The organism is Pseudoalteromonas sp. T1lg76, from assembly GCF_002964725.1.
GTDB lineage: Bacteria > Pseudomonadota > Gammaproteobacteria > Enterobacterales > Alteromonadaceae > Pseudoalteromonas.
Genome location: NZ_PQCE01000010.1, coordinates 1 through 115093, shown reverse-complemented (window position 1 = coordinate 115093; position 115093 = coordinate 1). Strand labels below are relative to the sequence as shown.

Here is a 115093-nt window from a genome sequence, read left to right as displayed (position 1 = left end):
CCGCAGGGCAGCGCTTGTAGCGCATTTCTACTGTGTTGTTACATGTTTATGTAGAATAACTACACCACACATGTGCCGCCTTGTATAAATCCGCTACAAACTGCTGCAGAAACAAACAACAAAGGTCAACATACCCTATCATCAACTTAGTGTAAAAGGGCCATGAAAAGCAATGTGCACCTTTAGTTTTGTCCCTGGTAAGTCGGGGTCCACCCCGACAAATAAGCAATGCAGAAGCATATTGCCCTGTAGGTCGGGGTTCCACCCCGACAAAGGTGCCGTGAAACAAATGTCGGCGCACAGCATCGACCTACAAAACACACCGACCTACAAAACGCGAAGCACCGACCAAAACCATTGATATTAACCCGGGGGCAGAAATCCGTTATACTAGTGGGCTATTTTTAGTCGTCCCGTTATTTGTTAGAGAGACATCATGAGCCAAGTTCGTGGTAATTTGTTTATTCTTTCTGCCCCATCTGGTGCAGGGAAATCAAGCCTGATCAACGCCTTACTAGAGCGCCATGCCAATATGCAGGTGTCGGTATCGCACACCACCCGCGCCCCGCGCCCAGGTGAAGAAAACGGCGTTCATTACCACTTTGTCGACCAAGGCCAGTTTAAAGAGCTGATCGCCAATGATGATTTCTTCGAATGGGCACAAGTGTTCGACAACTACTATGGCACTTCCAAGGCGGCCATCGAGCAGCAGTTGGAAAATGGCATTGACGTGTTCCTGGATATCGACTGGCAGGGCGCTCGTCAAGTACGCGAGCTTGCTCCCGAGGTCACCACCATCTTTATTTTGCCGCCGTCCAAGGATGAACTGCAAAGCCGCCTTACCAATCGCGGTCAGGATTCGGCTGAAGTGATCGCCGCGCGCATGGAAAAAGCGCAATCGGAAACCTCACATTACGACGAGTACGATTATGTAGTGGTAAATGATGACTTCGACACCGCCCGTGAAGAGATCGCCACCATAGTGGCCGCCACCCGTTTACGCCTGAGCACACAAAAGCGTAAACACGGTGACTTGATCGACGAACTATTAAAATAAAACCCGCCCAAGTATTGGCCTTGAGTGGGTGTTGCAGTAAACTACGCGTTTACAGATTTAATTTTTGGAGTGAAGCATGGCTCGCGTAACTGTTGAAGATGCAGTAGATAAAATTGGCAACCGTTTTGACTTGATCCTTGTCGCGGCGCGTCGTGCGCGCCAGATCGCGGTAGGTGGTAAAGACCCTATGGTAGATGCGGAAAACGATAAACCTACGGTTATCGCTTTACGTGAAATCGAAAACGGTCACATTACCGTGGATACCCTAGACGCAATTGAGCGCCAGGAGCAGCAAAACCAAGAAGCTGCCGAAATGGCTGCCGTTGCCGCTATCGTTGGCGGTAACCAGTAAGCGCATATAATGCTCTGTAAACGGCTGCATTTTCCTTGCAGCCGTTGGCTTTCCACGCTTTTCATCGTATATTCACTTCTTAGTCTATTTCTCCTCGCCGTTTCCGGAGCGTGAATGTATCTCTTTGAAGGCCTCAAGAAAAAAATATCAGAATACCTAGCCCCCGAAGATGTGGCGCTAGTACAAAAAGCCTACGTCGTGGCCAGAGAAGCGCACGAAGGGCAATTTCGCTCAAGCGGCGAACCTTATATCACCCACCCCGTTGAAGTAACGCAAATCCTCGCCAACATGAAGTTGGATCATGAAACCCTGATGGCGGCTTTAATGCACGATGTCATCGAGGATACGGATTTTTCCCAACAGGACCTGGCGGGGATCTTCGGTGAAACCGTCGCCGATCTGGTCGAAGGGGTGAGTAAGCTCGACAAGCTAGGCTTTAAAGACAAAAGAGAATTCCAGGCGGAAAACTACCGCAAAATGATCATGGCGATGACCCAGGATATTCGCGTTATCCTGATCAAGCTGGCGGACCGCACCCATAATATGCGCACCCTAGGTGCCCTGCGTCCGGATAAGCGCCGCCGTATTGCCCGTGAAACCTTGGATATCTTTGCCCCTATCGCCAATCGCCTGGGTATCCACGATATTAAAAACGAACTTGAAGACTTAGGTTTTCAAGCTCTCTACCCGATGCGCTACCGCGCTTTAAAGTCGGAAGTAGCCAAGGCCCGCGGCAACCGTAAGGAAGTGATCACCAACATTCAAGGCGAGATAGAATCGCGCCTCAGCGAATGGGGTATTCACGCCCAAGTATCGGGCCGGGAAAAACACCTCTACAGCATCTACCGCAAAATGCTCAACAAGGAGCTGATGTTCAACGAAGTCATGGACATCTATGCATTTCGCATCGTGGTCGACAACATGGATACCTGTTATCGGGTACTTGGTGTGGCTCATAATCTGTATAAGCCCATTGAAACCCGCTTTAAAGACTATATTGCGGTGCCCAAAACTAATGGTTATCAATCCCTGCACACCTCGCTGGTCGGCCCGCACGGTATTCCCGTAGAGATTCAAATCCGCACCCTGGACATGGATCATATGGCCGACAAAGGGGTCGCGGCCCACTGGATGTATAAGAAAACCGGGGAGAACTCTGGTCATACGGCACAACAAAGGGCGCGCCAATGGATGCAAAGCCTGCTAGAGCTACAACAAAGTGCCGGCTCCTCGTTCGAATTTGTGGAAAACGTAAAAACCGATCTCTTCCCGGAAGAGATTTACGTGTTCACCCCGGATGGCCGCATCGTCGAGCTGCCCATGGGCGCCACCGCGGTGGACTTTGCCTATGCGGTGCACACAGATGTGGGGAATACCTGTGTCGGGGCGCGAGTCAATCGCAAACCGCATCCGCTGAGCAAGGCGCTGGATACCGGGCAAACAGTGGAAGTGATCACCAGCTCAGGGGCGCATCCAAATGCCACCTGGCTGAACTTTATCGTCACCGCCAAGGCGCGTTTGTGCGTGCGTAACTATCTGAAAAATCAGCGTCACGAAGAAGCCTTGCAACTGGGTCGCCGACTACTGGACTCGGCCCTTGGCGAGTATTCACTCGACAGCATCAGCAGCGAAACCATAAACCGGGTGCTCGAAGAGCATCAGGTCAATTCGATGTTGGAGCTGATGGTGGAAATCGGCTGCGGCAATATTATGAGCGTCTTGGTTGCCAAGCGCCTACTGCAGAGCGATGAAGCCGATTTAGATAAACTCGCCACCTCGACCAAGGCGGCGATCATAGGTACCGAAGGCATGTTGGTGAATTACTCCAAATGCTGCCGTCCGGTGCCCGGAGATGATATCGTTGCGTACGTTAGTCAAGGTAAAGGCCTGACCGTACACCGCCAGGAATGTAAAAATATTCGTGGCTGGCGCAACGAGTTATCAAAGTATTTCGTGGTGAAGTGGGAAGACAATTCGGAAAAAGAATATATCGCCACGCTGCGGGTGGAAATTATCAACCACCAGGGTGCCTTGGCTAAGCTCACCAGCTTAGTGGCCTCTACCGGAGCGAATATTGTCGAACTACAAACCGATGAAAAAGAAAGTAACCTCTACGTAATAGACCTCGGCGTGACGGTGAAAGACCGTATTCACGTCGCCAATATTATGCGTCGCATTCGGGTAATGCCGGATGTGCAAAAGGTTTATAGAAAAAAATAAAGGAAAATCATGAACAAAATCATTATCTCTACCGAAAATGCCCCTTCGGCTATCGGTACTTATAACCAAGCCGTAAAAGTAGGCACTGCCGTTTATCTATCGGGCCAGATTCCACTAGTGCCAAGCACTATGGAAATGGTATCGGACGACTTTGCCGAGCAAACGCATCAGGTATTTAAAAACCTAATCGCCGTATGTGAGGCCGCCGGTGGTGAACTACAGGACATGGTTAAGGTAAATATCTTTTTGACCGACCTAAGCAACTTTGCCGTCGTTAATGAGATCATGAGCCAATACTTCCGAACTCCTTACCCAGCTCGCGCTGCTATCGGCGTAAAAGAGCTACCTAAGGGCTCACAGGTTGAAATTGACGGCATTATGGAATTACCGTCAACCAACTAAGTACTTTAGGCCATGGGGAAACTCATGGCCGCCTCTGCTGCACCTTCAATCTCCTGATAAACCTCTTCCAGTAAGACCTTGAAATCGGCGTACCTATATCCACCTTATATCTTGTAAATCACCAAGGGGAATAAAGGTTAAAGCCAGCGCCTGAGCTGACGCCGGCAGTTTTTAGTTACAGTAAAGCTTCGCGTTGCTTCACTTCTTCTGACCAGACACCAACTTGCACCTGACCTATATGGCTTTTTTGTAACAGCAGCATGGCCAGTCGCGATTGGCCTATGCCACCGCCTATGGTTTGCGGTAACTCCTTCGCCAGTAGCGCCCGATGCCAAGGCATAGCACTTTTATGGCTTTGCCCGCTGAGCTCAAGCTGAGTCAACAAGGACTCAGGACAAACACGAATTCCCATGGATGAAATCTCAAAGGCATCTTCAAGCACCTTGTTCCATACCAGGATGTCACCGTTTAGGCCAGGTAGCCCTTCCTCTGCGGTGGTTGACCAATCGTCATAATCCGGTGCTCGCACATCATGGCGCAAACCATCGGCCAGCTTACCGCCGATACCAATTAAGAACACCGCACCTAAGCGCTTACAAATGGCACGCTCACGTTCTTTAGCGCTAAGATCAGGGTATTGCTGACGGAGCTTTTCCGCATGCACAAAGTGGATCTGCTCTGGCAACTGCGGCTCAATGCCAAACTCACGGGCAACATATTCTTCGGTGGCCTTAAGGGCACCGTAGATACTGGTCACAGTTTCTTTTAGTGAAGCCAGGCTGCGCTCGGTGCGCTCGCAAATCACCTTTTCCCAATCCCATTGATCTACATACACTGAGTGAATCGGACTTAGTCTTTCCTCATCCGGACGCAGCGCCTTCATATGAGTATAGATACCGGTGCCAACGCTAAAGCCATAGTCACCTAAGGTTTTGCGTTTCCACTTAGCTAAGGAATGCACTACTTCATAGCTTTGCTGTGGCAGGCTTTTCACCTGCACAGATACCGCTTTTTCATGGCCGCTTAGTTCATCCTGCAGACCATCGCCGACCTGGGCCAAAATAGGCGCCTGTACTTCGACTAGGTTTAAGGCCGTAGCCAGTTGCTGTGAAAAAATCTGTTTTACGGCACTAATTCTTTGTTGATGTTGAATAAATTCTTGGCTCATGGCTCTCATTCCCATTGCTGCTGATTGCTTCGTTATGAAAAACAATACCGCAACCAAATAAACATTCAACACCATCTAAAAGAAATAGCTTTACTTAAAAATAAAAATCAATTTAACTTGAAAATATTAGATTTCATTTAATTTAAGGCCTGTTTCACCATGACAAATTATCGATTCGATAATCTCGACAGATCCATACTCGGTGCCCTAATGACCAATGCCCGCACTCCTTATGCTGAATTGGCAAAACAATGCGGTGTGAGTGCCGGCACCATACATGTGCGTATAGAAAAGATGCGTCAGGCCGGGGTGATCACAGGCACTCAGGTCAGCGTTGATGCTAAACGACTGGGCTATGATGTCTGCTGTTTTATCGGCATAAATCTCAATAACGCCCGCGATTATCCACAGACTCTGGAGCGCTTGCGCGAGCTTGACGAAGTGGTCGAGGCCTATTACACCACGGGCAACTACAGCATTTTTATTAAGGTGATGACCCGTTCTATCGAGCACCTGCAAGACGTGCTGATCAACAAGATCCAGGCCATTGAGGCGATTCAGTCCACAGAAACCCTGATCTCCTTACAAAACCCCATTAATCGCAACGTTGCCCCTTAAGCGGGGTGCCGCTGGATTGCACTTGCCTGATTAGCGTATAATCCCGGCACTTTTTTATTGCAGTCGAATTGGGCCATGACCAACAAGCGTTACCACCGAGTAAAACAGGTATTAGACAGACGACAAACCGACCTCACAGTATGTTTAGACGAGGTACATAAGCACCACAATCTTTCCGCTATAGTGCGCACCGCCGATGCCGTGGGTTGTCATAATGTCCACGCGGTCTGGCCAAAAGAGCAACGTCGTCTCACCAATAACACCTCGGGCGGCAGTAAAAACTGGGTGGAAACCCATATGCACGACGATATCGACACCGCGGTGGCAAAAATCCGCGAGCAGATCCCAGGCGTGCAGTTGCTGGCCACCAACCTCAGCGATGATGCCGTCGACTACCGCGATATCGATTACACCCAGCCCACCGCGTTTATCGTTGGTCAGGAACGCGATGGTATTTCCGATAAGGCCCTGGCCCATGCGGATAAACACATAGTGATCCCCATGCGCGGCATGGTGCAATCCCTGAATGTGTCGGTTGCCGCCGCATTGATCTTGTATGAAGCCCAGCGTCAGCGCGAAGCCAAAAATTGCTACGAGCGCGATATGCTCGACCCGGGCATTAAACACAGATTATTGTTTGAAGGCTGCCACCCCATCATAGCCCAGCAGTGTAAAGAAAAAGGCCTGGCCTACCCGGCGCTGGACGACGAGGGCGAAATCATCGCCGATGAGACCTTCTGGAACACCTTACGTTACAAGCGAAAAGGTTAACTACTTGAAAGGCAACCCCTTGGATCAGTACACTTAGAGTATTACCGATTCAAGGACGCGCCCATTGTCGAGCCTCAACACTTACCCGATCACCGAACTTAAGGGCGTGGGCCCGAAAATGGCCGAGCGCCTCAATAGGCTCGGCATCAAAACCGTGCAGGACCTGCTACTGCATCTGCCGCTGCGCTATGAGGACAGAACTCGAGTAGTAGCCATCAATCAGCTACTGCCGCACACCCATGTCTGCATTGAGGCGACCATAGAAAACGCCAGCATCACCTTTGGCCGTCGGCGCATGTTGCTCTGTCAGCTCAACGATGGCACCGGACGCATTACCCTGCGCTTTTTCAACTTCTCTGCGGCACAAAAGAATGCCATGCAAACGGGTAAGGTGATGCGTTGTTTTGGCGAGGTGCGCCGTGGCAAGGCGGGGCTGGAAATGGCCCACCCGGAATACAGCATCAGCGACAGCGCCCAATCCTTACCGACCCAAACTCACCTCAGTGCCATTTACCCAACTACGGAAGGGCTTAAACAGTTATCCCTGCGCAACCTGGTGGAGCAAGCCTTGCAGGTATTGGCCCGCTCGCCCATTGAAGAATTACTCCCAGAGCAATACCGCCCTGCCGGATGGGCATTGAACGATGCCGTGCGTTATTTGCATGAGCCTCCCATAGACGCAAATATGCAGGCACTGGAGCTAGGCACTCACCCGGCGCAACAGCGCCTCGCCTTTGAAGAATTGCTGGCCCATAACCTAAGCCTATTGGCGTTAAGGCAAAAGGCGCAGGCACATAAAGCGGTCACACTGGCGCCGACTCATGCGTTGGAGCAAGCCTTCTTAGCATCTCTGGGCTTTGCTCCTACCGGTGCCCAACAAAGGGTAGTGGCGGAGATCAAAACCGATTTGCAGCAGCCCTACCCCATGATGCGCCTGGTGCAAGGCGATGTAGGCTCAGGTAAAACCCTGGTAGCGGCACTGTCCGCCTTATGCGCCATTGCCGCCGGATATCAGGTGGCCCTTATGGCCCCGACCGAGATCCTCGCCGAGCAACATGCCCTCAATTTTGAGCGCTGGTTTAGCGAGCAGGGCCTGACAGTCACCCTGCTTGGCGGCAAAACCAAGGGTAAGGCGCGGGAGCAAATCCTCGGGGACATCGCCAGTGGTCAGGCGCAAATGATTATCGGCACCCATGCCCTGTTTCAAGAGCAGGTGCAATTTAACAACCTGGCGCTGATTATTATCGATGAGCAACACAGGTTTGGCGTACATCAACGCCTGGCGCTGCGAGAAAAAGGCAAATTTGGCGACTGTTACCCGCACCAACTGGTAATGACCGCCACCCCCATCCCGCGTACCTTGGCGATGACAGCCTATGCCGACCTGGAAACCTCCATTATTGACGAGCTGCCCCCGGGACGCACACCTGTGACCACAGTCGCTGTGCCTGACAGTCGCCGTGACCATGTGATCGAGCGGGTGCGCCATGCGGTGCAAGAGCACGGCCGCCAGGTGTATTGGGTGTGTACCCTGATTGAAGAGTCCGATGCCTTGCAATGCCAAGCCGCACAACTCAGTGCTGAAGAGCTGAGCGAGCGCCTGCCGCAATTGCGCATTGGCCTGGTGCACGGGCGTTTAAAGGCGGATGAAAAGCAAGACATTATGGCGCGTTTTAAAAACGGCGAGCTGGATGTACTGGTCGCCACCACGGTTATCGAAGTGGGCGTTGATGTGCCCAACGCCAGCCTGATCATCATAGAAAACCCGGAACGTTTAGGCTTGGCACAACTGCATCAGCTGCGTGGTCGGGTCGGCCGCGGTGCCGCCGCCTCTCATTGTTTGCTGCTCTATCATGCGCCCCTGTCTCACACGGCGCAACAACGCCTAGGAGTGCTGCGTGATAGCAACGACGGTTTTGTGATTGCCGAGCGCGACCTTGAAATTCGTGGCCCCGGGGAGGTGTTGGGCACCAAGCAAACCGGCATGACCGACTTTAAAATTGCCGATTTAGAGCGCGATAAGGCCCTCATTGGGCAATTACGTCCCCTGGCCAAGCGCCTGCTGCATGAGCACCCGCAAGCCGCCATGGCATTAAGCCAGCGTTGGCTCGCCGGCCGTTCCAGCTACGCCCAGGCATAAAAAAGCCCCGGCAACCAAGGTTGTCGGGGCTTATCAATTTTTAAGTCCGGCTTAGAACTTGTATTCGATACCTAGGCCTAGGTAATCTTCATCGTTTTCCGCCGCATCGTCTTCAAACTTAGTGTAGAAGCCGAATAGCTTAGTGTTTTTGTTGAACTTGTAGTCCACACCCGCAGTGATACCATTGCGATCTAGACCATCGAAGTCCATCGTTTGGTACTGAGCTTTAAGCACAGTTTTATCGATTGCGTAAGACGCGCTAACTAGGAAACCATCCGCGTCTTCACCGCCTTCGGCTGGCTCTTGAGTCTGGTACATAGCACCTAGTTTAAAGCCAGCTAGCTTAGTTTGTACCGTAGCACGAACAATGTCGTAGCCTTTAACGTCGCTGTCGGCAGCAACAGAGGCAAACAACTTGGTTTCTTTAAGACCTTGGTCACCGTATGTAAGGGCTACAGAGTAACCGTCATCGGCATCAACATCGTCTTCAGCGATGTAGCTGGCGATTAGCTTAACGCCACCATAGCTGTTTGAAGTATAAGTAACTGAGTTACCTAGACGGTTTTCACCTTTAAAGATGTTTTTGATATCGGCTTCAAGGTCGCTGAACAGGTCAACTTTACCTTGAGATTGCTTAAGCGCCGTGTCGTTACGACCAACAACTACCTGACCGAAGTTACCTTTTAAACCAACATATTGGTTACGAGCAGTAATGTTGTCATCGTCGCCTTTAGAGTCGGCGTCAGAAACATCTACCTGAAATTCAAACTTATAAACTACATCTAGGCCATCGCTTAGGTTTTCAGTACCTTTGAAGCCTAGGCGTGACGCATTACTTTTGATTTCAGTGAATGAACCTTCACCTTCGTCAGAAGACTGCATTGTTACATTGGCTTTACCGTAGATATTTACGTCGGCAAGCGCGTTGAATGATAGACCAGATAGTACCGCTACTACTAAAGCAGAAGGAGCAAATCGCATAGTTGTTTCCTCAATTAAAAAATCGCAACAAGTGTTTCAATGCGTGCAGTCTGCCAGCGGTAAATTACAAAAATATGACAGATGCAACTTAATGTTCAATAAACCGTCACCGGTATGAAACCAAAGCGTCATGCTTTTGTCTTAAATCACTTTTTTAGGTGACTTCTTCGCCCAGCAATTGTAGTTGCAACTGCAATTTTTCAATCAGATCTTTTTGTTCATTATCTTTATGGAAGGCAACGAAAATATCCCGTGAGGTTTGCGGTACCCCCTCTACTAAAAATAACTCGCCAGAGTCCAGATACTGCTGCGCCTGCACCCGGGGCACAAAGGCACTACCGCCACAACGCAGTATTAGCTCCAGGGCGATACGCCCGGTACTGGTACGAAAATAGGGCGGTGCCGAGTTAGCAAAGTTGCGGGCATGCCATAGGGAAAAGGCCGTACCCCAATCAACAAACACATACTGGTTATTGAAAAACGTCTCGGCGGTGGCGTCCGGATAGCTCGACAGCGGAATAATATCCAGAGTGCAAATGGGCTCCACCACCAATTCATCAACCTTAGGCAGATCAAACAATACAGCCAGATCCAAGGTACGTTCCAGCAGTAGTCGCGTGCTTTCCTGTTGGTTTTTCACCTCAGCCACCAGGGAGATCCCCGGCATGGCCGAGACCACATGGGCTATACCGAATTGCAAAAACGCATCCCAGATATTAGCGGTGCCACTGAGCGCCAATTGACGGCGCATATTATCGGCCAGGGCCACATCCAGCTTTGCCCGCTGCACCCCAGTGACAATCAATTTGGCATGGGGCAATAGGCGCTCCCCAGGCGGTGTCAGCTGAATATTATTACGCTGGCGTAAGAACAAGTTGACCCCTAGGCTTTGTTCCAGTTGGCGAATACGAAAGCTAACCGCAGATTGGGTAATGTAGAGATTTTCCGCGGCCCGGCCAAAATGGCGGGTGCGCGCTACTTCGATAAAGGTTTTAAGTAAATCGATATCCACTCGTTTTTATCCTCACGATAAAAATTTTTTGTTTAATAAAACCAAGCTTCTGTACCATACTCCAGCCGAAATCTCTTGTAAAAAGGAGTCTGCTATGACGGCCAATCAACTTGTCGAGTTACGCAAAGCGTTTCCATGTGATCATAAATTTTATAACGACGAAAAGTTTCCTCGTGGCTTTAGTCGCAGTGGTAACTTCACCTTGCTCGAGTCAGAAATCCTCGAACAGCATGGTCGTTTATTAAAAGCGTTGCAAGAAAAAACCGTAGAACCCAGCAACGACACCCAAGCACACTTCGTCGCGGCCACGACTGGGTTATCGACCCCAATCAACCCGATTGAAAATGCCTGGATTAAATACCTTAAACTCACCACCAGCAAGGCCAGATTCTTTACCTTGTTTGGTCGCAAGCGCAGCTACGACGCGCCTGAAGTGGAAGTTGAAACCGATGCAGATGACCTGGATTAATTCCAGGTTTTTTTTGCTCGGAATTTACACTTGAGAGCGGGTTTGTCTGCTAAGGCAGTGCTTGCTCTCGCCCACACTGCCTGGAACACAACTAAACTGCTGGCATTTATACGGCCAGGCGACGGCGGCCAAAGCGCCAAGAATCATAGCTAAAGATAACCAGCGCCACCCAGATACAGGCAAAGGTGATCATCCTCTGTACATCGAATACTTCGCCATAAAACAACACCGCCAGCATAAACATCAGGCTCGGACCTATATATTGGAAAAAGCCTATGGTGGTGTATTGCAAGCGCTTAGCGGCGGCGGTAAAGCACAATAAAGGCAAGGTGGTTACCACACCGGCACTGATCAACAGCAGATTAAGCTGCCAGCTGTTGCTGGTCAGATCCGAGCTTGCGGTGGGGGTCATTAAATACCAATAAATCAGTGCCGCCGGCAATAAAATCAGTGCTTCTAATAACAAACCGGGTAAGGACTCCACCGGCATTTTCTTACGGATCAAACCATAAATAGCAAAAGAGCCGGCCAAGGCAAAGGCCACCACGGGGAAGGAGCCGAAACTCAGCACCTGGATCAGCACCCCGGTGACCGCCAGGGCCACGGCGGCTAATTGCCAGCGGCGCAAGCGTTCACCTAAAAAGGTCACCCCAAGTAACACATTGAGTAGAGGATTAATGTAGTAGCCCAGACTGGCATCGAGCATATGATCATTATTCACCGCCCAAATAAACAGCCACCAGTTGAAACCCAATAAAGACGCACTCAGCAACAACATACTCAGGTATTTGGGCTTAGCTATAATGGCCTGCACCTTATGCCATTGCTTTGCCAGCGCGACGATCACCAGCAGAAATAACACTGACCAAATGATGCGGTGCACTAGGATTTCCAGCGCCGGCACCTGCAGCAGTTGCTTAAAGTAAACCGGGGCGAAACCCCACATAACAAAGGCTAATGCGGCAAAGAGCATGCCCTTTTTTTGCTCTGGATGGGACGACATAAGGGAACCATACTGACTAAAAAGCGTATTTTACGCGCGCACTTGGCGCAGAGCCAGCACTATCCGACTAAATAAGTACCTGTGCCATAAGCTATTTGCACTCCCAGTTCATTATGCAGCTCCATACGGCACACGCACACCTTATTACCGGAGCGGATCAACACGGCACTGGCGCTAAAACGCTCGCCCTTGCCGGGGCGTAAATAGTCGCTGCGCAAGTCTATGGTGCCTAAGGTAGCCAACCTGCTTTTCAAACTGGTCAGCGGCTCTCCATCGAGCTTATCCACCACGGAAGCCGCCGCCAAAATTCCCCCTACCGTATCTAACAAAGAGGAGATCACCCCACCGTGTAAAATTCGTTGCTGGGGGTTGCCGATTAAATCATCCCGCCAGGGCATATGAATGCGCGCCGACTCGCCATCGAGATGAGTTATCTCTATACCCAACAACTGACTAAAGGGCATTTGCACAAAAAGCTGGGCTAACTGCTCATAGGCAAAGGATTTATCCATGGCATTCTCTAACTTGATAAAACTGGTAAGATGAGTTCATCCTAGCGCGAGATTAGTTTTTAAGCAAAGTTCTCGCCTTTAATGCTGCGGCTACAGACAAGGTCAATAAAAGACTCTAAAATAGCCCGCTATGAGCACTGTATCCGCATTATTCAACGAGCCAACACCAGAGCAAATACTGCAACAGGTCTTTGGTTATAGCCAGTTTCGCGACGGTCAACAGCAGGTGATAAACGCCGTGCTGGCGGCCCAGGACGCGCTCGTTTTGATGCCTACCGGCGGTGGCAAATCCCTTTGTTATCAAGTGCCGGCCATGTTATTGCCCGGGCTCACTCTGGTGATTTCCCCCTTGATTTCACTGATGCAGGATCAGGTCACTCAGCTTAATGCCCAAGGCGTTAAGGCCGCCTTTATTAATAACTCTCTGAGTCGTGAAGAGCAGCAACTGGTTTATCAGCAGCTCCATGATGGCGAGCTAAAGCTCTTGTATGTGGCCCCGGAAAAGGCGCTGCAATATGAGTTCCTCGAGCGCCTGAGTTATTTGCATTTAAGTTTAATTGCCGTCGATGAGGCTCACTGCGTTTCTCATTGGGGGCACGATTTCCGCCCCCATTATTTCCGTTTAAGCGAGTTAAAGCAGCGCTTTGCCCAGGTGCCCATGATGGCACTGACGGCCACCGCCGACAGCGCCACACGCGTGGACATAGTCAATCAGCTTGGGCTGATCTCCCCCTATATCCATATCGGTAGTTTCGACCGGCCCAATATTCGCTACACCCTGGAAGAAAAATTTAAGCCCTTTGCCCAGTTGCTGCGTTATCTGCGCACCCAAAGCGGACAGAGCGGCATCATCTATTGCACCAGCCGCAAACGAGTCGATGACCTGGCACAAAAGCTGAGCGAGTCCGGACTCAACGTCGCCGGCTACCACGCGGGCATGAGCAACGAGTCCCGCCATTTTGTCCATAACGCCTTTGCCAAGGATGATATTCAAATCGTGGTCGCCACGGTTGCCTTCGGCATGGGCATCAATAAACTCAATGTGCGCTTTGTGGTGCATTACGATATCCCCAAAAATATCGAGTCTTACTACCAGGAAACCGGCCGTGCCGGGCGTGACGGGTTGGCCGCCGAGGCCATTATGTATTTCGATCCTGCCGATGTGCCCAGGGTAAGACGCTTTTTTGAAGATATCGAAGACGAACAAAGACGCCGGGTTGAAGAGCAGCGCTTTAATGCCATGGCCAGCTTTGCCCAAGCACAAACCTGCCGCCGGCAAATCCTGCTTAACTACTTTAGTGAATATCAGCGCGAAGCCTGTGGCAACTGCGATATTTGCCTTAACCCGCCGCAACGTTTTGATGGCACCTTAGTAGCGCAGCAGGCGCTTTCTTGTGTCTATCGGGCCGGTCAGAGATTTGGTTTGGGTTATATCGTTGAATTACTGCGCGGCGCCAATACCCAGCGTATTCGCGATTTAAACCACCATACCCTGAGCACCTATGGCATAGGCAAGGATCACAGCAGCGAATACTGGCTCAGTATCCTGCGCCAACTGGTGCATCAGGGCTTGCTGCATCAGGATATCAGCCAGGGCTCGATATTATGCCTGACCGAGGCGGCGCGACCGGTACTCAAGGGCGAGTACCAACTGCAACTGGCCGAGCCACGGCTGCAGGCCCAGCACGTATCTCAGGATAAGCTGGCACAGTTTAACTACGACAAGAAGCTTTTCGCCAAATTGCGCGCCTTGCGTAAACAACTTGCCGACGAAGACGATGTGCCGCCCTATGTGGTCTTTACCGATAAGACATTGGCGGAGATGGCACAATCTATGCCCACCAATGACACAGAGTTTTTAAAGGTTTCCGGAGTCGGCTTTAGCAAGTTAACTAAATATGGTGGCGCCTTTATGACACTGATCCGCAATTACTTATCGGCGGAATAATCCGCTTGTTGAGCCCCGTCAGCATAGGGCTGACCATAAAACCTGGCCAGTTTATCAATTTGCTGCTCGGTTAAGGATGCGGCAATGGCCGACATCAGGGCATGACGGCGCTTACGCGCACGGTAATCGAGTAACTGCTGGCGCAAATAGGCAACATGTTGGCCTTTTAAATGCGGCGTGTTGGCACTGCGGGCAATACCATCAAGACCGTGACAGCTCTGACAGCGAGCCGCCAAAGGCTCGGCATTAACTTCAAAAGCCAGCAATAAAATCAAGATGAAGTAACTATATTTCATATACATAGAGAGTAAAAAAGTGACCACTCTAAGTCTAGACCGAGATCATCAGGTAATCATCATTAACCCAGATATCATGCCAGAAGCGGATGAGTTCGACTTTTGGGGCCATATTTTTCTGCATCAGGATGAAATTAGCATCGGCGAATTTTCCCAGGGCGCCGACCGCCATATGCTGCGCTTTCATTACCGCAATTGCCCTTTTGAGCTGCACTTTGAGTATTATGGCGATAATCTGTGGATCGCTGCCAGTGGCGCACAGTCCGAGCTACTTCTGGAAAATTTAACGGATTATTTGAGCGCAAGTTAACGCTTTGTGCAGTAGACTGAAATGACGGAAGCTAAAAAAATAGTGAGTTAGATGAAACGGCTGGCGGTGATTTTAGGGATCTTAGTGGCGGCGCAAGGACAGGCTCTGGCACAGTGTAAAAGTGAACATTTAGCACCCGATTCAGAGCAATTGCTATCGCGACAACTTGCAGATAAACAGCCATTACCCGATGCCGATGGCAAACGCCAAATCGGCAGCATTCGCTTTATCCAAAACAATATCTTCGATACCAAGCTGCCAAGCGAAGACAATTGGCTGTTTCACCTAGCCAACAAGATGCACATTATGACCGAGCCGCAGGTGTTGAAAAACATTCTGCTGTTCAGTGAAGGCGACCTCTATACTCCCGAACTATTGCGTGAATCCGAGCGTCTGCTGCGCCAACAAGGCTATTTATACGACGCTCAGATCAGCGCTACCGAACGCTGTGAAAAATATGTGGATGTGGTGATCACCACCCGCGAGCTTTGGACTCTGCTGCCGGAGATCAGCTTCAGCCGCAGCGGCGGCGAAAACCGCTCCACCTTTGGGTTTCGCGACAGCAACTTTTTAGGCTGGGGTAAACGCCTGTCTTTGGTGCGCACCAATGATGATGAACGCAGCGGCTACGAATTTACCTATGCCGACCCCAATATTTTCGGCAGCCGTTACCAGGGCCGCCTCGAATATGCCGATAACAGCGACGGCGAACGCCATTGGCTGGCCCTGAGTTATCCCTTCTATTCATTAGATACTCCTTACAGCTACGGCTTTGCCAACGGCAGCAATAAACGCGATGAAAAGCTCTACGACAAGGGCGAAACGATCAGCGAATTTTCTCAGGAAACCAGTAGCAGCGAGGTGTTTTTTGGCCTCTCGCGACGCCCGGCAGAGCACTGGACTCAGCGCATACGTTTTGGCTACCGTTACCATAAAGAGCGCTTTTACGAGCTTGCCCAAACCTATGTGCCCATCGCCACGGAGCGCACACTTTCTTACCCCTATATCGACATTAGCTGGTTCGAAGATGACTTTGTTAAGGTGCATAATATCGACACCATAAGCCGCACCGAAGACTTGAATCTGGGTTGGCAGATCCATACCCAATTCGGCTACTCGCCCAGCACCTTCAGCGACGATGCCAGTCGTTATGTACTTAAACTCAATGTGCGCCGCAGCCACTATATCAGCCAGCAAAGCTTATGGCGCTGGTCGCTCGGCCTTGATGGCACCATCCGCGAGCGAGATTTTGATGCCGAGAACCTCTTCTTCGGCGCTCAGGCCGAATACCTCTTTAACAGTGACGATGCTCAGTCCTGGTATGTGAAGGCGCAGGTGGATGCCGCCGAAGGACTGACCGCGGATCAACAACTTGCCCTTGGCGGAGAAACCGGCCTGCGTGGCTATCCGCATCATTATGATCTCGGTGACCGGCGCGCCCTTTTTAGTGTTGAAAAACGCTATTACTGGCAATATAACCTTTGGCAGTTATTTAGCGTTGGTGGCGCCCTCTTTTACGATGCCGGTCAGGCCTGGTTTCATGACAATCAGGAAAACCCCATTTTCGCCATAATTTTGGCTTCGGCTTACGCCTGGCTCCGAGCCGTGCTAATGCCGGCGCGGTGATCCACCTGGATGTCGCCCGCCCCATCAACCGCAGCGACGATGTCGACCCGCTGCAGTGGCTGGTGAGTGTGAAAAAAACCTTCTAACACACTTTGTTGCTTCAATATTCCATGCTATATAGCTGCTTTTAATGCTTCCTTTATTTTGTAGGAAAAAACGGTGTCGCTACTGGAATTAGTCAGCCAAAACTATAAATGGATTATCACCTTGGGAGTGCTATTGCTCTTCCCTCTGCTGGTGCGCTTACAGCAAAAAATATTCGATGGAGCCATTAAGGGGCGCGTCGACCCACACCGCAAACAACGGGCGCAATTGCTGCTTAAGGTATTACTGGCCATAGTGCTGAGCTGTGTGCTGCTGGTGTTTTGGGGCATAGAACTGCGCGGCCTGCTGGTGTTGGGTTCAAGCCTGTTTGCCATGCTTGGCGTGGCCCTGTTTGCCGGCTGGTCACTGCTTTCCAACCTGACCTCATTCTTATTGATGTTTGCACAAAACGACTACCGCATCGGCTACTGGGTCAAGGTGATCGATGGCGCCAATTTTGTCGAGGGGCGTATTGTTGAAATGGGGCTGATGAATGTGGTGCTTGAGCATGTCGATGGTCATAGGGTGCTCTACCCCAACAACCTCTTTGTTACCCGTCCGGTGATGGTGCTCAACAAGGCTCCACTCAAAGCCAAGCCGATACGCAAAATACTTGGCCCGAAAAAATAAAAAATAAGCGCCTAAAGGCGCTTATTTTTATCAGTTATTGAGCTCGGCTGTTTTCAGCTCATCTTCCATATCGCTGATCTCATCGATAAACGTTTCCAATTGCTGCTCAACAATGGCGTTAGCATGGGCAAAATAAGCCAGATGGAATACCGCATCGCCCTCATTGACCAGCGGCAAGGTTTGCTGACCAATCACAATCCCACTGCGCGGTGCAACCACGGCGCACTCGGTATCACCAAGCGGGCTGTTGATATAGGCCAAAACCTGACCCTGACGCACCCGCTCACCGAGCGATACCTGAGCACGAATAATGCCGTCGGTTTCGGCACGGATCCAACTGGTGGCCGAGGCAATCACAGGCTCCGCCTGTTTACGTACCCGCTTGCCGCGCATCATACGCAGCTTACGCATGACGTTTTCCACCCCTTGCACGCCAGCGGCAATAGCAATAGGGTCAAAGCGCAGCGCCTCACCGGCTTCATAGGTGATCACTGGAATACCACGGGCCGCCGCTTCGGAGCGCAGTGAACCGTTGCGCAAGGAGGCATTGATCACCGCCGGAGTACCAAAAGCATTGGCTATTTTAGCGGTTTCATCATTGCTCAAGTCGGCACGAATTTGCGGTAAATTAGTGCGGTGCAGAGCACCTGTGTGCAAATCAATAATATGACTGCAGTGCACCGCCACCTCGTTAAAAAAGGTGTTGGCCATGCGCCCGGCCACAGAGCCACGAATCGAGCCGGGGAAACTGCGGTTTAAATCACGACGATCAGGTAAATAGCGCGACTTGTGAATAAAGCCGAACACATTAACTACGGGCACGGCAATCAAGGTGCCACGCAGCTTGGCGACATCCACCTTGGCCAGGGTTTGCCGCACTATTTCCACCCCGTTAAGCTCATCGCCATGAATGGCGGCACAAATTAACAAGGTCGGCCCAGGCTCAACGCCGTTGACCACTTCTAAATTAATGGTCAGGGGTGAGTGGGTGTACAACTTGGCCGCTTCGAGTTCAAAGACGCGGCGCTCTCCGGGAGCAACCTGCTCCCCTAATAAAGTAAATGGCGGATTTTTCTTAGCCCTTGCCACGGGTTCTAGTCCTCTTTGCTTTCGCGTTCTTTTCAATAAATTGAATGATCATGCTGGCAATGTCTTTACCTGTCGCCACTTCAATACCTTCTAAGCCAGGTGAAGAGTTTACTTCCATCACCAAGGGGCCGCGCTCCGAGCGTAGCAGGTCAACACCGGCCACATTCAAGCCCATGGCCTTGGCCGCCGCCACCGCGGTTTTACGCTCTTCCGGAGTAATGCGAACCAGGCTGGCACTGCCGCCGCGGTGCAGGTTAGAGCGGAATTCACCCTCTTGGGCCTGACGCTTCATCGCCGCAATAACGCGATCGCCAATAACGAAACAACGAATATCTGCGCCGCCGGCTTCTTTAATGTATTCCTGTACCATGATGTTGGCTTTAAGACCCATAAAGGCCTCAATTACGCTTTCCGCCGCCTTGCGCGTTTCCGCAAGTACCACGCCAATACCCTGGGTGCCTTCAAGCAGCTTGATCACCACGGGTGCGCCGCCAACCATTTCCAATAAGTCTTTTACGTCATCGGGTTTTGATGCAAACCCGGTTACCGGCATACCGATCCCTTTGCGCGACAATAATTGCAAAGAGCGCAGCTTATCGCGCGAGCGAGAAATGGCGACCGATTCATTAACCGGATACACGCCCATCATTTCAAACTGGCGTAATACCGAGCAACCATAAAAGGTTACCGAGGCGCCGATACGCGGAATAATGGCGTTAAAACCTTCAAGTTTTTCACCCTTGAAGTGAATTTCCGGCTCCTGTGAATTGATGTTCATATAACAACGCAGCGCATCCAACACTTGCACCTCATGACCACGCTTTTCAGCCGCTTCAATAAGGCGGCGAGTGGAGTAGAGGTTTTTGTTGCGCGATAAAATACCAATTTTCATAGTTATCCTTATAACTTTGTTTGGTGTGAGAGCTCTGGGTCAACCACAATGCGGCCCACCATGGCGGTGCGCCCTAGCAACATACGAAACTTCATGGTGTCGCGGTTGGTCAGTGTTGCTTCCATAGGCCATTGTTGGCCATCAATACTCAATAAAGTTTCAATCACATAACGCATTTCGCTATGGCCGCCAGAATCGGTGACGGTACGCTCATCCTTTACTTTAGCTTGGCACTGAATTTCGGTTTCGACATCCTCTTGATTGGGATGCACCCAAAAACGCACCCACTTTTCGCCATCCTGCATATAAGGTTCAACCTTAAATGCGTGAATACAAGAGGTGCGAGCACCGGTATCTACTTTAGCTTTGATCTGTTCGATCCCTAACTCGGGCAACGCAACCCACTCGCGCCAACCTACTAATATTCTGTTTTCCATAATGGCTACCGGTTCAGTGCTCCGACTAGGAGCAAGTTGTTAAAGATCCGCTTTATACGGTAATTCACTTCAATTGACAGTGAAATTATTTACTCGCGTCGATTAATATAATTGATTGACCTATATAAACTTGTAGTCAAGGATAGAAGAAAATAGCAACAACAAAAAGCGAATTTCCCCATGAGTGCATTAATCCATGCCTTAGTACTCGACGGCCAAGGCGGCGTTAGCAAAGAACTGACCAATATAGACCAAGTCAGCGCCTGGCAACGTAGCGACGGATTACTGTGGCTGCATCTCGACTATTGCTTTGATGAAGCCAAAGACTACCTTAACTGCATTAATTTAAGTGATTTTGCCTATCAATCATTACTGGCCGATGAAACCCGCCCGCGCATGGTAGCCGACGACCAGGGTACCCTGATGTTTTTGCGCGGCGTTAACCTGAACCCGGCACAAACTCCGGACGATATGGTGTCTATTCGGCTTTATGTCAGCGAGCAGGTGATTGTCTCCACCCGCCACCGTCGCCTGCTTTCGGTCAGCGCCCTGGCGGATTCGTTGCGTGCCGGCCAGGGACCCAAGGACGCCTCTTCGCTTATTTGCCAACTGAGCGAAAACCTGACTTCACGGATGCAGGACGTTATCGACGAACTTGAAGACAAGCTCGACCAGTTTGAGGAGCAGGTAGATGGCAGCAACAAGCCCCATGATCATAATGCACTCTCCCAGGTGCGCAGACAGACCATAGGCTTAAAGCGCTATATTCGCCCGCAAAAAGACGCCCTGCGCGCCCTGCTAACGCAGCAGCCAAGCTGGCTCCAAGACGAGGATTGCTCGCGCCTCAGCGAAACCATTAACCATCTGGTGCGCTATTTAGAAGAGCTGGATATGAATATTGAGCGCGCACAAATTATTCAACAAGAGGTTTCCAGTTTGGTTTCCGATCAGTTAAATAAGCGCATGTATGTGATGTCAGTGGTGGCGGCGCTGTTCTTGCCCTTGGGCTTTTTGACCGGCCTGCTGGGGGTCAATATCGGCGGCATACCGGGCACAGAGTCCGATGCGGCTTTTGCCATTTTCGTCATTGCTCTGGTCGCCCTGACCGCCTTGATTGCCGTTTATTTTAAGCTAAAGAAATGGCTTTGATCTGATCAAGACGCACACTTTCGTGGTTGCTAAAGTGCAGCCACTCGCCCTGGCCGCTGATAATTCCTACGTCTTCGGCCTGAGCACAAAACTGCTCACCGCTGCGCAAAGTTACCGCCACCTTATTATGACGCATGCAAAAAATCTCGATCAGGTCATGCTGCTCGCAGGAAATTGGCGTATAGCTCATAGCCTTCCCCTCCCATTAATCAAATAACTCATCTCTATATAGCCTACCCCCCCTGCTTTTGACAGCCCGACCTTGGCGGCGACAAGAAAAAGGGGCTCATTGAGCCCCAGACTATTGCTGTTCGTTTATTAAAAACGGTAGGTGATATTACCGTAGATAAAGCGCCCATCCAGGCTGTACGGGGAAAAAGGCGTATACGGGAAGATCTGATTAAAATCAGACTGGCCGACATTATCCACCGTGGCCTGCGGATATTGGTCGAACAGGTTATTGGCGCCTAAAGCCAGCTTCCAACTGGCATCAGGGTGATAAGCTACTTCCAGGTCGGTCAGCCATTTCGCATCCAGATATTCGTCGCGCTCCGGCTGTGAGGAAATATCCGCTACCTCACCGTAGCGAGTGAGGCGTAAAGTGGTTTGCCACTGGCCCAGGTTCCAAATCGCTGCCAGGTTTAATTTGCTGTCCGGGGTGCCCTCTTCAAAGCGGCCGATTTCACGGCGGGCAAACAGCTGATAACTCTCGCCCAGTGAGTCCAGCTCTTGCGGATTGTCTTTAACGGATGTGACTTCGGTGTCGTTAAAGTTCGCCGCCGCGCTTAAACGCATATCGCCCCAGCTTGCCAAATCAAGCTGATAAGTAGCGACTATATCCACGCCCTGGGTGCGCGAGTCTATGGCATTAGTGAAATAGCGCACGCTCTCAACATTGGCTTCGCCTGCGGCCGCTAGGATAGCAGCCACTTGGTCGCCTTCGAGGTTTTCCGAAAGCACGATGCGATCGTCGATATCGATGCGGTAGGCATCCAGGGTCAGGCTAAAGGCACCACGGTTATAGATAAAGCCGGCGGTGATATTGACCGACTCTTCAGCTTCCAAAGGCTCGGCGCCCAAGGCTTGTGCCGCGGCGGTATCGGCGGGGAACAAACCTATTTCAAACGGTTTGTTATTCTCCAGCACGGTAGAGATCTGGCGATATGAGCTTTGTGCCAAAGACGGTGCACGGAAACCGCTGCTGATGGCACCACGCAGGCTCAGGTTGTCACTAACGCTATAACGGCTTGCCAGTTTCGCGGTAAAGGTGCTGCCAAAGTCGCTGTAATCTTCCAAACGACCGGCCAAAACCATATTCCAATCATCGCTTAGATAGGTATCAAATTCCGCAAACAAGGCCATATTGTAGCGACTTTCATCGGTGACACTGGCAGGGCTAAAACCAGGCAGAACCTGAGCACCACCGGCTCCGAGCGGAGCACCATTGCTGTCAACAGCGGTAATGTAAGAGGCCTCTTCGCCTTGCTCGATTTTATAGCCTTCACGACGGTACTCGGCACCGATAGTGAAAAACACATCATCATTTAGACCCAAATCAAGCACGGTGCTGGCATCGGCGTTAACCAACCATTGGTCATACACCAGGGCGCCGTTATCGAACTCACGCGGGCTATTAATACCCAGCGAGGTATTAAGGCTATTGCTGACGCCGAAGGCAAAGTCGTTGCGACCATAGTTGCTGCTGATATCCCAGCTCCAGTCGCCGCTTTCCCCTTCCAGCCCAAGGGCCAGGGCATAGTCTTTCACCTGGGTATCGATTTGTGGCAAGAAACCATCGGGGTAAAGCTCAGTCACATTGCGGTTATCCTTGGCGCGGCGATAAAATCCGCCCGAGTTACCCTCACGCTCCGAGTAGCTGCCAAAGGCATATAAGCTGTAGCCCTGGTCTAACTCATAGCCGCTATTGATAAACAAAGCGACATCTTCAAGCGCTGCCTTGCCGAAGCGGTGGTTATATCTGTCTATGGTAAATTCACGCGGGTCCAGACTGCCATCCTCAAGACGGGCATACTGCTCGCGGGGATCGAAACCAGAGCGCAGGGTCGGCTCATGGTCGCGGTACTCTAAGGCGATATTCACAAAGCCATCATCCCCTAAGGCCAAGCCGGTGTTGGCACTAAAGGTGCGATTGGTGCCATCGTTAATGCGGCGGTCGTCGCCGGTTGCAAAGGCCAGGTTGCCATTATTATCGGCGTAGGCACTTTCAAGCTGCGGCACACCAGCCATTTGCGTATCATATTCACCGTAGGTAGCGCTGATGCTGCCGCCTTCATCGGCGTCCTTCAACACCAGGTTGATCACCCCAGCTATGGCATAGCTGGGCCATATTGAGCGGCGGCGCCGTCGCGTAACACTTCAACACGCTTAATGGCGGCAACTGGGATCATATTCAAATCCACCGCGGTCGAGCCTCGGCCTACAACACCGCCCAGGCTTAATAAGGCCCCGGCATGACGACGCTTACCATTGACCAGTACCAGGGTATGATCCGGCGCCAAACCACGTAATACAGCGGGGCGGGCATGATCTGTACCATCGGATAAGGTGGCACTGGGGTAGTTAAAACTCGGCACCTGAGTGGCCAAAACCTGACTGATCTCCAACTGACCCGTGCTGGTCATATCATTACTGGTGATCACATCCACAGGCACTGTACTCTCGCCCAGGCTACGTAGGCTGCGGCGAGTACCAGTCACGGCAATCACTTCCATATCCTGCTCTGCCACATTGCCGTTTGGCGCCGTAGCAGCAAGGCTTGGCGCACTGCCCAATGCCGATGCGATAGCCAGGCTTAAAGCCAGCTTATTGGTTGTAAAAGTCATGAGAACCCCTCGAATACTGGAATGTGCTAGTAAAAAAGGGGGCAATCATACGTAGCCGTTTCGGTAACAGCAAATAGCAAAATAAGCTAACTTATTCACCTAAACAAGCACTTAATAACACCCTGTTTCAGACGTAAACAAAGCGCTAAAAAGGCGCTATAAACATGCAATAAAAAACAGTTTGAGTTTGTTTTTTGGGCAGTTTTAATACGCTTGACAGTTCAATATCTTGCGTCGTCATAGCCACAAGACCAGGAGTTAGCGCTAAGCAAATATCCGAGCAAGCACATACATAGGAACCAAGGTAAAAAATCAGAAGGTATAAAGACAAGTAATAATGGCGCTCTCGGCAGGGATCGAACCTGCAACTTGGCCTCCGGAGGGCCACGTGATATCCATTTCACCACGAGAGCTTTACCAATTCACTTAAATAGCTAATCATTCTAGCGGGCTAAATATCTGCTTACATACTTAACAGAATTGGCATTAGTCAGCACAGGGGATTGCGCCAACTGCGCCTATAGTAATGGCATCCCTTGGGAAATACCAGCCCTCGCGAATCGGATGGCGATAATTTATTCAGTAGCAAAGTTCCACCCGCCTGGTCCATAGGCGCAGGCTTCAGACTCAAATAGCTGGATTGCCCAGCTTGACTTCACCCCGCCGCCTTTTTGCTAAAAACCCACTGCCAAAAAGCGCGTGCAATAGCCACTATTGCCAATAAAACAACAAGTTAATTATGCAGAACAGGCTGGTTTTAAGCATTCTTATGCTCCTAGCCAGGTAAGCTACAAAAAAACAACAAAATAACCACAATATATTGACTATAAAAATCTATAATTTGAATTTTAATTCCATATAATTGCATTAAAATTCAAAATATCTTTATTTACGAGTTAAAAAGCCCGCTTACATGTTAGATGGCAAGATCCCCTTTTAACATGCAAGCCCTGCTTTTATAGCAATATCACGCAAAAAAATAGCGATTATTTTTGCACAAAAATGCACAAAACCCGGCAAATAAAGAATAAAAAGGCACGATAGCTGAATATTAATTTTCGTCCCTATTTTAGAGGGTTGTTTAATTATTGTTAACGTGCTTTTTATTAATGGCAAATTACATTGCTATATCAAGATCACAGGGTAATACAACATGGGTAAATTTAAGCCAACACTACTGGCTACGGCCATTGCCGGCTGCTTATGTGGCCACGCCAACGCCGAGCAAGCCAACAGCGAAATCAAACAAGAAAAGGCATTGGAAGTCATTCAAATTACCGCGACTCGTCGCAGCGGTTCGGCGCAAGAAGCGCCGCTTAACATCACCGCCATGGATGCCGATGTGATGAAAGATCAGAATATAGCCCAGCTCGAAGACGTGGCGCGCTGGGTACCAGGCCTGACCATTACCGATCAGGGCGGACGTGAAGGCTCGCCTATCATAGTGCGCGGCTTAAACACCAACTCGTCAGAGCGTGCCTCCGACAGCGGCACAGTGGCGACCTATTTGGGTGAAATCCCCCTTAATATCAATTTACGCCTCACCGATGTGGAGCGCGTCGAAGTCCTGATCGGCCCACAAGGCACACTTTACGGTGCCGGAACTTTGGGCGGCGCCATTCGTTATATGCTTAAGGCACCAGTGCTGGATATCACCGAAGGGCAAATTAGCGGCGACCTGTTTACCCTGTCACAAAGCGATGGCACCGGCGGCGAAGCGGGTTTTGTATTTAACACCCCTCTCATAGAGGATGAACTGGCTCTGCGCGCCAGCGTGAATTATTACCACAACCCGGGTTATATGGATTACAACTTCGTAGTGCGCGAGCCTGGCGTGTCTCTGCCCGACCCAGATTGGAACAATGCCGACGAGGTTAAGGCCAACCTTAAGCAGGTTGAAGATGCCAATGATGAAGACATCACCACGGCACGCCTGTCCTTACGTTGGGCTCCAAATGAAGTATTCGAGGGCACCCTGAACTACTTCTATCAAAAGCAGGAACACGGCGGCAACTCGATCACTCAATATGGCAGCATCAGCCCGGATAACCCCATTCACGATCTAGTCGGCAAATACGACTCTGCCTATCGTGTTGAAGAGCCCAATGAGCAAGAAGATGAATTGCTTAGTCTGGAGCTCAAAGCCGATTTGGGCTTTGCCGAGCTGGTTTCGGCCTCAGGCTGGTCTAGCTATGAGCAAGAAGGTCAGCGCGATCAGACCGATCTGCTTTACGATATCTGGACCGGCTACGCCAACTTCCCTGCCTTTGTCGATTACACCAAGGACACCAGTGAGCAAGACAGCTTTACCCAGGAGCTGCGCCTGGTATCCAGCCACGACGGCCCGTGGAACTGGATTGTTGGCGCTTACTACAACAAGTTTGAAAGCAAGTCGGACGACAGGGAATATGCTCCTGGCTTCGATAACTTCGACTATGGCAGCGATATTCCCAATATCGAACCGGACCTGGAATACATAGCTATTTTTGAGTCAGATACCACGGAAAAAGCCCTGTTTGGCGAAGTAGGTTATGCCTTTAACGATCAGTTCAACATCACCTTAGGCGCACGTTTTTACGAGTATGAAATCGACTCTAAATCAGGTTCGGCAACGCCCCTGTATGACGCCTGGGATGATGTTTTCTATGCCTCACGAGCGGATGTTGAGCTAGAGCCAAGCAGCGCCGAAGATGACGGCAGCCTGTTTAAGTTCAACGCCAACTACACCTTCGACAACGGCTTGGTCACCTACTTCACCATTAGTGAAGGCTTCCGCATCGGTGGCAGTAATGGCCTGGAGTCGTGCCCTGAGCAGCTACCGGAACAGCAAATCGTCTGTGCCCTGCCCAACGAAATGGCCTACAAGCCGGACACCACCACCAACTATGAGCTGGGCATTAAATCAACCTGGCTACGTAATAAGCTGCACTTCAATGCGGCGCTGTTTAGCGTTGACTGGGACGATGCGCAAATTCAGTCGACCACGGTCAATGGTCAGGAGATTATCACCACCAACGCCGGCTCGGCACGCTCTCAGGGTGTTGAGTTATCTACCCGCGCTATTTTGGGCGATAACTGGACCCTCTATGCGACCTACGCCTATGCCAAGGCCGAGCTGACTGAAGATGCGCCCATGTTGTTTGATGTATATGAGCCAGACCAGGCTTATTACGACGGCGCCGATGGCGACCGCCTACCGGGCTCGCCTGAGCATCAAGCATCTTTAGGGGTCAGCTATGAAAATGAAGTGTTTGGCGACAAGTTGTTAAACATCAACTATGGCCTGACCGCACAAAGCGATGTCTATACCAAGGTGGGCCTTAAGGCCGATGGCGAAGTGTTGCCAGGCTATGCTCTTAGCAACCTATCCGCGAAAATCTCCGGAGATATGTGGTCGGCTACCCTGTATGTGGACAACCTGTTCGACAAGTATGCCTTTACCTCGACTCGTCGTGATAAATCCTGGGCGGGCATGGCACGTTATGAAGACCAAAACCATGCCTTGCCAGAGTTGCAGCGGGTGTACGGTCACTACATCACCACGCCACGCACCATAGGCATGAAGTTTACCTATAACTTCGAGCTGTAATACACTAAGGGGCAACCAAGGTTGCCCCTTTTTTTTATTTATATGACCCATTCCACTTTGCGCCAACATATTCAACAACTGCTGCGCCAGCAAGCCTTGCCTCAAGCCCATGGTGAACTGGTAAAACGCTTGCAGCACAATCCAAAGGATCATCTTGCCTGGTCACTGATGGCCGAGGTAAACGCCCAAGCTGGTGACCTGACCAAAGCGGTTAAACTCCTGGATAAGGCGCTGGAGTTATCAAAACAACCGGAATATGTGCTTAGCCGAGGCAAGTTTTTATACCTGCTTGGGCGCAGCGGTGAATGCTTGCAAACTCTGCAAGCCCTGGACAAAGCGTCACTCACCGATGCCGGGCAACTGGATACCCTGGCTAACCTCTACTCTCGTCTCGGCGATTATCACAGCGCCCATATCTACCATCTGCGCGCTGCGGCCCGGGCACCGGATAACGCAGATATCCTGGTTAACGCCGCCATTAGCCACAATATTATGGCCGCTAACAACCAAGCCAAGGAACTCTTGCAAAGAGCGCTGCAGATCGCCCCCAATCACTATCGCGCTCATTATGCCCTGGCCGAGCAAAGCAGCACGGCCGAAGCGCAGGCGCATATAAAACAGCTCACCGCCCTGCTGGCACAAGAGCAAAATGCCATAGCCCGTCAACATCTGTTCCATGCCAAAGCCCTAGAGCATGAACAACTTGGGGAATATGACGAGGCCTTTATCGCCTTTTCAAACAGCAAGGAGGCGGTGGCTAGGAATATTCATTTTGATGCCGCTAAGCACAGCGCCTTTTGCCAGCAGTTGATCTCGACACCACCTCAGCTTATCTCGCAACGGGATAATGATGCTGAAGCCGTATTTGTAGCCGGCATGCCGCGCTCAGGCACCACCTTAGTAGCTCAGTTACTGTGCCAAAGTCCACACTTGGCGCCCTTAGGTGAGTTGCAGGATTTACCTCAGGCGGTAAAACGCATAAGCGGACAAAGTAGTACCGCCATTGTGACTCCCGAGGTCATAAGCCAAGCGAGCAAAGGTGATATGGCCGCCTTGGCACAGGATTATTTGAGCCGTTATACGGGCTTAAAGGGGGATACAGAGCGGGGCTGCGATAAACTGCCGTTTAACTTTTACTATATCGACTTTATCGTCCACGCCCTGCCAAAGGTGAAGATAGTGCTTATGCTGCGCGCCAAAGAAGACACTTGCATCGCCAACTTTCGCCAGGCCTATCAGGTACATAGCCCGTTTCACCATTATTCCTTTAAGCTTACCCACATCGCCACATTCTATGACGATTATGAGCGCTTAGCGCGGCACTTTGCCGCTAAGTATCCGAATAATGTGATTTTACAGAGCTATGAAGACTTGGTAAGCGAAGGTGAGCGGGCGCTGCGCCACTTATATGACTTTTGCCACTTGCCTTGGCAGAATGATTGCTTAGAGTTTTATACCAGGCCTGATGCCTGTGCCACCGCCAGTAAATTGCAAATTCGCCGCCCACTGAACAAGGCGTCCATTGATTTTTGGCGTCACTATCAAACACAATATGAAGCCTTAGTAGATACGCTTTAAGCCAGTAGCGTATCTAGGCTCAACTTAGCGTCGTCAATCCGGTGCTGCACCTGATGGCGTGCGTACCAAAAATAATTTAAGGCCGCCACCAGCTTTTGCATGGCCTTAAACTTTTGCCAATTCCCCTGCAGCTTCACAGTGCGAAAATAGTTGCTAAACAAACTCTGCTGCTGGCCCGCCGAGAGCTTAAAGCTCAGGGTCAACATGGCCAGATCGAAGTAGCGGTCACCATGCTGGGCATATTCAAAATCTATGCACTGCCATTGTCCACGGTGGCTGATAATGTTCTCTTTGATCAGGTCGTTATGACAGAAGCAGTAATCCTCACTTGTAGCCTGTGTCAAGGCTACCACCTCCTGTAACGCCTGAGCATAAGGGTGATAATAAGGTTCACTGGCATAACCGGCCAGCTCATCATGCAAATCCAGTGCTGCGCCACTGCTTGGCAAAGCGTGAATCTGCGTCAAGCGCAACAGGGCTTGCTCACCATCGAAATCTCTCGGCATCTGCCCTGGCGCATAAGCGAAAATGGCACAGCGATGACCCTTGTCCACATAAACAGGTGCCGGACACACACCCAGCTGCGCCAGGGTACGCTGGGCGTCGATGGCGGCATCGGGTACCTGCCTGCCATAGAGCTTTACCAGCCAGGTGCCCTGCTCGGTATCAACCCGATAATTCTCGTTGCTCACCCCTTGCGGCAAAAAGGTAATTTGCTCAATCACCGCATCGGCTTGAAATGCCGTGACCAAGGCATGGATACGACCCACCGACTCAGGCATAGGCCGGCACTCCTTGTTCCTTCTGCTGATATTGCTGGCGCCAACGCAGGTAGCCGGCAATCGCCATAAAGGTATAAAACACAAATAAAACCACGGTCGGATAATAGCCCTTGGCCAAATACAAGTAGATGGAAACGGCATCGATCACCACCCAATAAAGCCAGTTTTCCAACACTTTTTTTGCCACAAAGTAAGTGGTTAACACCGCAAAACAGGTGGTTAAACTGTCGAGATAGGCATAATCGGCACGCGTGTAATTATCCATTACATAGCCTATGCATACGGCGATAAGCGCGGTCGCAATAATCAGCCAGGCATGGGTGCTCAGGCGATAACTGACAATGCCCTGACTCTCGCTGCGCTCCTTGCCATAGCGCCATGCCCACCAGCCATAAATAGCCATACCCATATAATAAAAATGCAGCAGGGATTCCATCAACAAGGCGCCCTGCCAATACATCAGGGTGTAGATCAGGGTACTGAAAAAGGCCGCCGGCCAGCACCACAGGCTTTCGCGCATGGCCAACAATAAATAGGCCACGGAAAGCGCAACCGCCGCATATTCCCAGCCGGACATGGCGGCAAAGTCAGATAAGGTACTATTTAAGGCATCCATAAGGTGTTCCTAAAGGCGTTCCTAAGAGTTAGTCTTGAGGCGACAGATCGCCATGCAAAAACTTACAAACAAATATGGCCTTACCAAACTGCTCATAGGAGCGCTTGATCTCAGCGCTTAACACCGCCATCACGGTATCATAGTCGCCAAACACCTGAGTCGAGAGCGTATTGGTGATCACCTTAAGCTCTTTGTGTTCATTAAGACGGTCAATAAAGTCTTTAATAAAGGGGATATAGTCTTGATGAAGCGGGTACTTACTGATTTCAACGGTCAGTTTCATGGGCATGTCACTAGTAATAAAGAATGCCGCTATTGTAACCTGAACCCGAGCGTTGCCAAAATTTCGCCGTGACTTTTATCCTCCCCCACTGTTCGCAAGTTATCGCATGAGCTAGGTTCACTCATTCCAGGCAATAAAAAAGCCCCTAACTAGGGGCTTTTTTCCTTGCTGCGCTCAGGCAGCTAATTGGCAGAGAAACCTTGTTTAGCCGCGAACTCGACGTACGCCGAACAGGGCCAGCAGTGACATCAGCATAAAGATGCCGGTGCTACCGCCAGAAGATTTCTTAACTTCAGGCTCTGGAGTCACAGTTACAGGGTACTCACAGCTGCCGTCATCGGTATCTGCGCTACCATCGTAGTTGCTTGCTGTCGCATCAGTACAGCCATAGACTGGCTCTGGCTCTGGTTCTGGCTCTGGTTCTGGCTCAGGCTCTGGCTCTGGCTCAGGATACTGACAGCTACCATCATCGGTATTGGCATTTGCATCGTAGTTGGTTGCTGTCGCATCAGTACAACCATATTCGATGCCATCAGATGCAACGCTCAGCAGAAATGTCTGCGAAACGCTGTCGCTGGTGTTGGCCTTATCACGTACGGTTACCGTTACTTCTGTATCACCGTGGAAGTTCGCGTTCGGGACAAGGTTGAACGACATGCCATTGATTTCAGCGCTGATGTTATCGCCGCTCACCAGAAGTTCATTTGGTGATTGGTCAGCATCAAGTACCACTACTTCGATACCATCGATACGGCCGTTTTCTTCTACAGCCATATTCTCAAGGGCCGACATTTTCAGGTTGCCTTTGACCGCAATGGTATGAGTTAAGGTTTTCGCTTCGCTACCAAGCTCATAGGCTAAGGTGATCTCTTTATCGGTTCCCGCCGACTCTGGATTAACGGTCGCTTTGAAAGAGAATTCAACTTCACTTTGCTCAGGACCCACATAGTCGAAACAGATCACTAGGTCGTCTTTAAGCACCTTACCCAGGTCGTTGTAACCAATAACATTGTACAGTGAACCATCTTTAAAGCCGGCAGTAGACGAGTAAACACTGTCGCCGCCTTCGATCATGATCACACCCTCATCAACATTGGCGCCCAGGTTGTCATAGGCATAGATAACTTCAAACTTATCCTTGTGGTCATCGATACCGCTGCGCAGGATCACCTCGTAGTCATAGGTGTCACCTGTGTTCTTGTCGGTTACATTATCGAACTCCATAAACAACAGGTCACCTAGGTCAGGACGCTCTTCGGCATACTGTGATGCTATGGTTAGACCGGTAGGGTCGTAAGGGTCACGCTTGTTAGCGATTTCGAACGAACCACGCCAGAATGGCGCTAATGCTTCCATCAAGAAACCAGGACCACGGTGCTGGCTCATCATCCACCACAGCGGTGTAAACTGCATGGCACCGGTTGGGTGTAAACGCACTTCGTTGTTGTTAGCCTGATTGTAGACTTCAAACTTGGCGCCTTGCTTATAGAACAACCAGTCAATTGGTACATCAAAGTACACGTTAGAACCACCTTCATACCAAGGTGTGGTTGGCTGTAGACGGAACTCACCCTGAAGGTCGATGTAACCACCGGTAGAGAATTCGTCGATCATCGGCGTTTTACAGCTCGCATCGGTAATGTTGTTGGTCACTATGTAGTCACGCTTAACATTGCGGGTTGCCTGCTGTGTGCCTGCGATGGTCAGCTTGTTGCCTTCAACCTTGATCATCTCGGCAACTTGCTCGTTGTTCGAGGTCATGGTTTCAGACCAAAGCTGCATACCCTCAGGAAGAGTCAACTCAAAGTTGTAGTCACGCTCTTGCGACTCGTAGTTCGCCTTCAGTTTCACGTTCACATCAAGCACATCCATAGCGCGAGCGGCATCTTGGCTCACATTTAGGGTCAGTGCTTCACTGTCGTGGTTAAAGTTCAAAGAGGTAAAGCCAAGCGTGCCTTCGGCACCCGGCGCGTTGCCCAGGGCAAAACCACCGTAGTAAACATCACCCATTTGTGACTCAGGCAGATCCCAGTTAATGGCGATTTCATAGTTGCCATTGCCTGTGTGCTGCTCTGGCGCAGACACATCAAAGCCACCATTGTATTCATTGCCGATTACCGCATAGTGCGTTTTGGTGCGATATTCATAATCACGCGGCGCAGCTAAAGCAGCAGTAGCAAACCAGTACTGACCTGGCTCAGGGTCAATAATGTTACAGTAGTTGTCTTCAACACTGCTTGATGAGTAACAGATCATTTCCGCATTAAGTGCCTTGATCAGTGCTTGCGGATCATCTGCAATCTCTTCATCGCTGACCATGAAAGAACCACTGTTGTTGGCATCGAAACCAAGGATCAGGTGCGCTTTCTTAGTCTGCCAGCGTGGCTCAGCAACATCAGCTAAGTTAGAAGTTTGCTCCGTAGAGGCAACCTTCACCATTAGACGCTTAGTACCTTCAGGAACGGTAATGGACTGAATGTCCCAACCACGTTCAACGCGATCCTTAGTCACATAAGGACCTACACCTATTACGTCCGCCTCTATCGTGGTTGGCTTCACCAAGCCATAATAGGTTGGCGTCAGCTGGCTGTAGCTGTCGGTGTTAACAACAATAGACTCAGAAGCCTTATTGCGGGCCATATCGATATCCACGGCCAGCGGCAACTCATCCAGGGTATTTTTAGCTACCAGGGTGAAGTGTGCATCCGGCGACTGGCCATCCACATTGTTAAACACTACCTTGCCGTTAAACCAGATGTCTTTATTTAGGACATTTTCCCATGGCGCATCCGGCTCATCTGGCTCTACCTTGTGCTCAATGATGTTTGGCAACTTCATGGTTACCATGACATCTTGAGTTTCACCGGCTTTCAATGTGAAGCTGCTTGGTGATACTTCCACTTCAACGCCTGCGCTTTGGTCTTCACCTTGCACGCCCCAGCCAAAGCCGCTGGCCTGCCATGAGCCATCTTTGGTGGCTTTAACGGTACGCATCCATGAACATTCAAGTTCACAGTCTTGATTAACCAAGGAAGGCAGATTTAACCATTCAACCAAACCGCCATTGCGCGGGTTCGCATCTTGGTAGTTTTCAATGGTCTCATCCATCACCAGACCGGCATTGGCTGCCTGCGCTACATCAATCGCGCCGCCACCGGCCATAAAGTTGTAGTAAGGGTCGATAATTGCGTAACCATTAAAGATTTTCACCTTATTGGCCGTCATCATCAAGGCCGACTGGATTTCTGCCGGTGTCCATGTTGGGTGCATCTGCATCAACAAGGTCATGGCGCCGGTTACATGCGGAGTCGCCATTGAGGTACCGCTCATAAAGGTCCAATCCGAAGCGGTCGGGTTGGCGGTAAATGGCTGGTCATCGGCATTGGCCGCATAAATATCAACGCCCGGTGCGGTTACATCCGGTACCAGGTTATTGATATAACGACTTGGACCCATAGAACTAAAGATAGCCAGTTCATTGCCCTTCTCAGGGTCAAACTCGTAGGTATTCACCGGCTCACCTATGGTGGCGATCGCTTCGCCTGCCGGATTGGCATTAACCCAGTTACGAATGGCAAAGCGGGCTTGAGAAGACAGGTGGATCCCCGGAATAACATAGTTATCGGCCACCACATTATCGCCATAATTGGTATTTTGCAGGATAAAACCACCGGCGCCACCGGCCGCCACGTTTTCGGCCTTTGCCACACGGGCGATATCGCCGCGCTCACAAACAACGATTTGATCTGAGGTAAAGGTACCCGCAGGGAAAGGTACATTACAGCTGGCCGCTGTATAGGCATCGTCCGGGTTTGGATCTGCAAAGTTTTCCGCTAATACTACAGGACCTGTGATACTGCCCGAGTAGCTCTTACCCGCATACTCGCCGCTAAAAGGAGCGCGAACACCCTGGAAGTTGTTGATAACCTTGTCACCCAATGACATAACACGGTCATGAGTTGAGGCACCTACTGTGGTTACCCAAGGAGAGGTATGATCCGCAGACATGTAATAAGGGCCCGAGTTACCTGCAGCTGCGGCAACCGAGATACCCGCCTTACGCGCGCTTAAGAAGGCCAATTCCATGGGATCTTCCCAAGGGAAGGACTCACCGCCACCGATTGAGAAGTTAATGGTGTCTACACCATCGGCAATGGCATCTTCAAAGGCAGATAGAATCGCGGATTCTGGACAGCCGGCATAGGGGTCACCAGAACCACCCGGCCAACATACCTGATAAGAGATGATATGGGCACGAGGCGCAACACCGCTGGTCTTTTCAAACGTAAAAGGCAGGTCGATACCATCGCTGGTCACTGAACCGTCTACGGTTTGCAATGGCGTATCCACTAGCTCATTACCCGCTGTGGTGCTGGCGGTGTGAGAGCCGTGGCCATTGTAGTCTTCGCCGTTTTCTGGACGACGATTTTTAGAACCAAAAATATAATCGCTGTTGGCTACTGTGACCTCAGGGTAAGAGCGCACACCGATCAGCTTATCGTTACACAACTCTGGTGATTCAACACAGTCACCGATGAAGTTACCGGCACCAAATGGGTTGGTCTTAGCATATTCTTCGTCACTAGCGAAGGCGATGTGGTCGGTATTGATGCCGGTATCAATAATACCCACAACCATGCCTTCACCCTTAACGCTGAGTGATGAGGCCGGAACCTGTCCCTGCCAGAGTTTATCGGCACCGATAAATTCTGGGCCACGATCGGTACGCAGCTCGAAAATACGGTTTTCGGTAATACGCTTAACGCCGCTTTGCTTGGCCAGGACCATGGCATCTTCTTGCGTCATATTGACTATCATGGCGTTGTTAGCCAGCGTCAATTGCTGCTTCATTTCGATATTGGCGCCATGCGCTTGGGCGCGGCTAAGCACCTTGTTTTGCTGGTCTTGCAAATAACGACGGTAGCTTTTCACCTCAGGTGAACGCACGTTCAACGTTGAGCGACCCACCATGGTACGAGTGGTTGTCAGGGCCGTGGCCTCAAGACCTTGTATATCGCCTTGGTAGTTAACCACGGCATCGTTTTGTAGCTGTACTATGTAGGTACGCTTGCCGGTCACCCCTTCTTTAGGTGTGAAGACATTCTTAGGTGAATTATCCTGATAATGTCTATTAAGCTGACCCACAGAACCAAATAGGGTTTGCGCTTCTTTCGATTCTTTGTAATTTGCTAGGTCTTCAGCTGTGAATACCGGGGTGTAAAAAGAGCCCGCAGGCGCTTTTTCAAAGCCCGGCTGTGCGGACGCGGCTCCCCCGGCCACGTACATAGCGGTTAGCATCGCAATGGTACTTTTGCGCCCCAACCCCTTTATATTTCTATTCTTGTTGGACATGTTGTATTCCTTGATGAAAATTTTTCGCGCATATTGCGCTAGCGCAGTAGGGTACGTTGCGCCGAACAAAGAAAACAATATGTAAACAGGGTGCTAAAAGCGCTAAGAGTAAGTTACACCCAAACCGCTACTCTACATGCCTTACCATATAAGGCCTTAGAGCAAATGTACCAAAGTGTGCAATAAGGTAGCATTTTGTACTCATGCAGTTTATCGCAACAATAAATCAACTTTTGTAAGTATCAAGCTCACATTCTTAGGCGCAACTTTGGGGAATTATGATCAATTATGGCAATTGCTGCTTCGTTCATCCCAAGGCTAGCAAATCAGGGTATAGTGTTAACAAAATCACCTTGTTAGCCGTAAGTTAGCCCTAAGATGAAACGAATAGCCATTATTGAAGACGAAGCCGCGATCCGCGATAACTATGTAGAAATGCTGCAAGGGCAAGGCTATGAAGTGCAAGGTTTCGCCGACAGGCCCAGCGCCGAGCTAGCACTGAGCGAGCGTTTGCCGGATCTGGCCATAGTTGATATCGGCTTGGGCAACGAAATCGATGGCGGCTTTATGCTGTGCCAAAGCTTACGGGCCCGCTCACAAACCCTGCCAATTATTTTTCTGACCGCTCGCGACAGTGAAATAGATACCGTATGTGGGCTGCGTATGGGTGCCGATGATTATCTTACCAAGGACATCAGCATGGCTCATTTGGCGGCGCGTATCGCTGCGCTGTTTCGCCGCGTTGAAGCGCAAGGCTTACCAAGTGAACAAGAGGACACCCTGGTACAAGACAAGCTGGAGCTGAACCTAAAACGTTTGCGCGCCAACTGGCTGGGTGAGGCGGTGGATCTGACCGTGACCGAGTTTTGGATGGTGCATTCACTGGCTAAGCGTCCGGGGCATGTAAAAAGCCGGGATGAACTGATGAGCGATGCCAAAATTTACGTTGACGACAGTACAATCACCTCCCATGTAAAACGCATTCGTCGCAAGTTCCAGGCGCTCGATGCCCAGTTCGATTGCATCGACACCGTATATGGCATGGGTTATCGCTGGGAAAGCAAATAGATGGCGCGCTTTGGGCTTGGGCTGCGCAGCAAGGTGGTCTTGCTGTCCTGCTTTTTACTTGTGCTGCCCTGGCTTGGTTACGAATATGTGTGGGAAATGGAAAAGTATCTGCGCCAGGGTCAAGAAAAAACCCTGGTCGGTACCACAAGAGCGCTGGCGACCGCCCTGCACGAGCGTCCGGCCCTGTTTGAAAATGCCAGTGAATTTACCGCCAAGGTAGAAAAGGGTCGCGACCTTTACGCCTACCAGATCAACAATGCCATCCGCCTCGATGGCGAGCTTGGTGACTGGGCTCCCTATCAAAGCCTGATGTGGCAATACCAGGGTAACTACCTGCAAACTCCAAACCCGGATCATGATGACGCCGACCTGTCATTCGCACACATGGTCGGCAAATACGGCCAGCACCTGTATGCGGTGTTCGCGGTACAGGATAACCAGGTTCGTCTGCGCCCAAAAAATGCCCTTAGTCTGGAGCGCAACGATCATTTAAAAATCGCCATTAAGTCTCCCAATGGCGAGTTAAAAAATTACATAATTGCCACCCGCGAAGACGGCTGGGTAAATGCCTTTAGCCTTCCCGAATTGACTCCCTATAAGGATATTCAGGGCTATTTTCGCCAGACCGAGCAAGGCTATAACATAGAACTGCGTATGCCCCTGTCCATGCTTGGCAACAAGCTCGGCTTTGCCATCAGCGATTGGGACACGGGCGAGCAAGAGCGTCATTTAATGGCCACCTCTAATATTACCGATGCCAATACACTTGGCACTGTGCTGCTGCCCTCACCGGAGATTAAACGCATTATCAAGGGCATGGGCCACAGCGGCAGCCGTATCTGGGTGGTGGATAAACATCACAGGGTACTGGCGCAATCAGGCACCATTCAACATGCTGACGGAGTCTGGGCCAGCTCCTTACAGGAGCAGGATAAGGAAGGCATGTGGCGGCGTTTCGAGCAGCGTTTTTTGCACCCGCTCTATTACCAAATTCTGACCAAGCCACCCAGTGACTTTCTCGATATTTTGCATGATGTGGCGGCGCTGCAAGGCAGTCATATTGCCAGTGCCTTACGCGGTGAGCCGGCCTCGAACTGGCGCCTGACGCCAGACAGCAAAGCGGTGATCCTCTCCGCCGCCTACCCCATTTGGAGTAATGAGCAGGTGCTGGGCGCTGTTATCGCCGAAGAAACCACCAATGGCGTGCGCACTCTGCGCAACAAGGCGCTGGAAAAGCTCTTTAATGTGATTATTGCGGTGATGCTGGTGGGCACCATCTCATTGTTTTTCTTTGCCTCGCGCATTTCCTCACGTATTCGCCGCTTACGCGACAGTGCCGAGCAGGCCATTGATGAACAGGGCCGAGTACGGGCGCAACTGAGCGTGAGTAACGACAGTGACGAAATAGGCGACCTCTCGCGCAGCTTCGCTAATATAGTTAATCGCCTTGGCGGCTATACCCATTATCTGGAAAATATGTCGTCGCGCCTTTCTCACGAATTGCGAACGCCGGTGGCCGTGGTACGCAGCTCGCTGGAAAACCTGCAATTGATCGCCCACGAACCGCAGCAACAAAAATACCTGACCCGGGCTCAAGAAGGGGTCGCCCGCTTGAATAAGCTTATCACCACCATGAGCGAGGCGACTCGGTTGGAACAGAGCATTAATACCTCGGCGCGGGAGCATTATGATCTCACCCAGGTGCTGCAAGGCTGTATGCAGGGCTATCAGTTGGCTTATCCACAGGCACGCTTTGCCCTGGATATCACCCAAGAGGCGCTTCCTGTGCAAGGGGCCGCCGACTTTTTCGCGCAGTTGCTTGATAAGCTGATCAACAACGCCCTGGAATTTGCTGAGCCTGAGAGTGAAATATTGGTCACCTTGGCACGAGAAAACAACCAAGCTCAACTCAGCATTAGCAATCTAGGGCCATCGCTGCCCAAGGACATAGGTAAACATATTTTCGACTCCATGGTGTCGGTGCGCGCTCAGGATAAGCAGCAACAGCCGCATCTGGGTTTGGGCCTGTATATCGCTCGTCTGATTGTTGATTTTCATCACGGCCAGATACGCGCCAGCAACCGCGAAGATGGTCGCGGTGTGACCATCCTTGTTGATATACCCTTGTCCTGATTCAAAATCGATTAATTAAAGAGCATCTAGCCTGCATAATAAGTTGGTAATTACTTACACAGTTAGAGGTGCAAGGCTAGATACTATGACCGCAAAAACTGGATATAGTAGGGCGCTGTTTCGCGAGCAAGATGACAGCAGCGCAACAAGGATAAAGCTTGAATCACGGGGCCAGGCTTAATTACAATAGCTGCCTTTATCCTCACGTGAAATCACTTGTGAAAAAACATCAGGCAAAAAAAGAGCTCGCCCTGCTCCCCATTTTATTTATCGCCATCGCCTTGTGTGTCGGCGGGCATTTCGTTTTACAACCTAACTATCAAGATAGCAATTTGGTGGAATATTCCTTGGCGGCCCTGCCATTTGCCTTATTCGCCTTGGTGATCCTCGCCATCCGCATCGCAATCAAGCAAGAAGAAAACGACGACTAAGCTTCAAAGCCACGCCCTAAAGCACATGGTAGCCAAACCAGTCCGGATGCATGGCTTGCGCCTGGTTGCTGGGAGTAAGATGGATATGATACTGGGCATCGATCAGATCCAGGGCAAAGCAGTCATCCACCTCATGTAAATCGTCTTTATGCTGATGACTCATGCCGGTGAGTAAACCCTGCTTCACCCGTTGTTTGGCCTGCTCGGCGCTGGTCGCCACGGTCAAAGTAAAAGCATGTTGTTCGGCAAGTTGATCGGCACGATAGGCGCCTAAATTAACGAAATAGAGGCGTTCACTGCGCTGTTGCGGCGCATCACCCAGGCTCACCGCATAGCCGTCGATATGGTGCACCGCCATATAACTGTCCATATGCACGCTGTTTTTATTGCCCACCCATTGGGCTTTAAGCTTGCCGTAACAATCTTCAATACGCTCACCAACGACAAAGCGCACATCGTGCATTTCAATATGACAGCCTTCAATGCGACCGCCTAGGTAAACCATAAATAATTGCATCACTCACTCCTTTGGCCTTGTGTGGCGGCATTATAACGGTTAATCAGTCGCGGCTGAATTGCTCCACATCGATCTCATGCTTCTTGATCAGTTTATAGAAGTCGCTGCGGTTACGCTTGGCCAATTTGGCTGCCTGAGCGACATTGCCATCCACCATTTTCAATACATTAATCAAATACTGGCGCTCAAACTGGCGCTTAGCCTCGTTTAAGGCAATGGGCGAGCTGGCTTCGAGCTCACACTGCAAGGCCATGGCCACCTGCTGGGCACTGATCAGCACCCCAGGGCTCAATGCCACCACCTGCTCCACTACGTTTTGCAGCTGGCGAATATTACCGGGCCAGTCGTGGCGCAAAAGCAAGTCCATGGCATCATCGCTGAAACGTTTCACCCCTTGCTGCTGACGAGCGGCAATTTGCTCACAAAAGTGATGCGCCAACAGGGAGATATCCTCTCGGCGTTCGCTCAAGGCTGGTAAACGCAGGTTCACCACATTTAAGCGATAGTAGAGATCCTCGCGGAAACTGTTATCACGGATTGCCGCAGGCAAATCCTTGTGGGTGGCCGACACCACTCTGACATTAACCGGAATTTCCTCGCTATGACCAACCGGGCGGATTTTTTTCTCTTGCAGAACGCGCAAAAGCTTAACCTGTAAATTCAACGGCATATCCCCTATTTCATCAAGAAACAAGGTGCCATTTTGGGCTTCGGAAAAGAGCCCCACATGGTCGGCGGTCGCACCGGTAAAAGAACCCTTTTTATGGCCGAACAACTGGGATTCCAAGAGCTCGGCGGGCACAGCGCCGCAGTTAATGGCAACAAAAGGGCCGGTGCTAACCGCACTGCTCTCATGCACGGCTCTGGCTAGCAGCTCTTTACCCGTACCGCTGGCGCCGGAAATCAATACATTCACATCCGTGGCTCCCACCATACGCACTTGCTCTAACAGGTGATACATGGTGGCACTGCGAGTCACTATATAGGGGTGACTTACTTGCTGAGCGTGCCCCTGCCCTTGACCATGCAGACGCACGGCTTTAGCCAGGGTGTCGATCAACTCATCCTTATCTATGGGTTTGGTCAAAAACGCAAAAATACCCTGCTTGGTGGCACGTACCGCATCGGGAATAGAGCCGTGCGCCGTCATCATTACCACGGGTAAGCTAGGATAAAGCTGCTGAATTTGTTCGGCCAGTTGCAAACCGTCGATATCGTCCATGCGCAAATCGGTCAGCACCACGTCAAAGGTTTGCTGCTGCAACTCACTCAAGGCTTGAGGGGCGCTGTTGGCCGTGGTCACTTCGTAGTTATTGGCCATCAGCCTTATGGTCAGTAGTTTTAATAAACTGACATCATCATCAACAAGTAAAACCCGTGCTTTAGAACTCATTATTATCCTCCTGCTGGGACGCACGTTGCAGCAATTGCTGCTCTATAGCCGCCAGCGACGACAAGGTCTTTTCCATTTTTTCCTGCATTTGCTGCTGCTCTTGGCGCAGCTTAGCAAGTTGCTGTTGTTGTTGGGCATTGGCCTGAAGCTGCTGCTTAAGCAACCAGAAATAACGGGCGCTGGACTCGGGCCAGTAATATTGACCGCTGATCACCTCAAGGTCGCTTAGTAGCTCGTCCGGGTTTGATTGGCCCCGTAAGCAGAGGCGGGCAAAAAATTGTTTCAGTCTCGGCGCCGCCACATATTCCTGTAACTCGGTGGCCGAGGTAAAACCGCCGCATTGCTGTGCATGCCATTGCACCAACTGCTCGGCACTGGGGTAGATGGGTTGTTGCTTAGGCCTAGGTTTAGGGTTGGGAGCCTGCTTTTCAAGCTCACCTAAGTGACCAGTCTCTCCCGCCGTTCTTGGGCCCGGCAACTGACAGCCCGCACTCAAGATGGGCACCAGTAACACGGCAACACACTTGGCAAATTTCAACATCTTGACTCCATTAGCAACTAAATTTAAGCCTAAAACAACTGCCCTGAGGTGAGCCTGAATGGATCTGCACCTCGCCATTGAGTTGGTTAACACATTCCTTGACTATGGATAACCCCAAACCACTGCCGGCCACGGCGTTGCGCTTGGCAGCCTGTCCCTGATAGAAGGCATCGAATAAACGCTCGCGCTCAGACTCCTTTATACCCGGTCCCTGATCGACTACGGCTATCTCCAGCTCTTGCTTATAACGCTCGATTTGTATCTCTATTTGCGCCCCATTGGGTGAAAACTTAATGGCATTGGAAACCAGTTGCACCAAGATCATTTGTAACAATTCACCATCAAGGGGCAACTCTTTAAGCTCCGCCGGGCAGCGCCACACCAAGGTTTGCTGACCCAACCGCAGGCGCTCGGCAAAGTGCTCCTGTACCTGAGCCTTTAATGTATCGAGTTGGCAGCCTTTATTACTCAGGGTCCGTGCCTTGATGGCGTTATAATTTAGCAGGTTTGTGATCATGCCATGAAGACGATCTGTGCTTTGGCTGATCAATTGCAGTACATCTTGCTGCTGCTCATTGATGGGGCCCACCAGCTGCTCCTGCAATAAATCACAGCCTTCCACCATGGAAGCCAAGGGTGTTTTTAACTCATGGGTCACATGGCGTAAAAAGGTATCTTTTTGCTGCTCCAGGCTTTGTAATTGCTGCTGCATCCAGTTAAGTTTTTGCCCCAGATCTCGCAGCTCTTTGGCACCGGTCAGTTGAATATCCACATCCCAATCGCCCTTACCTAGCTGACTTATCACTCGAGATAAATACCCGAGATTGCTGCTTAGGCGCCATAAATAACCACCACCGAGCAGCAACACTATGGGCACCAGGGCCACCAGCCAGTTAATAAAGCTCTGTTGTAGATCCGTAAGCGCCTGTTGCGCCAGGTCGATCTGTTCCTTGGTATGAGTGTGCAACCAATTACCATGGCTGTTGATTTGTTGGCGCAGCGGTGAAAACAACTCGGCATTGGCCTGCTCCTGCTGCTCTATATTTTCTCGGCTGGCGACAAAATCCGCCTGCAATTGCTGCCAACGAACCAGCTCACCAGCCGAGGTGGCCGCCTTGGCCTGCTGCGTCAAAAGTGCATCGGCCTTATGCCATTGCTCATTCACCGCCTTACTAAGTTGCTCGCTTTTTAATACCCAATTTTGTAGCGTTGCCCGCTCCAGGGATTGAAACAGCTGCTTAAACTCATTGAATTGTTCATTCTTCTGGTAACTGCTTAATACCATCTGCTGGGTATTGACCATATGCTGGTCCAGGGCCTGTAAAAATACCACCACAACTAAGGCCAAAGGCACTAGCAGTATGGCCACGCCGATAAAGAATTGGGCGAACAGGCTGGGGCGCCAGTGCAGCATGCGAAAAATCACCATGACTCCTTGTTGCCAAAAAGAGAAAAACTAACTATTTGAAATTTAGTAGAAAAATTTAAAGAAACCATAAGCTGTTGCAAAATAGCTACAAACTATTCAGCTCAACCCTCACCTTAAAAATATAACCAACTGAAAAATATGAATTTTAAAAAACTGGCATTGAATTTGTTAGGAGAGCCACCCTGCGGTCTAAAGACCTTCACTTACATTTATAAATGAGTTTCAATTAAGCCACTATGAATTGGAGAATACCGTGCGACGTGTAGTATTGGTCGTAGCCTTAATTTTATGTGTTACCCTGGTAAGCGCTAAACAACCTTCGGAGTCTCACTCCGCGACGAATCAGCCAGCAGCAGTGCAGTCAGCGAGCCCATCGTTTAATCAGTTGGCAAGTCCGCAACAAACAATGCCGCATAATTTGCAGCTGGACCCCAAGCAAATCGGTGAGCATGTCTTTGAATTGGCAGACGACGGCCTAAGTGGCCAACTTAATCTCAGCAATTAGGCGATTAATCTTATTCCATTTGGCCAGGTTCACAAATTTGGTTAGGCTAACAGCATAATATGCGTAACCTGTACGCTAGGATTTTTACATGAATAAAATTGCAGCATTAGTTTTAAGCACCTTGATGCTTGCCTTTGTCACCACTTCGGTGCAGGCCAGCAGTATCGAGTCGCGCTTTAAAGAATTAGACCGAAACCGTGACGGCGCTATTAGCAAGTCGGAAGCGGCACAAGAGCCGGCCTTGTGGTCTCGCTTTAGCAGTTATGATCAAGATAAAGACGGTAAACTGTCGTTGCGCGAGTTTACCAATTACGCTCGTCAGTAAGGCGTGTCGCGCTGAGCTGTGACCTGCAGTTAGACAATAAAAAAAGCGCCGAGGGCGCTTTTTTTATTGTTCGGGCTTTCTTATCCCTGTTCTTCACGCAAAAATACCGGCTCATTTTCCTTAACCGTAGCTTCGGCACTAAAGTAATAACCCGCTGTTGTAAACTCCTTAAGCTGCGCCAAGGTCTCAACCTTATTTTCCATAATATAACGGGCCATCATGCCACGCGCCTTTTTCGCGTAGAAGCTGATCACCTTATATTGACCATTTTTGCAGTCTTTAAATACCGGCGTAATAATGTCGGCGTTCAGTGCCTTCTTATCCACCGCTTTAAAATACTCATTCGAAGCAAGATTAATCAATTGCTTGGCACCGCTTTGAGCCAAAACTTCATTGAGCTTTTCGGCAATAATACTGCCCCAGAACTGGTATAAGTTGGTACCTTTTGGGTTTTCTAATTTAGTCCCCATTTCCAAGCGGTAGGCCTGCATTAGATCGAGCGGCTTAAGTACTCCGTATAAACCGGAAAGAATACGCAAATGTCCTTGCGCATAATCCAGTGCATCTGCACTTAATGTACTCGCTTCAAGCCCGGTATACACATCACCGTTAAAGGCAAAAATAGCTTGCTTGGCATTATCGCTGTTAAAAGGCTGAGACCATTCGCTAAAGCGGGCGGCATTTAAACCGGCGAGCTTATCGCTTATTTTCATCAGGCTGCCGATTTGCTGCGGCGTTAAGTCGCGGCATACAGAAATCAATTCTTCACTGTAGGCGAGTAATTCAGGTTGACTGTGAGTTGCTACCGGAGCGGCAGTCTCATAATCAAGGTTTTTTGCTGGGGAAATGACTGTGATCATAAATGCTGTTGACTTGGCTCTACAATAGTGTCAATTTCAACATTAAATAAAGCAAAGATCACGCTTTATTAGAGGGTTCATGACCCTTAATCGGTCTGCGTGCCATACGCTCTCGCCAAAACGGCGGCGACCGGTTCATTTTGATGTTATTTACATGGCATCAATCCCCTGGCACGGACAATTGACCTCCCCATGGTTGTCACTAAGGTGCAACATTAACTACATAACCTATAAGTGTTTATCTATTTGCTATAGGCACAGACGATAAACTCAGTAGACGCTCAATGCTTGGAATGAGGAAAGCACATGACTACAGCACTACAGGAGTTGAAGCAGCATTCAACGATTGTTGCCGATACCGGCGATATTGAAGCAATACGTAAGCATCAACCCCAGGATGCCACCACCAATCCATCACTCTTACTTAAGGCCAGCGAAATCCCAGCCTACCAGCCCTATCTTGATAAGGCCTGGCAATATGCGCGCAGCCAAAGTGATGACACCAGCGCCCAGTTGGCACTGGCTTGCGATTACTTCGCCGTACTGATCGGCAAGGAAATAGCCGATATCGTTCCCGGTTATATTTCTACCGAAGTCGATGCGCGTCTGTCATTCGATACCCAAGCAAGCATAGCGAAAGCAAAACAACTGCTGGCCCTGTACGACCTTGAAGGGGTTAGCCGCGACAAGATTTTAATTAAAATCGCCTCGACCTGGGAAGGCATTAAAGCCGCCGAGCAGCTAGAAAAGGAAGGCATTCGTTGCAACCTAACGCTGCTGTTCAGTGAAGCCCAGGCCCGCGCCTGTGCCGATGCTAATGTGTACCTTATCTCTCCCTTTGTTGGCCGTATTCTTGACTGGCATGTGGCCAATGGCATGGAAAAGCCAAGCGATCCGCTGGCGGATCCCGGGGTGCAATCGGTACGCAGCATCTATGAATTCTACAAAGGCCATGGTTATGAAACCATAGTCATGGGTGCCAGCTTTAGAAATACCGGTGAGATCCTGGCTTTAACCGGCTGCGATCGCCTGACCATAAGCCCGGCGCTACTTGAAGAGTTGGCTCAATTACCGGCGAATACGGAATATCAGCTGACATCACCGGCCAGTGTAGCAGCTAAACCAGCAGCCCTAAGCGAGAGCGAATTCCGTTGGTTGCATAACCAGGACGCCATGGCCACCGAGAAGCTCTCTGAAGGCATACGCGCCTTCGCCGAAGCACAGGTGGAACTTGAACGCCGCTTCGCAGCCCTCTAATTTTCTTCCAAAATATAACGCCAGCGACAGGCTGGCGTTCTCACACAATTCCCCGGTAATAAAAACATCACTTTCCTGTAACTTAAAATAAACAATTTCGTTTTATTTTTGTACTTTCTATGGTATAGATTGATTGCGTTAGTTATACAGGAGAGTGTCATGGATAGTCTGAACGAACTACTAAAAATAATAGAAGGTCCAGAGGCGAGAAAGAATTCCGGTCGTAATAAAAAACGAAAGTGGCGCGAAATCGAAGCACTGAAAGATAAACAACGTTTACGTAAAGAACTACAAGAACTCGATCTATTCAGCGATACCATCGCCTTAGAAGAGCTAGATTTCTAGTAAAAAAAGGAGCATTTATTGCTCCTTTTTTTATGGCTTTTTATGGCATTAGCTTAGCTGGGCAAGCGCCAGTCTATGGGTTGTTTTCCTTGCTCTGTGAGCAGCTTATTGGCCTTTGAAAAGTGACCACAACCAAAAAAGCCTCGGTGTGCCGACAAGGGAGACGGGTGCGGCGCCTTAAGCACAAAGTGCTTAGTGGTGTCGATATGCTTGCCCTTCTTTTGCGCATGCGCGCCCCAGAGTAAAAAGACAATCCCCTCACCTTGCTCATTTAGTGCGGCAATCACCTGATCGGTAAAATGCTCCCAACCAAGATGCTTGTGGGAATGAGCCTCGCCCTGCTCCACCGTCAGCACGGTATTAAGCAATAACACCCCCTGCTCGGCCCAGGACTGCAGATAACCATGATTGGGGATGGCAAAATCAGGAATATCCTGTGCCAACTCCTTATACATATTAGCCAGCGAAGGCGGTGCCTTAACCCCAGGCAATACGGAAAAACACAGACCATGGGCCTGATTTGGACCATGGTATGGGTCCTGACCCAAGATCACCACCTTTACATCGTTAAACTCGGTGGCGCGAAATGCGTCAAACACCTGCTCTTTGGGCGGATACACGGCAACACCCGCATCGCGACGCTGCTGCACATAATCTAATGTCTCTTGAAAATAGGCCTGCTTTTTTTGCGCTGCCAATAAATCGGACCAGGATGTCATATAAGCTCTCGAATAAAAAAGACGGCTCCGAGGCCGTCTTGTTAAAGCTAAAGCTAGCTTACCAAATTAACCGAGTTTCGCCAGCATAGCTTCACGCAACTGCGTATAGTCGGCGCTCATGGGTTCGGCTAAGCAGGGCTTGGCAAGGGCATCGGCCAGGGCCTTGGGCATTTCTAATGAAATACCCAAAATCTCTTCCACACTGTCTTTAAACTTGGCCGGATGAGCGGTGGCCAAAAAGATCCCCTGCTCGCCCGGGGCCAAATCCGTCTTTAATCCCTGATAGGCAATCGCGGTGTGCGGCTCGGCCATGTAGCCTAGTTGCTGTAACTCGCGCATTGCCGCCGCAGTGGTCGCTTCGTCCACACCATGAGAGAAAAAGTCGTTATAGCTAAACTGGCCACTGTCGAGCATCACCTGCACCCGCGGCCAGTTATTTGGCCGGCTCACATCCATGGCATTAGATAGGGACTCCAAAGTCTCATTGGGCTGCCATTGTTTGGACTCAAGGTAACGCGGTACGGTATCGTTTTGGTTAGTGGTGGCCGACAACTTGCTGATAGGCAAGCCGATCACCGCCGCTATCATGGCCGCACAGACGTTACCAAAGTTACCACTGGGCACAGAAATATGTGCGCTCGCTCTTTGCTCTTTCGGCAGTTGCGCCACTGCCTCAAAGTAGTAGCAGACCTGCGCCAATAGTCGGCTGATATTGATAGAGTTGGCCGAGTTAAGGCCAAGTCGCGATTTCAGCTCTTCATCCAAAAAGCCCTGCTTGACCATGGCCTGGCAATCATCGAAGGAGCCTTTAACGCTGTAACAATGTACATTGCCGCCAAGGGTGGTAAACAGCTTTTGTTGTGCCTCGGAGATCTTGCCTTCGGGATAGAGGATCACCACATCGACATTCTCTTTACCATAAAAGGCATGAGCCACGGCGGCTCCGGTATCGCCACTGGTGGCGGTTAAAATAGTAACCTTCTCGCCCTGACTAAACTGCGCCAGGCATTGGGCCATAAAGCGTCCGCCAAAGTCTTTAAAGGCCAGAGTCGGACCGTGAAACAGCTCTAAACAATGGAGGTTATCGGCGACCTTGACCAAGGGCGCAGGGAAGGTAAAGGCCCCCGCGACCATGTGCGCCAGGGTGTCATCGCTCAATTCATCCCCTAACAGATGACGCAATACCTTGGCACTGCGGGTAACAAAGTCGAGTTCCAGTAAGGCATCAACATCCGCCAAGGGCGTCAGCTCGGTAGGGAAAAACACCCCTTGATTGCGACCTAGGCCAGTTTTTACCGCCTCAACAAAAGACACCACCTGCTCATTATCTTGCAAATTATATAACTGCATTACCCTAGTTCCTCATTCAATTCTCTGGTGTCGGCCCAATCGAGTTGGCAAATATGGCTAAAACCTTGTTCATTAATATAGTGGTCGCTGAGCCACTGCTGGCACAGCTCGGCGCTGGCGAGGTTGTCGCATAGCGCAAACAGTGTCGGCCCGGCGCCAGAAATACTGACCGCTTTGGCGCCTAGCTGTAACAGCGCCTGTTGCGCCGCGCTGAAGCCTTCGATCAATTGCGCCCTATGGGGCTCGGCCACAGTATCTATCATGATCGACAGCGCCTCTTCGCTGCGCTGTTGCAGCATCAAAGTACAAAAAGCGCTAAGGCGCTGAGCAAATTCAACACTGTGGTGCATATCCAGCTGCTTTGGCAGCACCGCACGCGCCTTGGCGGTGTTAAGCGTAACCCCGGGAAAAGCCACCACCGGATACCAGTTATCCGGGGTCATAATGGCCAGAGACTTACCTGGAATAAATTCCGCCGTTAGTTGCAGGCCACCAAATAACAAGGGGTGATATTGTCGTAATGGCGGCCGCCACTGACCTTGGCCTCAAAGTCGGCCATCAGCTCGATCAGTGCCTCATCACTGAGCCTGGTGCCGGCAAACTTATCCAATGCAGCAATAGTTGCCACCACGGAGCAGGCACTGGAGCCCAAACCCGAACCTACGGGCAGGTTTTTTACCAGCTCTAAACGCACCGCTGGCATATCCGGAGCCACCGCCTGTTTAAAATGCTGCAAACACATATAGGCCAGGTTTTGCTCTGCCTGCGCTGGTAGCTTATGGGCATAAGGCCCGGAGCAGACAAACTCAGTGGTCGTGCTGGCACTGACCTTAACCAGATCACCGAGCAAGCTGCCGTCAATTGGCGCAATGGCGGCGCCTAGGGCATCAAAACCCACGGCAAAATTACCTATGGAAGCCGGAGCATATACTTGAATCATCAGATGTCCTTATCGCGGTAATGTTTTAAGAATATCGGCGAAAACCCCCGCCGCCGTAACTTCGGCGCCGGCCCCATAACCACGGATCACAAAGGGTCTTGGCTGATAATACTGACTCAAAATGGCCAGCGCGTTTTCGCCATCGCGAATATCGAATAAGGCATGCTTGCTATCCACCGCTTCAATGCCGACCTTGCAGCGCCCCTTGTCTATGCTGCCGACATAACGCAGCACCTTACCCTCAGCCTTGGCGGAGGACACCTTGTCGGCAAAATCGCTGTCGAGCTCGGGCAGCTTAGCCATAAACTCATCGACACTGAGACCATTAGCAAAGCCTGGCGGCAAGACAGACTCAACTTCTATATCTTCAAGTTCGAGTTCCAATCCGGCTTCACGGGCAATGATCAACAACTTGCGGGCAACATCGGTACCGGACAAATCATCACGGGGATCCGGCTCGGTAAAGCCACTTTCTTTCGCCTTGATGGTGGCCTCGGACAAGCTTAAGCCATCGCTCAGCACCCCAAACATATAAGACAAGGAACCAGACAGAATGCCGCTAAAGTGCAATAGCTGGTCGCCGGCGCCAAACAAAGACTGAAGATTATCGAGTACGGGTAAACCGGCACCGACATTGGTTTCATAAAGGAAGCGTCGGTTATTGCGCTGCGCCGCTTCTTTTAACTGCCAATAATAGGCTTGCGAGCTGGTATTGGCCTTTTTATTGGCGGCGACCACATGGAAACCGGCATTTAAGAAATTAACGTATTGATCCGCCAGCGCCGCCGCTGAACTGCAATCGACGATAACCGGGTTGATCAGGTGATGCTGTTTTACGAATTGTTCCAGATATTTCAGGTCAAACTCCTGTGCCGTTTGCTGCAACTGCGTTGGCCATTGCTGCAAATCTATCCCCTCACCGTTTAGCAGCATCTGCCTTGAGTTGGCTATGCCGCGCACCTTTAACTTGATATTGCGCGCGTTCAGCCACTCTTGCTGCTTCTCTACCTGGCTCAACAATTCGCTGCCCACCAGGCCACAACCTAACAGGAAAACATCAATGGACGGCATATGAGTAAAGAAGTTTTCATGGCACACCTTCACCGCATCGTTACACAGCTCGCCATCGATCACCGCAGAGATCGAGCTTTCCGTGGAGTCCTGGGCAATGGCCACTATATTCACTTGTGCCTGCGCTAAGGAAGCAAAAAACTTGGCAGCCAAGCCCTTATGAGCACGCATATTGTCACCCACCAGTGTCACAATGGCGAGGTGGCGCTGTACCTGCACCGGCTCGATAAGCCCGGCCTTGGCTTCAAGCTCAAAGGCCTGCTCAAGCGCCCTTAGTGCAAGAGCAAGGTCCTGCTGGTACACACAAAAACTAATGCTGAACTCACAGCTCGATTGGGTGATAAGCACGATGGAAACATTATCCATCGCCAGTGCGGTAAACACCTTGGCCGCCATACCCACCTTGCCCTTCATACCCGGGCCAGACACAGTCAGCATGGCCAGGTCCTGTAAACTGGAAATGGCTTTCACCGGCTCAGAAGAACGCGCCTCATCGCTGATCAGCGAGCCTGGAAGCGAAGGCGCATGGGTATTTTTAATCTCACAGGGCACGCCCGCTTTGGCACAGGGCATTATGGTCTTAGGATGCAACACCTTGGCGCCAAAATAAGAGAGCTCCATGGCCTCTTTATAAGAGAGATGATCAACCTTAGTGGCGCCCTTGATATAACGGGGATCAGCGCTGTAAACACCATCCACATCGGTCCAAATTTGGCAAACCTCAGCCTCCAAACAAGCCGCCGCCACCGCCGCTGAATAATCCGAGCCATTGCGCCCCAGCGTAGTTAATCGCCCCTGCTCATCGGCGCCGGTAAAGCCGGGCATTATGTATACTTTTGCCGGGTTGGCATGCAAATACTGCTGCATCAGCTGTTTTGATACATCGAGATCCACTTCCGCATCCATAAAGCCACCATGTGAGCGCACCACCTGATCTGCGGGTACGCAGTGAGCTCCGAGGTCGGCCAGCAGGGCCTGCATCAAGGCCACACTGATACGTTCGCCAAAGCTGATGATATAACTGTGCACCGCATCCGGACATTCCCCCAACAGAGCAATGCCGTCAAGGCGGCGCTTCAGCTCCTGAAAGTCGGGCCATGAATCGGGCGCCTGAGCCAGTGCTGTAACCTCAGATTTTAACCCCTCGGCACGGGCGCACAGGGCCTGCCAGGGAATACTGTAATCCTGCCCGGACTGCGCCAGTTCGCTTAAGGTCACCAGGGCATCTGTCATGCCTCCTGGTGCCGACAATACCAGTAACATTTGCTCTTTCAGCTCGGCGCGCACTATGGCGCTAACCCGAGCTAAACAATCCGCATCGGCCAGTGATGACCCGCCAAATTTCAATACCTGCATAACTTCCTCATTCCCGTTTAACTGCAATTATTCTGCTGATGACGCCCTTTTAGGACCCCAAAAAAAAAGGCCCATGCAATAGAGCATAGGCCTTTTTTTCTTCGCGCACCGACCCATGCCACTATCCGCTACGGATGGTGGTGGTAATAATGATGGTCAGTGTTGCGTAATTTGTATTCATGCATTTAGACTGCCCGAAAATGACTATTTCTGTCAACAGCAATATTTAACAAATAATATGCTTTTTTCTTATATCCAAAACAATACGTAGAAATACTTATGCAAATTGGCGGCCGAAGTTGTAAAGTGCTTGAGCATCTTGCTATGACAGGCAAACGCAACGACCTCACCTTGTGCTGTTAACTTAGAATACAAAGTACAAGTTTGCCCTGGGCGCAAAACCGCGCCGCGAAAATATTTGCTTTTGTTAAACGCCTGTCAATAAGCTATTATTTTGTATGTTTTTTAAAATCCTTAGCGCTATTTCTGCGAGGATATAGCGGCACCAAATACAAACTCAACATCGGAGTTTTGTCACCGCCTTTTTTTAGTTGCACAGGGCCAAGTTCAAACATGTTGCGTAACAGTCTTTCGAAAAAACTCCTTACCAGTGTTTTATCCGTTTACTTTGTGCTGACCTTTGTGGTGACCTGCGCACAGATATATGCCGAATACTTCAACACTAAAAGCTATATCCGCAGCGAATTGCAGATTTTGCAACAAACCTTTAGCGGCAGCCTGACCCGTGCCATCTGGGAGCTCAATACAGATCAAAGCGTCACCATAGCCGAGGGCCTTATTGCCATTCCCATGGTTGAGGGCATCATAGTGCGTGACGACAGCGGCGAGGTGATCTCGCAACTCGGTCGCTCATTAGATAGCCGTGAACGCAAAGCTAAACCTCTGGCGCAAGACACTGTTATGATTGAAGATACGCCGTCAGGCCTGTTTGGCTATACCTTTCCTCTGGTATTCGAATTTTCCGGCCGTGAAACCCAGGTTGGCGATGTCACCTTGTTTTCCAGTCGTGACGTGGTGGTCAGCCGTATTATGGTTTCCATTTACCTGCTCGTGGGTAACGCCATGATCAAAACCACCTTTTTGATCCTGCTGTTTTTATTGGCTTTTAGAAAACACCTGACCTTGCCTTTGCAGCAATTGACGGAGCAAATCGAAGAGGTTGAGCCGGATGCCATCGAAGACACCCGGATTAAACTCGATACCCATAAGCAAAACGAACTCCACGTCATGGCACAGGCCTTTAATAACCTGATAGCCAAGGTGGTCGAATACCGCAACAAGCTAAAATACACGCAAAAAGAATTGCTCAAGAGCAACGAAAAACTCGACCAACAAAATATTGAGCTCGAGCAAGAAGTAGCCCGTAAGACCTCCAATCTCAGCCAGGCCATGATGGATCTGCAACAACAAAAATATGAGCTGGAAAAACAAAAGCTTAATCTTACCGAAGAAATTGAACTGAGGCGCCAGACCGAACAGGAGCTGCTTGCCAAACAAAGAGAAATGCTGCGCTATATGGATGAGCTTAACAACACGCAGGAGCGCTTACTCGGCTCGGAGAAAATGGCAGCTCTTGGCGGCCTGGTTGCCGGCATTACCCACGACATCAATACTCCCGTAGGCATAGGGATCACCGCCACCTCATTTTTACAAGAACGCCTTAATGAGCTGGAACAGGCGCACGAAAAACAAACTCTGACGCCTGCCGAGTTGGCGCAATTTATTGGCGAGGCAAAACAAAGTACCGAGTTGCTTGGCAATAATCTTGCCCGCGCTAACGAGCTGATTGCCAGCTTTAAGCAAATCGCCATAGATCAAGCCAGCGAAGCGGTGCGCACCATTAACTTAAAAGAATACCTTGGCGAGGTGATCCGCTCCTTGCATCCAAAACTGAAAAATACAGAACATAAAATCAATATTCAGTGCCCGGATGACCTTATCCTTAACTTACCCGCCGGTGCCATTAGCCAGATTTTTACCAATTTAATTATGAACTCGCTGATCCATGGCTTTGAACAAACCAAGCACGGTCATATAGATATACTGATCCGAGAACAGGATGAGCGGGTATTAATCGAATACAGAGACGATGGTTGCGGCGTCAATGCGATGCAACTGGAACAGCTATTCAACCCCTACTTCACCACTAAGCGGGACCAGGGCGGCAGCGGCTTGGGCACCCATATTACCTTTAACCTGGTAAAACAAACCCTGTGCGGCGAGATATCAGTCAGCAGCACACCTAATCAGGGGTTGCAGTATTTCATCTCGCTCCCGAAAGACCTGCCAAAACCCATGCTAATGTTTAATTAGCGACGCCACTCCGTTATGATGGCGGCACTATAAATTTGCGCCTTTGGCGCTCCATGGAAGTATATTTATGTGGTTTAGTAACCTAATTTGCTATCGTTTTAAGCAAGAGATCAGCTATCAGCAAGAAGACTTTGACAAGGCTCTGGAGCAGGATTTATTCCGCCCCTGTGGCAGTCAGGATCTGCACACCTTCGGTTGGACCAAGGCCCTAGGCAAGCATGGCCAAACATTAAGCCACTTTTCTAAAAACTCGATTCTGGTATGCGCCAAGCGCGAAGAAAAAGTACTACCGGCTGCGGTCGTTAACGACATGCTGCAGGAAAAGGTAGAACAACTGGAAGTACAGGAAAACCGCCGAGTAAACAAAAAGGAAAAGGATGAGCTTAAAGAGAATATCCTTAATACCCTGCTGCCTCAGGCCTTTAAAAAGTCGAGCCTGCAATATGCCTTTATCGATATGGAAAATGGTTGGGTAGTCGTCAATAGCGGCAGCTTTAACAAGGCCGAAGAGCTACTGGCGCTGCTACGTAAATCATTGGGCACCTTGCCCGTGGTGCCCGCCTTTGCCAACTATGACCTGGGTTTATTCCTTACTTCCTGGTTAAAAGACTTTAATGCCCCGGAAGGCTTTGCCATCGGCCTTGACGCCGAGTTGCAGGATCCGGATGACAATGGCGCCCAAGTCAAGCTTAAGGGCCATGACCTGGCCACTGACGAGGTGAAAAACCATTTGGACAATGGCAAGGAAGTCACCAAGCTGGCATTGGAATACCATGAACGCATCAAGTTTATGCTGCAAAACGACGGTTCGATTAAACGCGTAAACTATGCCGAGGTATTGAAAGAAGAAAATGCCGATATTCCAAAAGAAGATATGGCGGTGAAACTGGATGCCGACTTTATTCTGGCATCGGAAGAAATCAAGGAATTACTTGAAGCCTTAACCAAAGAGCTCGGCGACGCCAAAGATCTGTAAGGCTTAAATGTCGGTGCTTTGCGCCGACAAATAGTGTAGGTCGGTGCTTTGCGCCGACAAGTTTAACCATGTGGCTTTTTGTCGGCCTGAAAGACCGACCTACAACTATGGCGGCAAAGGCCGACCTACAAGCACGGCGGCAAGGCCAAGCTATAAAAACACCTCATAGGTATCTTTGACTAACTCCTGATACTCGTCCTCGGCAAACAGTGCATGCGATGGAATAATGCCCTTATCCACATACACCTGCAGTGCCGCCGTTTTATCTGAGACCTGCAAAATGCCTTCAAGAATCGCTCCCAGACGCACAAAGTCAACAAACTCTATGTCCTCTGGGCGATAGTTTGGATCGCACCACAGCTTAGCAAGCTCAACAAACTCCTCGGAAAAACCCCATGCTGTTAAGGTAGCGGCACCGATGCAACCGGCCAGTTTTTGAATGGCATGAGCGAGAAAGCAAGGGTTCGCAAACACCTCTGGGTGTTTTTCCGCTTCGGTTAAAATCGGCACAATCCCTATGTTGTATGTGAGCGCCGCCAGAGTGATGGTGTCTGCGTTAATGCGAGCATGTTGCTGCTGCTCACGAAATTGCTGCACCAGCACCATGGCATGACAAGCAGCCTTATTGGTCTTCTGCCAGGCCGTATCCATATACCCCTTGATCACGGGGTTTTGCGACACAAACAACTGCTCCATGGCCAACGCCGTAGCGATATTCTTAATTGGCCCTAAGCCGACACATGTCACCGCCTGATTAACCCCAGTCACCTTCACCGAGCTGTTCATTAAATTACTGTTGGCAAGCTTAATGATGCGCGTCGCCAAGGCTGGATCCGTGGCAATCATATCCGCCATGGCGTGCGAGGAAATATCCGGATCATCGGCACTGGCACGTACTTTTAAGGCCACTTCGGGCAGGGAAGGTAGTATCAGGGTCTCGCTCTGAATGCGATCAACCAAGATGGTAAACAAGGCATTTTCGGTAGACATTATCCGGTATCCTTTCTCAGCAACGCGAACGCTCTTCTTGTTTCTGTTTATAAGTTAGCGAGAAAGTTTTAAAAGTGATAGCGCAAAAAACCATTAATTTTAGAAATTTGTCGCCCTTATCCTGTTTTTTACCGTTGTCAGCACAACAACGAATTGGTTAAATAAGACTACAAAAATCAGTGCCTCTGGCGGCCAAAAAGCATCCAGAAGGCTCATCGCCAATATAAGGCATGCTCGGTATGGATCACCTTCTTAGCCCGGCATTCACTAATTTTGTGAGTCTTATCCGGCACCACAAGACTCATAATTACTCAACGAGGACTCTTATGCGTAAACTGTCGAAAATCTCTCAAGCCATGCTGCTCGGTGGCTTAGTTGCCCTTAGTGGTTGTTCAAAACAGCCGCAAAGCAGCAGCGAAACCGTTGCCGAACAAGCACCTAGCAATGCAGCCGTAGAGTTAATCAATATCGCTCCGAGCCGTTTGAATATCTATACCGACTTCGAACTGAATACAGATCTAACGCACCTAAGCGGCAACCAGAAGAAAATGCTGGCCAAGCTGATCGATGCCTCAAAAATTATGGACGAGCTCTTCTGGCGACAGGCTTTCGGCGGTGACCGAGCCGAGTTCCTAAACAGCCTAAGCGATGAAAAAGTTCGTCACTTTGCCAAGATCAACTATGGCCCTTGGGATCGTCTCAATGGCGATCAGCTATTCCTCTCGGGTTTCGAAGCTAAATCGGCCGGCGCCCAATTCTATCCTGCGGATATGAGCAAAGAAGAGCTAGAGAATAGCGATCTTGGGGATAAAACCGGCCTTTACTCTGTGATCAAACGCGATGCCGAAGGCAAGCTATACAGCGTCGCCTATTCGCAAGAATATGCAACCGAACTAGAGGCCGCCGCCAAGTTGCTGCGCGAAGCCAGTGAACTTGCCGAAGACAAAGAATTCGCCAACTACCTGAGTATGCGTGCCGACGCCCTGTTAAGCGACGACTACCAAGCCTCAGATTTCGCCTGGATGGATATGAAAAATAATCCCATCGACGTGGTGATTGGCCCCATTGAAACCTATGAAGATCAGCTGTTCGGTTACCGCGCTGCATTCGAGTCTTATGTATTGGTAAAAGACATGGCCTGGAGTGAGCGCCTGGCCAAATTTGCCCAGTTCCTCCCTGAGCTGCAAAAAGGCCTGCCGGTTGCCGACGAGTACAAGCAAGAAGTACCGGGGTCGGATGCCGACCTTAACGCCTACGATGTGATCTACTACGCAGGCCACTCAAATGCCGGCAGCAAAACCATCGCCATCAACCTGCCGAACGATGAGCAGGTACAGTTGGAAAAAGGCACCCGTCGCCTGCAACTGAAAAACGCCATGCGCGCCAAGTTCGATAAGATTTTGATGCCGATCGCCGCCGAGCTTATCGTCCCAGAGCAGCGTAAGCACATCACCTTCGATGCTTTCTTTGCCAACACCATGTTCCACGAAGTGGCGCACGGCCTGGGCATTAAAAATACCATCACCGACAAGGGAACGGTACGTCAATCACTGCAAGAGCATGCCAGCGCCCTGGAAGAAGGCAAGGCGGATATCCTTGGTCTGTACATGGTTGAACAGTTGCTGAAAAAAGGCGAGATCACCGAAGGCACGCTGGAAGACTACTATGTCACCTTTATGGCCGGCATTTTCCGCTCGGTTCGTTTCGGTGCTTCAAGCGCTCATGGTAAGGCGAACATGATCCGCTTTAACTTCTTTAAACAGGAAGGCGCTTTCTCTAAAGACGATAACGGCCTCTACCGCGTTAATATGGATAAGATGGGCGCGGCCATGGCCAAGCTTTCTAGCCTGATCTTAACCCTGCAGGGTAACGGCGATTATCAAAAGGTGGATCAACTGGTTGCCTCTATGGGCGATATCAAACCAGAGCTTGCCGCCGACCTGGAAAAACTAAGTCAGGCCAATATCCCGGTAGACGTAGACTTTACTCAGGGTAAAAAGGTGTTGGGTCTGGAATAAGCCCAAACCCCGGCATAATAAATAGCGCCCGGGCCTCTGGCCCGAAGGCGCTATTTTTTTTACCCGCTATACAAGATGGCAAACACAGAAAAGGCGCTCAATGAGCGCCTTTTGCTAGCAGGGAGAAGAACTTACTTGTCCTTGCTCTCCTGGCCAATTTTTCTAATACGACGACGCTGCGACAGGGTCATCTTATTGCTGCGACCGGCGTAAGGGTTATCCCCTTCACGGAACTCGATCTTAATTGGCGTCCCCATAATATTCAGCGCCTTGCGGTAATAGTTCATCAGGTAACGCTTATAACTGTCCGGCAGCTCGTGCACCTGGTTACCGTGGATCACGATACGTGGCGGGTTATAACCACCGGCGTGAGCATATTTGAGCTTAACGCGGCGACCACGTACCAGCGGCGGCTGGTGATCGGCCTGAGCCATATCCATAATACGACGTAACATGGCGGTGCTGATACGCTTGGTGGCCGAGTCATAGGCTTCTTCAACCGACTCGAACAGGTGGCCTACCCCGGTGCCATGCAAGGCAGAGATAAAGTGAATACGGGCAAAGTCAACAAAGCCTAAACGACGGTCAAGCTCAGACTTAATACGGTCCTTCACATCGCTGTCCAGGCCATCCCATTTGTTTACCGCCAATACCAAAGAACGGCCGGCATTGAGGGCGAAGCCCAGCAGGCTCAGGTCCTGATCCGAAATACCTGTGCGGGCATCGATCACCAAAAGCACCACATTGGCGTCTTCAATAGCTTTAAGGGTCTTGATCACCGAGAACTTCTCGACCACATCACTGACCTTTTTACGCTTACGAACACCGGCGGTGTCGATCAGCACATACTCGCGGTCGTTACGGGTCATAGGGATGTAAATAGAGTCCCGGGTGGTGCCCGGCATATCGTACACTATCACCCGCTCTTCACCGAGAATACGGTTGGTCAGCGTTGATTTACCTACGTTAGGGCGACCGATAATGGCGAGTTTAATGGCCTTATCGGCAAGCTCTTCCTGCTCACCTTCTTCGCCTTCGCCCTGAGGCTGATGCTCGTCATCATAGGCGGCAAACGGGTCTTCTTCGATCAGCAGTTGGCGCTCTTTGGCAAGCTCTTCGATTACCGGCTGTAAGGCGCTGTTTAGCAGACCTGTGATACCACGACCATGAGCAGCGGCTATCTGGTATACCTCACCCATGGCCAGTTGATAAAACTCGGCACAGTTTGAGTCGGCGTCGATGCCATCGGTTTTGTTGGCAACCACAAACACCTTTTTCTCTTGCTTGCGCAGGTGCTGGGCAATGGCCTGATCGGCCACCGTCATACCGGCACGGGCATCCACAAGGAACAGCACCACATCCGCTTCTTCGATCGCCAGCAGAGACTGCTCGGCCATTTCGGTTTCGATACCCTCTTCGGAGCCATCAATACCGCCGGTATCAACAACGATAAAGTCAAAGCCGTCATAGCTCGCCTGGCCGTATTTACGATCACGAGTAAGGCCCGGGAAGTCCGCAACAAGTGCGTCGCGGGTGCGAGTTAAGCGGTTGAACAATGTCGATTTACCGACATTAGGTCGCCCAACTAAGGCGATCACAGGAAGCATAATGTACCTCTTCAAATAACAAAAAAGCTCCGCCGTAGCCATCTGGCCTAAGGCGAAGCCTATCTTAGGACATAGCCTAATTAACTAAATTATTGCGCTTTAATGGCGCTGACTTCACCGTCGCGAGTGATAACAATCAAGCGGTCATCGGCAAGGATAGGCTCAACATAAAAGCCCGAGTCATCAAATTCATGACGCGCTACCAACTCACCGCTATTGCGGTCAATCCAGTGCAGATTACCTTCTTGGTCGCCTACTGCCAGGTAGTTGCCTAATACCGCAGGGCCGGTAATATACCAACCGCGTAAAGCCGCTTGCGACCAGCGTTCAATGCCCGAGCTCTTATCCAAAGCATAGATAACACCGTCGCTGTCGACCACATAAATGGTGTCGCCAACAATGCTGAATTCGCGATAGCTGCTGTATTCACGTTTCCATACCACGTTGCCGGAGCGGATATCCACCGCCGCCAGGTTACCATTGTAAGCCAGGGTATAAACCATGGCGCCACTGACCTTTGGCTCGGTATCAACATCAACCAAACGCTCAAACTCTGAGGCACCTTTAGGCTGCGCCACTTCGGCTTGCCATGCGGCAAAGCCACTGTCGGCGATTAACACGGTCAATTTACCGGTTTCTTCACCTACCAGCACACCACCATTGGCAACCGTTGGTGAGCTTAAACCACGCAGTGTTAGCGGCGGCACTTCTTGCTCATAGCGCCAGCGCTCTTCACCTGTATCCGGGTGCAAGGCTAACAAGCGGCCTGAACCCAGGTTTACATAGATTAAACCGTCGCCAGCTGCTGGGCGGGATAGCGCCTCACCGGGTACGCTTTTACGCCAAATCAACTCACCTGTTTCGCGATCCAGCGCCACCACCTGACCATGTTCAGAACCGATAAAGATCTTGCCGTAAGCCTGCAGAATACCGCCCGAAAGCTTAGCGCTTTCTTCGCTTGACCAAGGCCAGAAGCCTGAGTCGTCACGCACATCCGTTTGCCACAGGGTATCGCCATCGGCTAAAGATAAGGCTTCAACCTCACCGTTGCGCGCGGCCACAAATACTCTGTCTTTATAAAAGGCTGGCTGCAAACGTGAGAAATAATGCTCAACGCCATCGCCTACCGTTTCTTGCCACACTACCTGGGTTTCGAACTGGTTATTAATTTCCGGTAATACCAACTCTTCTTCGTCGTTCGACGAACAACCCGCCAAGGTCGCCATACATAAGGCAATCCCTGCAAGAGTAACCTTTTTCATCAACCCGCTCCCTACGCAGCTGGCGTTTGCGCTGCCAAATCGTCCAATTTAACTTGCAATAGCGGGTTGCTTTCTAAGCCACCTTTATCCGCCGCGCTTTGATAAGCGATGCGAGCCTGTTCTTTATCGCCTTGAGCCAGGTATATATCACCTTTTAATTCGGCAACAGCGGCTTCATAGCTTGCCGGTAATTCGGTGCCCAGGGTTGCTAAGGCAGCATCATAGTTTTGCTGTGCCAATTGCACTCGCGCTAAACGCGTGGTGGCAATGGCTTTAAGCTCTTTAGTCGGTGCATGTTGTTGTGCCCAGGTCAGTTTCTCTGCGGCTACATCAAGTTGCTGCGCATCTACCGCTTCTTTGGCGGCAACAAAGGCGGCCAATACGGCGTAGCTTGAACCTTCATGCTGCTGCATCAGGGTTTCGCTTTGCGCGATCACATCGGCACCTTCAACTTCTGTGCTTTGTGCTACCTGATTAAATGCATCCGAAGCTGCTTCGGCGCTGGTGATCTGGTGCTGGTTATAGGCTTTCCAGCCGTACAAGCCACCCAGGCCGATAACGATACCAAGGGCGATTGATACGCCGTGTTCTTTAAAAAAGCCTTTAATCGCTTCTGCTTGTTGTTCTTCTGTTGAATAAATTTCCATCATTACCTCTTAGACTTGGGTCTAAATCATGTCAGCCAACAGCTGGGTAATTTCATCCAAGGCCAATGTTAACTGTGGTTTTTCTTCGCGTAGGTATTTCACAGTTACCACACCTTGGTTGAGTTCATCTTCGCCTAAAATCAGTGCCACTTCGGCACCGCTTTTATCAGCACGTTTTAATTGTTTCTTAAAGTTGCCGCCACCGGCATGTACCAAGACACGTAAGCCAGGCACGTCGGCGCGCAGCTTAGAGGCGATCACAGGGGCTTGAATGCTAGCCTGCTCACCCATGGCCGCTACATACACATCGGCGTTGCGGCGTATTTCGCCAACACAGTCAAGAGCCTGAAGTAGCAACACCAAGCGCTCCATACCCATGGCAAAACCAACTGCAGGGGTGGCCTTGCCGCCTAGTTGCTCAACCAGACCGTCGTAACGACCACCGGCACAAACGGTACCCTGAGCGCCCAGGCTCTCGGTGACCCATTCAAACACGGTACGGTTATAATAATCCAGACCACGAACCAACTTTTCGTTAACCTGGTATTCGATACCCGCAGCGTCTAATCGTTCACACAAATTAGCAAAATGAGCACGTGATTCTTCATCCAGGTGCTCGGACAGCTTAGGCGCATCTACCAGGATGGCTTGTACGTCCGGATTTTTGCTGTCCAAAACGCGCAGCGGATTTGAGTGCATACGACGCTTGGAGTCTTCGTCCAGCTTGTCTTCATGCAGCTCAAGATAGGCCACCAGGGCATCACGGTAGGCGGCGCGTGCTTCGTTTGAACCTAATGAGTTCAGCTCCAGGCGCACATGCTCGCTAATACCGAATTGCTGCCACAGCTGCGCCGTCAACATGATCACTTCGGCATCAATATCGGCACTGGCAATACCAAACACTTCCAGACCAAACTGGTGAAACTGACGGTAACGGCCTTTTTGCGGACGCTCGTGACGGAACATGGGACCCATATACCAAAGGCGCTGTTCCTGGTTGTACAGCAGGCCATTTTCGTTACCGGCACGTACACACACGGCCGTACCCTCTGGGCGCAATGTCAAGCTGTCGCCGTTGCGATCCTCAAAGGTATACATTTCTTTTTCAACGATATCGGTTACTTCACCGATAGAACGCTTAAACAGGTCGGTTGACTCAACAATGGGGAAACGGATTTCTTGATAACCAAATGAGGCCACACACTGACGCAAAGTGTCTTCCACTTTTTGCCATACTTGGGTGTCGCCCGGAAGGGTGTCGTTCATGCCGCGAACTGCTTGAATTTGTTTTGCCACTGATAATCCCAAAATTCTGTAGTAGGCTGCGCTGAGCCCGTGAAAAAGCGTCGATAAAGCGCGCTATTATAGCCTGATTGCGCCGCTACCACCAAGTACCGGCGCCGGCCTTAATCAACTAATTTAATGTCAATTGGCTGCTGCTGTTCCTGCTTGGCAAGGTATTCGCGCACGTGCTGCTCCAGCTGCTCAACGATATGATCGTTGTCGATGCGGGTCTTTTGACGCTCACCATTGATATACAAGCCAGAACGACGGTTGGCACCGGCCAAGCCGATATCGCTGACCAGGGCTTCGCCTGGGCCGTTCACAACACAACCGATCACCGACACCGTCATCGGTGTGATCACATCTTCTAAGCGCTCTTCCAATTGGTTCATGGTGCTGACCACATCAAACTCCTGACGAGAGCAGCTCGGGCAGGCAATAAAGTTAATGCCACGCGAACGAATACGCAGGGATTTTAGGATATCGAAACCCACCTTGATCTCTTGCACAGGATCGGCGGCAAGGGATACGCGTAAGGTATCGCCAATGCCCTCAGCCAATAACATGCCAAGACCCACCGCGGATTTCACCGAACCGGAGCGGAAACCGCCGGCTTCGGTAATGCCTAGGTGCAGAGGTTGATCTATCTCTTTAGCCAGCAGGCGATAGGCGCCTACCGCCAGGAATACGTCGGAGGCCTTAACCGATACCTTAAACTGGTCGAAGTTAAGACGCTGGAGAATTTCCACATGACGCATGGCCGATTCCAACAGCGCCTCGGGCGTTGGCTCACCATATTTTTCCTGCAAGTCACGCTCTAAGGAGCCACCGTTGACACCGATACGGATAGGAATATTGCGCGCGCCGGCGGCATCAACCACGGCACGGATCCTGTCTTCGCTGCCGATATTACCCGGGTTAATGCGCAAACAATCGGCGCCATATTCCGCCACCTTCAGGGCGATGCGGTAGTCGAAGTGAATATCTGTGACCAGGGGAATATCGACCTGCTCTTTTATGCTTTTAAATGCTTCAGCGGCCGCCATGGTGGGTACGGACACTCGCACGATATCGGCACCAGCCTGGGCGATATCCTGAATTTGCTTCACCGTGGCATCGACATCCATGGTGTCGGTATTGGTCATGGATTGCACGGCAATGGGCGCACCATCGCCAATCGGCACATCGCCAACATAAATACGCGTAGACTTGCGGCGCTTGATTGGTGACTCTGAAAACATACTACTTACTCTGTTAACGGTAATGAAAATTTAGCTAAACGGTTTGGTGGAAAATGCGAAATATCCACGGCTTCCCCATTGACGCTGACGCTAACCACATCATGCTTGCCCAGGGTGACCGCAAAGGGGGCCAAACCTACTAGCTCTAACTCTTGCCCCGCTTGTTTAATGTCATAGGCCAAGCGTTTTCCCTTGGCATCCTGCACTTCAACCCAGCATTCACCGCTAAAGCGCATAATCACTCTTTGCTCACCGGCGGCCAGGGGCGCTTCAGCCAGGGGCGCTTTAGCCAGGGGCGCCTCCTCCGGGGGCATTTCTTCGGCAGTTTCGCCCTTGTCGATTTGCACTACACCCTGGTTAGGTTGGGGGTTATCAACTTTATCAGGCAACTCTGCGACGCCTTGTTGCGGATTTACCTGTTGAGCTTGCTCAGACTCTTGCAAAGTCCCAGGGCCCGCATCAATAAGACTAGGCTGTTCAGGCTCTGGTGCCGGAGCCGCCACTATATCCGCGGCCAAGGGTGTGGTTTCCACAACCTGCTCGTCACTGTCTTGCCACCACCAGAACAGGGATGAACCTAGAATAATAGCGAGGATGGCATAACTGAAAAGCATCAAACGATTGTCGTGCGCTTCTTTTTCGGTGCGTCGCGAGAAGCTCTGCATGCTTGCCTGTTCTTGTGCCTGAGGCTCTGGCTCAATAGCGGCCAACAAGGGAGCCGAGTCCAAAGCCAGCACCTTGCAATAAGCCTTGATATAGCCACGCACAAAAATAGTGGCGCCCAGACCGGCAAAACGCCCTTGCTCTAAATCATCGAGCTTGCGCACCGTCAAATTTAGCTTGCGCGCCAGTTGCTCCTGGCTTAACCCTTGTTGTTCCCTAGCACCGGCTAACTGCTTGCCTATGGCAATAGCGGCTGATTCCTCCTCAGCCTGCTGTGCTACTTCACCACTGTCACTCATAATCGATAATTCTTCGGATCTGCTATATATACTTTATCGCCCGGAACCAATTTGCTGTTTTCTTCAATCTGGTTCCACTCCAAAAGCTTTTCCATACGCACATTGTATTTCCTGGAAATTTCAAACAAGGTATCACCCTCAGCCACGGTATGATAATTATACGGTTGCTGTAAGTAAATCTTGCGGCCAACTTGCACATGATCGGCACTGACGAGGTTATTCCACTTACGTAAGGTGCTTAGACGGATATTATAGCGGGTCGAAACATTAAACAGGTTTTCACCCTTTTGCATCACATGGAAAGGGATTTCTTTTTTACCCGCAGTATTGGCAATGGCCATTTGCTCAACCACCTTGGCCTTTGGCGTCACCACCTCGGCTGCAGGGCTTACATCTTCGACCTGCTCCTGAGATTCAGCGGCTTCTTCATGCTGTGCACCGTTAGCAGCAAGCTGCTCGGTCACATCCTCAGCCTCCGGCTTATCTTCTGCAGTAACATCCGCAGCCAACTGCAAGGAAGCAAACTCACGCGCCAATTCTGACTGTAATTGATCCTTTTGCTCGGCCAGGGTAGTAACGCTAGATTCGTCAGGCTTCTGGGTCGAAGACTCAGTCGAGGTCTCAGTCGAAGGCTCTGCTTTAGCTTTTTCTTCAGCCTTGCTCTTTGCTGCGTCTAGAGATTTAGTCGCGGCTTCGGCAGTAGGCTTGGCTGACAGCTCAGTCGAAGACTTAACTTCAGATACCAGCTCTTGCTCTGCACTCTTAGCCGATGCCGTAAGCTCAGATGCTAAGTCATTGGCCGCTTCAGTTTTTTGCTCGGTTGCCGTTTCAACAGCAGCCATTTGTTCGCTGGCCTGATTCTCGACGGCGATAGCTTCGGCCGAAGCTTCTTCTCCCAGTTCATCCGCTGTTTCAAGCATGGTGTCGGTTGCCGTCTCGACTGTCTCGGCAGAAAGCTCAACTGCTGAGTCGACTGAAGGCTCTGCCGAAGGCTCAACTTCCGCCTTAACATCAATTTGCTCCGCCACTGTGTCTACTGCTTCGGCAGCCACTTCCACAGCTGTCTCGGCTGCTACGGTCGCAACCGAGGTCTCAACAAATTCTGCCGCTGGTGCGGCCGCAGTTAAGACCACAGCACTGGCTTCTGATTCAGCACCGGTCTTTTTCTTCACAACCTTAATCTTAGGTTTGGCAACGATTTGATTGCCTTCCATGCTGTCTTGCAGCTCGGTGAGCTTGTGACGACGGTACTGTTCACGCAATTGTTCAAATTCACTGGCGCTGTAGCGCTGTTCGCGAATAATGCGCGCTTCTATCGACGATGGGTAAGTGACGGTAATGGTTTCGGCCAACTTACGGGCATCTTCAATATGACCCATACGGTCATGGATCAAGTAGCCAAGTAAAAGGGAACGTGACGAGATACGACCGGTGCGCTGGTAGCGATTTAACACCTGCTGAGCATTATAAAAGTCACTTTTAGCATACTTTACCGCAGCCAGGTTGATTAGGCTTGATGGGCGTAACGAGCTGTGCTGCAGGGAGTCTTCTAAGAAGGTTTCGGCAGCATCAAACTTATCAAATTCCAGCGCACACAGCGCCAGGTTTTCATAACTTTCCGCTACGCGCAGGTAACTCGGAACCTCAATGGCAGCCATAAACTTATCGACCGCTAGATCATACTCACCGATATCACATAAAAACACCCCGTAGTTGTTTAGGGTGTTAGGATCGTTCGGCTCTAGACTGAGTGCCTTTTCATAAGCGTCTTTAGCTCGTTGCTTCTCACCAACCTGCTGGTAGTAATAAGCAATGGAGTAATGTACCTCTGGCAGTTCCGGGGCGAATTTAGCAGCACGTTCTAGGTTATATTTGGCTTGCGTGCTATCGCCTTGGGAAAGGTAATTTAAGGCAAGGGAGATTCGGGTGCGGGCGGCTTCTACGTTATTGATTTTCTTTTCAACAACGGGCTTGTCACTGCCCACATATGTACTTTCGGTTACACACCCACCAAGGGCGAGTAAGCTTATACTGGTCACTAACAGCTTGCGCATGGCTTAGCCTCGTTTATTCCGTTATTGCACCTATCATTACTGAAAAGCCCTTTTGTTTCATCAATTATTTGAAAAAAGGGCTTATTTTTATGTTACTGAGAGACATTTACCGCGATTGCGTTCTTTTCTCGCTCCTGGCGTTTGGCCAGTCGCTTGGTTCTATCGACTACATCACCCACCAGCTGACCACAAGCGGCATCGATATCATCGCCTCGGGTACGTCTGACTATGGTGGTGATGCCGGCGGCTTGCAGTACCTTGGAGAAACGGTCGATGCGTGAGTTGCTGGAACGACCATATTCATTGCCCGGGAAGGGGTTGAATGGGATCAAGTTCACCTTAGAAGGCGTGCCTTTTAGGGTTTGCACCAACTCATGGGCATGATCCGTGCTATCGTTTACTTCCTGCAGCATCACGTATTCTACCGTCACTTCCTTATTCGCTTTAGACCCGTCGATATAACGACGACAAGCGGCCAGGAACTCTTCGATCGGGTACTTCTTGTTAATTGGTACCAACTCGTCACGCAATGGATTGTTCGGTGCGTGCAAAGAAATAGCCAGAGCCACGTCGATTTGCTCTTTAAGCAAATCAAGGGCCGGCACCACGCCTGAGGTACTTAGGGTAACGCGACGTTTCGACAGGCCAAAGGCCCAATCGTCCATCATCAGTTCCATCGCAGGCACGACGTTTTTAAGGTTTAGCAAAGGCTCACCCATGCCCATCATGACCACATTGGTAATAGGACGACGGGTGCTATCGCCATGCAGGCCGATATCTTTGGCCACACGCCACACCTGACCTATGATTTCCGACACCTTAAGGTTACGGTTAAAGCCCTGCTGCGCGGTCGAGCAGAAGGTACATTCAAGGGCACAGCCAACCTGAGAAGACACACACAAGGTAGCGCGGTCTTTTTCCGGGATCCACACAGTTTCTACTTCCTGGCCACCATCAAGGATAAGTGCGTACTTGATAGTACCGTCGCTAGAAGGTTGTTTAACCGTGATCTCCGGCGCACGAATTTCACATTCGGCTTGCAGGCGAGCCTTCAGCTTCTTATTCAGATTGCTCATTTCTTCGAAGTTATCGATGCCGAAATGATAGATCCACTTCATCACCTGATCGGCACGAAACGGCTTTTCACCAATGGATGCAAAATAGTCGCGCATACCTTGGCGATTAAAATCGAGTAAATTGATTTTTTTCTCAGTCGTGGCCATGAATAAACCTCTATCAGGTGACGGATAAAACGAAGGCGGCAATTGTACACAATTTAACCATTATAGCAATTTCTTAGTTCACTCAGCGCAGAGCAAATAAACTAAGGAATTGCATGAGACAAGAAAAGGGCCTGAAGGCCCTTCCCTGGTTCTGCTTACAACTCGAAATTAACGAGTACGTGGGCAGATTTCTTCTTCAGCGAAGAAGTAAGCGATTTCGCGAGCAGCAGACTCAGGAGCGTCTGAACCGTGTACCGCGTTCTCGTCGATGCTGTCAGCATAGTCAGCACGTAGAGTACCAGCAGCCGCTTCAGCTGGGTTAGTAGCACCCATGATTTCGCGGTTTTTACGTACTGCATCTTCACCTTCAAGAACCTGAACCATTACTGGGCCAGAAGTCATGAAAGAAACAAGGGCACCAAAGAAAGGACGCTCTTTGTGCTCAGCGTAGAAGCCTTCAGCTTGCTCTTGTGAAAGGTGAACCATTTTAGATGCTACGATCTTAAGACCAGCAGACTCGAAACGGTTGTAGATTGCACCGATGTGGTTTTTAGCTACCGCATCAGGCTTAACGATAGAGAAAGTGCGCTCTAAAGCCATGTGTTGCTCCAAATAACGTTAAATTTAAGTGTTAAACTTTACCGGGCGCGAATTATACGCGCTTTAGCATGAAAATCCTACTACATTGTGACCCAGGCAAGACTAACAAATTTTTGTGACGCTTTGACTAATGGGCCTCACGGAACCCGGGCCATAGACCGGATGCAGCTCCACCAGCTCACCCAAACCCTGATCCAAATCAAAATCCCCAGCGGGCACACGCGCTAGAATCCGCCGCTATTTTTTACCTCAGTTGACTCGGACTCAGCCAAGGATTTAACCATGTCTATCTTTACTCCTGAATTACTTAGCCCGGCGGGCAGCTTAAAAAACATGCGCTACGCTTTTGCTTATGGCGCCGATGCGGTTTATGCCGGACAACCCAGATACAGTTTACGGGTGCGCAACAACGAATTTAATCTCGCCAACTTAGAGCAGGGTATCAATGAAGCCCATGCGCAAAATAAAAAGCTTTACGTGGTGTCTAACATCGCTCCGCATAATGCCAAGGTAAAAACCTATTTGCGTGATATCGAGCCGGTTATCGCCATGAAACCGGATGCGCTGATCATGTCCGATCCGGGTCTGATCATGCTGGTGAAAGAAAAATGGCCGGATATGCCCATTCATTTGAGCGTGCAGGCCAATGCGGTGAACTATGCCAGCGTGCTGTTCTGGGCTAAGCAAGGCATAGAGCGGGTTATTTTATCCCGGGAATTGTCACTGGAAGAAATCGGTGAAATCCGCGAGCTTTGCCCTAACACCGAGTTAGAAGTGTTTGTGCACGGCGCCCTGTGTATGGCCTATTCTGGGCGTTGCCTGCTCAGCGGTTATATCAACAAGCGTGACCCGAACCAAGGCACCTGCACCAACGCCTGTCGCTGGAGCTATGATGTCAAACCCGGCGAAGAAACAGAAACCGGTGACCTGGTGCACAAGATCGATCCGACTCTGGGCCTGGGTGAGCCAACCAAGGAAGTCTTTATGCTCGAAGAGCAAGGTCGCCCGGGGGAATACATGCCTGCATTCGAAGACGAGCACGGCACCTACATCATGAATTCCAAGGACCTGCGCGCGGTGCAATATGTGGATGCGCTGACGCGTATGGGTGTGCACAGCTTGAAGATAGAAGGCCGCACCAAATCCTTCTATTACGTGGCACGCACCGCTCAGGTTTATCGTCGCGCCATCGACGATGCGGTGGCCGGCAAGCCCTTCGACCCGACGCTGATGAAGAGCCTGGAGCATCTGGCACACCGTGGCTATACCGAAGGCTTCTTAAAGCGCCATGCACATCAGGACTACCAAAATTATGACTATGGCCATTCGGTCTCCGACTCGCAGCAGTTTGTCGGTGAAGTGTTAGGACGCACCAACAATGGCCTGGTGGAAATCGATGTGAAAAACAAATTCTGTACCGGCCATTCGTTAGAGCTGATGACGCCACAGGGCAATATCAACTTTAACCTTGAGCATATGGAAAATAAAAAGGGCGAAAGCATAGACGATGCTAAGGGCTCGGGCCATATAGTTCGTATTCCACTGCCGGAAGATCTGGACCTGGATAAAGCCATACTGCTGCGCAACCTAGCGCCGGGTCAGGACACTCGTAACCCCTTCCCTACCCAGGGGTGAGACTACAAGGCATTGTGATAGGCGGTAATACGGCGCTCTAAATCCAGTTCCAGCACCACCTGAGTGCGGTGTGGTAACTGAGTTAAGGCATGACGGGTAAGGCGCTCAAAGTAGCTTATAAAATCAGCGACTTGCGTCTTGCTCATGGTGTGGGTCGTATGACCGACGCGGGCAATCAGTTTTTGCTCCTGCTGCCAGCGCCAGGCCAGCACCGCATCGAAGCTTGGCGCCTTCAGCATTATACTGATATCGGCATCGGCAAATACCGGCTGATAATGCTGTGCCAGGCAAGTATTCACATAGCGCCGCCAGCGGCCATCCGCATCTTGCTCTTGCTCAAGGGCATTAATGGGCACCAGCAAGGCTTCTTCGCTTTGCGCTGGTGTGCCCACACACCAGCCTTCAATAATAAGCACGTCGATGGGGCGCGAGAAGTGCTGCCACTCCCCGGGGTCACAGGGCTCGTCCATCGCTTTATTGAAGCGTGGCACGCTCAGCGGTGCTTGCCCCTCACGCACAGCGTCCACCAGCTTATGCAAACGGTCTATATCATGTGTTCCGGGCACGCCCCGGGTCACCAATAAGGGATGCACCTGCTGCGCCAATTCATAACGCTGCGCCTGGGAGTAGTAAAAGTCATCCAAGGAGCAGGCGCAGACATTAAGTCCGCCTTCTTCCCGCAGGTGGCAGGCGAGATAATCCGCCAGAGTGCTTTTGCCCGAGCCTTGCGCGCCGTTGATAGTCACAAACAGTGCTGCCCTTGGCTTTTTGGTGGCACTAATTTGCTGCGCCAAGGGCGCAAAATAGTCCGTGATCTGTGCCCCATACTGAGCTGTCAGTTTATGACGAGATAAAAATGCCGCTGTATCCATCTTAGCGCTCTGCCCTTTTGTTACCCTGTCTAGCCTCAGTGCATACCCTGGGCCAACATATAAGTACATTATAAAACAGTGGCTTATTTACTCCACCTTGAAGAGTGGCACCAGTTTGGTGCAACAAGGAGCCCAACCGAGCGACGTTTACACATCAAGCATTCTTTGTTTTAGATCAAAACAAGGCGAATTAGCCTCACCTTGGCTAGTGAGTCACAGGGGAATTTTATGTACCATCGCGCACCTGCGTTTATGGGGTAAAAAAATGTCATTACTGATCAACGACAAATGCATTAACTGCGATATGTGCGAACCCGAGTGCCCGAATGGTGCCATTTATATGGGTGCGGAGATTTATCAAATAGAGCCAAGTAAATGCACCGAATGCGTCGGCCATTATGATAACCCAACCTGTGTGAGCGTATGCCCCATCGACTGTATCAAGCCCGACCCCGAGCATAAGGAAACACTCGCTGAGCTCGCCGATAAATATGTACAGCTAACACAAGGCGACGAGCCCAACTAACCACCTGCATGGATTAATCCTTAGCAGGCGTGACATCAGTTTGTTTGTCACTCGGCAGCGCCTTCGTTGGCTGCAACAACATCTGGGTGAGCGAGTCTTGTATGGCCTTTCTCTGCGCCGCCACTAACTGGGCCAACGCCTCTTGCGTGGTCTGCTTAATGGCCTGCTCCACTTCCTGCACCAGGGTATTGGCATGGGTCAGTGAGCTCATTAACAGTAGACCGGAAACTATGGCTGCATGTAGGTATTTCATAATGGTATCCTTGGTTCAAGCTAGTAAGTAAATGTCTCTTAGTTACTATCAACGACCGTGCCAAAATAAAATAACCATAAAATTCAACAACCTGAAAACATGGTTCTATTTTCACCACACAAATAACGTCCGCGAACGGACACCTCTGTGTCCAAGGCCGGACACCTCTGTGTCCAAGGCCGGACACTTATCGTCATCCATCTAGAAATATGATTTTGTGGGTCGGCGCGCTGTGCCGACATTGCTACAGAAGGGCATTTTTGTCGGCCTAAAAGACCGACCTACAAAGCCGGCCTACATCTAGGGCTATGTTATGCGCCGACTATGCCCAGGGGTGTGGCGGTGCGCCAGGCACCGCGGGTAAAGTCTGGAATAGTGATGGACTCACTGCGATTGGCTACCGATTGCGCCGACAGTGGCGAAATCACCGACCAGGCGGCGCCGTCATAGACATCCTGATCCAAGGCCTCACCATTTCGTAAACAATAGATCATGCGCCAGAACATCAAGAAATCCATACCGCCATGACCGCCATTGCGCTCGGCTTCTGCACCCATTTTCTGCCACAAGGGGTGATCATATTTATCGTACCAGGGCTGCATATCGTATTCCCATTCGTGGAAACTCTTGTTGCCGCCATGCTCCAAGGCAATGCGGTTAGGGAAACCGGCGAAAACCCCATTGGTGCCCTGGATCAGGTTGTGACGACTATAGGGGCGCGGCGTGGTGGTATCGTGTTGCACCATGATACTGCGGCCGTTAACGGTTTTGATCAGCGTGGTATTCATGTCGCCGGCAATATACTTAAGTTGATTACGCCCGTGCTCCGCCGGGAATTCACGCTGGGCGTAGGCGGCACGGCCCAGAGCAGGCGAGCTCATGGAGGTGAGGTAATCAAAACGATCACCCCGGTTGATATTCATATACTGGGAAACCGGGCCCAAACCGTGCGTGGGGTAAAGGTTGCCATCACGGCGCGTATGCCAGGCGGTACGCCACGAGCCTGTCTTGTGCTCGATTTCTTTCATCTGCCAGCGCAGCTCATGAATATAGGCCGCCTCACCGTGAAGTAACTCGCCGAAGACCCCCTGGCGCACCATGTTCAATACCATCAACTCGTCACGGCCGTAGTTGACGTTTTCCATCATCATGCAGTTTTTCTGGGTGCGCTCGGCGGTGTCGACTATCTCCCACATTTCTTCAACCGTCAGCGCCAGTGGCACCTCGACAAAGGCGTGCTTGCCACTGTTCATGGTGTCGATGGCCATGGGCGCATGCCAGCGCCAGGGCGTGGAAATAATCACTATGTCTATATCATCGCGGGCCAACATGTCTTTATAGGCCAGCTCGCTGTCACCGTAGGCGGTGGGTTTTTCCTTGCCTTCTTGAACCAGGAAGTCGACGGCGCGATCCAGCACCTCTTGGTGAGTATCACAAATGGCTTTGATTTCGGCGCCCTCAATGTAGCTCATGCGTTTTACATGGCCATAGCCACGCTGACCCACACCGATAAAGCCGACCCGCACCACATCCATTTTTGGGGCGATTAAACCGATCACCGATTGGCCTTGCGCCTTTGGTGTAGCCGCAGCGCCAGCGGCTGAACCGGTCCCGGCGCAGCCCGCCATCGACGCCGTCGCGGCGGCACCGGCCACCGCTCCCGCCGCCTTTAAAAAATCGCGTCTGTTGAATTGTTTCATGCTCGTTCCTCAGTCTTGCCTTTCCAGGCTTTTCTAGCAAGCTAGCGTAAAGCACCAAGGCAGGCAAAAGGAACGAGATTAATGGCAAATGAAAGCGATAAAAAACCCAGCTATTTGCTGGGTCTGTAGTTTAAGCATTATCAATCAGCGACTTAAGCCTTTTTTGTTGCGCCAGTACGCTGCGATACAGGGCAAACTGATTATTGGCTCTGTCGAGATTATGGCGGCCGTGCTTAATGCTGAAATAATGGTCGCCGTCGATATAGTCGGTAAGAAAACGCACCCCGATCATAAAGGGCATCACCCTGGCGCCAAGCCAGAAGCTGGCCTTTTCCTCGGCGGTAATGTGCGCCTTTAAAGGCTCAATGTAGCCCTTAACCAGGGCGGCAAAGATTTCTTCACGCACCCGCACATTCGCCAGGTTAATACTGTCTTCTTCTTCCGGCGAGCAGAAGGTGCGCACCATGTCGCCAAAATCGAATAACCAATAACCAGGCATGCAGGTGTCCAGATCGATCACCGCTTTGGCCGCGGGCGCTGCCGCGGGTGCAGCCGCGGGCGCTGCCACAGGCGCAGCCTTTGGCTCTGACGTACCCTGCTTGTCACTAAACAACATATTGTTGATTTTGGTGTCGTTATGACAAGGACGCAAAGGTATTTGCGCGGTAACCGTCACCACTTCATCTATTAGGAAAGCTTGCTCGCGACAAAAATCCAACTGCTGCTGTACGTCCTTAACACGACCGAGTTTATCGGCTTGCACGGCCTGCTCCAGCATGTCCATGCGCATGGCGAGATTATGAAAATCCTTGATCACCGGATACAAGGACTCGGCGTCGAAATCCTGCAGCGCGGCGGCAAAGCGACCAAAGGCACTGGCAGCAACCTGAGCCTGCAAGGGCGACCGCACCACCTCTTCACTGCGGCTGTTACCGATAAACTCCAGGGCCCGCCAATGCTCACCATCAGTGCTCAGCAAATAGCTCCCCTCCAGGGTGGGCACATGCTTGATCACTTCAAGATCATACTGGCTTGCCTGATGTTTTTGCATCAGGTGCTGCTCAATTTTACGGGCATTGGCGACTAGTTTTTCGGGCTCAGGAAAGACTTGGGTATTGAGTTTCTGCACCACCACACTGCCATCGCGATGTCCTAACAACATGGTGGTATTGATATGGCCGTTGCCTATGGTCTTTAAGCTCAGTGGTGGCGCAAAGCCGTATTGCTGCGCTAACAGCTGCGCATAATAATCTGTATTCATAGGTGTATGTTTGGCAGCCCCGTTACTTATGGCTTAATCCCTTAAGCGCGGCGATATTCCGAGCCAGTAGGGGCAATTCATCTTTATAGGTCATCCCCATCCAAGCCTGCTTGGCGGCGTATACCTCGACCACAGCTAAGTGCTGGTCAATGCCGTATTGGATTTGATCGGGAAGATAATACTCCTTTGCGTTGCCCTTGTCATGGTGACCAAGGAAGTCAGCAAAGTTTTCTGCCAAAATCGTAAAGAGTCGCTTGTCTATCCCCCAAAAGGTCATGGACGCAAGGACATCCGAAGCCAAAGCTCTCGCCTGTCCCTTGTCGTTGAGGCCAACTAAGGTGCCATCTTCCTGGTATTGGATATTCAGCACTTCATCTACGCGCAAGAGTTGCTGCAGCTCATTAAGGGCACAAATACCGCGATTAACTCCTCCTTGCTCCGACAAGGTTTGTTGCAGTGGATAGGCCACACAGGCCCAGTTGCTGCTGCGCTTAAAGTGTTGCACCAGTTGCTTATAGGCCTGGCTGCCGTAATAATCATCGGCGGTGATCACTATGGCCTTGTCGATAACCGCCTCTTTCGCGCATAACAGTGCATGACCCGTGCCCCAGGGCTTTTGCCGCTGTGCTGCACGCTGTGCGTGCTCGGCGGGAACATCTTCAAGGCGCTGCTCAACCAGGGTGACTTCCAGATCGGCGGGCAGCTTAGGCAATATCTCTTGCTCAATATAAGCGCGCACGGCAGCGTTGATCACCAGCACCAGATGGCGAATACCGGCGTGATAAGCATCTTCAATGCTCAATTCCATTATGGTGCGATTGACTCCGGGCAGCGGGGCGATTTGCTTGGCGCCGCCAAAACGACTGCCTAATCCGCCCGCCAACACGACCAAACTAATATGAGGATTCACAAGCACTTATCCATTACTGCAAAAATGAGAGTGTAACGACTAGCGTCCCGGCACTGCAAATATCTGGGTTAGCATACCCGTTTAAATGCCGCTAACCGATATTTAAGCACAGGTACTTTTCTTCCAGATACTCGTCCAGTCCCTGATGGCCGCCTTCGCGTCCCAGGCCCGATTGCTTTACGCCGCCAAAGGGTGCAACCGGGTTGGAAATAAGCCCTTCGTTGATCCCCACCATACCGTATTCCAGTGCCTCGCCGACACGGTAAATCTGGCTTATGTCCTGACTGTAAAAATAAGCCGCCAAACCATAAGGAACGGCATTGGCCTGAGTAATCGCCTCGGCCTCATCGCTAAAGGTGGCGACGGTAAGCACGGGACCAAAGATCTCTTCCTGACTGATGCGCATCTCGGCATTTACATTGGTAAGCAACAGCGGCGCCACATAGTTACCGTCTAAGGAAGCAGCCTGGTTAACCTGTTTGGCACCTTGTTCAAGCGCGTCTTCTACCAGTTGCAACACCTTGTCTTTGGCGGCAGGGTAAATCAAGGGACCAATATCCACCCCGGCACTAAAGCCATCACCCACCCTTAAGGCCTGGACTCGTTCGGCCAGTTTGACGGTTAAGTCCTCAGCGACGCTCTCATCCACCAAGACTCGGTTTACACAGACACAGGTTTGTCCGGCATTGCGAAATTTGCTGGCAATAATGCCATCGGCGGCCTTATCCAGATCGGCGCTGGCAAACACCAGCAGGGGTGCGTTACCGCCAAGCTCCATGGAGGTGCGTTTTATCGTTGGGGCACACTGGGCCAGTAATTGCCTGCCCACGGCGGTGGAGCCGGTAAAGGTGAATTTGCGCACCACCTCTGAAGCACAGAGCTGCTCTCCCACTTCCTTGGCGCGATCGCTCAGCAGCACATTAAAAGCGCCCGGTTCGAAGCCGGCTTCATGGGCTAAGTGCGCCAGGGCCAAGGCAGATAAAGGCGTATGCTCGGAGGGTTTTAAAATAAAGCTGCACCCGGCGGCATAAGCCGGTGCCACCTTGCGGGTGATCATGGCGATAGGAAAATTCCACGGAGTGATGCCGGCCACCACGCCCACACCTTGCTTAATAACCGAAATTCTATGCTTGTCATTGCTGGCGGGAATAAGCTCACCATAGCTTCGCCTGGCCTGCTCGGCATACCATTTTATATAGTCGGCCCCATATTTAACCTCCCCAAGCGCTTCCGCCAAGGGCTTGCCCTGCTCCTTGGTCATCAGCTCGGCCAGTGCCTGCTGGTTAGCGATCACCAGGTCATACCAACGCTCAAGCACCTGGGCACGATGCTCACAACTGGTATTTTTTAAACTGCTAAAGGCCCGCTCGGCGGCACTAATGGCTTGCTCGACTTGAGCCGCTGTTACCCGGGATACGCTCGCCAAAACACTGTTGTCGGCGGGATTAAATACATCAAACTCCCCCTCTCCCTCTAGCCACTGGCCATCGATAAAGGACTGGGTAAATAACAAGGCCGTACTCATATAAGTCTCCCAATAAAAAAGCCGCTGATTCTATGATACAGCGGCTTTTTCTAATTTACATGCGTGAAAGCTTAATGCTCTTCATTCACTATATTGAGGTTGTATTTGGGGATCTCAACCACCAAATCCTCGTCGGCTACTCTGGCCTGGCAACCCAGGCGCGACTCAGACTCTAGCCCCCAGGCTTTATCCAGCATATCATCTTCAAGCTCATCGCTTTCTTCCAAAGAGTCAAAGCCCTCACGAATAATCACATGGCAGGTAGTACAGGCACAGGACTTTTCGCAGGCATGAGGAATGCTGATGCCATTTTTAAGCGCCACATCCAATACCGTCTCACCGGCCTTGGCTTCGATGGCTGCGCCCTCTGGGCATAGCTCTTCATTGGGTAAAAAGATAATTTGTGGCATTGCTTATACCTCATCTACTGATTGGCCTTTCAAGGCCTTTTTAATTGATGCATCCATACGACGGGCGGCAAACTCGCTACTCGCCGCATCCACCTTTTCGATGGCGTCTTTAATCTTTTGTGGCTCTGTGGTGCTGGCACTGATCGCCTGCATCTCTGCCATGGCTTCACGTAGCGTCGCCAGTTCTTGCTCGTCCAGTAAGTGGCTGTCGGTGGCAAGCGATGCTTCCAAAGCTTCATGTACGCGTAAGACTTCTACCTGTTGCTCTTTGAGCATACGCGCCTGCATATCTTCTTTGGCGTTGCTCATCGAGGACTTAAGCATCTCGGCTACCTGATCATCGGATAAGCCAAATGAAGGTTTCACCTGAATTTCCGCCTGTACGCCGGTGGATTTCTCCATCGCAGTCACGCTTAGCAGACCGTCGGCATCCACATTGAAGGTCACGCGAATATGCGCCGCACCGGCGGCCATAGGCGGAATACCTTTAAGACTGAATTTAGCCAAAGAGCGACAATCGTCAACCAGTTCACGCTCGCCTTGCAGCACATGCAGTGACATGGCCGTTTGCCCGTCTTTAAAGGTGGTAAATTCCTGCGCGCGCGCTACCGGAATGGTGGTATTGCGAGGAATGATCTTCTCGACCAGGCCACCCATGGTTTCCAAACCAAGAGACAGGGGTAATACGTCCAACAGCAACATATCCGCTTCCGGCTTGTTGCCTACCAGGATATCCGCCTGAATGGCGGCACCAATGGCCACAACGCGATCCGGGTCTATGCTGGTTAACGGCTCTTTAGCAAAGAACTCACCCACCTGCTCACGCACGATAGGCATGCGGGTCGAGCCGCCCACCATTACTACCTCTAGTACCTCATCGGTGCCTATTCCGGCATCTTTTAGGGCACGACGACAGCTACGCAGGGTTTTCTTCACCAGAGGCAGAGCCAGTTCGGCGAATAATTCACGCGTGACTTCAACTGTATGCGTTTGTCCATCGAACTCCAGGCCAACATTGACTTTGGCGTAGTTTGTAAGTGCTTCCTTACAAGCTTTCGCTTTATTGATAAATAAACGCAGGGTATTGGCTGATAGGTTTTGAGCTGAAGTTTGCTGCTTGAAGTGTTCAACTAATAACGCATCGAAATCATCACCGCCGAGGGCTGAGTCACCACCGGTAGCCAGCACTTCAAAGACCCCTTTATTAAGGCGCAGGATAGAAATATCAAAGGTACCACCGCCCAGGTCATACACGGCGATTACCCCTTCCTGGCCCGAGTCCAGGCCATAGGCTACCGCCGCGGCGGTTGGCTCGTTCAATAGGCGCAGCACCTTGATGCCGGCCAGTTGCGCCGCATCCTTGGTACTGTGACGCTGGGCATCATCAAAATAGGCAGGAACAGTGATCACCGCGCCGGTAATGGTATCGCCACCGAAGCTTTGCTCGGCACGCTCACGCAGGGCGTTTAAGATATCGCTCGATGCCTGTACCGGGCTGATATTGCCTTGGCGGGTACGAATATGCAAACTGCCGTTGTCATCGCTGAATTCATAGGGCAATTGACCATAGCTACTTTCTATTTCCGCCTGGGTTTTACCTAGGAAACGCTTAACTGAAATCAGGGTATTATGCGGGTCGTCTGCGGCATGAACCGCAGCTTCTTGGCCAACCACATGGCCTTGCTCTAAATAGCGCACAACGGAAGGCAACATGGCGTTACCCAGCTCATCGGTGAGGGTTCTGGCCTCGCCGCTTTGCACCGTGGCCACCAAGGAATTGGTGGTACCTAGATCGATACCTACCGCGAGTTTATGTTCATGAGGTGCCGTGCTTTGCCCCGGCTCAGCAATTTGCAGTAATGCCATGTGTGTTATAAAACCTTTTTACTCAATGCTGATTAGTCACTAGTCGTCAAATAATTCATCTTCAATGCGCTTCAGCTCGTCTTTTAATTTAAAAACAAACTTGAGTTTTCGCACGTTATCCGCCGCTTTTTGCCAATCATTTTCATCCTGGCTGGCTAATAGACTTTGCAGCTCATTGCTGTATTCGTTGTTCAACTCTTTAATGTGCTGCTCTAGCTTGGCAATCGCCGCATCTGGGTCATCGCTTGTCTTGACCTCTTCAAGCTCTTCACGCAGCTCCATTTGCTGCATCAAGAACATAGGATCTTGCAGGGTTTGCTGCTCGCCACGAATTTCCAGACCTAACTCGGCCAGCATATATTCGGCGCGTTTAAGCGGGTGCTTAAGGGTTTGCAGGGCATCGTTAATTTCCGCCGTTTTTTGCACCGCCAGCAGCTTTTCTCGCTCACTGCCGCCACTGTGTCGGTCCGGATGCGCCGCCCGTTGCAAATCTAAATAGCGGGCGCCGATCACTTGCAGATCGACGTCATAATTTACCGGGATCGAAAACAATTCAAAATAACGCATGAAAAACCTTTATAACGAAAAGCCCTACATAAGGTAGGGCTTAAGCGAATACAATACCTGATCCTGAGCAACGCCTTGCCCAATAAGTGCCGTTATACGGTAAAGCTCTCGCCGCAACCACATTCACCATTTTGGTTCGGGTTATTGAATTTAAACCCTTCGTTTAAACCTTCTTTGGTGAAGTCCAGCTCGGTACCATCTATGTATACCAGGCTCTTTGCGTCAACAACGACCGTTACGCCCTTGTGTTCGAAGGTTTCATCACCTTCGCTAAGTTCATCAACAAACTCAAGAACGTAGGCAAGCCCTGAACAGCCTGTGGTTTTAATGCCCACACGCAGACCCAATCCTTTACCACGATTGTCTAGAAAGGATTTTACGCGCTCCGCCGCTGCATCTGTTAAGGTGATTGCCATACTACTGCCTTATTTGCCGTGTTTACTCTTGTAATCTTTAATCGCTGCCTGGATCGCATCTTCTGCCAGAATTGAACAGTGGATTTTCACCGGTGGCAACTCAAGCTCGGCGCTGATGTCGGTGTTTTTGATTTCCGCAGCTTCGTCAAGAGTCTTGCCCTTAACCCACTCGGTTACCAATGATGATGATGCAATGGCACTACCACAACCGTAAGTTTTAAACTTCGCGTCTTCAATAACGCCTTGCTCAGAAACCTTGATTTGTAGCTTCATTACGTCACCACACGCCGGTGCACCAACCATGCCCGTCGCTACGCTTGGATCATTTTTGTCAAGAGAGCCAACGTTACGTGGATTCTCTACGTGATCTATTACTTTATCACTGTATGCCATAACTTTTACCTCGCTACCTTGTTACTGCCAAGGCTTAATGATGTGCCCACTCAACCGACTCTAAATCAATCCCTTCCTGATGCATCTCCCAAAGTGGAGACATCTCACGAAGTCGGCTAATAGACTCTTTAATAAGTTTAACGGTGTAGTCGATTTCTTCTTCGGTGGTAAAGCGACCAATGCTGAAACGGATTGAACTGTGCGCCAACTCATCGTTACGACCTAGGGCACGCAATACGTATGAAGGCTCAAGGCTGGCCGATGTACAGGCTGAACCTGAAGAAACCGCAATGTCTTTAACTGCCATTAGCAGCGACTCACCTTCAACGAAGTTGAAGCTGATATTGACTATGCAGGCACAGAGTGCTCTGGTGCACCGTTGAAGTATACTTCGTCCATATCCTTCATAATGCCGTCGATTAGACGAGTGCGTAAGGCACTGATATGGGCGTGATCTTTATCGAAATCTTGTTTAGCGATGCGGAAAGCCGCACCCATGCCGACGATCTGGTGCGTGGCTAGAGTGCCCGAACGCATACCGCGCTCGTGACCACCGCCGTGCATTTGCGCTTCTAGGCGAGCACGTGGCTTACGACGCACGTAAAGGGCACCAATACCCTTAGGACCATAGACCTTGTGGCCAGAGAAGGACATGAAATCAACTTTCAGCTCTTGCAGGTCAATTTTCACCTTGCCAGCGCTTTGTGCAGCATCAACATGGAACATGATCTTGCGCTCTCGGCACATCTCACCGATGGTGGCGATGTCTTGAATCACACCTAGCTCGTTGTTTACGTGCATTACGCTTACTAGGATGGTGTCATCGCGCATGGCGGCTTCAAGCTTTTTCAGATCAAGCAGACCGTTAGCTTCCACGTCCATATAGGTTACTTCAAAACCTTGACGCTCAAGCTCACGACAAGTGTCGATTACCGCTTTATGCTCGGTGCGCACGGTAATAATGTGCTGGCCTTTCCTCTTGTAGAAGTTAGCGGCACCTTTGATGGCCAAGTTATTTGACTCTGTGGCACCCGAAGTAAATACGATTTCGCGTGGATCGGCATTAATCAGCTCAGCGATATCGTGACGCGCCTGATCGATTGCCTCCTCGGCCTGCCAACCAAAGCGGTGCGAACGTGATGCTGGGTTACCAAAATTACCTTCCATTGTCAGGCATTGCATCATTTCTTCGGCAACGCGCGAGTCCACTGGCGTTGTTGCTGCATAATCTAAATAAATTGGTAACTTCATACTTTCTCCGCTCACGGCAACCCTGGGGTTGCTCACAATTGACAGCTGACTTCTATATTCTCTAACTTGCTCAGGGCATCACTTAGGCTTTTATCCTGGCGCTGGGCCACTTCTTTAATGTCGGACTTATTGACCAACTCGGCTAACGTGATGCCATGTAAAAATTCTTCAATGCGCTGACTTAACTCAGTCCACAGGGTGTGGGTAAGGCAACGCATACCACTTTGGCAGCCGCCCTCAGCACCATGACAACGAGTGGCATCCACCGACTCATTTACGGCGCTAATCACATCACCCACGGAAATGGCACTGGCCTCTTTGCCGAGCAAATAACCGCCGCCAGGGCCTCGTACCGAGGTCACCAAACCTTGCTTACGCAAGCGCGCGAATAATTGCTCCAGATAAGACAAGGAGATTTCTTGCCGCTCGGAAATGTCGGCAAGGGGAACGGGCCCAACATCTGTGTGTAGCGCAACATCGAGCATAGCGGTAACCGCATATCTGCCTTTAGATGTTAACTTCATAACGCCCCCATACTCATCAAGAGTGTGAATTTTAATTACCTGAGTATTAGAGTCAAGTATTTACTAGTACTTGAGTGAAATACTCGGGTATTCATTCACATTGTAAATACCTGAGTAATTTAGTCAAGTATTATTCACCCTGAAAAGCCTAAGTTGGGACCTTTATTTTGGCTCTTTCATTTGTTTGTCGACAGAGGTCAACATGCCGCGCAAAATGTTCAGCTCCTGTTGCTCTGGACGCGCTCGGTTAAACAAGCGTTTTAGCTTGGTCATAACCTGACCCGGGTGCTGCTTAATGATAAAGCCGGTGTCGCCAAAGGTTTTTTCCAGATGCTCATAAAAGCGCTGCATCTGCTCGTTGCTCGGGTATTCGGCTTCATCTTCTTCAACCACCTGCTCTTGCCTATCAAGGAACTGCATGCGGGTTTCATAGCACAGGGTTTGCACCGCCATAGCCAAGTTCAGTGAGCTGTACTCTGGGTTCGCGGGAATACAAACATGGAAATTACACAGTTGCAGCTCATCATTACTGAGGCCGCTGTTTTCACGACCAAAGACCAGGGCCACAGGGCCTTGCTGAGACTCGCTAACCAGCTTTTCGCCACAGCCACGGGGGTCAACCATGGGCCAGCTCAGGGTGCGTGAGCGCGCACTGGTGCCAATCGCCAGACTGCAGCCTTCAAGAGCTTCTTCTAAGGTCGAGACTGTGGTTGCAGTGCCAAGAATATCCGTGGCACCGGCCGCCAAGGCACTGGCATGACTGTCGATTTCACAGGCCGGGTCGACCAGATACAGGCTGCTAAAGCCCATGGTTTTCATCGCCCGTGCGGCGGAGCCGATATTGCCCGAATGTGAGGTGTTAACTAATACAATGCGAATATTCTCTAACGCCATAGTGATGTGCTTATGCTTTCAATAACCAATTTGCGCGCTAGTTTATCATAAGCCTTGCCAGCAGGAGTTGAAATTTCCTCCATCTTTACCCCCAAAGATGCATTGCGGTTAAAAAAACAGCAATTATTTTTACGAACTTTATTTACTTTGTCAGTAAAATCGTTAGAATACGCCGGCTCAAAATATTGTTCTTTTACAACCCAAAGGTAATGCTATGCATCCAATGTTAAACATTGCGATTCGCGCTGCGCGAAACGCAGGTAAGGTGATTTTGCGCGCCTGTGAAGATTTATCAAAAGTTGAAGCCACTCAAAAAGGCAACAACGACTTTGTGACTAACGTCGACAAAGAGGCTGAAGCCGTTATTCGCGAAACCATCTTAAAAGCGTACCCAAACCACAGCATTGTGGGTGAAGAACTAGGTCAACTTGAAGGTTCTGACGCAGATTACCTATGGGTTGTCGATCCTCTCGACGGCACCACTAACTTTATCCAAGATATCCCGCATTTCTGTGTATCGATTGCCCTTAAGGTAAAAGGTCGCATCGAACAAGCGGTTGTTTATGACCCAATCCGTGGTGAGCTTTTCACCGCCAGCCGTGGTCAAGGCGCCCAGCTTAACAGCAAGCGTATCCGTGTAAGCAACGCCAAAGACTTGTCTGGTACCGTGCTGGCAACAGGTTTCCCGTTCAAGCACAAGCACCATATGGATGCCTATATGGAAGCCTTTAAAGCCCTATTCGTACACACCTCTGATATTCGTCGCGCGGGCTCTGCAGCGCTGGATATGGCCTACGTAGCTGCCGGTCGCGTTGATGGCTTCTTCGAAATTGGTTTGAAACCTTGGGATACAGCCGCAGGTCAGCTACTTGTTAAAGAAGCAGGTGGTTTGGTGATGGACTTCGCCGGTGGTGCAAACTTTGAGAAAAGCGGCAACATAGTATGCGGTGCTCCTAAGCTGGCCCAAGCCCTTGTAAAAGAAATTCGTCCGGTACTTACAGAGTCATTATTGAAATAATCACTCCTTTATCGGCAATAAAAAAACGCGAGCCTTAGCTCGCGTTTTTTTGTGTCTCGTTAACCGTTACAGCTCGTAAGTAAAGCTCACACCCGCCACACGCGGCTCACCATATTGCACATAGGTTTGCGTAGCGTATTCATTTACCGGGTTGTTACCAAACTCAAAGCCGCGAGTATAAGTATCTTCATCCAGGGCATTACGCACCCAGAAGTTTAAGTCCCAGTAATCCGCCTGATAGCCAATGCTGGCGTTTACCAGGTTCGCATGAGGTGCTTGCGAGTCATGGCTGTTGGAGAAGTAATACTCGTCCTTGCCTTCCATGCCCACACTCACAGATAAGGCATCGGTAATATTAAAGCGCGCGTTGATGGCATATTGATAATTAGGCGCCTGCGCCTGATCACGATCTGTTTGATCAATGCCATCGGCTGTAACAAAACCGTCGATTTCGCTTTCCAAAAAACCCAGACTACCGCTTAGGGTTAGACGTGGTGAATAAGCGTATTCGCCTTCAATTTCAAGACCATAGTTTTCACCGCTGTTGCCATTGTCGAAGTAACCGGCAAATTGCTGATCTTCGGTTTTCCAAGCTTTAAGCTGAATATTATCGCGATACATATAAAACGCGGTAATACGCAGATTCAAACGTTGATCGGCTGAACTGCCCTTCACACCGAACTCGGCATTCCACAGATATTCTGGATCAAAAGTACGATGGTTGAGGAAAAACTCCGCATCCTGACTTAAACCTTCATCATTGGCTTTCGCGATGGCCTCGGCGTTGATACCACCGGCCTTATAACCGCGGCTGATACTGGTGTAGATCATGGTGCGTGGTACCACTTGATACTCAAGAGCGACCTTACCGCCAATCATGGTATCGTCAACGGTTTCGCTTACGCCGTGGACATCCATATAGTCGCCTTCGTTGCGCTCAACGCGCAAGCCGGTGACTAAGCGGGTTTTATCACTGATTGGGGTCTCAACTTGACCATAGATAGCCAGGTTGTCGCTATCATAATTAGAAGTAAAATCGCCGTCATTCCAGGTATACTGGCGCAGCAAGTCAACCTCGCGCGACTGATAATACAGGCCACCGACCCAGTCACCTGCTTTAGAGGTAAAGCGCAGCTCGGCACTGTGATCTTGACGCTCACGCTCGTAGCTGTCGGTTGAGCTGTAACCCCAAGGGTGCAAGCCAGCTTTACACAGCGCTGGCTCTTGCGGGTCATTACAGACCCAGTCTTCATCATAGCTATAAAGCATATCCGCATCTAAGGCGGTCAGATTCAGGGCGATATCGGCAAAATCAAAACCGGTATAGATATTACTCAGACCAAAGGCGTTACTTTCCTGAGTATCTTTACCTGGCTGATCCGCCACACTGATACGACTGTTATCCAGAGTAAAGGCATCATAGCCGTTATCTATATCCATAAAATGAGCGACAAACTCGGCGCGCCAGTGCTCGGTAAGTTGTGAGTGCAGCTTGATGCGTCCGACCTGCTCGTCGATATTCTGAGTATCATCACGACCCAGATAGGCATTTTTCATATAGCCATCGGATTTATTCTGATAGAAGCTGGCACGCACACTGCTTTTCTCACCAAAGCCGGTGGCCGCGGCGATACCTGCATCCCAGGCATTATAGTTACCCGCTCCCAGCTTGACCTTAAGGCTTGGCGTCACGGTCGGATCGGCACTTTCCATATGGATCATCCCGGCCATGGCATCGGCGCCAAAACGTGTGCCCTGAGGGCCACGGTAGATTTCCACCTGATCGACATCGAACAGCATGGCCGCGCCGCCTAGGCCAGAATAGTTAATACCGTCTATCACCATGCCCACGGAAGGGTTAATGGGGTCAACAAATTGCGAACGCAGGCCTATGCCACGCACCTGCACAAAACGACCACGCGATGCCCCAGCGGTAAAGTTAACGTTGGCGGCCTGATTTAACAGCTCATCCAAATACTTGGCGTCGCGAGCGGCAATTTCGGTTTCAGAGAAGAGGCTGGCACTGGCGCTTAACTCTTGAATCGACTCGCTTTTAAAGTCGCCGGTAACAATAATTCGTTCAATTTCACTTTCATCTGCAAAGGCGCTAACACTTAGGCTTTGAGCGACCGCACAGGCTAATAAACATAAACGTGCATTCATGCTGGGAAGGCATCCCTACTGAATTAAAAATGGAACACCGAGTCTAGCAAAATCAAGCCATTAAATGAACAGTTTAGGTACTTAAGCGGGGCGTAAAAGCGGCGCAATAGCAAAGGGAAAAAGGCATCCCATGACTAGTCACTCAACTTAGAGCGCTTGCCCTTTAGGTAGGCGCCGCGAAAGGCGACAAAATGCTGCTCTAATTTTTCTGCGGCTTCGGTTTCACCAGCCAATTGCAACACCATGATCGCCACCTCAGCGGTGCCAAGCTGGTGTGCATGGGGGGCAACGCGTAAACGATAATCCGAGAGCTTCTCTGGACTGATGGATAAGATGGGCAGTTCATCAAGGTAGGGCGACTTGCGCACCATCTTTTTGGCCTCGCGCCAGGTGCCATCCAAAAAGATAAACAAGGGCTTTTTATCCCCTTGATGCTGAACCTGGGTACAAACTCGCTCCGGTGCCATGCCTTCACTCGGGAACACCACATAAGCCTGATATTGGGGATCCGCAATCAGCGCCAGTAAAGCGGGATCCGGCTCAGTTCTGTCCCAGCGAAAAGCATGGTTATCGGGGACTATATCGGCGATTAAGCGCCCAGTATTGGAGGGCTTAAAGCTTTCGTTATGGTACATCAGCATACAAACCGCAACGCCACAGGGCACCGGCTCGACCCCGGCACAAATACATAAAGGCTCGGCCAAGAGGCAAGACTCACAACGGCTGAGCTTGCTGCCACGGGCTTTAAACTCGCGCTTTGCCATTGCTATTTGTTGGGTCCGCAGTTTTAATACAGAATTGGTCACCTGGTTCCGCCTTGGAGTTGCCTTGATTTGATTCGGGCGCGTATTGTAGAGCAAACACGGAGTAAATAACATGATCACTATCCCCGACAGCGAACGCCTCAGCTACCGTCTTATGACGCTTGACGATGGCGACCTGTTCTTCGAGCTCGACCAAGATCCGGCGGTGATGAAATACATTAATGGTGGTAAACCCAGCACCCGCAAAGACATAGATGAGATCGCCCTGCCGCGCCTGGCCAAATACCTGAACCCGGAAAAAGGCTGGGGTCTTTGGCAGGTCACAGAAAAAACCGAGCAGCGCTTTTTGGGCTGGGTTTTGGTACGCCCCTACCAATTTTTTAGCGAGCAGCCCCAGTGGCTTAACCTAGAACTCGGCTGGCGCTTTAAACAGATCAGCTGGGGCAAGGGCTATGCTAGTGAAGCCGCGGCGGCCGTGGTACAGGCATTGCGTAAACAAGGTGATATAAGCCACTTTTGCGCCATTGCCGAGCAAGATAACCTAGGCTCAATAGCCATTATGAAAAAACTGGGCATGGAGTATATTCGCAGCTATACCCATCAGGATCCCATGGGCGACTGGGACGTGGTCTACTATGAAATGGCGGCACGTTAAGTGCCACTGACAAAAATAGTTACGAAAAAAATACACATTTTCTTTTAGCCTTATCCCGCGCTAATTTATTAAGCGAAAGCCGAAAAATATCAAAACCATAGCCAAATAACTGCGGCTTTGAGCCCTGCTCTGACCCAGGTTAAAAAACACAAACTGTTCACTTTGTAATCAGATGTAATGTCAGGCTGTCAAAAATACGGCTATATTTTGTAATCTCTAGTTTGAGAGCTGATACCAATTCTGTTGAGTATGTGATCAGAGATAGCGCTGGATAAATGCTATGTTCACAAGGCGGAATTTTTCTTATGTAGCATTCTACATGGGAAAATTCCAACACAGTGAACATGATATTTAGCCCGCTGGAATGATTAGCTATTTAAGTGAACTGGTATTACACAGGTATGGTGAGCAGATGGATAAAATAAATAGCTTTATGGCACTGAGCTGCACCTTAATAGAAGGTCAGGGGCATCAGCCAATTGGTGCACTAGATGGCGCCAAGGTACGACACGAATATATGCCGGTATGGCTCGCTCACATCGAGCAGTACCGAAAAGGGCTAGCGGAAAGGGTGTTAGACACCTTTGAAGCGCTGCAAGAAGTAACGCCAAAACTCTCGCGTGAACAACTCACGAATGCCATGCTTGCAGAGCGTAACGGCCGTGATTTTGTTCAAGCATGTCAGCAACTGGTTTATCTCTGCCAAAAAGGCAGTTGGCCAGGGCCGAGCATGTGAACTAGCAGTTTAATTCGCAATCATAGCGAAGCATAAAAACAAAAAACCCGGCTTAGGCCGGGTTTTTTATTACTTAGCAAAAGAGCTTAGAAAAAGCGCTTACTTCTTCTTAACTGCTTTTTTGTTTGGTAGGTCAGTGATTGAACCTTCAAAGATTTCTGCAGCTAGACCGATAGACTCGTTAAGAGTCGGGTGAGCATGGATAGTTAGCGCCAGGTCTTCACCGTCTGCACCCATCTCAACCGCTAGGCCGATTTCACCCAGCATTTCACCGGCGTTGATACCAACCATGGCACCACCGATGATACGGCCATTGTCCTTATCGAAGATAAGCTTAGTTTGACCTTCGGTACGTGCAGAAGCGATAGCACGACCAGATGCTGCCCACGGGAATACCGCAGTTTCAATGTTAAGGCCTTGCTCTTTCGCTTCTTTCTCAGTTACACCTACCCAAGCGATTTCTGGATCTGTGTAAGCGATTGAAGGAATACACTTAGGATCGAAGAAGTGCTTCTGACCAGAGATAACCTCGGCAGCAACGTGACCTTCGTGAACCGCTTTGTGCGCAAGCATAGGCTGACCTACAACGTCACCGATTGCATAGATGTGACCAACATTGGTCTTCATTTGCTTGTCGGTGTTGATGAAGCCGCGCTCGTCTACGTTAACACCCGCTTTCTCAGCGTCGATAAGTTTACCGTTAGGTGTACGACCAACAGCAACTAGTACTTTGTCGTAACGTACTGGCTCAGCAGGTGCATTCTTACCTTCGAACGATACGTAAAGACCATCGTCTTTCGCTTCAACAGCAACTACCTTAGTAGAAAGCATGACGTTGAACTTGTCTTTTACATAGCGCGTGTAGATCTTGATAACGTCTTTATCAGCCGCTGGTACTAGTTGATCAGCAAATTCAACAACGTCGATTTGTGAACCCAGTGCACGGTAAACAGTACCCATCTCAAGACCGATGATACCACCACCTAGTACAAGTAGTTTCTCAGGAACGTCTTTAAGCTCAAGGGCACCGGTTGAATCGATTACGCGATCATCTTCAGGGATGAAAGGTAGGTTAACAGGCTGAGAGCCCGCAGCGATAATAGCATTGTCGAAAGTGATAGTAGTGCCATCAACGTCAAGGGTGTTGCTGCCAGTGAATTTACCGTAGCCGTTAACTACCTTCACTTTACGCATTTTCGCCATGCCGTCTAGGCCGCCAGTTAGCTGGCCGATTACAGACTCTTTCCAACCACGGATCTTGTCTAGGTCGATTTCAGGCTTGCCGAAAGAAACACCGTGAGACGCCATTTCGCTTGCGTCATCAATAACTTTAGCAACGTGAAGTAGTGCTTTAGATGGAATACAACCTACGTTCAAGCACACGCCACCAAGGGTGCTGCGTGACTCAACTAGAGTGACTTCTAAACCTAAGTCTGCGGCACGGAAAGCTGCAGAATAACCACCAGGACCACCGCCTAGTACAACGACTTGAGTTTTGATTTCGTTGCTCATGCTATTACCTTATTTTGTCCGAACGGGAAGCAATAACGAATAATTTCATTTACCCGCCATTACTCACAAAAATTGTGCAAAGATTGTATCATTGCAAAGTAAAAAAATCCCAGTAAAAACCGTTTACTGGGATTAAAGTTCTATCTATTTAGCTTACATTACCAGGTTGCGAATATCGCTTAGGTAATTTGCCAGGGTCACAGTAAAGCGTGCTGCCAGGGCACCGTCAATTACACGGTGGTCGTATGAGCAGCTTAGCGGCACCATGAGGCGCGGCTCAAACTCTTTACCATTCCACTTAGGTTTGAAGTCAGACTTAGACACACCCAAGATCGCCACTTCTGGCGCATTGACGATTGGCGTAAATGCCGTACCGCCGATGCCACCTAGGCTGGAGATGGTGAAACAGCCGCCCTGCATATCTGCAGAGGTCAGCTTGCCATCGCGCGCTTTGGCAGAAATTTCCATCAGCTCACGTGATAGTTCGATGATGCCTTTTTTGTTTACATCACGCACTACCGGTACAACCAAACCGTTTGGTGTATCTACAGCGATACCTATGTGCACGTATTTCTTCAGGATCAGGCTTTCACCGTCTTCTGAAAGCGATGAGTTAAAGGTTGGGAACTCTTCCAACGCTTTCGCCGCTGCCTTCATTACGAACACAAGTGGAGTGATCTTCACGCCTAGCTTTTTCTTCTCGGCAAGGGCATTTTGCTCCTTACGGAAAGCTTCCAAGCTGGTGATATCCGCTTCATCGTATTGAGTTACGTGAGGGATATGAACCCAGTTACGGTGCAGGTTGGCACCAGATAGTTTCTGGATACGTGAAAGTTTCTTCTCTTCCACATCGCCGAACTTGCTGAAGTCCACTTTTGGCCATGGGATCAGATCTACACCCGCACCATTACCACCTTTACCGGCATTGCCAGACTCAACCTGCTTCACTAACTCTTTCACATAGTTCTGCACGTCTTCTTTAACAACGCGGTTCTTACGGCCAGTACCTTTCACTTTGGCAAGGTTGATACCAAACTCACGCGCTAAACGGCGAACCACAGGCGATGCGTGCGCATAGTCACTGTTCTCAACGAAGTCTTCACGCTTCGCTGGCGCCGGACCACCTGCTTTTTGAGCAGGAGCGGCAGCTGGTGCAGCGGCAGGCGTTGCTGAAGCAGCAGGTGCAGCCGCACTTGCAGCCGCACTTGCAGCTGCTGGCACTGAGCCTTGCACTTCGAAGGTGAAGATAAGAGAGCCAGTGCTCACCTTGTCGCCCACATTCACTTTTACTTCTTTGACAATACCGGCGAAAGGAGCAGGCACTTCCATAGAGGCCTTGTCGCCTTCAACGCTCAGAATTGATTGCTCTTCTGAGACGCTGTCACCAGCGCTGACCATAACTTCGGTCACTTCAACTTCGTCACCGCCGATATCTGGCACAACGACTTCTTTGATTTCAACGCCACCAGTTTGTGCTGGTGCCTGAGCTGGAGCGGCTGGCGCTGCAGCAGGTGCTGAGCCGGCAGTTTCAAAGACAAACACTAGCGAGCCAGTTTTCACCTTATCGCCTACGTTGACTTTAATTTCTTTAACCACACCGGCTTGTGGTGCGGGTACTTCCATAGAAGCCTTGTCGCCTTCAACGCTTAGGATTGATTGCTCTTCTTCTACCATGTCGCCGACACTGACCATGATTTCAGTAACTTCAACTTCATCGTCACCGATATCAGGTACCTTGATGTCAACGCTTTCGCTTGCAGCCGCGCTCGCCGCTGGGGCGGCAGGTGCACTTTCTTGCGCAGGCGCAGCTTCGGCTACCGCCGACTCACCTTCGAAAATCATGATCAAGGTGCCGGTTGAAACCGTGTCGCCTTCAGCGATTTTAATCTCTTTAACCACACCCGCTTCGCTTGCAGGTACTTCCATAGAGGCCTTGTCGCCTTCTACGGTAATAAGCGATTGCTCAACTTCAACCTTGTCGCCAACGGCAACAAGAATCTCAGTAACTTCAACCTCATCACCGCCGATATCTGGAACTTTAATTTCAATAGTCATTGCTAACCTCTTAAGCGTACAGCGGGTTAATCTTGTCTGCGTCGATGTTGAATTTCTTAATTGCTTCGGCAATTACAGACTTCTCAACATCACCACGTTTAGCCAGCTCAGTCAGTGCGGCAACTACCACGTAACCTGCGTTCACTTCGAAGTGACGACGTAGGTTTTCACGGCTATCCGAACGACCGTAACCGTCGGTACCTAGTACGCGGTAAGACTCAGCTGGGATAAAGGCACGAATTTGCTCTGCATAGTTCTTCATGTAATCAGTCGCAGCAATCGCAGGTGCATCACCTAGTACAGAAGTTACATAAGGCACTTTTGCCTCTGCTTCTGGGTGTAGCATGTTGTAACGGTCTGCGTCTTGAGCATCACGGGTGATCTCATTGAATGAGGTTACCGAGAATACGTCAGAGGCAATGCCGTAGTCATCGCTAAGTATCTGCGCTGCTTTGCGTACTTCATTCATGATAGTACCTGAGCTTAGAAGCTGTACCTGGCCTTTGCTGCCAGCGTAACTTTCTAGCTTGTAGATACCCTTACGAATACCTTCTTCGGCGCCTTCTGGCATTGCCGGCTGATGATAGTTCTCGTTCATCAGAGTCAGGTAGTAGAAGACGTTCTCTTGGTTCTCACCGTACATGCGACGGATACCGTCTTCGATAATTACAGCAACTTCGTAGCCAAACGTTGGGTCGTAAGAAATACAGTTAGGCACTGTGTTTGCAAGAATATGGCTGTGACCATCTTCGTGCTGCAGACCTTCACCATTAAGCGTTGTACGACCAGCCGTTGCACCTAGAAGGAAGCCACGTGCTTGTTGGTCACCGGCCATCCACGCCATGTCACCTACACGTTGGAAACCAAACATTGAGTAGTAGATGTAGAACGGGATCATAGGTAGATCGTTGGTGCTGTATGATGTTGCCGCAGCAACCCATGAAGACATTGCACCTAGCTCGTTGATACCTTCTTGCAGTACCTGACCACCTTGGTCTTCTTTATAGTAAGAAACGATGTCACGGTCTTCTGGACTGTAGTTCTGGCCGCGCGGGTTATAAATACCGATTTGACGGAACAGACCTTCCATACCGAAAGTACGGGCTTCATCGGCAATAATAGGCACTATGTTTTTACCAATGCCCTTGTCTTTAAGAAGTACGTTTAAGGTACGTACGAAAGACATAGTCGTTGAAACTTCACGCTTTTGCTCTTCAAGCAGTGGCTTGAATGCGTCTAACTGAGGTAATGCCAGCTCTTCGCTGAAGTTAGGAAGACGCTGCGGTGTGTAACCATGTAGGGCATTACGACGGGCGTGCAGGTATTCGTACTCTTTCGAACCTTCTTCCAGAGTCAGGTACGGAAGATTTGCTAAATCATCTTCAGATACCAAGTCATCTAGACCAAGACGGCTACGTAGGTGCGCTACGTGGGTCATGTCCATTTTCTTAACCTGGTGCGCGATGTTCTTACCTTCAGCAGCATCACCCATGCCATAACCTTTAACGGTTTTTGCAAGGATTACAGTTGGACGACCTTTGGTTTCTTGTGCTGATTTGAATGCTGCGAATAGTTTCGAAGGCTCATGACCACCACGCTTAAGCGCGAAGATCTCTTCGTCAGTCATATCGGCAACAAGGGCTGCAGTTTCTGGGTAACGACCGAAGAAGTGCTCACGTACGTAGGCGCCATCTTTCGCTTTATAGGTTTGGTAGTCACCATCAAGCGTTTCGTTCATAAGCTGTAATAGCTTACCTGTTGTATCTTTAGCAAGAAGCTTATCCCAGCCACTGCCCCATACAACCTTGATCACATTCCAGCCGGCACCTTTGAACAGACCTTCAAGCTCTTGAATGATCTTACCGTTACCCATTACAGGACCATCCAGACGCTGCAGGTTACAGTTAATTAGGTAGCATAGGTTATCCAGACCTTCACGAGCGGCGAATGAAATCGCACCACGTGATTCTGGCTCATCCATCTCACCGTCACCCAGGAAGGCATAAACGCGCTGGTTAGATGTGTCTTTAAGACCACGACCATCTAGGTATTTTAGGAAACGCGCTTGATAGATTGAAGCAATTGGACCCAGACCCATAGATACCGTTGGGAACTGCCAGAACTCTGGCATTAATTTCGGGTGCGGGTAGGAAGGAAGACCCTTGCCATCCACTTCCTGACGGAAGTTATCAAGCTGATCTGCAGTCAAACGACCTTCAACAAAAGCACGGGCATAAATACCCGGTGAAATGTGGCCTTGGTAATAAACCAGGTCACCGCCGTCTTGCTCGTTTGGAGCACGGAAGAAGTGGTTAAAGCATACTTCGTAGAAGGCTGCTGACGACTGGAAAGACGCCATGTGTCCACCTAAGTCAAGTTCCTTCTTAGACGCACGCAGAACAATCATGATCGCATTCCAACGGATGATAGAGCGGATACGGCGCTCGATATTTACATCACCCGGGTATGCAGGTTCTTGATCTGCAGGGATGGTATTAACGTAGTTAGTGGTGGTGCCGGTTGGCATATCAACACCGTCTAAACGCGCTTGCTCTAGCACTTGCTCAAGAATGAATTGCGCTCGCTCAACACCCTCTTCACGCACTACAGACTCAAGGGCTTGTAACCACTCTTGGGTTTCTAATGCGTCTACGTCAACTTTATTGACTTCAGACATATGGAGTTTTCCTTATGTTTAAAATACGAATTTAAAATGCTAAAAAGCCCCCGTGCGAGCAAGGCTCCACAGGGGCTTAAAGCGAATTTTATTGTGTGCGGGTACGTCGCAATGAGCGCTCGATACGTGAGTGCTCCTTGGTTGCTTCCAATAATGCCTCTTCGATAAAGGCTAAGTGGGCATTACTGGCTAAACGTGCCTGCTCTGGGTGCCCTTCAATAACGGCTCCCATCAACACTTGACGGTGCTCAGCAAGTTGCTGTGACACCTCGGTTTTCTTCATCAGTACCTGCAGGTTTTGCAGGACATTTTGCTCCAGCAAGGCCTGCATACCGCGCACCAAATGCAGCAAAACTACATTGTGTGACGCTTCGGCGATGCAAAAATGAAAGGCATTTATGGCTTTGGCCTTCGCCGCCAGGTCATCGCTTACCTGAGCGATTTTTTCAAAGCTTTCTTTAACCTTGTCAAAATCAGTTTGGGTACCACGCAAAGCTGCATAGTACGCCGCAATTCCTTCAAGGGCATGACGAAACTCAAGTAAATCAAATTGTGATTCCGGGTGCTTGCTGATCAGCTCGAAAAGCGGATCGCTTAACCCTTCCTCCAACTGGTTTTTCACAAAGGTGCCACCGCCTTGACGACGAGTGACTAAGCCTTTGGCTTCGAGTTTTTGAATTGCTTCGCGCAGCGACGGACGAGAGACTTCAAACTGTTTGGCAAGCTCACGCTCCGGCGGTAATTTTTCACCCGGTGCTAACGAGCCCTCGAGAATCATGTTCTCAAGTTGCGCTAGGATCACATCCGAAAGTTTCGCTGCTTTGACTTTTAATGACATGGTTATCTTTAGCTTCGGGTAAATTGGTCATACCAAAAAGTGCGGATAAGGTATCAGATTCCCCTCAGGCTGTCAAAATTGCCGCTATACACCGCCATTTTTATTCACTTCAGTATGTAAGATATGGACAAAAGTGAAAGTAATTTTCGCTCGGTAACAAATGGTCAAACCAGTTAATTGTATGTAAAAAGGCATAAAAAAAGCCCCTACAACAATCTGTAGAGGCTTATGCATCCGCGAGTAATACTCAAGGGATGCGACTAACTGCCCAAAGGCGTTAGCTTATTTATTCATGAAGTCGACACCTTCTTGGATGTCTTTGTTCAGAGTTGCAAGCATGTCGTCTTTTGCTTTTTGCTCAAACGCGCTTAGCTCGCCGTAAGAAAGAAGCTCTTCAACACCGTTCTTACCAAGACGTACTGGCTGTGCGAAGAATTGTGCGTCTTCACCATTACCTTCAACGTAAGCGTATTCGATCACGTCTTCACCCTGTAGGCCTTTCACTAGTGATAGGCAGAAACGTGCTGCCGCTGCACCCATTGAAAGTGTTGCGCTACCGCCACCGGCTTTAGCTTCAACAACTTCAGTACCCGCGTTTTGAATACGTGTAGTAAGTGCTGCGATTTCCTCGTCAGAGAAAGTAGCGCCTTCCACTTGTGAAAGAAGAGGAAGAATCGTTGTGCCCGAGTGACCACCGATCACAGGAACTTTAACCTGGCTAACGTCTAGACCTTTAAGCTCGGCAACGAAAGTCTCGGCACGGATAACATCAAGCGTTGTTACACCGAATACGCGAGCTGGGTCATAAGTACCCGCTTTTTTGAATACTTCAGCAACGATTGGCACAGTGCCGTTTACCGGGTTAGTGATAACACCCACCATGGCTTTAGGACAGTTTTTAACTATGCCTTCAGCAAGAGTCTGGATGATGCTCGCGTTTACGTTGAATAGGTCAGCACGATCCATGCCCGGCTTACGTGGCATACCCGCTGGGATCAAAACAACGTCACAACCGCTTAGTGCTGCATCAAGGTCGTCTTTACCGAAACCTTTTACTGCTACTGCAGTTGGGATGTGTGATAGGTCTACGGCAACACCAGGAACAACAGGCGCTACGTCGTATAGAGACAGTTCAGAACCAGCAGGAAGGCTATTTTTTAGTAGTAAAGATAGCGCTTGACCGATACCACCGGCAGCACCTAAAACGGCAACTTTCATTTTAATTCTCCGTAAATAACGAGACTAGGTTATGTGAGATTAGGGTCATCAGACCTAAAGATGGCCTAAAGATAATGAAAATAGGCGATAAAGACAAATTAATCCGCGTTATTTTGAGGATAATCTCGACCATAGTCGTAAACTTAACTGTAAAGATTCTAGGGTCTGTTTATCTTTGAGGTTTACTTTATGTTCAATCTAAACGCATTCTGGTCACGACGCTCGTTATGGTGCATAGTCATTCTATGTACATAGCGAGTAACACAGAGCAGGATGCGTTTAGATGAACCCTTAGGGCAGCGCTTGTAGCGCATTTCTACTGTGTTGTTACATGTTCATGTAGAATAACTACACCACACATGTGCCGCCTTGTATAAATACACTACAAACTGCTGAAGAAACAAACAGCAAAGGTCAACAGACCCTACTAAGATGAAATACACTGACTTCTTAGGTAGAATATTGACAACAATTTGCAAAGAAGAATGACATTATGCAAGCGCAAGAAAAACAGGAAGCTTTAGTAAAAGCCTTTAAGGCAATTCTTAAAGAAGAAAACTTTGGTTCACAAGGTGAGATTGTCGACGCCCTTAAAGAACAAGGTTTTGACAACATCAGTCAAAGCAAGGTTTCGCGCATGCTTAGTAAATTCGGCGCGGTGCGAACCCGTAATGCCAAACAGGAAATGGTGTACTGTTTGCCGGCCGAACTCGCCGTACCAACCGCTAAGTCCCCACTGCGCCAATTGGTGATCGATATAGTTCACAATGAAATGATGATCATCATCAACACCAGCCCGGGTGCGGCGCAATTGATTGCCCGCCTGCTCGACTCCTTGGGCAAGGCCGATGGCGTACTGGGTACCATAGCCGGTGACGATACCATCTTTATTGCTCCCGCCAAGGTGTCTGAAATCGATGTCACCTTAGATCGGGTACGCAAACTATTCGATAACGTATAAAAAAAGAGGCGCTCGCCTCTTTTTCTTTGTTCAATTACTTATAAACTTTTCAGTAATTCCACCGAGGGAGCAAAGAAAGCCGCGCCCATATCCGCCTGGGTGAAGTCGAGCCAGGCATCATAATGCAGATAATTACCCAGCTGGCTATTAAGCATTTGCGCAAAGGCATTACCACTGGCGGCGCAGGTCACCGACAGCAGACCTTGTTTATTCATACTCGCAAAGGGCATACCCTGATGTAATAACAACGGCTGGCCCTTTTCATCTTTTAACTCGGTGCACACCGCATGACTGTTGGCGTTAAGCGGCATCAACAGTTCACTGTCAAGACGCGTGCGTCCCATTACCAGCTCCTGATCTTCCTGACTTAGTGCCTGCCAGGACGTGAGGTTATGGGTAAAGCGCTGCACATGGATATAGCTGCCATGCGCAAAATACTCTTCGTCACTGACTAAAGCGGTAAGCATTTTCTGGCGCCCGAAAGGGGTATCCGGAGCATAAACAAAGCCGTTAAAATCGCGACCATCGAGAAAGCGGAAACAGCTGATTTCCTCGACCAGCTCCACCTTTCCTGCCAATAATTGCAAAACCCGCTGACCAAAAAGGTGATTTACGTCTTCACGGTCCGAGCGTATTTGCACAAATAAATCGAATGGCTGCACACCGACGCTATGATCGCTATGACTGATACGAGGAAAACTCGTGAGTGTTGATGGTGTACGTTGGGGGTGTAATAGCGGCCAATACTGAGCGCCGATGGCAACAAAGCTGGCCACCATGGCCTCAGAGAAGCGCTCGTCAAACTCCGTCTGCACATCGAGGAGCTGAGCAAGTTTGCCCTTGAGTGCTTCATCCTGACCATCAAGGACATTAAAAAACAGATGCAAGCCATGTAAGTTAGCTTGCGCGCACACGCCGGATTGCGCTTTGGCCATCTAATTTCCTATGTTTTTATTCTTGGATTGTGCCCGCCTGCGCTGCGGGCTGGGGCTGTTTTAGGCGGTGAAAAAATTCACCGCATGTGAACTAATTGTAATAGATAGCCTTTGTCCCGGCAAAAACTCTTGTTCAGGTTGTTTTACTGGTATTTCAATCTCTTGCCCTAACACCTGCACCCGATAAACATACTCGGTGCCGACAAAACGCTTAGACACAACGGTTACAGGCCCCTTGTCATCGCGTATCAGTTGCAAGTCGTGCGGGCGCACGTATAACTGCCCGGTAAGCTCATTGCCCGCCACCGCTTGGTGCGATTGAACCACGCCAAACTGGGTTTCAAAGTGATAGTCATCCTGTTTTTGCGCATCCAGATATAAACCTGAGCCAAGAAACTCGGCCACCACTTTCGAGCGCGGGTGATGAAAAAGCTGCTGCGGTGTGCCCTGTTGAGCAATTTGCCCTTGGTGCATCACAGCTAGGGTATCGGCAAAGGCAAAGGCCTCTTCCTTGGAGTGAGTCACGAAAATCGCCGACACCTGCTGGTCTTTAATAATGCGACGAATATCGGCGATCAGCTGAAAGCGCACCTGATGGTCAATATTGGAAAAAGGCTCATCCAACAACAAGAGGCTAGGCTTATAGGCTAAGGCTCGGGCGATGGCGACTCGCTGCTGCTGGCCACCGGATAACTGATGCGGGTAGCGGTTGGCACAGTCTTCGAGATGCACCAGCGCCAGCATTTCCTTAACCCGCTGCACCTTGTTGGCCCGGGTCATGGCCTTTAAACCAAAGGCGATATTCTGGGCCACATTTAAGTGTGGAAATAGGGCATAGTCCTGAAACATCATGCCCATATTACGATGCTGAGGCGCCACAAAGCGATTATCGTCGCATAAAATGGTCTCGCCGAGACGGATAACCCCTTGATGCGGGCGCAGCAAACCGGCGATGGCCTTAAGAGTGGTGGTTTTGCCGCAGCCACTGGCTCCTAACAGGCAAAGAATTTCGTTATCGCCCAAATGCAGGCTCAGGTTATCCACCACGGCACGCTCGCCATAGTTAAAGCTGATATTGTCTAAATGAAGCTGTGCCGTCATCAGTGTTTTTGCTCCATAGAGCGGTTAATAAAATAAAGCGGAATAAGACCCACAAGGACGATAAACAAGGCCGCCACCGAGGCCAGCTCAAGCTGTTCGTCGCTGACATATTGGAACACATGGGTGGCCAGGGTTTCGAAATTAAAAGGCCGCAGCAGCAAGGCCGCTGGTAGCTCTTTCATACATTCGATAAAGACCAATAATCCCGCGGTTAAAATGCCCCGCTTAAGAATAGGAATATGTACACTGGTCAGGGTTTGCCTCGCATTGCGCCCCATGGACTGGCTGGCCATATCTAAACTCGGGCTAATACGGCTAAAACTCGATTCTATGCTGCCGTGGGCAATGGCGTAAAAGCGCACCACATAGGCAAACACAATCGCAAACAGGGTGCCGCTTAAGAACAGCCCAGGAGCCTTATCGTAGGGCTCAAGCCACAGATTGATGCTCTCTTCCAGAGTCGTCAGCGGCAACAACACGGCGATGGCCAGTACCGTACCCGGTAAGGCATAGCCTGTGCTGGCCAGACGCCCAGGCCAAAGGCTGGCAGGCGAAGGCGTTAAGCGCTGAAAGTAAACCACCAAGATACTCAGGGTAATAGCCAGAACACTCACCAGAGCGGAAATCTTCAGGCTTTGCCAGGCATAAAGGAAAAACTCGCTGTTCCAGGCCTGCTCGAAGTAATCGATGGCATAACCCCCGAGCACCCAGACCGGCACCACAAAGGCAACCAATAATACTAGGCTGGCAAAAGCGCTGGCGGCGAATGCCTTGCCACCGGTGAGCGGATAGAGAGACTCATCACTGAACTGAGTTTGTCGCTCAAACACAGCCTGATTACGACGGGAATAGCGCTCAATAAAAATCGCCACAAACAGAATTAGCAGCATGATTCCGGAAATTTTCGCCGCCGCGGTCAAGGAGTAGTAACCAAACCAAGTATCATAAACGGCGGTTGTTAAAGTGCTGACGGCAAAGTAACTTACGGTGGCAAAGTCGGCCATGGCTTCCATGCTGATCAACGCTACCGCCGCGGCAATGGCGCCCTGGCTCAAAGGCAGACTGATCTTAAAAAAGCTTTGCACCGGCGTATTCCCCATGATCTCCGCGGCCTGCACCAGCTTATGTGACTGCTCCTTAAGCGCCGTTTTAAAAATTAAAAACAAATAGGGATATAACACCAGGGCCAGCATAACTATGGCACCGCCTAGGGTACGGATATCGAAAAACCAATAGTCGTCGGGAGATTGCCAACCAAAGGCATCGCGCAGCGCAATTTGCACTGGCCCCGCATAGTCGAACAAATCTGTATACACGTAGGCAATCAGGTAGGAGGGCATGGCCAGGGGCAACATCAAGGCCCAGGAAAAAAGCTTTTTACCGGGGAAATCACAATAGGCCACCAACCATCCCAGCGGCAGCGCTATCACGCAGCTCAACAAGGCCACGCCAAGGATCAACAAGATGGTGTTGCCGATATAATCCCACAGCACGGTTTCCCACAAATGCGCAAACACCAGAGGATCACTTTGCAAGGATTCAAAAATCAGGAAGCCTAACGGCAACGACAGGCCTAAGCCTGTCGTCCACGCAATCAGCTGCCACCAGGACAGCGAAAATTTAAACTGCATTGAAACTAATCAGTTAAAGGTCGAATTTAACCTCGTCAAGGAGTCGTAACGCGGCGCTACGGTGCTTGCTAATTTCCCCCAGCGGCAGCGTATCTTCTTTAAACTCACCCCAGGACGCAACCAACTCAGACAAGGGCACACCCGGCTTCACCGGATATTCCATATTGACGGAGGCATACATATTTTGTGCCGTATTGTCGGTCATAAACTCGATCAGTTTCAAGGCATTTTCCTTGTTTTTCGAGTGCTTGGTCAGTACCACACCAGAGACGTTCACATGCGCGCCACGGTCTTGCTGGTTAGGGAAGTTGATATACACGGCATCCGCCCAGGCCTTTTGCTGCTCATCCTGCATCATTTTGCCGAAGTAATAGCTGTTGCCTATGGCCACATCACACAGGCCCTCTTTCACCGCTCTCACTTGAGCGCGGTCATTCCCTTGCGGCTTACGCGCCAGGTTGGCTTTTAGGCCTTCGAGCCACTTTTTCGTCTCGGCTTCACCATGGTGAGCTATCATGGATGCCACCAAACCCAGGTTATAAGGGTGCTTGCCCGGACGCATACAAACCTTGTTGGCATACGCATCCGTGGCCAGGTCTTCGTAACTCAGGCTATCTAGCTTGCCGACTCTGTCTTTTGACGAATAAACATTACGAACGCGCTTGGTCAGTGCCACCCACTGACCATCAGGGTCGCGAAAGCCGGCAGGAATATTGGCATCGATCTGCTCGCTGCTGATGGTTTGCGTCAGTGCCATGTCTTCTAGCTGCATTAGCGCACTGAAGTTTGAGGTTAGCACCAAATCAGCCTGCGTATGCTTGCCTTCACGCTTTAAACGCTCGATAAGACCTTTTTTGGCAAACACCACCTTGGTTTCGATACCGGTTTGCTCGGTGAATTTTTCTAAAATAGGTTCAATTAAGAAGGGCTGGCGAAATGAGTAAATATTAACGGTTTCTGAGGCTAATGCTGGCGCTGCAGACAAAACTGAAACAACCGATGCCAATGCAAATCCAAGTGCTTTCTTCACCAAGAGCTCCTAGTTAAATAAAAATAATTCTCAAAAGCATCATACTGTTTAAGACGAAAAAGTACAGTGCTAAACCGCTGGTAACCCCAATAATTTCCCAGTTGGCCCCCCACCTTGTGAGATATATCTTACAAGTCACATGGCGATTGCCGCAATCAGTGCTAAAAATTTAAACAAAACATTGCGTAACTCATTATTTATTAAGGAAAACATAGTTTATTACGCGGGTTTTACAGCTTTTATTATGAGTTTACCTGGCTGACCAGGGAAGAAACATTCCCTTATACTATCTTCATTGCTTGTGAGGGCGTACAAGCGGCAAAGTTAGGAAAACTTAGCAGGGACTGCCAGGAAGGACAGCTGCAGGATGCAGAACACGAAGGACTGTAATCTAGGACAAGGAAAAAGAGCAGGATGCTCAGGCACAGGATGTGCGAGGGGATACGGGCATTGGTTCGCCTAAGGAACGCCAGCAGGGAGCGGGCAACACAGGATGTGGGGGAGAGAACCAAAGCGGCTTAGTTATTCAAAATGCTAACTACATGCGATGCACTAAACCGTACGACAGGTTGTCACAGGAAAAAGGGGACAGGGACGACACTGCAGCAGCCATGTTGCAGCTTAATCACCCAGTGATTACAGGGAATTGAACTTGCTTCAATGCCGGCAGGATGCTGGAAAATTCCGTCAGCGCGACCTATATGGTCGCGTCTTTTTTATCTGCAATAAAATTTATCCCTGGTGTTTAACTGATGCTCACACTGTATTCCCGGCAGCGTTCATCTCCTTATAAACACACAAAGAAAAAGGGAGAAATTTCCCCCTTTTATTACTGCGTAGCTCAAATCAAACCAGCTTATTTATTGGCATCCCGTTTCTCGGCGTGACGTTTTTTACGCTTTTCCTTCATTTGTGCAAACTTTTGTTGCTGCTCTTCGGTAAGAAGATTCCATACCTGATGCTTGCTTTTCAGATGAGCAATCTTGCGCTCCATCTGTTTACTTTGCTGGGCCTGAATGATTTCTCGGGCCGCCTGCTCATCAAAACTTTCGCTGGTATTAGTTAGCGCTTGCAAAGCCTTGTAGCCCTCGTGACGCGAGCCTCGTTGCGGCTTAAGTTGTTTATTGGCATCCATAATGGCTTTGATTTGCGTTTGCTGTTGCTCGCTAAGCTGTAATTGCTCAATCATGTGCTCGCTTAGCATGCCGCGCTCACCCTGCTTATGATGACCGCCCTGGCCTGCCATGGCAACGCTTGATGCTAAGCCGATAGAAATAACGGCGGCTGTAAGTAATTTATTTAATTTCATAACGGACTCCTAAGTTGTCCTTGGTTGTGAACTGGGTGTGTTATTTACTCTAGCAAGCGCAACGCAAAGCAGTGTCAGGAGCACGTAAAGGTTGTGTAAAGGTGTCGCACTGGAAACTTGCTATCAGTTAAGATGAAACTAGTTCCCGTGTTTTTGAGATAGGCGATGAAGGTTTTATTAATAGACGACGACATTGAACTGGCCTCCATGCTCAGTGAATATATACACTCCCAAGGCTTTGAAGTGGAATGTGCCCACGATGGTGAGCAAGGTCTGGTAGTGGCCATGGAAAACAGACATGACCTGATCCTGCTTGATGTAATGCTGCCTAAGCTCGACGGCTTTGAGGTACTTAAGCAACTGCGCGCCAATTCCTTGGTACCAGTGATCATGCTAACCGCCAAGGGCGATGATTTTGATCGCATCTTCGGCCTTGAGCTTGGTGCCGACGACTATATTCCCAAACCCTTTAATCATCGCGAACTGATAGCAAGGATCAAGGCGATCACCCGGCGCATAGAACATATAAACAACAGCCAGCCGCGCCAAGAGTTGGAATTTGCCAACCTGAATATCTGTATGCAAAGTCGCAGCGCCAGCGCGCAAGGGCAAGCCCTGACACTGACAGGTACCGAATTTGCAATCTTACATCTATTGTTACAAGAGCCCGGCGCAGTGATCAGCAAGGAGCAGATCAGCGAGCAGGTGTTAGGCCGGCGTTTGGCGCCCTACGATCGCTCCATAGATATGCATGTCAGCAACCTGCGCAAAAAAATAGCCGAACACATAGAAAACGAGCGCATTCGCACCGTTCGCGGTGCCGGCTATGTACTGATCGGAGACGCCTAAGTGTTCAAGCCTCTTAACAAGCTCTATGTAAAAATTTTCCTGTGGTTCTGGCTCACCTTCGCGGCCACCATAATACTCATGGCGGCACTGAGCTCAGTTAGCTTCAGCGATCTCAGTTATGAACCCTTGCAGGGCAGCGATGCCCATTACTTTAAGCGTTTGGGTCATGCTCTGGAGCGCTCGGCTAAAAAGCATCAGCACACGGCAGAGGCAGTGATCAACCAAGGACGCATGAAAAAACGTAAGCTATATCTGTATTCACCGGAAAAAGACCTGGCCTACAGTAACTTTAACGCCGCTGATGAGGTGGATTTAGGCCTGCTGAATTTTCGCCAGGATATGATGCCACAGATGATTTTTAATGAGCATTTCCACGCCCTCGGGCCCTTGCTGATCAATTTGCCAGATGGCCAGTACCAACTGTATGAGCTGCGCCCAGGTCGCACCCTACCCTGGTTTGTGCGTCTCAAACTCCTGCCCCATTGGCTAAAGGTAGCGGTTGCCGTAGGAGCCTCCTTATTGTTGAGTTTTCTCTTTACCCGCACCCTGATAGGCCCGCTTAATTCCCTGCGCTCTAGTGCCCGGGCCATTGCCGAGGGTCAACTCGACAGCCGTGTGACTCAAGCCGCACAGCGAAACGATGAAATAGGCATTCTCGCCCGTGAATTCAACGCCATGGCGCAGCGTCTGGAAACCCTGGTCAATACCCAAAGGACCTTGCTTGGTGATATCTCTCACGAGCTGCGCTCACCGCTCACGCGCTTATCACTGGCCTGTGCCATAGCTCAGGACAAGGCCGATAAAGACACCTTGGCACAGCTGCAACGTATAGAAAAAGAAGCGCAACTCTTGGACCTGATGATAGAGCGCATACTGACGCTATCACGTCTGGAGAACCGCCAGCAAAGCCTGCAAACCCAAGCCATTTCTCCAGCGCAACTGTTTGCCCCTGTGTTTACCGATGCCGAGTTTGAGGCCAAATCACACAACAAAACCATCAGCTTACCCCAATTGCCAGAGCAACCGCTGCTGAATGTCGATGCCATGCTCTTGGCAAGCGCCTGCGAAAACCTGCTGCGCAACGCCATCAAATATGCCAATAGCCATATCGACGTGACGCTCAAGCATGAGCAGCAACAATGGCAACTGAGCATTCGCGACGACGGCCCGGGCGTTGCCGAGCAGGAACTGGCTCATATTACCGAGCCCTTCTATCGCGTCGACACAGCCCGCACTCGCCACAGCGGCGGCACCGGGCTAGGTTTGGCCATTGCCGCCAAGGCCATCGCCGCCCATCAGGGGGAGCTGGTATTGCAAAATCATCCTCAAGGTGGTTTAGTAGCCACCATCAAGCTACCTACGACTTAATACTGAATGTTTTATTCCAGCGAAGCCCTGCTCCATAAAAACCATGATGCCATTGCCCATTTTTGGCATCAGGATATGACCTCAGGCTTTTTGGATACCAAGCATGGTAAGTTGTTTTACGCCTATCATCTGCCCTATCGCGCCGATTACGCCTTGGTGATCAGCTCGGGGCGCATCGAAGCGGCGCAAAAATATCAGGAATTGCTGTGGGAGCTGGCGCGTAACAATATCGCCGTGTTTATAGTCGATCATCAGGGCCAGGGGCGCTCCTACCGCCATCTTACCGATACCCATAAGGGCTATGTCGGCGATTTCGAGGACTATAAATCGGATCTGCATGAGTTTATTACCCAGGTCGTCAATCCCCAATGGCCGGGCAAAAAGGTCTTACTCGGTCACTCCATGGGCGGCGCCATCGCTCTGGATTATGCATGCACTCATCCTGAACAGTTTGCCGGACTCTTTTTAAGTGCCCCCATGTTGCAGATAAACACGGGCTCAACGGCGCCCTGGCTCGCCAAGTTGTGGGCCAGCTCGGTCTGCACCTTTACTAAGGGCGAAGGTTATGTGCCCGGACACGGCCCCTATGCGGCGGTGCCCTTTAGCGAAAATGAATTAACCCATAGTGAGGAGCGTTACCGGCGTTTTCGTGCCTTGTATCAGCAAAGCCCGGAATTACAGCTAGGTGGCGTGACCTATAAATGGTTGAATGCGGCCTTTAAGGCGATAGCAAAACTAAGGAAGAGTCTGTGCCCTGTGCCCTTGTTTATTGCCGCAGCGCAACAAGATAGCGTGGTGGATACCTCGCCCTATCAGGACTTTGTCCATGCCCAGCAGCAGGCCGCGTTAAAAACCTACGCTGGCGCTCGGCATGAACTTTTATGCGAGCAGGACTCCATACGAAAAGCCCTGCTGCGCGATTTGCTCAACTTCTGCGAGCAATTATAAGTAACCTGAGCTTCGGATAGCTAATGCCTTTCTAGCAGCCTGTTTTGGCGCTAACGGCGTTGAGTTCACTACCAATAGCCAGCTATTAGTGCGTAAATTCGCCTGGTTATCCCTAAAACTCTCTGGCTAGACAAGGGGGTATATTTATACCAATTCACTTAAATAGCTAATCATTCTAGCGGGCTAAATATCGTGCTAACGGTGTTGGAATTTTTATATGTAGAATAACTACATAGGAAAAATTCCGCCTTGTTATCACATCATTTATCCAGCGCTATATCTGATCACATACTTAACAGAATTGGTATTATAGTGAACTTTAAAAAACAATAAGTTAGCTCATCCCTTACCCAAACCTCAGGTTAAGTATTTCGCTAGGTATTTCTTATACATGGGATCGGACAAGGCCAACTCCCGCTGCTCAGCCAGGATATTTTGCAATATTTCCTTTGAAGTAAGAGGGTTAGCCAAGACCACACGGAACACTACGGTCGGCTGATAGCCATATTCTGGCGGCGTTAATCGGGTTCGCGACACGAATGAACGTCCGGCTTCACGCTGGCGCTTCTGCATACTGGCGGTAAAGCGGTTAAGGGCAGCGTAAATATCCAGCTTGGTTTGCTCATCGGCGGTTTTTAAGCGCGCCTTGATGGCCTCGGGCACATAGCGATAGGTCAGCAAACACAGCTCAGGCTCGGAGATCAGTTCAAAGTCCGGCTCCGCCTTGATCAAGTCGGCAAAGTAACGGGCCTTGTCCAAGCTCTTGTCGATCAGCATTTCATAGCCTTTACGGCCAATAATACGCAAGCAGGCATGCACCAGCATGGCCATGCCCGGACGGCTGCCTTCCAGGGTATGGCTGCCTAAGTCTTTTGAGCCCTTACGCAGAATATATTCGGCGTGGTGTTCGATGGCATCGGTGGCCGTGGGATCTTTAAACAGCACGATACCCGCGCCCATGGGCACATACATTTGTTTATGGGCATCTATAGTGATGGAGTCGGCACGCTCGATACCGGCCAACAAATGACGGGCATTTTGCGACAACAGGGTCGCGCCACCCCAAGCTGCATCGACATGGAAATGGCAGTCGATTTCCGCCGCCAAATCCGCCATCTCATTAAGAGGGTCGATATTCCCGGTTTCCGTAGTCCCGGCTACACCGACAATGGCCATCACCTTAATACCTTGCGCCTGCAGCGCCTGCGCTTCTTTGCGCATGGCCTCCACATCCACCTTATTGTCTTTATCGGTAGGAATGGATATAAAGTGGTCGCGACCTATGCCAAGCAAGTCTGCCGACTTACCCAGTGAATAGTGACCGCGCTCCGACACCAGTACCGCCAGGCCCTTGTAGCCATAGTGGAACATGGCCGCAATAAGGCCTTGAGCGCCTATGCCTTTAAAATCACCTTCGGGCTTGAGTAAGCGGTTACGGGCGATCCACAGCGCCGTAATATTAGCCACTGTACCGCCGGAGCAAAAAGCGCCTAAGGATGTCTTGGCACTGTGCATCCATTTATCATAAAAACCCTGCTTACGGTCATAAGCCATATGATGGAGCATGCCGATAACCTGGCGCTCCAAAGGCGTAAAAGCCTTAGAGGTCTCAATTTTTACCAGGTTCTGGTTTAAACCCACCATCAGCTTAGACAGTGGCAACACAAAGTGAGGCAGGGCCGAGGTCATATGGCCGATAAAGCTTGGAGCTGCGGTGTGTACCGAGTGCGCCACCAGCTTATCCATGATGTCCTGCGCGTGAGCGCTGACAAACATAGGCTCTTCTGGGATCTGCGCCGATTCAAAATCGCGCTCAATTTCATGCAGCGGTTTTTCCACCGCAGCGATGTTCTCATTCAGGAAACCGGCCAGGTTACTGGAGATCTCGGCTTCTATTTTGCTGAGCGTTGAGTCCGGTGCCTCTGGCACCGTAAAGACGCGCATCAAGCTGTGCTCTGATGCTACGGCAAAACGCTTATCACTCATGACATACCTAATTGGGTTGGCTTGGATACCGGTTCACTATACCGATATAAGGCGATGACGGATCGCTTCAAGCGGTCGATTTACTTGCGCTCACTTTATAGCAATCACCTAAAAAAGTCTTGCAGCTTTGGTCAATTTTAAGAATGTTGCATGAATTTTTTACGACATTCTCAACATAAGTTTCAGTGATGGGCACAAGTTCGGAGTCCGTCCTTGTGCCCAACCAGATACGCTTACAGATCAACCACTAAGCGATAGCTTTGCTGGCCACTGACCCAATACTTACGCTCGAACGGGGTAATGGCTGTGTCACTGGCATACTCACTGACCTGAGTTGGGTGTCCCGCCAGTTGCAGAGCACGGGCAAACTCACGCACATAAATATCCCAGTTGCTGCGCAGTTCAAGCTTGCCGCCAAGCTGCACTATGCTTGGGAATACCGCGGCGCCATGCCAGCGTCGCTGCAAGTGCTTGGCCTTGGGCCAAGGGTTGGGATAGAGCAAATAATGGTGCGTTGGCTGCCAGTTGGCCTGCACGGCCAAGCGCCAAAAGTCGTTCAGATCCGCCTGCACCAGCATATACTGGGCATCTTCATCCTGGCGATACTGCACATCATGCTTATCTAAACGGTGCGCCGACTTATCTATGCCTATCACTAGCGCGTCTGGGTGCAGCTTAGCCAAGTTAGCTGTACTCTCCCCGACGCCACAACAGGAATCAAGAATAATAGGGCCATTAAAAGCCTGCACCCTGGCATTAACCTCATCAAAGGCCGCTTGAGTATGCGCGGCAATGGGCTTTTTAAACTCCGCACTCAGGTGTTTGTTCACCACTTCATCAAGTTTTTCATGCAGGCTTGGCTGGTTAGAGACTATGGCTCTTGAATTTGCTTCGCTCATCAGTGACGTAACCCCACACCCTTACGAATTAATGTTAATGCTAAGGTAAATAACACAGTAATAAACGCCAGCAAGACGGCGAATGAGAACCAGATATTCACATCGGACACACCTAAAAAGCCAAAGCGGAAAGCATTAACCATGTAGATGATGGGGTTAATTTGCGATACCCCTTGCCAAAACTCAGGCAGTAGCGTGATGGAATAAAACACGCCGCCCAGGTAAGTCAGTGGCGTTAGCACAAAGGTAGGGATAATGCTGATATCGTCGAAGCTGTTGGCATACACGGCATTAATTAAACCGCCGAGGGCAAACACCGCCGAAGTTAAAATCACCGTGGCGACAATCACAAAGATATTATGAATTTGAATATCCACAAAAAACAGTGATACCAGGGTCACGATTAAGCCCACCAGCATGCCACGGGCCATGCCACCGCCCATATAACCCAGCACAATAATGTAATTGGGCACCGGCGCCACCAGCAGCTCTTCTATACTCTTTTGAAACTTGGTGGAATAGAAACTTGAAGCCACATTGGAGTAGGAGTTAGTGATCACCGACATCATGATCAGACCCGGGACGATAAATTCCATATAGCTAAAGCCACCCATTTCGCCGATACGAGAGCCGATCAGGCTACCGAAAATCACGAAATACAGGGTCATGGTGATCGCCGGGGGCACCAGGGTTTGCACCCAAATTCGCAAAAAGCGAATACATTCTTTGATCCAAATACTTTTTAGCGCAACGCCATACTTCAACATGATCACTCCCCTCGCCCTTGATTTAACAAGCCGACGAACAACTCTTCTAAACGGTTGGCCTTGTTACGCATGCTCAACACAGTATTGCCCTGCTCACTTAAGGCGCTAAATACGCCATTAAGGCCCTGTGACTTGGCGACTTCCACCTCCAGGGTGTGGTCGTCGGTCAGGGCAAATTGGTAGCCCTCCAGGCTTATCGGCTGCACCGGCTGTTTTAAATCAAGCACAAAGGTTTCTTTATCCAGCTTAGCCAGCAGCGCCTTGATGGTGGTGTGCTCAACTATGATGCCATGGTCGATAATGGCGATGTTTTTACAGAGCAGCTCGGCTTCTTCCAAGTAGTGGGTGGTAAGAATAATAGTCACCCCTTGCTTGTTGATTTCACGTAAGAAATCCCACATGGAGCGGCGTAATTCGATATCAACACCCGCGGTTGGCTCATCAAGGATCAACAGCTTGGGCTCATGCATCAGGGCGCGGGCGATCATCAGGCGGCGTTTCATACCACCAGAAAGCGTACGAGCGGCCTTGTCTTTTTTATCTAACAAACCAAGCTGTGCCAGGTACTTGTCGGCACGCTTATGGGCTTCGGCGCGAGGCACGCCATAATAACCGGCCTGGTTAACTAAAATCTGCTGCAGGGTTTCAAACTGGCTAAAGTTAAACTCTTGCGGCACTAAACCCAGCTCGGATTTAGCCGCTTCCAGGTCGGTATCTATATCATGGCCGAAAACTTCAACCTTGCCCTCAGTTTTGTTCACCAGCGATGAGATCACCCCTATGGTGGTGGACTTACCGGCGCCATTGGGGCCTAACAGGGCAAAGAAATCCCCCTGCTGTACTTTTAAATCTATGCCTTTGACGGCTTCAACGCCGTTTTTATAGGTCTTTTTTAACCCTTGAATATTCAATGCAATGGTCATTTATTTTTGTTCTCCATAACCCCAACGCGAGGTAAGTCTCTGCTCTATGCCCAGATGATCGAGAATACGGGCCACCATAAAGTCGACCAGATCGGCTATCGACTCAGGTTGATGATAAAAGCCCGGAGCCGCCGGCATTATGGTGACGCCCATGCGCGCCAGTTTCAGCATATTTTCCAGGTGAATTTCACTAAAAGGGGTTTCTCTGGGTACCAAGATCAGTTGGCCACGCTCTTTGATCACCACATCGGCGGCACGCTCCATCAGGTTGTCCGAGGCGCCTAGGGCAATGGCCGACACGGTACCGGCACTGCAGGGACACACCACCATTTTTTTCGGCGCGGCTGAGCCTGATGCTACCGGGCTGAACCAGTTATCCTTACCAAAGACCTTAAGTTGGCCATCGGCAGCATTAACCAAGGCACTGAGTTGCTCCGTTGCCTTATCCTCATGGCCGGACAGCTTAATGCCGGATTCGGTATCAAACACCACCCGGGCGGCGCTGGAGATCAACACAAATACCTGGTGGCCTTGCTCTATCAACACCTGTAATAAACGCAAACCGTAAGGGGCTCCGGAGGCGCCGCTAAAGGCCAGGGTAATGGGCTCTTTAAATGTGCTCATGATGTTTCCTTTTGTGCTAAGGCATGGAGCAGCTTTTGATGAATGCCGCCAAAGCCACCGTTACTCATAACCAGTATATGACTCCCAGTTTCGGCCGCGGCCACTATCTCTGCCACCAAGGCATCAATATCCGCTAAACAACGGGCACCGGCCTGCTCGGCGCGCTCTTGCAGCGACCAGCCAAGCTCGGGGGGCTCGAATAAAAATACTTCATCGGCGCCTGCAAGGGAGTCCAGCAGGGTGTCCTGATGCACCCCCATCTTCATGGTGTTTGAGCGCGGCTCTAGCACCGCAATAATGCGCTCATCGCCGACCTTGGCACGCAGACCCGCCAAGGTGGTGGCAATGGCCGTGGGGTGATGGGCAAAGTCGTCATAAACATTGACGCCAACTACCTCACCCTTGTGCTCCATACGGCGCTTAGGCGAGATAAATTCCGCCAGCGCGGCTATGCTGCTTGCCACCGGAATCCCCACATGGCGGGCGGCGGCTATGGTCATCAGGGCATTCTTAACATTGTGCTCGCCAATGGCCTGCCAACGCACCACGCCTTGCGGCTCACCGGCAAACAATACGGTGAATTCACTGCCATCGGCCTTAAGTAGCTGATAATCCCATTGCGCGGCGCCTAAGACTTCTTGTTCACTCCAAAAGCCCTTGTTGATCACCTCGACCAGCGCCTGATCATCGCTGGGGTAAATCGCCTTGCCCGAGCCTGGCAGAGTTCGCAGTAGGTGGTGAAACTGGGTTTGAATGGCGCTTAGGTCGGCAAAAATATCCGCATGGTCAAATTCCAGGTTATTCAGGATCAGCGTTCTTGGCAGGTAATGGACAAACTTACTGCGCTTGTCGAAAAATGCCGTGTCATATTCATCGGCCTCGATAACGAAAAACGGGGTTTCACCCACGCGCGCCGAGATACCGAAATTCTGCACTACACCGCCAATTAAAAAGCCCGGCTTGAGTCCGGCGTATTCCAGCACCCAGGCCAGCATACTGGCAGTGGTGGTTTTACCATGGGTACCGGCGACCGCTAACACCCAGCTATCACGCAGGATATGCTCTTTTAGCCATTCAGGACCCGAGGTATAACGCAGGCCTTTTTCCAATACATATTCAACACAGGGATTGCCGCGACTCATGGCATTACCAATGACCACTACGTCGGGGGCTGGCTCTAGCTGAGCGGGATCATAGCCCTGCACCAATTCAATGCCTAACTCTTCAAGCTGAGTGCTCATCGGCGGGTAAACGTTTTGATCCGAGCCGGTCACATGATGGCCTAAGGCCTTGGCAATCGCCGCAATACCGCCCATAAAGGTACCGCAGATGCCGAGAATATGTATGTGCATAATGACTTCCTAATAATAAAAGCCGCGCAATGGCTAGGGTCTGTTGACCTTTGTTGTTCGTTTCTGCAGCAGTTTGTAGTGTATTTATACAAGGCGGCACATGTGTGGTGTAGTTATTCTACAT

General features: G+C 50.3%; 97 protein-coding genes, 1 tRNA gene and 3 pseudogenes. 34 read left to right on the top strand and 67 right to left on the bottom strand.

Annotated elements, in window-relative coordinates:
• Positions 1 to 436: 436 nt before the first annotated feature.
• The 4 genes from gmk to C2M35_RS04715 all read left to right on the top strand — a co-directional run bounded on the left by gmk (position 437) and on the right by C2M35_RS04715 (position 4031).
• Complete coding sequence (gmk, locus tag C2M35_RS04730) at positions 437 to 1057, top strand: guanylate kinase (protein WP_105200277.1); 621 nt, start codon at positions 437 to 439, stop codon at positions 1055 to 1057.
• 76 nt (positions 1058 to 1133) lie between these two features.
• The gene (gene rpoZ / locus C2M35_RS04725; protein WP_105200276.1) at positions 1134 to 1409 is read left to right on the top strand and encodes a DNA-directed RNA polymerase subunit omega; all 276 of its coding nucleotides are present in this window, start codon (positions 1134 to 1136) and stop codon (positions 1407 to 1409) included.
• A gap of 114 nt (positions 1410 to 1523) precedes the next feature.
• Positions 1524 to 3629 (top strand): bifunctional GTP diphosphokinase/guanosine-3',5'-bis pyrophosphate 3'-pyrophosphohydrolase, encoded by a 2106-nt coding sequence (gene spoT, locus C2M35_RS04720; RefSeq protein WP_105200275.1) that lies wholly within the window; start codon positions 1524 to 1526, stop codon positions 3627 to 3629.
• A 9-nt stretch (positions 3630 to 3638) separates the two neighbouring features.
• Positions 3639 to 4031, top strand: a complete 393-nt coding sequence (locus tag C2M35_RS04715; protein ID WP_105200274.1) for a RidA family protein — start codon at positions 3639 to 3641, stop codon at positions 4029 to 4031.
• 175 nt (positions 4032 to 4206) lie between these two features.
• Here the strand turns inward: C2M35_RS04715 and asnA are convergent, their stop codons facing one another.
• On the bottom strand, positions 4207 to 5199 hold the full coding sequence (asnA, locus tag C2M35_RS04710; protein WP_105264710.1) for an aspartate--ammonia ligase: 993 nt from the start codon (positions 5197 to 5199) through the stop codon (positions 4207 to 4209).
• Positions 5200 to 5358: 159 nt separating this feature from the next.
• Here asnA and asnC point away from each other — a divergent pair, with 159 nt between their 5' ends.
• The 3 genes from asnC (at position 5359) to recG (ending at position 8728) form a co-directional block, all read left to right on the top strand.
• Positions 5359 to 5817 carry a transcriptional regulator AsnC gene (gene asnC, locus C2M35_RS04705; RefSeq protein ID WP_105200272.1) on the top strand — a complete coding sequence of 153 codons (459 nt, stop codon included), beginning with the start codon at positions 5359 to 5361 and terminating at the stop codon, positions 5815 to 5817.
• A 75-nt stretch (positions 5818 to 5892) separates the two neighbouring features.
• Positions 5893 to 6588, top strand: a complete 696-nt coding sequence (gene trmH, locus C2M35_RS04700) for a tRNA (guanosine(18)-2'-O)-methyltransferase TrmH (protein ID WP_105258227.1) — start codon at positions 5893 to 5895, stop codon at positions 6586 to 6588.
• A gap of 64 nt (positions 6589 to 6652) precedes the next feature.
• Positions 6653 to 8728, top strand: coding sequence for an ATP-dependent DNA helicase RecG (gene recG, locus C2M35_RS04695; RefSeq protein ID WP_105214603.1), 2076 nt, complete (start codon positions 6653 to 6655; stop codon positions 8726 to 8728).
• A gap of 51 nt (positions 8729 to 8779) precedes the next feature.
• Here recG and C2M35_RS04690 read toward each other — a convergent pair whose 3' ends face one another.
• Both C2M35_RS04690 and C2M35_RS04685 read right to left on the bottom strand, forming a co-directional pair.
• Positions 8780 to 9709, bottom strand: coding sequence for a porin (locus tag C2M35_RS04690; RefSeq protein ID WP_105214606.1), 930 nt, complete (start codon positions 9707 to 9709; stop codon positions 8780 to 8782).
• Between the two features lie 154 nt (positions 9710 to 9863).
• Positions 9864 to 10721, bottom strand: a complete 858-nt coding sequence (locus C2M35_RS04685; RefSeq protein ID WP_105214608.1) for a LysR family transcriptional regulator — start codon at positions 10719 to 10721, stop codon at positions 9864 to 9866.
• A gap of 94 nt (positions 10722 to 10815) precedes the next feature.
• On the opposite strand from C2M35_RS04685, the gene maoP reads away from it, so the two are divergent.
• The gene (gene maoP / locus C2M35_RS04680) at positions 10816 to 11190 is read left to right on the top strand and encodes a DUF413 domain-containing protein (protein ID WP_105200267.1); all 375 of its coding nucleotides are present in this window, start codon (positions 10816 to 10818) and stop codon (positions 11188 to 11190) included.
• Positions 11191 to 11296: 106 nt separating this feature from the next.
• Here maoP and rarD read toward each other — a convergent pair whose 3' ends face one another.
• On the bottom strand, positions 11297 to 12193 hold the full coding sequence (gene rarD, locus C2M35_RS04675; protein ID WP_105200266.1) for an EamA family transporter RarD: 897 nt from the start codon (positions 12191 to 12193) through the stop codon (positions 11297 to 11299).
• Between the two features lie 59 nt (positions 12194 to 12252).
• Positions 12253 to 12705 carry a thioesterase family protein gene (locus C2M35_RS04670; protein WP_105214612.1) on the bottom strand — a complete coding sequence of 151 codons (453 nt, stop codon included), beginning with the start codon at positions 12703 to 12705 and terminating at the stop codon, positions 12253 to 12255.
• Between the two features lie 130 nt (positions 12706 to 12835).
• Between C2M35_RS04670 and recQ the strand changes: the two genes are divergently transcribed.
• Positions 12836 to 14653 (top strand): DNA helicase RecQ, encoded by a 1818-nt coding sequence (gene recQ / locus C2M35_RS04665; protein ID WP_105214614.1) that lies wholly within the window; start codon positions 12836 to 12838, stop codon positions 14651 to 14653.
• On the opposite strand, the gene C2M35_RS04660 is transcribed toward recQ, so the two are convergent.
• The gene (locus tag C2M35_RS04660; protein ID WP_158677912.1) at positions 14635 to 14955 is read right to left on the bottom strand and encodes a c-type cytochrome; all 321 of its coding nucleotides are present in this window, start codon (positions 14953 to 14955) and stop codon (positions 14635 to 14637) included. The genes recQ and C2M35_RS04660 overlap by 19 nt on opposite strands.
• A 13-nt stretch (positions 14956 to 14968) precedes the next feature.
• On the opposite strand from C2M35_RS04660, the gene C2M35_RS04655 reads away from it, so the two are divergent.
• The 3 genes from C2M35_RS04655 (at position 14969) to C2M35_RS04645 (ending at position 17599) form a co-directional block, all read left to right on the top strand.
• Complete coding sequence (locus tag C2M35_RS04655) at positions 14969 to 15259, top strand: DUF3630 family protein (RefSeq protein ID WP_105200262.1); 291 nt, start codon at positions 14969 to 14971, stop codon at positions 15257 to 15259.
• A 51-nt stretch (positions 15260 to 15310) separates the two neighbouring features.
• Positions 15311 to 16885: a POTRA domain-containing protein gene (locus C2M35_RS04650; RefSeq protein WP_105264709.1), complete on the top strand. Its 1575-nt coding sequence runs from the start codon at positions 15311 to 15313 to the stop codon at positions 16883 to 16885.
• 159 nt (positions 16886 to 17044) lie between these two features.
• The gene (locus tag C2M35_RS04645) at positions 17045 to 17599 is read left to right on the top strand and encodes a mechanosensitive ion channel domain-containing protein (RefSeq protein ID WP_105200260.1); all 555 of its coding nucleotides are present in this window, start codon (positions 17045 to 17047) and stop codon (positions 17597 to 17599) included.
• 30 nt (positions 17600 to 17629) lie between these two features.
• Here the strand turns inward: C2M35_RS04645 and C2M35_RS04640 are convergent, their stop codons facing one another.
• Genes C2M35_RS04640 through C2M35_RS04630 form a run of 3 tightly spaced genes read right to left on the bottom strand, consistent with a single transcriptional unit; the run spans position 17630 to position 20017 of the window.
• Entirely contained in the window at positions 17630 to 18688 is a 1059-nt protein-coding gene (locus tag C2M35_RS04640) for a succinylglutamate desuccinylase/aspartoacylase family protein (RefSeq protein WP_105200259.1), read from the bottom strand.
• Positions 18675 to 19580, bottom strand: a complete 906-nt coding sequence (rimK, locus tag C2M35_RS04635; protein ID WP_105200258.1) for a 30S ribosomal protein S6--L-glutamate ligase — start codon at positions 19578 to 19580, stop codon at positions 18675 to 18677. Before rimK ends, C2M35_RS04640 begins: the two co-directional genes overlap by 14 nt.
• An 8-nt stretch (positions 19581 to 19588) precedes the next feature.
• Positions 19589 to 20017: an ATP-dependent zinc protease family protein gene (locus C2M35_RS04630; protein WP_105200257.1), complete on the bottom strand. Its 429-nt coding sequence runs from the start codon at positions 20015 to 20017 to the stop codon at positions 19589 to 19591.
• Positions 20018 to 20197: 180 nt separating this feature from the next.
• Between C2M35_RS04630 and C2M35_RS04625 the strand changes: the two genes are divergently transcribed.
• Entirely contained in the window at positions 20198 to 21166 is a 969-nt protein-coding gene (locus C2M35_RS04625) for a zinc transporter ZntB (RefSeq protein WP_105200256.1), read from the top strand.
• On the opposite strand, the gene C2M35_RS04620 is transcribed toward C2M35_RS04625, so the two are convergent.
• The 3 genes and pseudogenes from C2M35_RS04620 to C2M35_RS04610 form a co-directional block, all read right to left on the bottom strand.
• The gene (locus C2M35_RS04620; protein ID WP_105264708.1) at positions 21144 to 21356 is read right to left on the bottom strand and encodes a Rho-binding antiterminator; all 213 of its coding nucleotides are present in this window, start codon (positions 21354 to 21356) and stop codon (positions 21144 to 21146) included. The genes C2M35_RS04625 and C2M35_RS04620 overlap by 23 nt on opposite strands.
• A 128-nt stretch (positions 21357 to 21484) precedes the next feature.
• Positions 21485 to 24009: pseudogene (locus tag C2M35_RS04615) on the bottom strand (TonB-dependent receptor plug domain-containing protein).
• Positions 24010 to 24347: 338 nt separating this feature from the next.
• A tRNA-Arg gene (locus C2M35_RS04610) sits at positions 24348 to 24422 on the bottom strand.
• A 740-nt stretch (positions 24423 to 25162) separates the two neighbouring features.
• On the opposite strand from C2M35_RS04610, the gene C2M35_RS04605 reads away from it, so the two are divergent.
• Both C2M35_RS04605 and C2M35_RS04600 read left to right on the top strand, forming a co-directional pair.
• Positions 25163 to 27598, top strand: a complete 2436-nt coding sequence (locus C2M35_RS04605) for a TonB-dependent receptor (protein ID WP_105258222.1) — start codon at positions 25163 to 25165, stop codon at positions 27596 to 27598.
• A 42-nt stretch (positions 27599 to 27640) separates the two neighbouring features.
• A complete protein-coding gene (locus C2M35_RS04600; RefSeq protein ID WP_105264707.1) occupies positions 27641 to 29176 on the top strand; it encodes a tetratricopeptide repeat-containing sulfotransferase family protein in 1536 nt (511 codons plus the stop codon).
• Here the strand turns inward: C2M35_RS04600 and C2M35_RS04595 are convergent.
• The 4 genes from C2M35_RS04595 to C2M35_RS04580 all read right to left on the bottom strand — a co-directional run bounded on the left by C2M35_RS04595 (position 29173) and on the right by C2M35_RS04580 (position 36209).
• Positions 29173 to 29958: a phosphotransferase gene (locus C2M35_RS04595; RefSeq protein WP_105264706.1), complete on the bottom strand. Its 786-nt coding sequence runs from the start codon at positions 29956 to 29958 to the stop codon at positions 29173 to 29175. The genes C2M35_RS04600 and C2M35_RS04595 overlap by 4 nt on opposite strands.
• Positions 29951 to 30574 carry a nicotinamide riboside transporter PnuC gene (pnuC, locus tag C2M35_RS04590; RefSeq protein ID WP_105264705.1) on the bottom strand — a complete coding sequence of 208 codons (624 nt, stop codon included), beginning with the start codon at positions 30572 to 30574 and terminating at the stop codon, positions 29951 to 29953. Before pnuC ends, C2M35_RS04595 begins: the two co-directional genes overlap by 8 nt.
• 28 nt (positions 30575 to 30602) lie before the next feature.
• Positions 30603 to 30857, bottom strand: a complete 255-nt coding sequence (locus C2M35_RS04585) for a YkoF family thiamine/hydroxymethylpyrimidine-binding protein (RefSeq protein ID WP_105188085.1) — start codon at positions 30855 to 30857, stop codon at positions 30603 to 30605.
• Positions 30858 to 31061: 204 nt separating this feature from the next.
• Positions 31062 to 36209, bottom strand: a complete 5148-nt coding sequence (locus C2M35_RS04580; RefSeq protein ID WP_105264704.1) for a S8 family serine peptidase — start codon at positions 36207 to 36209, stop codon at positions 31062 to 31064.
• Between the two features lie 378 nt (positions 36210 to 36587).
• Between C2M35_RS04580 and pdsR the strand changes: the two genes are divergently transcribed.
• The 3 genes from pdsR to C2M35_RS04565 all read left to right on the top strand — a co-directional run bounded on the left by pdsR (position 36588) and on the right by C2M35_RS04565 (position 39841).
• A complete protein-coding gene (pdsR, locus tag C2M35_RS04575; RefSeq protein WP_105200249.1) occupies positions 36588 to 37277 on the top strand; it encodes a proteobacterial dedicated sortase system response regulator in 690 nt (229 codons plus the stop codon).
• A complete protein-coding gene (gene pdsS / locus C2M35_RS04570) occupies positions 37278 to 39410 on the top strand; it encodes a proteobacterial dedicated sortase system histidine kinase (protein WP_105258216.1) in 2133 nt (710 codons plus the stop codon).
• Positions 39411 to 39628: 218 nt separating this feature from the next.
• On the top strand, positions 39629 to 39841 hold the full coding sequence (locus C2M35_RS04565; protein WP_105200311.1) for a hypothetical protein: 213 nt from the start codon (positions 39629 to 39631) through the stop codon (positions 39839 to 39841).
• Positions 39842 to 39857: 16 nt separating this feature from the next.
• Here the strand turns inward: C2M35_RS04565 and C2M35_RS04560 are convergent, their stop codons facing one another.
• From C2M35_RS04560 to C2M35_RS04545, 4 genes are read right to left on the bottom strand one after another with little or no spacing between them, the layout of a single operon-like run.
• Positions 39858 to 40358 (bottom strand): DUF1543 domain-containing protein, encoded by a 501-nt coding sequence (locus C2M35_RS04560; protein ID WP_105214636.1) that lies wholly within the window; start codon positions 40356 to 40358, stop codon positions 39858 to 39860.
• Between the two features lie 43 nt (positions 40359 to 40401).
• Positions 40402 to 41751 (bottom strand): sigma 54-interacting transcriptional regulator, encoded by a 1350-nt coding sequence (locus tag C2M35_RS04555; RefSeq protein ID WP_105200246.1) that lies wholly within the window; start codon positions 41749 to 41751, stop codon positions 40402 to 40404.
• Positions 41741 to 42292 (bottom strand): hypothetical protein, encoded by a 552-nt coding sequence (locus C2M35_RS04550; protein WP_105258214.1) that lies wholly within the window; start codon positions 42290 to 42292, stop codon positions 41741 to 41743. The genes C2M35_RS04555 and C2M35_RS04550 overlap by 11 nt, the downstream gene beginning before the upstream one ends.
• A gap of 10 nt (positions 42293 to 42302) precedes the next feature.
• Positions 42303 to 43721 carry a sensor histidine kinase gene (locus C2M35_RS04545; protein ID WP_105264703.1) on the bottom strand — a complete coding sequence of 473 codons (1419 nt, stop codon included), beginning with the start codon at positions 43719 to 43721 and terminating at the stop codon, positions 42303 to 42305.
• 253 nt (positions 43722 to 43974) lie between these two features.
• Between C2M35_RS04545 and C2M35_RS04540 the strand changes: the two genes are divergently transcribed.
• Positions 43975 to 44226, top strand: coding sequence for a hypothetical protein (locus C2M35_RS04540; RefSeq protein WP_105200243.1), 252 nt, complete (start codon positions 43975 to 43977; stop codon positions 44224 to 44226).
• Between the two features lie 88 nt (positions 44227 to 44314).
• On the top strand, positions 44315 to 44551 hold the full coding sequence (locus C2M35_RS04535) for an EF-hand domain-containing protein (RefSeq protein ID WP_105200242.1): 237 nt from the start codon (positions 44315 to 44317) through the stop codon (positions 44549 to 44551).
• A gap of 80 nt (positions 44552 to 44631) precedes the next feature.
• Here C2M35_RS04535 and yaaA read toward each other — a convergent pair whose 3' ends face one another.
• A complete protein-coding gene (gene yaaA, locus C2M35_RS04530; RefSeq protein WP_105200241.1) occupies positions 44632 to 45411 on the bottom strand; it encodes a peroxide stress protein YaaA in 780 nt (259 codons plus the stop codon).
• 306 nt (positions 45412 to 45717) lie between these two features.
• Here yaaA and tal point away from each other — a divergent pair, with 306 nt between their 5' ends.
• Together tal and C2M35_RS04520 are read left to right on the top strand one after the other, a co-directional pair.
• The gene (gene tal / locus C2M35_RS04525) at positions 45718 to 46668 is read left to right on the top strand and encodes a transaldolase (RefSeq protein ID WP_105214640.1); all 951 of its coding nucleotides are present in this window, start codon (positions 45718 to 45720) and stop codon (positions 46666 to 46668) included.
• A gap of 159 nt (positions 46669 to 46827) precedes the next feature.
• Complete coding sequence (locus C2M35_RS04520; protein WP_105200239.1) at positions 46828 to 47013, top strand: DUF3545 family protein; 186 nt, start codon at positions 46828 to 46830, stop codon at positions 47011 to 47013.
• 53 nt (positions 47014 to 47066) lie between these two features.
• Here the strand turns inward: C2M35_RS04520 and ung are convergent, their stop codons facing one another.
• From ung to thrA, 4 genes and pseudogenes are all read right to left on the bottom strand, one after another.
• Positions 47067 to 47732 carry a uracil-DNA glycosylase gene (gene ung / locus C2M35_RS04515; protein WP_105200238.1) on the bottom strand — a complete coding sequence of 222 codons (666 nt, stop codon included), beginning with the start codon at positions 47730 to 47732 and terminating at the stop codon, positions 47067 to 47069.
• Positions 47733 to 47798: 66 nt separating this feature from the next.
• Complete coding sequence (gene thrC, locus C2M35_RS04510) at positions 47799 to 49082, bottom strand: threonine synthase (RefSeq protein ID WP_105264702.1); 1284 nt, start codon at positions 49080 to 49082, stop codon at positions 47799 to 47801.
• Positions 49082 to 50022 (bottom strand): annotated as a pseudogene (gene thrB / locus C2M35_RS04505) (homoserine kinase). The gene thrC and the pseudogene thrB overlap by 1 nt, the downstream one beginning before the upstream one ends.
• Before the next feature lie 9 nt (positions 50023 to 50031).
• The gene (thrA, locus tag C2M35_RS04500) at positions 50032 to 52449 is read right to left on the bottom strand and encodes a bifunctional aspartate kinase/homoserine dehydrogenase I (protein WP_105258208.1); all 2418 of its coding nucleotides are present in this window, start codon (positions 52447 to 52449) and stop codon (positions 50032 to 50034) included.
• Between the two features lie 573 nt (positions 52450 to 53022).
• Between thrA and C2M35_RS04495 the strand changes: the two genes are divergently transcribed.
• Positions 53023 to 54783, top strand: coding sequence for a sensor histidine kinase (locus C2M35_RS04495; protein WP_105200234.1), 1761 nt, complete (start codon positions 53023 to 53025; stop codon positions 54781 to 54783).
• A 67-nt stretch (positions 54784 to 54850) separates the two neighbouring features.
• Positions 54851 to 55759: a recombination-associated protein RdgC gene (gene rdgC, locus C2M35_RS04490; RefSeq protein WP_105214653.1), complete on the top strand. Its 909-nt coding sequence runs from the start codon at positions 54851 to 54853 to the stop codon at positions 55757 to 55759.
• Between the two features lie 150 nt (positions 55760 to 55909).
• On the opposite strand, the gene C2M35_RS04485 is transcribed toward rdgC, so the two are convergent.
• Positions 55910 to 56749, bottom strand: coding sequence for an HDOD domain-containing protein (locus C2M35_RS04485; protein ID WP_105264701.1), 840 nt, complete (start codon positions 56747 to 56749; stop codon positions 55910 to 55912).
• A 326-nt stretch (positions 56750 to 57075) separates the two neighbouring features.
• Here C2M35_RS04485 and C2M35_RS04480 point away from each other — a divergent pair, with 326 nt between their 5' ends.
• Positions 57076 to 58767: a dipeptidyl-peptidase 3 family protein gene (locus C2M35_RS04480; protein ID WP_105264700.1), complete on the top strand. Its 1692-nt coding sequence runs from the start codon at positions 57076 to 57078 to the stop codon at positions 58765 to 58767.
• A gap of 131 nt (positions 58768 to 58898) precedes the next feature.
• Here C2M35_RS04480 and der read toward each other — a convergent pair whose 3' ends face one another.
• From der to ndk, 9 genes are all read right to left on the bottom strand, one after another.
• On the bottom strand, positions 58899 to 60374 hold the full coding sequence (gene der, locus C2M35_RS04475; RefSeq protein WP_105200227.1) for a ribosome biogenesis GTPase Der: 1476 nt from the start codon (positions 60372 to 60374) through the stop codon (positions 58899 to 58901).
• 89 nt (positions 60375 to 60463) lie between these two features.
• A complete protein-coding gene (gene bamB / locus C2M35_RS04470; RefSeq protein ID WP_105200226.1) occupies positions 60464 to 61636 on the bottom strand; it encodes an outer membrane protein assembly factor BamB in 1173 nt (390 codons plus the stop codon).
• A gap of 11 nt (positions 61637 to 61647) precedes the next feature.
• Positions 61648 to 62283 (bottom strand): YfgM family protein, encoded by a 636-nt coding sequence (locus C2M35_RS04465; RefSeq protein ID WP_105200225.1) that lies wholly within the window; start codon positions 62281 to 62283, stop codon positions 61648 to 61650.
• Positions 62284 to 62304: 21 nt separating this feature from the next.
• Positions 62305 to 63579: a histidine--tRNA ligase gene (hisS, locus tag C2M35_RS04460; protein WP_105200224.1), complete on the bottom strand. Its 1275-nt coding sequence runs from the start codon at positions 63577 to 63579 to the stop codon at positions 62305 to 62307.
• Positions 63580 to 63689: 110 nt separating this feature from the next.
• Positions 63690 to 64808 carry a flavodoxin-dependent (E)-4-hydroxy-3-methylbut-2-enyl-diphosphate synthase gene (gene ispG, locus C2M35_RS04455; RefSeq protein WP_105200223.1) on the bottom strand — a complete coding sequence of 373 codons (1119 nt, stop codon included), beginning with the start codon at positions 64806 to 64808 and terminating at the stop codon, positions 63690 to 63692.
• Between the two features lie 5 nt (positions 64809 to 64813).
• Positions 64814 to 65770: a RodZ domain-containing protein gene (locus C2M35_RS04450; RefSeq protein WP_105264699.1), complete on the bottom strand. Its 957-nt coding sequence runs from the start codon at positions 65768 to 65770 to the stop codon at positions 64814 to 64816.
• Positions 65767 to 67824, bottom strand: coding sequence for a type IV pilus biogenesis/stability protein PilW (gene pilW, locus C2M35_RS04445; protein ID WP_105264698.1), 2058 nt, complete (start codon positions 67822 to 67824; stop codon positions 65767 to 65769). The genes C2M35_RS04450 and pilW overlap by 4 nt, the downstream gene beginning before the upstream one ends.
• A gap of 92 nt (positions 67825 to 67916) precedes the next feature.
• Entirely contained in the window at positions 67917 to 69047 is a 1131-nt protein-coding gene (locus C2M35_RS04440) for a bifunctional tRNA (adenosine(37)-C2)-methyltransferase TrmG/ribosomal RNA large subunit methyltransferase RlmN (protein WP_105200220.1), read from the bottom strand.
• A 168-nt stretch (positions 69048 to 69215) separates the two neighbouring features.
• Positions 69216 to 69647 carry a nucleoside-diphosphate kinase gene (ndk, locus tag C2M35_RS04435; RefSeq protein ID WP_105200219.1) on the bottom strand — a complete coding sequence of 144 codons (432 nt, stop codon included), beginning with the start codon at positions 69645 to 69647 and terminating at the stop codon, positions 69216 to 69218.
• Between the two features lie 282 nt (positions 69648 to 69929).
• Here ndk and trhP point away from each other — a divergent pair, with 282 nt between their 5' ends.
• Positions 69930 to 71282, top strand: coding sequence for a prephenate-dependent tRNA uridine(34) hydroxylase TrhP (trhP, locus tag C2M35_RS04430; RefSeq protein WP_199774386.1), 1353 nt, complete (start codon positions 69930 to 69932; stop codon positions 71280 to 71282).
• A gap of 2 nt (positions 71283 to 71284) precedes the next feature.
• Here the strand turns inward: trhP and C2M35_RS04425 are convergent, their stop codons facing one another.
• Complete coding sequence (locus C2M35_RS04425) at positions 71285 to 72154, bottom strand: kinase (RefSeq protein WP_105264697.1); 870 nt, start codon at positions 72152 to 72154, stop codon at positions 71285 to 71287.
• A gap of 265 nt (positions 72155 to 72419) precedes the next feature.
• Between C2M35_RS04425 and C2M35_RS04420 the strand changes: the two genes are divergently transcribed.
• Positions 72420 to 72680 carry a YfhL family 4Fe-4S dicluster ferredoxin gene (locus C2M35_RS04420; RefSeq protein WP_105264696.1) on the top strand — a complete coding sequence of 87 codons (261 nt, stop codon included), beginning with the start codon at positions 72420 to 72422 and terminating at the stop codon, positions 72678 to 72680.
• A 13-nt stretch (positions 72681 to 72693) separates the two neighbouring features.
• Here C2M35_RS04420 and C2M35_RS04415 read toward each other — a convergent pair whose 3' ends face one another.
• The 13 genes and pseudogenes from C2M35_RS04415 to trmJ all read right to left on the bottom strand — a co-directional run bounded on the left by C2M35_RS04415 (position 72694) and on the right by trmJ (position 84650).
• Positions 72694 to 72933, bottom strand: coding sequence for a hypothetical protein (locus C2M35_RS04415; protein ID WP_105264695.1), 240 nt, complete (start codon positions 72931 to 72933; stop codon positions 72694 to 72696).
• Positions 72934 to 73244: 311 nt separating this feature from the next.
• Positions 73245 to 74633 (bottom strand): Gfo/Idh/MocA family protein, encoded by a 1389-nt coding sequence (locus tag C2M35_RS04410; protein ID WP_105264694.1) that lies wholly within the window; start codon positions 74631 to 74633, stop codon positions 73245 to 73247.
• A 130-nt stretch (positions 74634 to 74763) separates the two neighbouring features.
• Entirely contained in the window at positions 74764 to 75894 is a 1131-nt protein-coding gene (locus tag C2M35_RS04405; protein ID WP_105264693.1) for a phosphotransferase enzyme family protein, read from the bottom strand.
• Between the two features lie 22 nt (positions 75895 to 75916).
• On the bottom strand, positions 75917 to 76804 hold the full coding sequence (locus C2M35_RS04400) for an NTP transferase domain-containing protein (protein WP_234000019.1): 888 nt from the start codon (positions 76802 to 76804) through the stop codon (positions 75917 to 75919).
• A gap of 91 nt (positions 76805 to 76895) precedes the next feature.
• A complete protein-coding gene (locus tag C2M35_RS04395; RefSeq protein WP_105264692.1) occupies positions 76896 to 78329 on the bottom strand; it encodes an NAD-dependent succinate-semialdehyde dehydrogenase in 1434 nt (477 codons plus the stop codon).
• A 71-nt stretch (positions 78330 to 78400) separates the two neighbouring features.
• Positions 78401 to 78739 (bottom strand): ISC system 2Fe-2S type ferredoxin, encoded by a 339-nt coding sequence (gene fdx / locus C2M35_RS04390; RefSeq protein ID WP_105200213.1) that lies wholly within the window; start codon positions 78737 to 78739, stop codon positions 78401 to 78403.
• Positions 78740 to 78742: 3 nt separating this feature from the next.
• Complete coding sequence (gene hscA / locus C2M35_RS04385) at positions 78743 to 80605, bottom strand: Fe-S protein assembly chaperone HscA (protein ID WP_105264691.1); 1863 nt, start codon at positions 80603 to 80605, stop codon at positions 78743 to 78745.
• Positions 80606 to 80644: 39 nt separating this feature from the next.
• Positions 80645 to 81172, bottom strand: a complete 528-nt coding sequence (gene hscB, locus C2M35_RS04380; RefSeq protein WP_105264690.1) for a co-chaperone HscB — start codon at positions 81170 to 81172, stop codon at positions 80645 to 80647.
• Between the two features lie 92 nt (positions 81173 to 81264).
• Complete coding sequence (iscA, locus tag C2M35_RS04375) at positions 81265 to 81588, bottom strand: iron-sulfur cluster assembly protein IscA (protein WP_105200210.1); 324 nt, start codon at positions 81586 to 81588, stop codon at positions 81265 to 81267.
• Between the two features lie 9 nt (positions 81589 to 81597).
• On the bottom strand, positions 81598 to 81981 hold the full coding sequence (gene iscU / locus C2M35_RS04370; RefSeq protein ID WP_105200209.1) for a Fe-S cluster assembly scaffold IscU: 384 nt from the start codon (positions 81979 to 81981) through the stop codon (positions 81598 to 81600).
• 34 nt (positions 81982 to 82015) lie between these two features.
• Positions 82016 to 83232, bottom strand: a pseudogene (locus tag C2M35_RS04365) (IscS subfamily cysteine desulfurase).
• 32 nt (positions 83233 to 83264) lie between these two features.
• On the bottom strand, positions 83265 to 83756 hold the full coding sequence (gene iscR / locus C2M35_RS04360) for a Fe-S cluster assembly transcriptional regulator IscR (protein WP_105200207.1): 492 nt from the start codon (positions 83754 to 83756) through the stop codon (positions 83265 to 83267).
• A 162-nt stretch (positions 83757 to 83918) separates the two neighbouring features.
• Positions 83919 to 84650 (bottom strand): tRNA (cytosine(32)/uridine(32)-2'-O)-methyltransferase TrmJ, encoded by a 732-nt coding sequence (gene trmJ, locus C2M35_RS04355; RefSeq protein ID WP_105264689.1) that lies wholly within the window; start codon positions 84648 to 84650, stop codon positions 83919 to 83921.
• A gap of 214 nt (positions 84651 to 84864) precedes the next feature.
• On the opposite strand from trmJ, the gene suhB reads away from it, so the two are divergent.
• Positions 84865 to 85668 (top strand): inositol-1-monophosphatase, encoded by an 804-nt coding sequence (gene suhB, locus C2M35_RS04350; protein ID WP_105214686.1) that lies wholly within the window; start codon positions 84865 to 84867, stop codon positions 85666 to 85668.
• 66 nt (positions 85669 to 85734) lie between these two features.
• On the opposite strand, the gene C2M35_RS04345 is transcribed toward suhB, so the two are convergent.
• On the bottom strand, positions 85735 to 87831 hold the full coding sequence (locus C2M35_RS04345) for a TonB-dependent receptor (protein ID WP_105264688.1): 2097 nt from the start codon (positions 87829 to 87831) through the stop codon (positions 85735 to 85737).
• A 134-nt stretch (positions 87832 to 87965) separates the two neighbouring features.
• Positions 87966 to 88637, bottom strand: coding sequence for a tRNA-uridine aminocarboxypropyltransferase (locus tag C2M35_RS04340; protein WP_105264687.1), 672 nt, complete (start codon positions 88635 to 88637; stop codon positions 87966 to 87968).
• 70 nt (positions 88638 to 88707) lie between these two features.
• Between C2M35_RS04340 and C2M35_RS04335 the strand changes: the two genes are divergently transcribed.
• Both C2M35_RS04335 and C2M35_RS04330 read left to right on the top strand, forming a co-directional pair.
• A complete protein-coding gene (locus C2M35_RS04335) occupies positions 88708 to 89250 on the top strand; it encodes a GNAT family N-acetyltransferase (protein ID WP_325034815.1) in 543 nt (180 codons plus the stop codon).
• A gap of 412 nt (positions 89251 to 89662) precedes the next feature.
• Positions 89663 to 89986 (top strand): hypothetical protein, encoded by a 324-nt coding sequence (locus C2M35_RS04330; RefSeq protein WP_158677911.1) that lies wholly within the window; start codon positions 89663 to 89665, stop codon positions 89984 to 89986.
• Between the two features lie 99 nt (positions 89987 to 90085).
• Here C2M35_RS04330 and lpdA read toward each other — a convergent pair whose 3' ends face one another.
• The 5 genes from lpdA to mdh all read right to left on the bottom strand — a co-directional run bounded on the left by lpdA (position 90086) and on the right by mdh (position 98286).
• Positions 90086 to 91498 carry a dihydrolipoyl dehydrogenase gene (gene lpdA / locus C2M35_RS04325; protein ID WP_105200195.1) on the bottom strand — a complete coding sequence of 471 codons (1413 nt, stop codon included), beginning with the start codon at positions 91496 to 91498 and terminating at the stop codon, positions 90086 to 90088.
• A 153-nt stretch (positions 91499 to 91651) separates the two neighbouring features.
• Positions 91652 to 93553: a pyruvate dehydrogenase complex dihydrolipoyllysine-residue acetyltransferase gene (gene aceF / locus C2M35_RS04320; protein ID WP_105264686.1), complete on the bottom strand. Its 1902-nt coding sequence runs from the start codon at positions 93551 to 93553 to the stop codon at positions 91652 to 91654.
• Between the two features lie 10 nt (positions 93554 to 93563).
• Positions 93564 to 96230: a pyruvate dehydrogenase (acetyl-transferring), homodimeric type gene (gene aceE, locus C2M35_RS04315; RefSeq protein WP_105258194.1), complete on the bottom strand. Its 2667-nt coding sequence runs from the start codon at positions 96228 to 96230 to the stop codon at positions 93564 to 93566.
• Between the two features lie 88 nt (positions 96231 to 96318).
• Entirely contained in the window at positions 96319 to 97068 is a 750-nt protein-coding gene (gene pdhR / locus C2M35_RS04310) for a pyruvate dehydrogenase complex transcriptional repressor PdhR (protein WP_105200192.1), read from the bottom strand.
• Between the two features lie 282 nt (positions 97069 to 97350).
• A complete protein-coding gene (gene mdh, locus C2M35_RS04305; RefSeq protein ID WP_105200191.1) occupies positions 97351 to 98286 on the bottom strand; it encodes a malate dehydrogenase in 936 nt (311 codons plus the stop codon).
• A gap of 493 nt (positions 98287 to 98779) precedes the next feature.
• Between mdh and argR the strand changes: the two genes are divergently transcribed.
• Entirely contained in the window at positions 98780 to 99247 is a 468-nt protein-coding gene (gene argR / locus C2M35_RS04300; RefSeq protein ID WP_105200190.1) for a transcriptional regulator ArgR, read from the top strand.
• A gap of 38 nt (positions 99248 to 99285) precedes the next feature.
• On the opposite strand, the gene C2M35_RS04295 is transcribed toward argR, so the two are convergent.
• From C2M35_RS04295 to C2M35_RS04270, 5 genes are all read right to left on the bottom strand, one after another.
• The gene (locus C2M35_RS04295; RefSeq protein WP_105200189.1) at positions 99286 to 100182 is read right to left on the bottom strand and encodes a Dyp-type peroxidase; all 897 of its coding nucleotides are present in this window, start codon (positions 100180 to 100182) and stop codon (positions 99286 to 99288) included.
• Between the two features lie 60 nt (positions 100183 to 100242).
• Positions 100243 to 101283: an ABC transporter ATP-binding protein gene (locus tag C2M35_RS04290; RefSeq protein ID WP_105200188.1), complete on the bottom strand. Its 1041-nt coding sequence runs from the start codon at positions 101281 to 101283 to the stop codon at positions 100243 to 100245.
• A complete protein-coding gene (locus tag C2M35_RS04285; protein WP_105264685.1) occupies positions 101283 to 102914 on the bottom strand; it encodes an ABC transporter permease in 1632 nt (543 codons plus the stop codon). Before C2M35_RS04285 ends, C2M35_RS04290 begins: the two co-directional genes overlap by 1 nt.
• Before the next feature lie 13 nt (positions 102915 to 102927).
• Complete coding sequence (locus C2M35_RS04280) at positions 102928 to 103944, bottom strand: Fe(3+) ABC transporter substrate-binding protein (RefSeq protein ID WP_105258192.1); 1017 nt, start codon at positions 103942 to 103944, stop codon at positions 102928 to 102930.
• 856 nt (positions 103945 to 104800) lie between these two features.
• Complete coding sequence (locus tag C2M35_RS04270) at positions 104801 to 105253, bottom strand: Spy/CpxP family protein refolding chaperone (RefSeq protein ID WP_105200184.1); 453 nt, start codon at positions 105251 to 105253, stop codon at positions 104801 to 104803.
• Between the two features lie 165 nt (positions 105254 to 105418).
• Between C2M35_RS04270 and C2M35_RS04265 the strand changes: the two genes are divergently transcribed.
• From C2M35_RS04265 to C2M35_RS04255, 3 genes are read left to right on the top strand one after another with little or no spacing between them, the layout of a single operon-like run.
• Entirely contained in the window at positions 105419 to 106102 is a 684-nt protein-coding gene (locus C2M35_RS04265) for a response regulator transcription factor (RefSeq protein WP_105264684.1), read from the top strand.
• Positions 106103 to 107470, top strand: a complete 1368-nt coding sequence (locus C2M35_RS04260) for an ATP-binding protein (RefSeq protein WP_105264683.1) — start codon at positions 106103 to 106105, stop codon at positions 107468 to 107470.
• A 6-nt stretch (positions 107471 to 107476) separates the two neighbouring features.
• Positions 107477 to 108418, top strand: a complete 942-nt coding sequence (locus C2M35_RS04255) for an alpha/beta fold hydrolase (RefSeq protein ID WP_105264682.1) — start codon at positions 107477 to 107479, stop codon at positions 108416 to 108418.
• Between the two features lie 357 nt (positions 108419 to 108775).
• On the opposite strand, the gene panP is transcribed toward C2M35_RS04255, so the two are convergent.
• The 6 genes from panP to mpl form a co-directional block, all read right to left on the bottom strand.
• Positions 108776 to 110404, bottom strand: coding sequence for a pyridoxal-dependent aspartate 1-decarboxylase PanP (panP, locus tag C2M35_RS04250; RefSeq protein ID WP_105200180.1), 1629 nt, complete (start codon positions 110402 to 110404; stop codon positions 108776 to 108778).
• Between the two features lie 233 nt (positions 110405 to 110637).
• Positions 110638 to 111303 carry a tRNA (guanine(46)-N(7))-methyltransferase TrmB gene (gene trmB / locus C2M35_RS04245; protein ID WP_105264681.1) on the bottom strand — a complete coding sequence of 222 codons (666 nt, stop codon included), beginning with the start codon at positions 111301 to 111303 and terminating at the stop codon, positions 110638 to 110640.
• Positions 111303 to 112070, bottom strand: coding sequence for an ABC transporter permease (locus tag C2M35_RS04240; protein ID WP_105200178.1), 768 nt, complete (start codon positions 112068 to 112070; stop codon positions 111303 to 111305). The genes trmB and C2M35_RS04240 overlap by 1 nt, the downstream gene beginning before the upstream one ends.
• 2 nt (positions 112071 to 112072) lie before the next feature.
• The gene (locus C2M35_RS04235) at positions 112073 to 112993 is read right to left on the bottom strand and encodes an ABC transporter ATP-binding protein (protein WP_105264680.1); all 921 of its coding nucleotides are present in this window, start codon (positions 112991 to 112993) and stop codon (positions 112073 to 112075) included.
• Complete coding sequence (locus C2M35_RS04230) at positions 112994 to 113617, bottom strand: flavin prenyltransferase UbiX (RefSeq protein WP_105214717.1); 624 nt, start codon at positions 113615 to 113617, stop codon at positions 112994 to 112996.
• Positions 113614 to 114969, bottom strand: coding sequence for a UDP-N-acetylmuramate:L-alanyl-gamma-D-glutamyl-meso-diaminopimelate ligase (gene mpl, locus C2M35_RS04225; protein WP_105264679.1), 1356 nt, complete (start codon positions 114967 to 114969; stop codon positions 113614 to 113616). Before mpl ends, C2M35_RS04230 begins: the two co-directional genes overlap by 4 nt.
• Between the last annotated feature and the right edge of the window lie 124 nt (positions 114970 to 115093).

Bases quoted from the DNA above. Each gene is read 5' to 3' on its own strand.
- aceE (WP_105258194.1), bottom strand. From the start codon at position 96,230: ATGTCTGAAGTCAATAAAGTTGACGTAGACGCATTAGAAACCCAAGAG.
- trmH (WP_105258227.1), top strand. From the start codon at position 5,893: ATGACCAACAAGCGTTACCACCGAGTAAAACAGGTATTAGACAGACGA.
- C2M35_RS04600 (WP_105264707.1), top strand. From the start codon at position 27,641: ATGACCCATTCCACTTTGCGCCAACATATTCAACAACTGCTGCGCCAG.
- C2M35_RS04535 (WP_105200242.1), top strand. From the start codon at position 44,315: ATGAATAAAATTGCAGCATTAGTTTTAAGCACCTTGATGCTTGCCTTT.
- C2M35_RS04345 (WP_105264688.1), bottom strand. From the start codon at position 87,831: ATGAATGCACGTTTATGTTTATTAGCCTGTGCGGTCGCTCAAAGCCTA.
- C2M35_RS04235 (WP_105264680.1), bottom strand. From the start codon at position 112,993: ATGACCATTGCATTGAATATTCAAGGGTTAAAAAAGACCTATAAAAAC.
- C2M35_RS04255 (WP_105264682.1), top strand. From the start codon at position 107,477: ATGTTTTATTCCAGCGAAGCCCTGCTCCATAAAAACCATGATGCCATT.
- C2M35_RS04265 (WP_105264684.1), top strand. From the start codon at position 105,419: ATGAAGGTTTTATTAATAGACGACGACATTGAACTGGCCTCCATGCTC.
- C2M35_RS04335 (WP_325034815.1), top strand. From the start codon at position 88,708: ATGATCACTATCCCCGACAGCGAACGCCTCAGCTACCGTCTTATGACG.
- C2M35_RS04650 (WP_105264709.1), top strand. From the start codon at position 15,311: ATGAAACGGCTGGCGGTGATTTTAGGGATCTTAGTGGCGGCGCAAGGA.
- hscA (WP_105264691.1), bottom strand. From the start codon at position 80,605: ATGGCATTACTGCAAATTGCTGAGCCGGGGCAAAGCACGGCACCTCAT.
- asnA (WP_105264710.1), bottom strand. From the start codon at position 5,199: ATGAGCCAAGAATTTATTCAACATCAACAAAGAATTAGTGCCGTAAAA.
- ndk (WP_105200219.1), bottom strand. From the start codon at position 69,647: ATGGCTTTAGAGCGCACTTTCTCTATCGTTAAGCCTGATGCGGTAGCT.
- C2M35_RS04630 (WP_105200257.1), bottom strand. From the start codon at position 20,017: ATGGAAAACAGAATATTAGTAGGTTGGCGCGAGTGGGTTGCGTTGCCC.
- panP (WP_105200180.1), bottom strand. From the start codon at position 110,404: ATGAGTGATAAGCGTTTTGCCGTAGCATCAGAGCACAGCTTGATGCGC.
- trhP (WP_199774386.1), top strand. From the start codon at position 69,930: ATGTCTATCTTTACTCCTGAATTACTTAGCCCGGCGGGCAGCTTAAAA.
- aceF (WP_105264686.1), bottom strand. From the start codon at position 93,553: ATGACTATTGAAATTAAAGTTCCAGATATCGGCGGTGATGAGGTTGAA.
- C2M35_RS04295 (WP_105200189.1), bottom strand. From the start codon at position 100,182: ATGGCCAAAGCGCAATCCGGCGTGTGCGCGCAAGCTAACTTACATGGC.
- ung (WP_105200238.1), bottom strand. From the start codon at position 47,732: ATGACATCCTGGTCCGATTTATTGGCAGCGCAAAAAAAGCAGGCCTAT.
- C2M35_RS04410 (WP_105264694.1), bottom strand. From the start codon at position 74,633: ATGAAACAATTCAACAGACGCGATTTTTTAAAGGCGGCGGGAGCGGTG.
- C2M35_RS04660 (WP_158677912.1), bottom strand. From the start codon at position 14,955: ATGTATATGAAATATAGTTACTTCATCTTGATTTTATTGCTGGCTTTT.
- suhB (WP_105214686.1), top strand. From the start codon at position 84,865: ATGCATCCAATGTTAAACATTGCGATTCGCGCTGCGCGAAACGCAGGT.
- C2M35_RS04595 (WP_105264706.1), bottom strand. From the start codon at position 29,958: ATGCCTGAGTCGGTGGGTCGTATCCATGCCTTGGTCACGGCATTTCAA.
- bamB (WP_105200226.1), bottom strand. From the start codon at position 61,636: ATGAAAAAGGTTACTCTTGCAGGGATTGCCTTATGTATGGCGACCTTG.
- C2M35_RS04230 (WP_105214717.1), bottom strand. From the start codon at position 113,617: ATGAGCACATTTAAAGAGCCCATTACCCTGGCCTTTAGCGGCGCCTCC.
- hscB (WP_105264690.1), bottom strand. From the start codon at position 81,172: ATGCGTTATTTTGAATTGTTTTCGATCCCGGTAAATTATGACGTCGAT.
- rpoZ (WP_105200276.1), top strand. From the start codon at position 1,134: ATGGCTCGCGTAACTGTTGAAGATGCAGTAGATAAAATTGGCAACCGT.
- C2M35_RS04285 (WP_105264685.1), bottom strand. From the start codon at position 102,914: ATGCAGTTTAAATTTTCGCTGTCCTGGTGGCAGCTGATTGCGTGGACG.
- C2M35_RS04550 (WP_105258214.1), bottom strand. From the start codon at position 42,292: ATGTTGAAATTTGCCAAGTGTGTTGCCGTGTTACTGGTGCCCATCTTG.
- C2M35_RS04420 (WP_105264696.1), top strand. From the start codon at position 72,420: ATGTCATTACTGATCAACGACAAATGCATTAACTGCGATATGTGCGAA.
- C2M35_RS04560 (WP_105214636.1), bottom strand. From the start codon at position 40,358: ATGCAATTATTTATGGTTTACCTAGGCGGTCGCATTGAAGGCTGTCAT.
- C2M35_RS04620 (WP_105264708.1), bottom strand. From the start codon at position 21,356: ATGAGCTATACGCCAATTTCCTGCGAGCAGCATGACCTGATCGAGATT.
- C2M35_RS04580 (WP_105264704.1), bottom strand. From the start codon at position 36,209: ATGTCCAACAAGAATAGAAATATAAAGGGGTTGGGGCGCAAAAGTACC.
- thrA (WP_105258208.1), bottom strand. From the start codon at position 52,449: ATGCAGGTATTGAAATTTGGCGGGTCATCACTGGCCGATGCGGATTGT.
- C2M35_RS04395 (WP_105264692.1), bottom strand. From the start codon at position 78,329: ATGAGTACGGCCTTGTTATTTACCCAGTCCTTTATCGATGGCCAGTGG.
- mpl (WP_105264679.1), bottom strand. From the start codon at position 114,969: ATGCACATACATATTCTCGGCATCTGCGGTACCTTTATGGGCGGTATT.
- ispG (WP_105200223.1), bottom strand. From the start codon at position 64,808: ATGTTTTCAGAGTCACCAATCAAGCGCCGCAAGTCTACGCGTATTTAT.
- iscU (WP_105200209.1), bottom strand. From the start codon at position 81,981: ATGGCATACAGTGATAAAGTAATAGATCACGTAGAGAATCCACGTAAC.
- C2M35_RS04585 (WP_105188085.1), bottom strand. From the start codon at position 30,857: ATGAAACTGACCGTTGAAATCAGTAAGTACCCGCTTCATCAAGACTAT.
- C2M35_RS04715 (WP_105200274.1), top strand. From the start codon at position 3,639: ATGAACAAAATCATTATCTCTACCGAAAATGCCCCTTCGGCTATCGGT.
- argR (WP_105200190.1), top strand. From the start codon at position 98,780: ATGCAAGCGCAAGAAAAACAGGAAGCTTTAGTAAAAGCCTTTAAGGCA.
- C2M35_RS04495 (WP_105200234.1), top strand. From the start codon at position 53,023: ATGTTGCGTAACAGTCTTTCGAAAAAACTCCTTACCAGTGTTTTATCC.
- C2M35_RS04440 (WP_105200220.1), bottom strand. From the start codon at position 69,047: ATGGCCACGACTGAGAAAAAAATCAATTTACTCGATTTTAATCGCCAA.
- pilW (WP_105264698.1), bottom strand. From the start codon at position 67,824: ATGCGCAAGCTGTTAGTGACCAGTATAAGCTTACTCGCCCTTGGTGGG.
- C2M35_RS04290 (WP_105200188.1), bottom strand. From the start codon at position 101,283: ATGACGGCACAGCTTCATTTAGACAATATCAGCTTTAACTATGGCGAG.
- mdh (WP_105200191.1), bottom strand. From the start codon at position 98,286: ATGAAAGTTGCCGTTTTAGGTGCTGCCGGTGGTATCGGTCAAGCGCTA.
- gmk (WP_105200277.1), top strand. From the start codon at position 437: ATGAGCCAAGTTCGTGGTAATTTGTTTATTCTTTCTGCCCCATCTGGT.
- C2M35_RS04605 (WP_105258222.1), top strand. From the start codon at position 25,163: ATGGGTAAATTTAAGCCAACACTACTGGCTACGGCCATTGCCGGCTGC.
- pnuC (WP_105264705.1), bottom strand. From the start codon at position 30,574: ATGGATGCCTTAAATAGTACCTTATCTGACTTTGCCGCCATGTCCGGC.
- tal (WP_105214640.1), top strand. From the start codon at position 45,718: ATGACTACAGCACTACAGGAGTTGAAGCAGCATTCAACGATTGTTGCC.
- lpdA (WP_105200195.1), bottom strand. From the start codon at position 91,498: ATGAGCAACGAAATCAAAACTCAAGTCGTTGTACTAGGCGGTGGTCCT.
- yaaA (WP_105200241.1), bottom strand. From the start codon at position 45,411: ATGATCACAGTCATTTCCCCAGCAAAAAACCTTGATTATGAGACTGCC.
- C2M35_RS04485 (WP_105264701.1), bottom strand. From the start codon at position 56,749: ATGTCTACCGAAAATGCCTTGTTTACCATCTTGGTTGATCGCATTCAG.
- trmB (WP_105264681.1), bottom strand. From the start codon at position 111,303: ATGAGCGAAGCAAATTCAAGAGCCATAGTCTCTAACCAGCCAAGCCTG.
- recQ (WP_105214614.1), top strand. From the start codon at position 12,836: ATGAGCACTGTATCCGCATTATTCAACGAGCCAACACCAGAGCAAATA.
- maoP (WP_105200267.1), top strand. From the start codon at position 10,816: ATGACGGCCAATCAACTTGTCGAGTTACGCAAAGCGTTTCCATGTGAT.
- pdsS (WP_105258216.1), top strand. From the start codon at position 37,278: ATGGCGCGCTTTGGGCTTGGGCTGCGCAGCAAGGTGGTCTTGCTGTCC.
- trmJ (WP_105264689.1), bottom strand. From the start codon at position 84,650: ATGGCGTTAGAGAATATTCGCATTGTATTAGTTAACACCTCACATTCG.
- pdhR (WP_105200192.1), bottom strand. From the start codon at position 97,068: ATGTCATTAAAAGTCAAAGCAGCGAAACTTTCGGATGTGATCCTAGCG.
- C2M35_RS04690 (WP_105214606.1), bottom strand. From the start codon at position 9,709: ATGCGATTTGCTCCTTCTGCTTTAGTAGTAGCGGTACTATCTGGTCTA.
- C2M35_RS04450 (WP_105264699.1), bottom strand. From the start codon at position 65,770: ATGAGTGACAGTGGTGAAGTAGCACAGCAGGCTGAGGAGGAATCAGCC.
- C2M35_RS04480 (WP_105264700.1), top strand. From the start codon at position 57,076: ATGCGTAAACTGTCGAAAATCTCTCAAGCCATGCTGCTCGGTGGCTTA.
- asnC (WP_105200272.1), top strand. From the start codon at position 5,359: ATGACAAATTATCGATTCGATAATCTCGACAGATCCATACTCGGTGCC.
- C2M35_RS04270 (WP_105200184.1), bottom strand. From the start codon at position 105,253: ATGAAATTAAATAAATTACTTACAGCCGCCGTTATTTCTATCGGCTTA.
- pdsR (WP_105200249.1), top strand. From the start codon at position 36,588: ATGAAACGAATAGCCATTATTGAAGACGAAGCCGCGATCCGCGATAAC.
- thrC (WP_105264702.1), bottom strand. From the start codon at position 49,082: ATGCAGTTATATAATTTGCAAGATAATGAGCAGGTGGTGTCTTTTGTT.
- C2M35_RS04670 (WP_105214612.1), bottom strand. From the start codon at position 12,705: ATGGATAAATCCTTTGCCTATGAGCAGTTAGCCCAGCTTTTTGTGCAA.
- C2M35_RS04330 (WP_158677911.1), top strand. From the start codon at position 89,663: ATGGATAAAATAAATAGCTTTATGGCACTGAGCTGCACCTTAATAGAA.
- rarD (WP_105200266.1), bottom strand. From the start codon at position 12,193: ATGTCGTCCCATCCAGAGCAAAAAAAGGGCATGCTCTTTGCCGCATTA.
- C2M35_RS04425 (WP_105264697.1), bottom strand. From the start codon at position 72,154: ATGGATACAGCGGCATTTTTATCTCGTCATAAACTGACAGCTCAGTAT.
- der (WP_105200227.1), bottom strand. From the start codon at position 60,374: ATGCTTCCTGTGATCGCCTTAGTTGGGCGACCTAATGTCGGTAAATCG.
- C2M35_RS04405 (WP_105264693.1), bottom strand. From the start codon at position 75,894: ATGAATACAGATTATTATGCGCAGCTGTTAGCGCAGCAATACGGCTTT.
- C2M35_RS04415 (WP_105264695.1), bottom strand. From the start codon at position 72,933: ATGAAATACCTACATGCAGCCATAGTTTCCGGTCTACTGTTAATGAGC.
- C2M35_RS04625 (WP_105200256.1), top strand. From the start codon at position 20,198: ATGAGTGCATTAATCCATGCCTTAGTACTCGACGGCCAAGGCGGCGTT.
- C2M35_RS04465 (WP_105200225.1), bottom strand. From the start codon at position 62,283: ATGGAAATTTATTCAACAGAAGAACAACAAGCAGAAGCGATTAAAGGC.
- spoT (WP_105200275.1), top strand. From the start codon at position 1,524: ATGTATCTCTTTGAAGGCCTCAAGAAAAAAATATCAGAATACCTAGCC.
- C2M35_RS04240 (WP_105200178.1), bottom strand. From the start codon at position 112,070: ATGTTGAAGTATGGCGTTGCGCTAAAAAGTATTTGGATCAAAGAATGT.
- iscR (WP_105200207.1), bottom strand. From the start codon at position 83,756: ATGAAGTTAACATCTAAAGGCAGATATGCGGTTACCGCTATGCTCGAT.
- iscA (WP_105200210.1), bottom strand. From the start codon at position 81,588: ATGGCAATCACCTTAACAGATGCAGCGGCGGAGCGCGTAAAATCCTTT.
- rimK (WP_105200258.1), bottom strand. From the start codon at position 19,580: ATGAAAATTGGTATTTTATCGCGCAACAAAAACCTCTACTCCACTCGC.
- C2M35_RS04555 (WP_105200246.1), bottom strand. From the start codon at position 41,751: ATGAGTTCTAAAGCACGGGTTTTACTTGTTGATGATGATGTCAGTTTA.
- fdx (WP_105200213.1), bottom strand. From the start codon at position 78,739: ATGCCACAAATTATCTTTTTACCCAATGAAGAGCTATGCCCAGAGGGC.
- rdgC (WP_105214653.1), top strand. From the start codon at position 54,851: ATGTGGTTTAGTAACCTAATTTGCTATCGTTTTAAGCAAGAGATCAGC.
- C2M35_RS04545 (WP_105264703.1), bottom strand. From the start codon at position 43,721: ATGGTGATTTTTCGCATGCTGCACTGGCGCCCCAGCCTGTTCGCCCAA.
- C2M35_RS04520 (WP_105200239.1), top strand. From the start codon at position 46,828: ATGGATAGTCTGAACGAACTACTAAAAATAATAGAAGGTCCAGAGGCG.